Raw genomic sequence first — 111,417 nt, 5'->3', positions numbered from 1 at the left:
AATAATCCGCAGTGTCGGCGCCGATTGGCTGGCTGACATTGTAGTGCAGATTGCCGTCGCCAAGATGGCCGAACGGCACCGGCCGCGCGCCCGGGATCAGCTTCACCACGGCAGCATTGGCTTCCTCGATGAAGGCGGGCACGGCGGCCACCGGCACCGAGATATCGTGCTTGATCGAGCCGCCCTCCGGCTTCTGCGCCGCCGACATTTCCTCGCGCAGCTTCCAGAAATGGTTGCGCTGGGTGAGGTTGGCCGCGATCACCGCGTCGTCGACGATCTCATCCTCCATGGCGCGGGCGAGGATCGTCTCCAGCGGCGTGCGGGCGTCCTCGCCGGCTGCGGACAATTCCATCAGGACGTACCAGGGATGTTTCTCGGCAAGCGGATCGCGCACGTCGATGCCGTGGCGCACCGAGAAGTCCACCGCCATCTCCGACAGCAGTTCAAAGCTCGTCAGCGCATTCGCGGCCTCGCTCTGCGCGATCGTCAGCAGCTTCAGCGCCGCCGCCGGCGACTTCAGCCCGACGAAAGCGGTCTCGACCGCCCGCGGCTTCGGAAACAGCTTGAGCGTCGCCGCGGTGATGATGCCGAGCGTGCCTTCGGCGCCGATGAAGAGGTTGTGCAGATTGTAGCCGGTATTGTCCTTCTTCAGCTTCGACAGCACGTTGAGCACGCGTCCGTCGGCGAGCACCACTTCGAGGCCCAGCGCCATCTCGCGCGCGACGCCATAGGCGAGCGCGGCGGTGCCGCCGGCATTGGTCGAGAGATTGCCGCCGATGGTGCAGCTTCCCTCGGCGCCGAGCGAGAGCGGAAACAAGCGGTCGACGTCGGATGCCTTCTGCTGCGCGACCTGCAACACCACGCCGGCCTCGCAGGTCATGGTGTTGGAGGCGGGGTCGACCTCGCGGATCTTGTCGAGCCGGCGCAGCGACACCACCACCTCGCCGTTGTGCGGGGTCTGTCCGCCGACGAGCCCGGTGTTGCCGCCCTGCGGTACCAGCGCGATCCTGTGCGCGGAGGCGAGCTTGCAGATGTCGGAGACCTCGGCGGTCGAGCCCGGACGCAGCACCAGCGGCGTGCGGCCGTGGAACAAATTGCGCTCCTCGGTGACGTAAGGCTCGATATCGGCCGCATCGGTGATTGCATGGCGCTCGCCGACGATCCTGCGGAATTGGGCGATCAGCTCGGGCGCAAGCGGAGGGGCGGCGGTCTTGTCGATATTCATCTTGTCTTCTTTCATCCGCTTTCTAGCGCGCAACCGCGGCGCGGCGAAGGCGGTCATTGATGGCTTCGCCCAAACCCTGTTCGGGCACCGGCATCACTGCGATCGCCCGCGGGCTCTTCGCATCGAGGCTGCGAAGATAGCCGAACAGATTGGCGGCGGCTTCATCGAGATCGGCCGTGGGGGACAAATTCATGACAGCGGCTGCGGCGTCAATGCCGGGTAGGCGATCAGGCCCGAAGGCCAGCAGCGCTTCATCAGGCGCAACGTCCTGCGCGCGCAGCCGCACGGTCGCGCGCGGCGCGTAATGCGAGGCCAGCATGCCCGGCGCCAGCGGCTGGCTGTCGTCGCTCTCGGCCTCCACAGGCGGCCGCGCCAGCGGGGCGCCCAGCACCGCCTCGATCCGCTCGCGCGACAGCCCGCCGGGCCGCAGTAGCATCGGCGCATCGAAGCAGCCGACGATGGTGGATTCGACGCCGACCGTAACCGGCCCGCCATCGACGATCAGGTCGATCCGCCCGGCAAGGTCGCTCGCAACATGCGCCGCCAGCGTCGGCGAGACGTGTCCGGAGATGTTGGCGGACGGCGCCACCACGGCGCCGCCAAAGGCGCGCAAAATCGCCTCCGCCACCGGGTGGGCGGGAATGCGGATCGCGACGCTGTCGAGCCCCGCGGTGGCAAGCTCCGCCACCGGGCACTTGTCCGTCTTCGGCACCACCAGCGTCAGCGGCCCCGGCCAGAACGCCTCGGCAAGCTTTTTGGCGCGCGCATCGAACCGGCCGATCCGTTCTGCGGCGGCAAGGTCCGCGACGTGCGCGATCAGCGGATTGAATGCCGGCCGGCCCTTGGCGGCGTAGAGATGGGCGACAGCAGTGGCATTGGCGGCATCCGCGCCGAGCCCGTAGACCGTCTCGGTGGGAAACGCGACCAGCCCGCCGGCGGCCAAGGTCCGGGCGGCGGCTTGCGCGCCGGCCTCGCCGGCCGGCAAAATCAGCGTTTCAAGACCCGTTTTCACAGGGGCAAAATTCCTCGGCTCGGCCGCTTGCAGTGCGTCAAACCCGACGCTATAAGCCGCCTTCTTGTCGGAGTGTGGCTCAGCCCGGTAGAGCACTGCGTTCGGGACGCAGGGGTCGCAGGTTCGAATCCTGCCACTCCGACCAACAATTTCAATCACTTAGCGTGAGAGCGCTTGTTGCCCCCGAACAACCCCCCGAAGAACGCAGGGTTCGTGGGTAGGAAGCGCGTCGCCAAATGATCGGTTTCGGCGCCGTTCGTATCACATACTTCGAAAATGTCTGCGCTTGTTTGCATGCAAACGGCGTGCATCGCTATTCCGACAAGCTGGAACCGCCAAATCATTTGCCCGCTGGTTCAAACACCTGTTCGCGCGCTTCTTTGGGGCGAGGTTTAGACCCAGAGGTAAGCGTCGGCCTTGACCGGCTAAGTCCAGCGGCTCGCAGTGTGGCGTTGTTTCGCATCCAGGCATCGTTGACTAGGTCCTGCCACTGGATGACTTCGATCGATCCCCGATATTGGTTCTTGAGAGGACGGATGCGTCCTTGACCGTTCGCAGTTGTCTCCCAGTTCGACAGTTGCTGTTTCAAGTCGCCGACAATGTCGGCCACAACGTAACAATGAAAGATGCAGTCGTGGGCCACTCGAACCCTTGTTCGGTCAAACGACTCGATTTCCCCACCTTGCAGTTGCGCAAGGTACTTCGTTATCTGGTTTTCGAGTTGATCTTCCGCTGCAGGATAAGAGGTGCGGCCTGGCTTCTTAAACTCCACGATCATTAGACGGAATTGCTGACCGCCTCGAATAGAGGTTGCAGCCCTTGGGCCGCGTTCGACGGCTTTGGGAGTTTCCGAACTCGATTTTCGATATTGGGGGTAAGTGTTGGCAACGGAGTGTCCCATGAGTTTAAAAATCAAACAATGCACTTCTTAGGTTGCATTGTAAACTTGGCGCTCGACGGCGCGGTCTGCCCAGTGGCGCAGTGGGGTCCAATTCTGCGATGTCGTCAGTGATACCGAACGCCCGTTCAGGCTGGCTGGGTTGTGGCAGGGTTCGGCCCGTCAGGTGATGGATAATGAAAAGGCCGCCAACTAGGCGGCCTCGTTACGTTGCTGTGGGGAGATCGATGGAAGCTAATCGTCGTCATCATCGCGTAGGTGTCTCTCGACTGTACCTACCCAATGGATGTCCCGACCCATCTCTTCTTCAGAGGCTTCGCGGCGTCCGAATGCTGCATCGAACAACCGACCAAGAACGGTACGCTTTTCTTCTTCCCAATCGCGTTCGCTCATCAGAGGTCTCCTTTGGCTAAGCCTCCACGGCAGGTTCGCTGAGTCGATCGGGGTTCCCTCATCACAAAGAGCGCCAATCCACAAATCCAGTGGCCAATCACCGTCCAACGGGATGGAAGGTCTCTCGACGCGGGCAAACGTTACCCCCCGAATACCCCCCGAAAAATAACGTGAACAAACGAGGAAGATCGCGCACAAACGACGACGAAAAATGCTGGAAATTCAAGGTGCTTCTAAAAACCGTTCGGGACGCAGGGGGCGCAGGTTCGAATCCTGCCACTCCGACCAGAATTCATCGCGTTTTGTTCTGATTTCCATCCTCGGTCAAGCTGACCACCCTTTCAGCCGCCGAACGTGGCCGGGATCGTCCGGCCTTGCCGGTTTCCGGACTCAACCACTTTGGCCGGCAATCCAGGTGCCGATCACCTGAAAATCGCTGGTGAAGGCGACGAGATCGGCGCGATAACCGGGGGCGATCGCTCCCAATTCACCGTCCAGACCCAGGAATGCCGCCGGTGTGCGGGACGCCATGATCAGGGCTTCGGCGAGCGTGACGCCGAGCAACGTTATCGCATTCTGCACGGCCTGCATCATGGTCAGATGGGCGCCGGCGAGCGTGCCGTCGGGACCGGACAGGCGATCGCCCTCGCGTGTGATGCGGCGGCCCTGCAGCAGAAAGCTTTGCTGCCCCGTGCCGGCCAGCGGCATCGCGTCGGTGACCAGCATCAGGCGATCCGGACCCTTGCAGCGGATAGCGACGCGCAGGCTGATCGGGTCGACGTGAATACCGTCGCAAATGATTCCGGCAAACAGGCGGTCATCGCTGAGCGCAGCGCCAACCGTTCCAGGTTCGCGGGCGCCGAGCTGCGACATGGCGTTGAACAGGTGGGTGATGCCGGTCGCGCCGCGGTCGGCTGCTGCAGCGATCTGGGCTGCGGTTGCCTCGGTGTGTCCGGCCGAGATGCGAAAGCCGATGGTCTGGAGCTGATCGAGCAGCGAGGCGGGGACGCATTCGGGCGCGACGGTCACGATCGACCGGCTGTCTTTGCCGATCGTCTGCATCGCCGCGAGATCGCGCACATCAGGCGTGCGGATTTCGCTCTCGAGATGGATGCCCTTGCGCGTCCTGCTGATGGCCGGCCCCTCCAAGTGAAAGCCGAGCACGCCGGGTATTCGCAGGCAGTCCGGGGCCGTAATTGCGAGGCGCTCGATCACGTCGGGACGATCCGTGATCAATGTCGGCAAGCACCCCGTGGTCCCGAATTTGCGGTGAGCCGCGACGATCCGGGTCACGCCGTTCGCGGTCGGCGCATCGTTGAGAAGAACGCCGCCGCCGCCATTGACCTGGACATCGATGAAACCGGGCGCAAGGATCGCGTCGGCGGGAAGGGCAATGGCGCCAGGATGTGGCGCATGTCTGAGGTTGACGCTTTCGATGCGGCCGCCGGAGATGACGACCTGCGCCGGCCCCCGCATGCGAACGCCATCGAATATCTGCGGCGCGGCAATGGTAAATCGCGATGGGGCTCGATCCATAAGACGTCATCCGCGTGGTTGGTGCCGATGTGTCAGCCGCCGGGTGAACCGGAAGCTGCGGATTGCGGTTCCGCTCCGATCGAAGATCCGATGGACCTGGAACCGCTATCTTGCGTTGGAATGTCATGACCGGACAGGGCCCTCTTTATCTCGGAGTGGATGGCGGCGGCACCCGGTGTCGGGCGCGCATCGAGGACGCCGACGGCACCGCGCTCGGCGAGGGAACTTCCGGGCCGGCGACGACGCGCCTTGGCGTCGATCAGGCCTGGCGTTCGATCATGCATGCTTGCACCTCCGCAGCCGAGCAGGCTGGATTGCAGCAGGCGGATTTCGCCGCGATCCGGGCCGGGGTCGGCCTTGCCGGCTTCGGCCGCCGCGGCGTCCACGCGGCGCTGCAACGCATCGTGCATCCCTTCGCCTCCGCCGATTTCATCAGCGACGGGCTCGCCGCCTGCCTTGGCGCGCATGGTGGCGCGGATGGGGCCATCGTCATCGCCGGCACAGGCTCGATCGGCGTCGGGATCGTCGGCGGCCGCGAGCTGCGTGTCGGCGGCTATGGCTTTCCGGTCTCCGATCAAGGCAGTGGCGCGGAGATCGGGCTGCAGGCGATCCGCCTTGCGCTGCTTGCCGCCGACGGACGCAGCGCGACGTCGCCGCTGCTCGAGGAGGTGCTCGGCACGTTCGACCGCGATCCCTATCACGCGGTGGCATGGTCCGAGCAGGCGACGGCCACCGACTACGCCGCCTTCGCGCCGATCGTTTTCCGGCACGCGGGGCGGGGCGATCCGATCGGCCGGCGCATCCTCGAAAGCGCAGCCGACGCGATCGGGGAGCTCCTGGACATATTCCTGCGGCAGGGTGTGGATCGCCTCTCGCTGGTCGGCGGATTGTCGGCCGAGCTGTCGGCATGGCTCACGCCGGATCTGCGCAGCCGCCTCAGTCCGCCCCAAGCTGATGCGGTCGCGGGCGCATTGTTGGTGGCGCGAGGTCATGTCCATGCGGACGGGGCGGTCGTAGCAGCGGCGGCTCCTCTCGGCGCTCGGGCTCCGCAGCCGTAAGGAGCCGGCGCAGGCATGACATTCGAACAGGGAACCCAACATGGCAACTGAAGAAGTCGATCCGCGTTTTGCCGATCTCGACGCCTGGTCCCTGCAATCGGCGATGGAAGCGATGTGGGAGGGGCAACTCGCCGCGGTTGCGGCGGTCGGGCGAGCCCTCCCAGCAATCACGGCCGCGGCAAATGCCGCGACCGAAGTGCTCGGCGATCGCGGCCGTCTGATCTATGTGGGTGCGGGCACGTCGGGCCGAGTTGCCGTGCAGGACGGCGCCGAATTGACGCCGACATTCGCATGGCCGCGGGATCGCGTTCACTTCATCATCGCCGGCGGCCAGAGCGCGTTCGTCGCCAGCATCGAAGGGGCCGAGGACGATGCGGCCGATGCCGTCGCGCAGATCGACGCGGCCCAGCTTTCGGAGCACGATGTGGTGATAGGAGTCGCGGCCAGCGGCACCACGCCGTTCACCGTGGCGGCATTGCAGCGCGCGGACAAATGCGGCGCTGTGACCATCGGCATCGCCAGCAACGATGGCACGCCGTTGCTGACCTCGGCGAAATATCCGGTGCTAGTCGAGACCGGACGTGAATTGATCGCCGGCTCGACCCGGATGAAAGCCGGCACCGCGCAAAAGATCGTGCTGAACCTGATTTCGACCGGCATCATGCTGCGGCTCGGCCGCGTCTACCGGGGCATGATGGTCAACATGCAGGCGACCAACGTGAAGCTGAAGCGGCGCGCGGAGGTGATGGTGGCGCGCATCGCCGGCTGCAGCGAAGCCGAAGCCGCATCCGCGCTGGCGCGGACCAACGGGGACATCAAGCTCGCTGCGCTCGTCGTGCTGGGCTACGACGCGCCGGAAGCTGCCGACATTCTGCTGCGCCACAAGGGCAATCTGCGTCGCGTCTTCGACGATCTCAAGTGAGGAGCGGTGAGCATGGTCCAAATCGCTCCATCGGCGATGGCGCAGGAGATCGGCGAAAGCGCCGACGTGGTTTCGCGCCTGGTCCGCAACCGTCCCGGCATTGCCGAAATTGCAGGACGCCTCGACATCGGGGGGACCCCGCTCGCGGTGCTCTGCGGTCGCGGCAGCTCCGGCCACGCCGGGGTGTTCCTGCGTTATCTGATCGAGACGAAGCTCCACCTTCCGGTCTCCGCGAGTGCACCTTCCGTGATCACGGCGTTTCGCAAGCCGCCGAGGCTGCGCGACGCGCTGTTCGTGGTGATATCGCAATCGGGGCGCAGCCCCGACCTGGTTGCCGCCACGCGGTCTGCGCGCGAGTCGGGTGCGCGCACCGTCGCCATCGTCAACGAGGTGCCGTCTCCCGTAGCCGACGCCGCCGAATTCGTCATTCCGATCGGCGCCGGGCCCGAACGGTCCGTCGCGGCGACCAAGACCATGATCGGCTCGATGGCGGCAGGCGCCGAACTCGTCGCCGGACTGGCTGGCGATGTGGCCTTGCGCTCGGCCCTCGACCGTCTGCCGGAGCGGCTTCACCGTGCGCTCTCGCTCGATTGGAGCAACATGTTCGATGACCTTGCCGCGGCGTCTGCCGTGTTCGTGACCTCGCGCGGGTTTGGCCTCGGTTCGGCCCGCGAGATCGCGCTCAAGGTTGCTGAAGTGCTGCGCCTGCCGGCGCTCGGATTCAGCGCGGCCGAACTGCAGCACGGACCGCGCGCCGCGCTCTCGGCTACCACGCCGGTCATCATGATGCGTCTCGATGATGAGACAGCCGCCAGCGTAGATGCGCTCGCGGTCGAGTTGCGCGCAAGCGGAATTCCCCTCCATTTATGCGGAGGCCGGGACAGCACACTGCGTTGGCTGGAGGATGACCTGCCCGCTAGCGATGCGATCACGATGCTGGTCCCGCTCTATCGGGCGATCGAACAGCTGGCGCGCAGCTGGGGTTTCGACCCGGATCGCCCGCCGCAACTGCGCAAGGTGACCGAGACGTTCTGAGTGCCTTGGCTAAGTCCGGAACTAGCGGCGCGCCACCAGCAGGCCCACCAGAAATGCCACCAGCAGCGACGGCAGCGGGGCCTCGCGCACCATGCCGCGAACGATGTCGGGCCAGTGCGGGTCCGGGACGAGTCTGGGCGACCTGATCTCGGCCATCGGTGTCATGCCCCAGCTTGATGCGAGTTCGGTGACTTCACTTGCAGCCAAACGCGAGCCGTCGCGTACGCGATAGATCGCGGCCTCCGAGCGCTCGCGCGGCGCGAGCGCCATTAGCGTCGCGATCGCGGTGCGCAACGTCATCTCGCCAAAGCCTTGCAGCCTCACCGACTCCTCGGGGTCGGACGTCATGCGAAATCCCTCACAGCGCCAAATTCCTCACAGCGCGAAATGCCGCGCGATGGTGAAGGCCGCCGTCGCGCACAGGACCAGCGTGGACACCGCGCCGGCCACGCCGCGTGCGAGATGGGCTCGCGTCAGGTGCCTGGTCATGATTTTGCTCCATGCTCAGCATGGAAATGGCGGCGCGCGGCGTTGGTTCCTTGCGCGGCGTCGAATCGCCCGGCCGCACCTATTTCCGCAGCAGCTCGCTCAACGCCGCCGTCGCCTCGGCACAGCGGATGTCGTCGATCTCGCGCGACAGGCTGAGGGCGGTCGATCTCAGCTCCTCGATCTTCCAGGTCTCGGGATTCTGGTTTTCGAGCTGGCTGAGACGCTTGTTGAGGTCGTCCAGTCTCGACTGGAGCTGCCCGATGCTGGCCGTTCCGTTCACTTTCCAAATGCGTTGTGCGCGCATCGTAGGTCCCCTGTAATCTCACGGTGTTGTGAGAGTGGTTCGTGGCCGGAATGGGAGTTTGTTTTGTCAGGCTTCAGACTGTGGGGAACCGTTGCAGATCGGCAACGGAAGTTCCCGGATCCTGAGGCAACGGGGCTGTATCGCTCCCGCGTCAACCCGCCCCCGCAAAAATATTTCGCTTCACCGAAATTCGGATTTGTCGTATGTGTTGGGTCATCCCGGCTCATCCTTGAGGGGCGATCATGTGGTCGTCATGTTCGCGAGCCGGGCTTGCGGTGGACGCGGCAGCGTCGGGCGCGAGCGGTCTGGGGCAGGGCGGATTGCTCTCCGTGAGCCCGTAAGGCTTCGCGCGGACGGACGGCGCTGTCAGGCTCGTCGCGCCAACATGTCGATGGCAATGTGCACAACGCCGTCGGCCGCTGTGGCGCCAACGAGCCGCGCGTACGGCAAAACCGTGTGGTCCTGGCCGTCGTTGCTACGGCCAAGCCCTGGCGGATGCGGCATTGGCGTCAACCGGCGTGGTGCCGGCGACTTTCGCCGGGGTGAGGGAGGCCAGAACGAACTCGGCTCCCGGGAGAGCACGGCATAAGCCGTCCGACCATCGCGCAGGGAAGGCCGTGTGTTGGGCTTCACCTGTATGCTGCTGTGCGGTTCTTCCTGCGTGTGCCTTTCGCGCAGCGGACCGCGGGTGCCAGCCGGCACCCGGCCTTCCCTGCGCCCTCTTGGCTTAGAGAGGGTGGAGCGACCAGGCAAAGCTCGGGCGAAGTAAGCCGCGAGGGCGAATACGCATGTCTGCAACACACTCGCTGTCATCGCCCGGCTTGACCGGGCAATCCAGTATTCCGAGGCGGTCGTGATTGAATCGACAGGCCGCAGTGTACTGGATTCCCCGCCTGCCGCCTACGCTAAAGCTTCGGCGCCCCTCGACCTCAAACCCGGCGAAGCCTTGGCGTAGCCGGGTCGCGGGGAATGACAGTGGAGTTGGGAGAACGAAGCCCGCGTCCCTTCCGAGAGTTGCGGGGTCCGCTAAACGGCCAATCCTCTCATCACAACCACGTGTCTTTATTCGGGAACAATCATTCCCTATCGTCCGGCAATGCAAAAGACAGCCCGCAGATCTCGATCCGCTGCCCGTCCGCCCGGGCGTCCCCGGGAGTTCGACATGGATACCGCGCTCGACCGCGCCGTGCGCGTGTTTCGCGAGCAGGGCTATCATGCCACCTCGGTCAGCGATCTCACCGCGGCGATGCGGCTCGCCACCGGCAGCGTCTACAAGGCGTTTCGCGATAAGCATGCGGTGTTTCTCGCCGCCTTCGAGCGCTACACGGCGCTGCGCCAGGAGCAAATCCGCAGCGCGGCGGCGAGCGGCGAGAACGGCCGCGAGCGGTTGCGCCATGTGCTGCTGTCCTACGCCGAGCATTCGCAAGGCATTGAGGGGCGGCGCGGCTGCCTCGTGGTCGGCAGCGCGGTCGAACTGTCGGCGGTCGATCCGGTCGTCGGCGCGCGCGTCAACGCGCAGCTCAAGAGCAACGAGAGCTTCATCGCCGGCCTCATCCGCGAGGGCCACGCCGACGGCTCGATTCCTGCCCATGTCGAGGCCGAGGACACCGCGCGGCTGATGATCTGCATCACGCAAGGCATGCGCGTCGTCGGCAAGGCGCGCCTGCCGCTCGACGGGGTCCGCCTCGTCGGCGTCGCGATGAAGCTGCTCGCCTGAATTCTTGTCAAATTAGGGAATGATTGTTCCCGATTATCGGAGACCTGTGTGAATGACGATGAATGCCACGATCGAGACCGTGCCCGCGCCCGATGCGGTGTCGCAGCGACTGACCTTCGTGCTGGCCGCGGCATGTGGCATGGTCGCCGCCAACATCTATTACGCCCAGCCGCTGATCGCCCCGATCAGCGCCGCGCTCGGCCTGTCGCATGAAGCGGCCGGGCTCATCGTCACGATGACGCAGATCGGCTACGGCGTCGGCCTGCTCTTCATCGTGCCGCTCGGCGATCTCGTCGAGAACCGCACGCTGATCTGCTCCGTCATCGCGCTCGGCGCGGCCGCGCTGCTCGCCGCCGCGTTCGCCACCCACGCGCTGCCGTTCCTGGTCGCGGCGCTGTTCATCGGGCTCGGCTCGGTCGCGGTGCAGGTCATCATTCCCTACGCCGCGCATCTTGCGCCGGAAGCCATTCGCGGCCGCGTCGTCGGCAACGTCTCGACCGGCCTGATGCTCGGCATCATGCTGGCGCGGCCGGTGTCGAGCTTCGTCACGGCAATGCTGTCGTGGCATGCGGTGTTCTTCTGCTCCGCCGCCCTGATGATCGTGCTCGCGGCCGTGCTGTGGATGACGCTGCCGAAGCGCAAGCCGGTCGCACGCATGCATTACGGCACGCTGCTGCTGTCGATGCCGCATTTGGCCCGGACCACGCCGCTGCTGCGCCGCCGCGCGCTCTACCAGGCCAGCCTGTTCGGCGCTTTCACGCTGTTCTGGACGGTGGCGCCGCTCCAACTCGCCAGTGAATTCGGCTTCACCCAGCGCGGCATCGCGCTGTTCGCGCTCGCCGGCGTCGCCGGCGTGTTCGCCGCCCCGATCGCGGGCCGGCTCGCCGATCGCGGCCATAGCCGCGTCGCGACGCGGATCGCCATGCTGCTCGCCGTTGCCGGCTTCCTCGTGACCTATCTTGGTGCGGCTGGTTCGATGCTGAATCTCGCTTGTCTCGTCGTGGCTGCGATCGCCATCGATATCGGCGTGCAGGGTAATGTCGTGCTCGGCTTCCGCGCCATCTTCGTGCTGGGCCACGAGCACCGCAGCCGCCTCAACGGTCTCTACATGGCAACGTTCTTCGCGGCCGGCGCCGCCGGATCGGCGGTCGGCGCCTGGGCCTTCGCGCTAGGCGGCTGGACGCTCGCATCGGCCATTGGCCTTGCTTTGCCGGCCCTGGGGTTGCTCTACACCGCCACCGAGTAGCGGTACCATTGTGCGATGAGGGCGTTTACCAAGCCTCGGCCCGCGCCACAATTTCCATCTCGCGATTTCCGCAGCGCTGTAGTACTTTGGTCGCAAGCGGCCTTGGTTAACGGGCGGCAGGGGGAGGCTGATGAGGCGTGCGGGACTGTTTGGCGCACCGCGAGTACGGCCATGGTCGTGGCGGGCGTTTCTGCTCGGATTTGGCGTCGTCGCTGCGTCGGCCGCGATTCAAGGCGTCTGCGTCGCGCTCGGCGCAAAGCTCTATTTCGCGGCTTTCCTGCCCAGCCTGTTCGTGCTCGGCATCGTCGCAGGCGCACCAGCGGCGGGCTTCGCCGCGCTGCTCACCATTGTCGTGGTGTGGTGGGCGTTCATACCACCTTTCTTCGAATTCACGCCGCTCACCAGCGCGAATGCGGATTCCATCAACCTGTTCTGTTTGATTGCCGTGCTGCTGATCGGGCTTGCCGATCTCTGCCGCGAGACGATGACGATCATCAGCCGCGGCGGGCTAAAGTCCTCGCGCGAAAGCGCGGCAACGAATTCGCAATAACCAGCCCTGCGCAACAAGTCGGCGCTGCGCGACCCTGCGCGTTGCGCGTCCGCAACAGTCCGGCAACCATCCGCGAGCTTGCTGTGCGCCGCTAACTTTTCGAAAAAGATTTGGCCGCAGTTTCTCCCGCGGGAATGACGAGGGAGTTTTCGGACATGAATGGCCAAATCAACGGTCAAGCCATCCTGGAGAACGTGCGCCGCTATCGCGGCATCGCATCGCTCTATCGCCAGACCGCCGCCTTCCGCCCGAGCCAGAGCTGGTCGCTGCTGGAGCAGGCGCGGGAGTGGGAAGCGCGGGCGCTGTCGGAGCTGGAAGCTTCTTTTGCGACACGGATGGACTGCGCCGCCCCGCTCGCGGCCTGATTGTTAACCACCGCCGCGCAGATCCCGTGGCGATTACGGAGTTGTCTCGGTGCGCACCTGTGTTAGCAGTTTTGCCGTGGAGATCTTCTTCACGTCGGCCAGGGGCAAGCGATGACCACCTTCAACCGCATCTTCACGACGGAGCGTCTGCTCCAGATCATCGTGGTCCTGGCGGCGACCATCGCCATGAAGCTCATGAGCTGAGCGCCGGTGAATTATCGGCCGCCGAATTCGGGCAGGTCAGGCAGATAGTTCGAGCCTTCCGAGCCGAGAAAATCGAACATCGCCTGCGCCGGCGGCAGCAGCACCTTGTCGCTGCGGCGGATCACGTACCATTGCCGGACGATCGGCAGACCCGCGACATCGAGCACGATGAGCCGGCCCTCGGCGAGCTCGTGCGCGACGGTGTGGGCCGAGATGAAGGCGATGCCAAGCCCGGCGATCACCGCCTGCTTGATCGTCTCGTTGCTGCTCATCTCCATGCCGATGATCGGCTCGAGATCCGACTTCTGGAACATGCCCTCCATCAGCGTCCGGGTGCCCGAGCCCGGTTCGCGGGTGAGGAAGGTCTCGTGCACGAGGTCGGTCAGGCTGAGGCCGGAATCCTTCTCCAGCCAGTGCCCCTTGCGCGCGACGATGATGTGCGGATTGCGCCCGAGCTGACGGACGTCGACGCTGACGTCGGCCGGTGGCCGACCCATCACCGCAAAATCGAGGTCGTAGCCGTGCATGGCCTCGCGGATGTCCTCGCGGTTGCCGATGGTGAGCTTGATCTCGATCTTCGGATAGCGCTTGGAGAACGCCGCAATCGCATGCGGCACGAAATACTTCGCGGTCGAGACCGCGCCGAGATGCACGGTGCCACCGGTCCGGCCGGCGAGCAGGTCGAGCGCGCCCTGGCAGTCCATGATCGCGGCTTCGACGCGCTCGGCGAGCGCCAGCACCTCCCGGCCGGCCTCGGTCAGCAGCATGCCGTCGCCGGTCCGCTGCACCAGCGGCAACCCTGCGAGGTCCTGAAGCTGCCGCAGCTGCTGGGTCACGGCCGGCTGGGTCAGGCCGAGCTGGCTCGAGGCCGCCGTGACGCTGCCCTTCGCGGAGAGCGCCGCGAGCGAGCGCAGCTGCCGGATTGTCAGATGCCGGAGCTGGGCTGCTGCATGGCCGGAGCCATTATAAGAAAATTCTTTGGCGACCATTATGAATAGAAATTTTCCTTATTAATCCGGCCCTGTCAATCTCATCGTGCTGGGACTGACCGCGACCTGCCTCCACCGGGGAGAGAATTGGATGCGGCGCCAGCAAGGGATGGACGCAGATGACCGGGCAACTCAGGCTGGACGACCACCTTCAACGCTATTCCGAGACGGCGCCGCATGCGCTCGCCGTGGCGGCCGCAGTCGACGCCATCGCGGTCGCGGCGATCGAGATCGCCGACCTGATCGCGACCGGCGATCTCGCCGACGCCTCCGGCCTGACCACCGGCCGCAACAGCGACGGCGATGTTCAGCGCGATCTCGACATCCAGGCGGATGCGATCCTGCGCCGCTGCCTCGGCAGGCTGCCGATCGCAGCGCTCGCCTCCGAGGAGATGCGCGAGCCCCAGATCGGCGATCGCGCAGGCCGCATCTGTGTCGCGATCGATCCGCTCGACGGCTCCTCCAACATCGACGTCAACATGACGGTCGGCACGATCTTCTCGATCCTGCCCGCCCCTGACGATCTCGCGCTCGCGTTCCATCAGCGCGGCTCGGCACAGCTCGCGGCCGGGTTCGTCACCTACGGCCCGCAGACCTCGCTGGTGCTGACGCTCGGCGACGGCGTCGACATCTTCACGCTCGATCGCAAGGCCGGCTGCTTCCGCCTCGCACGCAGCGGCGTGCAGATCTCCGAAGCTTGCGAAGAGTTCGCGATCAACGCGTCCAATCGCCGCCATTGGGATCCGCCGGTGCGCGCCTTCATCGACGAATGCCTCGCCGGTGTCGACGGACCCGCCAATCACGATTTCAACATGCGCTGGATCGGCTCGCTGGTCGCGGAAGCCTATCGCATCCTCACCCGCGGCGGCGTGTTCCTCTATCCGGCCGATGCGCGGCCGAGCTATGGCGACGGCCGCCTGCGCCTGACCTATGAGGCGCATCCGATGGCCATGATCATCGAGCAGGCCGGCGGCTCGGCCTCGACCGGACGCGAGCGTATCCTCGATCTCGCGGCGCAAAGCCTGCACCAGCGCGTACCGCTGGTCATGGGCTCGAGCAACGAGGTGCTGCGCGTCGCCGAACTGCACTGCGATCCGTTGCTGGTCGCCAGCGTCTCCGCGCCGCTGTTCGCGCGGCGCGGCTTCTTCCGGCTGTGAGCGAGGTGACCCATGTCCAGGAAGCATCCGATCATCTCCATCACCGGCTCCTCCGGCGCCGGCACCACTTCGGTCAAGAAGACATTCGAGCAGATATTCTTTCGCGAGAAGGTCAACGCCGTCTACATCGAAGGCGATGCCTTCCATCGCTACGACCGCGCCGAAATGCGCGCGCAGATGGCCACCGAGGCCGAGCGCGGCAATAAGCATTTCAGCCATTTCAGCCCCGAGACCAATCTGTTCGAGGAGCTGGAGCGAGCCTTTCGCGACTATGGCGAGACCGGCACGGCGACCACGCGGCATTACGTGCACGACGCAGAAGAGTCCGCGCTGCACGGCGCCGCGCCCGGCACTTTCACAGAATGGGAGCGGCTGCCGGAGAATTCGGACCTGCTGTTCTATGAAGGCCTGCACGGCGCCGTCGTGACCGACAAGGTGAATGTCGCGCGCTATGCCGACCTCAAGATCGGCGTCGTGCCCGTCATCAATCTCGAATGGATCCAGAAGCTGCATCGCGACCGCAGCGCGCGCGGATATTCGACCGAGGCCGTTACCGACACCATCCTGCGGCGAATGCCGGACTACATCCACTTTATCTGCCCGCAATTCAGCGAGACCGACATCAACTTCCAGCGCGTGCCGACGGTGGACACGTCCAATCCATTCATCGCGCGCTGGATCCCGACGCCGGACGAATCAATGGTTGTGATCCGTTTCAAGAACCCGCGTGGCATCGACTTCCCCTATCTGCTCTCGATGTTGCCGCAAAGCTGGATGTCGCGCGCGAATTCGATCGTGTGTCCGGGCGCGAAGCTCGATCTCGCGATGCAGCTCATCCTGACACCGCTGATCATGCAATTGATCGAGCGCAAGCGCAGCTTGAAGTGAACAAGAGGAGGATCCGATGAACATCTCGGTTCACGCCGAAGCCGACATCGCGGCGGTCACGCACAACGATCTCGCCAATGCCGTCCGCTTCCTCGCGGTCGACGCCATCGAAACCTCGCAGTCCGGCCATCCCGGCCTGCCCATGGGCATGGCCGACGTCGCGACCGTGCTGTTCTCGCGATTCCTGAAGTTCGACTCGGCGCATCCGAGCTGGCCTGACCGCGACCGCTTTGTGCTGTCGGCGGGCCACGGCTCGATGCTGCTCTACGCGCTGCTGCATCTGACCGGCGGCGATGTCAGCCTTGATGACATCAAGGCCTTCCGGCAGTGGGGCTCGAAGACGCCGGGTCATCCGGAATACGGCCACACCCCCGGCGTCGAAACCACGACCGGACCGTTAGGGCAGGGGATCGCGACCGCCGTCGGCATGGCCCTCGCCGAGCGCATGGCCAATGCGCGGCATGGCGACGGCCTCGTCGATCACTTTACCTATGTCATTGCCGGCGACGGCTGTTTGATGGAGGGCATCAGCCAGGAGGCGATCTCGCTCGCGGGTCACCTTCAGCTTGGTCGCCTGATCGTGCTGTTCGACGACAACGGCATCTCCATCGATGGGCCGACCTCGCTTGCGACCTCGGACGATCAGCTTGCACGCTTCGCCGCCTCCGGCTGGTCGGTTCGGCGCGTGGACGGGCACGATGCCGAAGCCGTAGCGCAGGCGATCGCGGAAGAGCGTGAAACCGCAAAGCCGTCCCTGATCGCCTGCCGCACCGTCATCGGCTATGGCGCGCCGGATCGGCAAGGCACCGAGAAGGCGCATGGCGCGCCGCTCGGCACCGAGCAGACAGCGGCGGCGCGGCGGACGCTGGGCTGGGACTATCAGGCCTTCGTGGTGCCGATTCCCGTCGCTAAGGCGTGGCGGATGATCGGACAGCGCGGGCAGGTCGATCGTCTCGCCTGGCTTGATCGCTACGAACGCGCAACGCCCGAGCAGCGCGACCTGTTCATCGAGCGCAAGGCGGTTGCCCTGCCGAACGCCTATGCCCAGGCGGCGGCAAAATTGCGCGAACGCTTTGCCAGCGAGCGTCCGAAGCTTGCGACGCGGCAGGCCTCGCAACAGGTGCTCGAGGCCATCGCCGGAACAATCCCCGGACTGATCGGGGGCTCTGCCGACCTGACGCATTCGAACCTGACGCACGCCAAGGCGCAGGCTCCAGTCAAGCGTGGCGCATTCGCCGGCGACTACATCCATTACGGCGTCCGCGAGCACGGCATGGCCGCCGCAATGAACGGCCTCGCCCTGCATGGTGGTTTTATTCCCTATGGCGGCACGTTCCTCGCATTCTCCGACTACAGCCGGCCGGCGATCCGCCTTGCGGCCTTGATGCGGCTGCGCGTCATCCATGTGATGACCCACGACTCCATCGGGCTCGGCGAGGACGGACCGACGCATCAGCCAGTCGAGCATCTTGCAGCGCTGCGCGTTATTCCGAACTTGCTCGTGTTTCGTCCCGCAGACGCGGTCGAGACACTCGAGGCTTGGGACTGCGCGCTCGCATCCGAGGATCGTCCCTCCGTGCTGTGTCTGTCGCGCCAAGCGCTGCCGACCTTCCGCAGCGATGTCCGTGGCAGGAATCGCGTGGCGCGCGGCGCCTATCTGATCGTGTCACCGGATGGGTCGCGCGACGTGACGCTGATGGCGACCGGCTCGGAAGTCTCGATCGCGCTGGAAGCCGCCCGCCTGCTTGCGACCGAGCACGTCCGCGCCGCTGTTGTCTCCGCGCCATGCTTCTCGTTGTTCGAGGAGCAGCCGGAAGATTATCGCGCCGCTGTACTCGGCACCGCGCCACGGATCGGCATCGAGGCGGCCGTGCCCGGCGATTGGTACCGCTGGATCGGCACCGACGGCGAATTCGTCGGCATGCGCGGCTTCGGCGCCTCGGCGCCGGCATCGGTGCTCTATCGCGAATTCGGCATCACGCCGCAAAGCGTTGCCGAAGCCGCCCGTCGCGCGATCGCTCGCAAGAAGCAATAAGGAGGACTTCTCGTGGCCCGTATCACCCTTCGCCAACTGCTCGATCATGCCGCCAGCCACGGCTACGCGGTGCCGGCGTTCAACATCAACAACATGGAGCAGGGCATCGCAATCATGCAGGCGGCGGCCGAGGTCGACGCGCCCGTCATCATCCAGGCCTCGCGCGGCGCGCGCAGCTATGCCGGCGATCTCATGCTCTCGCACATGATTGACGCGCTGGAGCGGACCTATCCGGACATCCCGCTCTGCATGCATCAGGACCACGGCAATGACGAGGCGACCTGCGCTTCTGCCATCGCCCACGGCTTCACCTCGGTGATGATGGACGGATCGCTCAAGGCGGATGCCAAGACGGCGGCGGACTATGACTACAACGTTGCGATCACCCGCCGCGTCGTCGATCTCGCGCATTGGGTCGGCGCCTCCGTCGAAGGCGAGCTCGGTGTGCTCGGCTCGCTCGAGCATGGCGGCGGCGAGCAGGAGGATGGTCATGGCGTCGAGGGCAAGATCAGTCACGATCAGCTGTTGACCGATCCCGACCAGGCTATCGACTTCGTCCGCGCCACCAAGGTCGATGCGCTCGCGATCGCGATGGGCACCTCTCACGGCGCCTACAAGTTCAGCCGCAAGCCGGATGGCGAGATCCTGGCCATGCGGGTGGTCGAGGAGATCCATCGTCGGCTGCCGAACACGCATCTGGTGATGCACGGCTCCTCCTCGGTGCCGCAGCCGCTTCAGGACATGTTCAACCAGTTCGGCGGCGAGATGCCGCAGACCTGGGGCGTGCCGGTGGACGAAATCGTCCGCGGCATCAAGAGCGGCGTGCGTAAGGTCAACATCGACACCGACTGCCGCCTCGCCATGACCGCGGTGTTTCGGAAAGTGGCGGCGCAGAGCCGCAGTGAGTTCGATCCGCGCAAATTCCTCAAGCCCGCGATGGATGCGATGCGCGAGCTTTGCCGCGACCGCTTCGAGCAGTTCGGCACCGCGGGCCATGCCAGCAAGATCAAGGTCATTCCCTTGAGCGAGATGGCGCGGCGTTATCGCGCCGGCGAGCTCGATCCGCGCATTGGCGCCCGCGAGCCGGTCGCCGCCTAGTCATTCAGAGAGAGAAGAGCAGGAGAGAGCGATGAATGCACCCACTGGAACGTTGCGCGGAAAGGAACGATATCGTTCGGGCGTGCTCCAATACAAGCATATGGGTTATTGGGAGCCCGAATACACGCCGAAGGATACTGATGTCATCGCGCTATTCCGCGTCACGCCGCAGGAAGGCGTTGATCCGATCGAGGCGTCGGCCGCCGTTGCCGGCGAGTCCTCGACCGCGACCTGGACGGTGGTGTGGACCGATCGCCTGACAGCGGCGGAAAAGTATCGCGCGAAATGCTATCGCGTCGATCCGGTGCCGGGCTCGCCGGGCTCGTACTTCGCTTATATCGCCTACGACCTCGACCTGTTCGAGCCGGGCTCGATCGCCAATCTCTCGGCCTCGATCATCGGCAACGTGTTCGGCTTCAAGCCGCTGAAGGCGCTGCGTCTGGAAGACATGCGCTTTCCCGTCGCCTATGTGAAGACGTTCCAGGGGCCGGCGACCGGCATCGTGGTCGAGCGCGAGCGGCTCGACAAGTTCGGCCGGCCGCTGCTGGGCGCGACGGTGAAGCCGAAGCTCGGACTTTCGGGCCGCAACTACGGCCGCGTGGTCTATGAGGCGCTGAAGGGCGGGCTCGATTTCACCAAGGACGACGAAAACATCAACTCGCAGCCGTTCATGCACTGGCGCGACCGCTTTCTCTATTGCATGGAGGCGGTGAACCGTGCGCAGGCGGCCACGGGCGAGGTCAAAGGCACTTATCTCAACGTCACCGCGGCGACCATGGAGGACATGTACGAGCGCGCGGAGTTCGCCAAGGAGCTCGGCTCAGTTATCGTCATGATCGACCTTGTGATCGGCTACACCGCGATCCAGTCCATGGCGAAATGGGCGCGGCGCAACGACATGATCCTGCATCTGCACCGCGCCGGTCACTCGACCTATACGCGGCAGAAGAGCCACGGCGTGTCGTTCCGCGTCATCGCAAAATGGATGCGGCTCGCCGGCGTCGACCACATTCATGCCGGCACGGTGGTCGGCAAGCTCGAAGGCGATCCGAACACCACGCGCGGCTATTACGACGTCTGCCGCGAGGACTTCAATCCGACGAAGCTCGAGCACGGCCTGTTCTTCGACCAGTCCTGGGCGAGCCTCAACAAGATGATGCCGGTCGCATCCGGCGGCATTCATGCCGGCCAGATGCATCAGCTGCTCGACCTGCTTGGCGAGGACGTCGTGCTGCAATTCGGCGGCGGCACCATTGGTCATCCCATGGGCATTGCGGCCGGCGCGATCGCCAACCGCGTGGCGCTGGAAGCGATGATCCTCGCCCGCAACGAGGGCCGCGACTACGTCCACGAGGGGCCGGAAATCCTCGCCAAGGCGGCGCGGACCTGCACGCCGCTGAAATCGGCGCTGGAGGTCTGGAAGGACGTCACCTTCAACTATCAATCCACCGACACGCCGGACTTCGTGCCGACGGCGCTGGAAACTGTTTGAGGAGATCGAATATGAAGTTGACCCAGGGCTGCTTCTCGTTCCTGCCTGATCTCACCGACGATCAGATCTATAAGCAGGTGCAATACTGCCTCGCCAATGGTTGGGCGGTGAACATCGAGTTCACCGACGATCCGCATCCCCGCAGCACCTATTGGGAGATGTGGGGGCTGCCGATGTTCGACCTCCAGGACGCCGCCGGCGTGATGATGGAGCTCGGCGAATGCCGCAGGGTGTATGGTAACAGCTACATCCGCATCAGCGGCTTCGACTCCAGCCATGGCTGGGAGTCGGTGCGGATCTCCTTCATCGTCAACCGCCCGCTGCAGGAGGCCGAGTTCGAGCTGGTGCGGCAGGAGGTCGGCGGCAGGGCAATCCGTTACACCACCGTGCGCCGGCAGGCCGCGCACGCGTCGCCTTAAGTCCATTCTCCCTCCGCGCGGAGCACTCCCTGCTCCGTTTCCTTGGCGGACCACTGCTTCGCCGCCTCCCCGCGGCGAAGCTCTTTTCTTCGAGGGTAGCCATGCTGGATGTCCCCCACGCAACGACCACCGAGCCTACCGAGACCAGCTTCGATCTCCGCAAGGAAGCCGAAGCGGCTGGAATCACCGACACGCTGCAGCAACTCGAGCGGGAGCTGATCGGGCTGAAGCCGGTCAAGAACCGTGTGCGCCAGATCGCCTCGCTGTTGCTGATCGAACGCATCCGCCAGCGCGCCGGGCTAGCCGCCGCGCCGCCGACATTGCACATGTCGTTCACCGGCAACCCCGGCACAGGCAAGACCACGGTCGCGCTGCGCATGGCGAAAATTCTGCACGGCCTCGGCTTCGTGCGGCGCGGGCAGGTGATCTCGGTGACGCGCGACGATCTTGTCGGGCAATATATCGGCCACACTGCGCCGAAGACCAAAGAGATCCTGAAGAAGGCGATGGGGGGCGTGCTGTTCATCGACGAGGCCTATTATCTGCACCGGCCCGACAACGAGCGCGATTACGGCCAGGAGGCGATCGAGATCCTGCTGCAGGTGATGGAGAACCAGCGCGAGGACCTCGTCGTCATCCTCGCCGGCTATGGCGAGCGGATGACGAACTTCTTCGGCTCCAACCCCGGCTTCCGCTCGCGCATCGCCCATCACATCGAATTCCCCGACTATGCGGAAGCTGAGCTGCTCGTCATCGCCGAGCTGATGCTGAAAGAGCGCGGCTATCACTTCTCGGCGGCGGCACGGGAGGCATTCGAGAAATATATCGCGCTGCGGCGGACCCAACCGTTCTTCTCCAATGCGCGCTCGATCCGCAACGCGGTCGACCGCATCCGCCTGCGCCAGGCCGATCGGCTGGTGTCGGATCTCGACCGCATGCTGGATGTCGCCGATCTCGAAACCATCGATCCGGCGGATGTTCTCGCAAGCCGCGTATTCAGCGGCGGAGCCGATGCGCGGGGTGGAAAGCCATGAGCAGAGAGATCATCATCGCCCCGTCGATCCTGGCGGCGGATTTTGCGTGCCTCGGCGAGGAGATCGCGGCAATCGACGCAGCCGGCGCCGACTGGATCCATTGCGACGTCATGGACGGACACTTCGTGCCGAACATCAGTTTCGGCGCCGACGTCATCAAGGCGATCCGGCCGATGACGTCGAAGATCTTCGACGTGCATCTCATGATCGCACCGACAGATCCCTATCTCGAGGCCTTCGCAAAGGCGGGTGCCGATGTCATCACGGTTCATGCCGAAGCGGGCCCGCATCTCGATCGCTCGCTGCAGGCAATCCGCGCGCTCGGCAAGAAGTGTGGCGTCAGCCTGTGTCCGGCGACGCCCGAAAGCGCGATCGAATACGTGCTCGATCGTCTCGACCTCGTGCTGGTGATGACGGTCAATCCCGGCTTCGGCGGACAGTCCTTCCTCGACTCCCAGATCGAGAAGATCAGGCGCATTCGAAGCATGATCGGCGAGCGGTCGATCCGGCTCGAGGTCGATGGCGGCATCACGCGCGACAATGCCGCTGCCGTCGCCGCCGCTGGCGCCGATACGCTGGTCGCGGGATCGGCGGTATTCCGCGGCAAGAGCCGCGCCAATTATGCCGCCAATATCGCGGCCATTCGTACCGCTGCGGAAGCCGGCCGAGTTCCGAAGGTGCAGGATATTTCCGCGCTGCCGATACGGGCCGGAGAGAGCGCATTCATCCGGTAGACTACGGATGAGATGCGTACCGATGCTGCTGTGATTCCGGTTGTGCCAAGGCATGCCACTTTTCTCCGGGGTTCTCCGGAGAATGCTGCACAAGCCGATCGGTTCTTTGAGGCCCGGGTAACCAACGCAACCGAGACGCGAATCCGTTAACGCCCGCGCAATGCTAAGCGTCTCAATCTGCGGTTTAGGACGCTACGAGAGCGCGGGGATGCGGAACGAAGGTATTTGCAGGCATGAGGTCTGCACGCGGCGCGGAGCGATGACATGAGCATGCATCGCTTGTTCACCGAGCAGCTCCGCTGTGCCACCGATGCCACCGGACGGGTCGATCTCGCCAAGCTGGGCGAGCTCGTCAGCGCGGCCTATGACGCCGGCGATCGCGACCGCCAGAGGATGATGGACGTGCGCGGGCACACCCACGGCGAGGTCGAGCAGGATCTGCTGCGGACCCGGGAGTTCCTCGACACCATCGTCGAGAATATCCCGATTGCCGTGTTCGCAAAGTGCGCAAAGGATTCGCGCTATATTCTGCTCAATCGCGCCGGCGAGGACTATTACGGCGTGCCGCGCGAGCAAATGCTGGGCAGGACGCCCGAGGAGATTTTCCCGGCCGACGTCGCCCGCATGGTCAACGAGCAGGACCGCCGGGTCGTCGCCAGCGGCATGCCGATGTTTCTCGAGGAGCATCTCCTCGAAGTCGGCGTCAAGGGTCACGACCGCGTCGTCAATTCGCGCAAAATGCTGATCACGGATGGCGCCTGCGATCCGCAATATCTGGTCGGCGTGATCGAGGACGTCACCGAGCGCGTCAACACGCAGCAACGCATCAGCCATCTCGCCCAACACGATGCACTGACCAATCTGCCCAACCGCAGCGCCTTCAATGCCGCGCTGGCCGAGCGGCTGGAGCGGGCGCAGGAGGCCTCGACCAGCTTTGCGGTGCTCAGCCTCGATCTCGACCGCTTCAAGGAGGTCAACGACGTGTTCGGCCACCCCGTCGGCGACATGCTGATGCGGACCGCGGCCGAGCGTCTTGCCGTAGAAGCCGACGGCGCCTTCGTCGCCCGCATCGGCGGCGACGAGTTCATGATCCTGATGCCGGGCGATGTCTGCCGCGACGAGGTGCTGGCGCTCGGCGAGCGCATGGTTGAGGCGATCGGCACCGAGCTCGAGGTCGACGACTACCTCTCCCATGTCGGCCTCAGCGTCGGCATCGCGCTCTATCCGGATGACGGCGTGGATGCGGCAACGCTGCTCGCCAATGCCGATTCCGCGCTCTATCGTGCCAAGCGCGACGGCCGGGGCAGGGTCCGATTCTTCGAACCCGAGATGGACCAGGAGTTGCGCGACCGCAGGCTGTTGCAGCACGATTTGCGACAGGCACTGGAGCAGAACCAGTTCCTCGTCTATTTCCAACCGCAGGCGCGGATGGATGGCGAGATCGTCGGCTTCGAGGCGCTGCTGCGCTGGAATCACCCGACGCGCGGTTTCGTGCCGCCGGATCAGTTCATTCCGCTCGCCGAGGAGAACGGGCTGATCATCCAGATCGGCGAATGGGTCTTGCGCGAAGCCTGCCGCGAGGCGGCGTCCTGGCCGCGGCCGCTGCCGGTCGCAGTCAATCTGTCGCCGGTCCAGTTCCAGGCCGGCGATCTCGAACGTTCGATCCACCAGATCTTGCTGGAGACGGGGCTCGCGCCGACGCGGCTCGAGCTCGAGATCACCGAAGGCGTGCTGATCGGCGATTTCACCCGCGCGCTGAATCTGCTGCGGCGGCTGAAGGCGCTCGGCAGCCGCATCGCCATGGACGATTTCGGCACCGGCTATTCCTCGCTGTCCTATCTCCAGTCGTTCCCGTTCGACAAGATCAAGATCGATCGCAGCTTCATCTCCGATCTCGAGGCGACGCCACAGTCGGCCGAGATCGTCCGCGCGGTCCTCGGCCTCGCCCACGCCCTGAATATCCCTGTGGTTGCCGAAGGGGTGGAGACGGAAGCGCAGCGTGCCTTCCTGGCGCGGGAAGCCTGCGAGGAGATCCAGGGCTACCTTATCGGCCGGCCTGAACCGATCGAACGGTATCTCGATGTGATCGGCATTACCGTCGAGCGCCGGCGTTACGCCTGAGGCCTTGCCAGTTCCGCGCCCGGAGCTCTGCGCAAGGAACCAATCCTCGCTTGCGCGTTTCTGAAAAGTTAACGATGATCGGGACGGCCATGCGCGCAGCAAATCTGTTGCATAGCCGCCATCGGCCTGACGCAAATCAGGGCAATAAGCCCAGTGAATGCGAGGGAGGGTCTCATGGAGAACGTACGTCGCTACCGGGCACTGGCGTCCCTCTGTCGCCAGCAGGCGGCCTATCGGCCGCTCCAGAACTGGGAACTCCTCGGCCAAGCCGAACATTTCGAGCATCTCGCCGAGACCGAGCTGAAGGCCCATTTCGACGCGTGCAACGCCCAGCGCGAAGAAGACGCGATCGCAGCCGCGGCATGGGAGACACCCGCCGCGGCGTGAGAAGTTGCCGCCTTGATCCCATTAGCTGTGCGCGACCGCGAGCCCTGCGGACCGAGAATGGCGTTTCCCGGCAACGCCTGATCAGACGCTCACTTGCGGTATTGGCGCATTCTGAATCGCCGCCTTGGGCCCGGCTTTTCTTTTCCAACGGGCTTTTCTTTTCCAAGAATTAATCGGACGGACGGGACGTCGTAAGGTGGCGATGACCATGTTGGGTGCAAGGCGACTTACCCAATATGGAGATTTCGACATGAAAGATCCCATCAATTCCAACATCACGACATCCCGCAAGATTTTGAAACCGCGCCGCCTTGCGCTGCTCGGTAGTGTGGCCGCGCTTGGTGTGGCCGTGCTGGTTGCATCACCGGCTTCGACGCCGTTCGGCGTGAGCTCCCTGATTTCACCGGCACGAGCGACCGAGGCCACCGCGACGCCGCCGGGCTTCGCCGACCTCGTCAGCAAGGTCAAACCCGCCGTCATTTCGGTCCGGGTGAAGATCGACCAGGACAGCGACAAGAGCGCAATGCTGCAACAGAACCGCATGAACCAGGACGAGGATACCCCATTCGACCAGTTCTCGCGGCAGTTCGGTTTTCGCTTCCCCAACGGCATGAACGGCATGCCGCGCCAGCGCCATCAGGTGATCACCGGTGAAGGCTCCGGCTTCTTCATCTCCGCCGACGGCTATGCCGTGACCAACAACCACGTCGTCGATCATGCCGAATCCGTGCAGGTGACGACGGACGACGGCACGATCTACACCGCGAAGGTCGTCGGCACCGACCCGAAGACCGATCTCGCGCTGATCAAGGTCGACGGCAAGAAGGACTTCCCGTTCGTCAAGTTCTCCGACCAGAACCCGAGGATCGGCGACTGGGTGGTCGCAGTCGGCAATCCCTTCGGCCTCGGCGGCACCGTCACGGCTGGTATCGTCTCCGCCAGCGGCCGCGACATCGGCAACGGCCCCTATGACGACTTCATCCAGATCGACGCGCCGATCAACAAGGGCAATTCCGGCGGACCGGCCTTCGACATGAACGGCAATGTGATCGGCGTGAACACGGCGATCTTCTCGCCGTCCGGCGGCTCGGTCGGTATCGGCTTCGACATTCCGGCCTCGACCGCAAAGCTCGTTGTCGCGCAGCTGAAAGAGAAGGGCGCCGTCACCCGCGGCTGGCTCGGTGTGCAGGTGCAGCCGGTGACCGCGGAGATCGCCGACAGCCTCGGCCTGAAGGCGGCGCGCGGCGCAATCGTCGACAACCCGCAGGATGGCAGTCCGGCGGCGAAGGCCGGCATCGAGGCCGGTGATGTCATCACCGCCGTCAACGGCACCGCGATCAAGGACTCCCACGATCTCGCCCGCACCATCGCCGCGCTGGCGCCGGGCACGTCCGTGAAACTCGATGTCATCCACAAGGGCCAAACTAAGACGGTAACGCTGGCGCTCGGCGAGCTGCCGAACGAGCGACAGGCCAAGGCCGATGACGGCAAAACGCAGCAGGCACCCGGTACGCCGCGCCTCGGCTTGAGCCTGGCGCCGGCCGCCGACGTTCAGGGCGCCGGCCAGAAGGGTGTGGTGGTCACCGATGTCGATCCGCAGGGGCCGGCGGCGCAGCACGGCATCCAGACCGGCGATGTCATCCTCGATGTCGGCGGCAAGGCCGTCGCCAATGTTGGCGACGTCCGTTCCGAACTGGCGCAGGCCAAATCGTCCGGCAAGAAGAGCGTATTGTTGCAGGTGAAGAGCGCGGAAGCGACCCGCTTCGTCGCGGTGCCGCTCGCGTAAAGCTGAACATCGGCCGACGTAAATCCAGAGAGGCGGTCTTCGGGCCGCCTTTCGTATTTGCCTCCGAGATTTCCGGGGAGGACTGATAACATTGTCGTTAACGGCAGGGAGGATGACCCGCTTCGTCCGAAAAAGCCGTGTTCGCCCATCACAGTTCCCAGTCGCGCATCTGCCTGGCCGACAATGGAGCTGCCGGGACAGTTGCAAGCGTGGAACTTCGAACGCCCGGCCGATTTGTGGAACCGGTCGTTCGCATTGATCGGTGCCGACATGGATCGATTAAAGCTCTCGCTGAGGTGTGCGCTGCTCGTGGCGCCAATCGTGCTGACGACTGGAACCGCCTTGGGGCGCGACGACGGCCGCTACGCCAACTCACCCTTAAAACCCTGGTTCGACAGTTTGCGTAGCCATCTTGGGCCGTGCTGCTCGGATGCAGACGGCTTTGCCGTATCCGATCCCGATTGGGAATCGCACGACGGACACTATCGCGTGCGACTCGACGGGCAGTGGGTCGACGTGCCCGATGAGGCTGTCATTACCGAGCCCAACCGGGCCGGCCGCACCATGGTGTGGCCGGTCAAGACTGCATTCGGGATTTCGATCCGCTGCTTCATGCCGGGCAGCATGATCTGACACGCGTCAGCGGGAGCGCTTGGAGGATTTGCGCTTCGACGATTTCTTCGACGATTTCTTCGACGATTTCTTCGATGATTTCTTGGCCGATTTCTTCGACGTCGACTTCTTCGACGTCTTCCGCTTCGAGGCCTTCTTCGGGACCTTCTTGCCCTTCTTGCGCGCCTTGGACAGTCCGATCGCGATCGCCTGCTTGCGGCTCTTCACGCGTCCGCCGCGACCGCCACGTCCGCTTTTCGCGGTGCCCTTCTTGTAGCGCCGCATCTCGCTTTCGACATCGCTGCCGGAGCTGCGCGAGTAGCGGCGTTTCTTTGCCTTGCGTGCCATGCATTTTCTCCCTTGGCCGGGGGAAAACCATTCCACGCAGGCATGGTTCCGAAACGCGTGCGCAGGCGTTCCGGCTGCGACGCAGCCTAGAACGAATTCGCCAGCTCGATTTCCGCCTCCAGCGCACGGATGCGGCGCGCGGCTTCGGTGAAGGACAGATCCCGATCGTATTGCGCGGGCTGGTAAGCCTCCTCGCTCAACCGCTTCAACCTCAGCCCCTGGGCGCGCGTCATCTGCTCCATCAGAAAAACCTTGGCGTCGTATTTACCCTGAACCTGCATCTCGCTGCTCCGTCCTGAAATCGTGGCTTGACTATATGTTCTTATTTTGTTCTAACAAGCCATGGACAATCGAATTAATAAAATTCGACGTAAAATCAGTGCCTTGAGGCTGGAAATGGCCGGCGTCGAGGCGTCCGTGCGCGACCTCGTCAATCGCGATCGCGACTGCACAGAAAAGGCCCTGGCGCAGATGGATCTGCGTCGCCGGATCAATCTTTTGATCGCCGAATGGAAGGCCGCCGGTGGCGGCGATGTCCTGCCGGATGTCCGCGACCGCGTGCGCCTTCGCTCCCTGAAGCGCGCCGGTGATCCCATGCGCGCCATCGCGCGCCGCTGAGAGTTCCGGGAGGCGCGGGGTGGAGGAAGACCCGCCTACGTACCGGATTCTGAGACTGCGCGCCGAGATTCTCGAACTGGGCTCGGCGATCCGGCAATTGCAGCGTGAGGGCCTCGACGATGCTGCGGCCCAGCTCCTGATTTCACGCAAGCGGGCGCAGCTCGAGCAGCTCGTGAAAGCCAATGCTCGGGGCCCCCTTTAACATCCCTGACATCCGACGCGGCTAGAGCGAGGGCGCTACGCGACACGCTGGAGCTCGCCGATGCCCGACGCCGAAATGACTGCTTTGATACAGGCCGTCCTGGACGATGTTTGTGCCGGGCTTCCTCTCACCGAACTGGGGACGCGTGAGCGTGTCGCCACGCGACTGCGTGAGGCTGCGCAAACAGATTGTCGCTCGATCCAGGATCTGCGACAGGCTGCGCGAGATGCTCTGGTCCGCGCACCCACGATGTGGCGCTAGCGTCGGGCGCGATAATGAGTTGGACCGCCTGACAATGCGACAAGCCGCACATCCCCGTGAGATGCCGCAGGCTGCTCGGAACGGAAGCCGGCACGACCGATTGACCGGGCTCCTCTCACATCGATGGAGCGTTCCATGGATCTCAAGGGCAAGACGATCGCCATTCTCGCCACCAACGGTTTCGAGCAGTCGGAACTGGAAGTGCCGCGCGAACGCCTCAAGCAGGCCGGCGCGACGGTTCACGTCATCTCACTCGCGGCGGGCCAGATCAAAGGCTGGGACAAGAAGGATTGGGGACGTCCAGTGAACGTCGACAAGACGCTCGACCAGGTTTCCAGCAACGATTACGACGCAGTCGTGCTGCCCGGTGGACAGATCAATCCGGACCTCTTGCGCGTCGAGCCGAAGGCGCTGGCCTTCATCAAGGAGATCTTCAACGCCAAGAAAATCGTCGCCGCCGTCTGCCATGCGCCCTGGCTCCTGATCGAGACTGGTATCGCGAAGGGCCGCAAGATGACGTCATACAAGTCGATCAAGACCGACGTCATCAACGCCGGCGCGACATGGGAGGATTCACAGGTCGTCGTCGATCAAGGCGTCATCACCTCGCGCAACCCCGGCGACCTCGACGCCTTCAGCGCCAAGATCATCGAAGAGGTGAAGGAAGGCCGTCATGTCCAGCGCAGCGCTGCGTGACCCTCGCGTTTCGACGAAAAGCCCCGGGTTGCCGCGGGGCTTTGTTTGAGACGCGGCCGAAGCTTATACGAGCCTACTTCGGGTTGCTCATGCCGCCCTTGTTGTTCGTCATCGTACCGCCCTGATCGGAGCCCGGGCCGGAACCGCCCTGGCCGGAGGCGTCGGGGCCTCTGGAGGGCTTGGTGTTGGCGCCGGTGGTCTGCGACGATGACATCGAGGATCGGTGTTTGGCCTTGTGCGACTTGGCTTGCGCGGCGAACGGCGCGGCGGCAAGGCCGGTTGCCAGCATCACGGCGAGAGCGAGCTTGGTCGTCTTCATGCGGGGGATCTCCCTGGGTTAAATTGACGCAGGCAGCCAACCGCCGTTCGGCGCAGGAGTTCCCAACAAAGATCTCCCGCGCCTCACGCAAGCTTCAAGATTGCTTGTCCTCCGCGAGGATGAACACGACGCCAGTGAGCGTCGCGCCGATCGCAAACGTCGTCACCAGCGTGAGGGCGAAGACCATGACGGCCTGACGTCCGCCGTCATTCAAAAGGTTGGCGACGGCTGGATTGGACAGGATGAGGGCGAGACTGAAGGCGAGCCCGAGGGCCGCGCCCATCATTGCATGCGTCATCAGCTTGATAAGGCCGGTGGGAGAGATCAGATCCGACGACTTTTTCGTGCGCATGGAACCGCGTCCCGATCTGGCAGGCAAACGCGGGCGAGGATCGAAGGTTCCATCCGGGTGAATAAATTTCATGGCGCACTTCATCGGACGTTCATGCCGGGCTTGCGAGAATGAGCGCCATCAACACGGGACGTTCGACATGGGCAAAGTAGTCTTTCTTTACCGCTCGCTGGCCTATCGCAACGCGGCTGCGGACATGCTGCGCAAGGCGCGCAAGCTTCCGCGCGGCGCCGAGCGAAGCGCGGCCCGCCGCTATGCCAAGGCGCTGCGCGATCTCGCCCGAACGGAAGCCTGGCTCGAAGGGCGTATCGCGCGCGAGCCGCGAATGGCGCAGCGCAGGACGAGCGCGGCGTCCGGCTAACCGGATGCGCGCTGCAATTCGGCGGTGCCGGCTGCTTCAAATTTGCCTGATACGGTTGTTGCCGCAGGCTTGCGTATCAGCGGCACCTCGAGACGGCACAGCAGGCCCTCGGAGCGCCAGTCGAATTGCGCCTGTCCGCCGAGCTGGGACTCGACGCTCGCGAGCAGGCTCCGCGTGCCGAAGCCGCGCGATTTCGGCGTCCTGACCAGCGGGCCGCCAGATTCCTCCCAGGTCAGCGTGAGCAGGTCGTCTTCGACCTGCCAGCCGATCGCGAGCCGGCCCGACCGGGTCGACAGCGCGCCATACTTTGCCGAGTTGGTGAGGAGCTCGTGCAGCGCCAGTGCCAGCGTCTGTGCGGTCGCCGGCACCAGCTGAACCTCCGGACCTGCCAGCTTGATCTGGCCGCCGAGCGAGTAGGGCGCGAGCTCCTCGTCGATCAGCCTGGAGAGCTCGGCGCCCTGCCAGCTCGACAGCGACAGGATCGTGTGCACGCGCGCCAGCGCATTGATGCGGCCCTCGACGGCGTTGACATAGGCCTTGACCTCGTCGGCACGGGTCAGCCGCACGATCGACTGCGCCAGCGCCAGCGCGTTCTTGGCGCGATGATCGACCTCCCGCGCAAGCAGATTTTGCCGCTCCTCGGCGCGCTTGCGTTCGGTGATGTCGACGGTGACGCCGCTCACGCGCACGACGCGGCCGCTATTGTCGGCCGTGGCGGCGGCCGTGCCGACGCACCAGCGCACGTCGCCATCGGGCCGCACGATGCGGAACTCCGTCTCATAGGCGCGCGTGCCCTTGTTGAATTCGGCGACGGCCTTGCGCAGCTGATCGATGTCGTCGGGATGCAGCAGCGCCTGAACGTTGGCCGGATTGACTTCGAAGCTATCCGGGCTGACGCCAAAGATGCGGTACTGCCCTTCGTCCCACATCCAGTCGCCGGTGATCCAGTCCCAGTCCCACGATCCCATCTTGCCGGCCGCGATCGCCATGCTGCGCCGCTCTTCGCTCTCGCGCAGCTTGGCGGTCGAATTCTCCAGCTCGGCGGTGCGGGCGCGAACGCGGTCCTCGAGATCCTGATTCAGCCGTTCGAGCTCGCGGGTCTTGCGGTAGAGCTCGGCAAACACCTTGACTTTGGCGCGCAGCACCTCCGGCACCACCGGCACCGGCACGTAGTCGACCGCGCCCATCTCGTAGCCGCGCAGGCGGTCGATGTCGCTGACTTGAATCGCCGAGATGAAAATCATCGCGGTCTTCTGGAACCGCGGATGCTCGCGGATCATCGCGGCAAGCTCGAAGCCGTCGAGCTCGGGCATGCAGACGTCGACCAGGATCACCGCGACCTCGGTCTTGAGCAGCACCTCCAGCGCCTCGCGACCGGACGAGGCGATCACGAGGTTCTCGCCGAGATCCTTCAAGATCACCTCATAGGCGAGCAGCTTGGCCGGCTGGTCGTCGACGAGGAGGATATTGACCTTTTCCTGGTCCATTCGCGGATCCAACTCAGCGGTGCAGCCACATGCGGATTGCAAGCAGCAATTGATCGGTGTTGACGGGTTTGGCGAGGTAGTCGGACGCACCGGCTTCCAGGCATTTCTCCCGATCGCCCTTCATTGCCTTGGCGGTCAGCGCGATGATCGGAAGCCGGGCGAAGGCCGGGTTTTCGCGAATGACGCCGATGGTCTGATAGCCATCCATCTGCGGCATCATGATGTCCATCAGCACGATGGCGATTTCCGGGTTGGATTCGACCAGCGTCACCGCCTCGCTGCCGGTGGTGGCCGTCAGCACCTTCATGCCGCGCCGTTCCAGCACGCTCGATAGCGCGAAGATGTTGCGGGCGTCGTCGTCCACGAGCAGGGCCGTCTTGCCGATCAAATCCTCGTCGGAACTGTTGAGCTTCTCCAGCATGCGCTGCTTTTCGACCGGCAGTTCCGTGATCACGCGGTGCAGGAACAAGGCGGTCTCGTCGAGCAGCCGTTCCGGCGATTCCACGCCCTTCACCACGATGCTGCGGGCCATGGTGTGGAGTTCCGCGTCCTCCTCGGCCGAAAGCTCGCGGCCGGTGAAGACCACGACCGGGATGTTCGACAGCGCCTCGTCCTTGCGGATCTGGTCCAGCACCTCGAAGCCGGTCATGTCGGGCAGGCGGAGGTCGAGCACGACGCAATCGCAGGGCGCCTCGCGCAGCGTCGAGAGCGCGCCAGCGCCGGTGCCGGTCGCCACGATCTCGATGTCGTCGTGATGCAGCAGTTCGCGGATCGAGAGCTGCTCGGCCTCGTTGTCCTCGACGATCAGCAGCCGCTTGCGCCGCGGCTGCGCATATTCCTTGATCTGCGTCAGCGCCGCCGCCACGCCTTCGGTCGTGGTCGGCTTGTTGACGAAGGAGAAGGCGCCGCGGGCCAGCGCGTGCTGGCGGTCCTCGTCGAGCGTGATGATCTGCACGGGAATGTGGCGGGTCAGCGGATTGTGCTTGAGCTGGCTCAACACGGTCCAGCCGAGCATGTCGGGCAGGAATACGTCGAGCGAGACCGCCCGCGGCTGATATTGCTTGGCAAGCTCCAGCGCCTCGGCGCCGCGCGCTGCGACCAGGACCTTGAACCCCTTGTCGCGGGCGAGATCGACCAGCACGCGCGCATAATGCGGATCGTCCTCGACGATCAGCAGGATGGTGTCGCCGGGTTCGAGGTTGAGCCGGTCGTCGGGCAATTGCTCGATGACGCGCTGCTGTTCGGGCGCGGACGGCTGCAGCGCGGGCGGCTGGCTGTAGGCTTGCGACGCCGGCGCGCGCGGCGCCAAGGTTGGGCCGGAATATTTCAGCGGCAGATAGAGCGTGAAGGACGAGCCCTTGCCGGGCGCGCTGCGCAGATGGATTTCGCCGCCGAGGAGGCTAGCGAGCTCGCGGCTGATGGCAAGACCAAGGCCGGTGCCGCCATATTTGCGGCTGGTGCCGGCATCGGCCTGCTGGAACGCCTCGAAAATCAGCTTCTGCTTCTCTAGCGGAATACCGATGCCGGTGTCGGAGACTTCGAACGCGATCACCGCCGGCGCGGAGTTCAGCACCGGGTGATCGGTGCCCCAGCCGCCGACCGCGGCGGAGACCTTCAGGCGCACCTCGCCTTCGGCGGTGAACTTGAAGGCGTTGGAGAGCAGGTTCTTCAGGACCTGCTGCAGGCGCTTGGAATCGGTGACGATGCTGCGGGCAAGGTTCGGATCGACGTCGATCTTGAACGACAAATTGCGGTTCTCGGCCTCGTGCCGGAACGGCCGCCCGACGGTCTCGAGCAGGTTCGCGGTCAGGATCTCCTCGGCGTCGACCGTCACCGTGCCGGATTCGATCTTGGAGAGGTCGAGAATGTCGCTGATGAGGTTGAGCAGGTCGGTACCGGCGCCGTGGATGGTGCGGGCGAATTCGACCTGCTTGGCCGAGAGGTTGCCGTCGGGGTTGTCGGTCAGCTGCTGCCCCAGGATCAGGATCGAGTTCAGCGGCGTCCGCAGCTCGTGACTCATGTTGGCGAGGAATTCGGACTTGTACTTCGAGGTCAGCGCCAGTTCGGTCGCCTTTTCCTCCAGCGCGCGGCGGGCCTGTTCGATCTCCTGGTTCTTGCGCTCGACCTCGACGTTGCGCTCGGCGAGCTGCTGCGCCTTCTGCTCGAGCTGGTCGTTGGTCTGCTGCAATTCACGCTGCTGGGTCTGGAGCTCGCCGGCGAGCTGCTGCGATTGCTTGAGCAGGCCTTCGGTCTGCATCGTCGCCTCGATCGAATTGAGCACGATGCCGATGGAGTCGGTGAGCTGCTCCAGGAATGTCATCTGCGAGGTCGTGAACGAGACGAGCGAGGCGAGCTCGATCACAGCCTTGACCTGGCCTTCGAACAGCACCGGCAGCACCACGAGATTCTTCGGGGCGACGCGGAACAATGCCGAGTTGATCGGCACGACATCGGACGGAATGTCGGCGACCACGCGCGGCCGCTTGTCGAGGGCGCACTGGCCGATCAGGCCTTCGCCGAATTGGAGCACGCGCTGAAACGGATAGACGCCGTCGCTGGCGTAGGAGGCAAGCAGCAGGAGCTGCGGGTTGTCCTCGTTCTCGACCTGGTAGATCACGCCGGTATGGGCGTTGACCAGCGGCGACAGCTCGGTCAGCAGCAGCCGGCCGACGGTGGCGAGGTCGCGCTGGCCCTGGAGCATGTTGGTGAACTTGGCGAGGTTGGTCTTCAGCCAATCCTGCTCCGTGTTCACGTCGGTCGTGAGACGGAGGTTCGTGATCATCGTGTTGATGTTGTCCTTCAGCTCGGCCACCTCGCCGCGGGCGTCGACCTGGATCGATCGCGTCAGGTCGCCCTTGGTCACGGCGGTCGCGACTTCCGCGATCGCACGCACCTGCGAGGTGAGGTTGGCCGCGAGCAGATTGACGTTTCCGGTGAGGTCCTTCCACGTGCCGGCAGCGCCCGGCACGTTGGCCTGGCCGCCGAGCCGGCCTTCGACGCCGACCTCGCGCGCCACCGACGTCACCTGGTCGGCGAAGGTCGCGAGCGTCTCGGTCATGTTGTTGATGGTGTCGGCGAGCGCCGCGACCTCGCCCTTCGATTTCACGGTGAGATTCTGCTTGAGATCGCCGTTGGCGACCGCGGTCACGACCTTGACGATGCCGCGGACCTGCTCGGTCAGGTTCGCCGCCATGAAGTTGACGGTGTCGGTGAGGTCCTTCCAGGTGCCGGCGACGCCGGGCACCTGGGCCTGACCACCGAGCTTGCCTTCGGTGCCGACCTCGCGGGCGACGCGCGTGACCTCGCCGGCAAACGCGTTGAGCTGGTCGACCATGGTGTTGATGGTGTTCTTGAGCTCGAGGATTTCTCCCTTCACGTCGACGGTGATCTTGCGGGACAAGTCGCCGCGCGCGACGGCGGTCGTCACTTCGGCGATGTTGCGGACCTGCGTGGTGAGGTTCGCGGCCAGCAGGTTGACGTTGTCGGTGAGGTCCTTCCAGGTGCCGCCGACGCCGGGCACCACGGCCTGACCGCCGAGCCGGCCTTCGGTGCCGACCTCGCGCGCGACGCGCGTTACTTCGGCGGCGAAGGAGCGGAGCTGCTCGACCATGGTGTTCAAGGTGTCCTTGAGCAGCAGGATCTCGCCGCGCACGTCCACGGTGATCTTCTTCGACAGGTCGCCGCCGGCGATCGCGGTTGCGACCTCGGCGATGTTGCGGACCTGCGCAGTCAGGTTCGAGGCCATGAAGTTGACGTTGTCGGTGAGGTCCTTCCAGGTGCCGGCAACGCCGGGCACCTCGGCCTGGCCGCCGAGCTTGCCTTCGGTGCCGACCTCGCGCGCCACGCGCGTCACTTCGCCGGCGAAGCCGTTGAGCTGGTCGACCATCGTGTTGATGGTGTTCTTGAGCTCGAGGATCTCGCCCTTCACGTCCACGGTGATCTTGCGGGACAAGTCGCCCCGCGCCACGGCGGTGGTCACTTCGGCGATGTTGCGGACCTGGGCGGTGAGGTTGCCCGCCATCGAGTTGACGCTGTCGGTGAGGTCCTTCCAGGTGCCGGCGACGCCGGGCACGTTGGCCTGACCGCCGAGCCGGCCTTCGGTGCCGACCTCGCGCGCCACGCGCGTCACCTCGCCCGCGAAGCGGTTGAGCTGGTCGACCATCGTGTTCAGCGTGTCCTTGAGCTGAAGGATCTCGCCGCGGACGTCCACGGTGATCTTGCGCGACAGGTCGCCGCCGGCGATCGCGGTCGCGACCTCGGCGATGTTGCGGACCTGGGCGGTGAGGTTGCCCGCCATCGAGTTCACGTTGTCGGTGAGGTCTTTCCAGGTGCCGGCGACGCCCGTCACCTGGGCCTGACCGCCGAGCTTGCCTTCGGTGCCGACCTCGCGGGCGACGCGCGTGACTTCGCCGGCGAAGGCGTTGAGCTGGTCGACCATGGTGTTGAGCGTCTCCTTCAGCTGAAGGATTTCGCCCGACACGTTGACGGTGATCTTCTTGGACAGGTCGCCCTTGGCGACGGCGGTGGCCACTTCGGCGATGTTGCGGACCTGGCCGGTCAGGTTCGAGGCCATCGAGTTGACGCTGTCCGTCAAGTCCTTCCAGGTGCCGGCGACGCCGCGCACCTGGGCCTGGCCGCCGAGCTTGCCTTCGGTGCCGACCTCGCGGGCGACGCGCGTGACTTCGCCGGCGAAGGCGTTCAGCTGGTCCACCATGGTGTTGATGGTGTCCTTCAGCTCCAGGATTTCGCCGCGCACGTCCACGGTGATCTTCTTCGACAAGTCGCCGCCGGCGACCGCGGTCGTCACCTCAGCGATGTTGCGGACCTGCGCGGTGAGGTTCGACGCCATCGAGTTGACGCTTTCCGTGAGGTCCTTCCAGGTGCCGGCGACGCCGAGCACGTTGGCCTGGCCGCCGAGCCGTCCCTCGGTGCCGACCTCGCGCGCGACGCGCGTGACTTCGCCGGCGAAGGCGTTGAGCTGGTCGACCATGGTGTTGAGCGTCTCCTTCAGCTGAAGGATTTCCCCCGACACGTTCACCGTGATCTTCTTGGACAGGTCGCCGCCGGCGATGGCGGTGGCGACGTCGGCGATGTTGCGGACCTGTGCGGTCAGGTTCGACGCCATGAAGTTGACGTTGTCGGTGAGATCCTTCCAGGTGCCGGCCACACCGGGCACCTGGGCCTGGCCGCCGAGCTTGCCTTCGGTGCCGACCTCGCGCGCGACGCGCGTCACTTCCGAGGCAAAGGAGTTGAGCTGGTCCACCATGGTGTTGATGGTGTCCTTCAGCTCCAGGATTTCGCCGCGTACGTCCACCGTGATCTTGCGCGAGAGATCGCCGCGCGCCACCGCGGTGGTCACGTTGGCGATGTTGCGCACCTGCGCGGTCAGGTTGCCGCACATCGCGTTGACAGAATCGGTGAGGTCCTTCCAGGTGCCGGCGACGCCGGGCACGATGGCCTGGCCGCCGAGCTTGCCGTCGGTGCCGACCTCGCGCGCCACGCGCGTCACTTCGGAGGCGAAGGAGCGCAGCTGGTCCACCATCGTGTTGATGGCTTCCTTGAGCTGAAGGATCTCGCCGCGGACGTCGACCGTGATCTTCTTGGACAAGTCGCCGTTCGCCACAGCGATCGTCACCTCGGCGATGTTGCGAACCTGGTTGGTCAGGTTGTTCGCCATCGAGTTGACGCTCTCGGTCAGGTCCTTCCAGACGCCGGTCACCTCAGGCACCTGAGCCTGGCCGCCGAGCTTGCCTTCGGTGCCGACCTCGCGCGCCACACGCGTCACCTCCGAGGTGAACACGCCGAGCTGCTTGATCATGGTGTTGACGATGGTCGCCGATTGCAGGAATTCGCCGCGGAGCGGGCGGCCGTCGACGTCCAGCTTGACGGTCTGCAGCAGGTCGCCTTGCGCGACGGCTGCGACCGCGCGCGTCACCTCGCGCGTCGGCCAGAGCAAATCGTCGATCAGCGTGTTGACTGAGCCTTCCATGTCGGCCCAGGAGCCCGAGGCGAGGCCGAACTTGACGCGCTGGCGGGTCTTGCCCTCGCGGCCCACGACCTGGCCGACCAGCTCGAGCTGCTGCGCCATGCGCTGGTTAGCGGCGATGATTTCATTAAAAGTGTCGGCGATCTTGCCGTCGATGCCGAGATAGTCGCCGCTCATCCGCACGGAAAAGTCGCCGCTGCGCATGGCTTGTAAGGCGAGAAGCAGTTCCGCCCGGGAATCCGGCTCTGACATACCGTTGGTTTTGGGTTTTGGGACGCGACGACCGGAGCGTGATGCAGTTCCGGGATCGAGGTCGCTCATACTGAATTCCCCCGCAGGCGCCGGCCGAATCCCTGGCAAGACGCGTTTGGTCAAAATAGAGCGTCAGTCAAATTCTAAAATCAAGCGCCAAGGTTGCGGCGCGAGGAAATGGAACCTGCTTTGCTCAGCCCGGTGCAAATAACACCGGTCTGCCGGTTTGGTTCCACCCCGCTTCAGAAAATCAGCCCCGGCGGCTCGCCAATCGGCCCGTCCCCTGCGGCCCCAGGTCATTCGGAACGGAGCGCCGCGCCTGCTGTTAGCCCGAAAGACAGGGAGAGTGCATATGAGAACAGGAAGGGCCGCGGTCATCGCCATATTGTTCGCCACGGGATCGGCCATCGCCCAGGGTGCACCGACCGGCCGGGGGGCCGTCACCGGGGATCCCGCCGCAAGCTCCGCCACCCCGCACGCGGACACGTCAACCACGGGGACGTCCACCAGGTCGAACCCAAGCGGCAGCGGCACCTCGACCTCGGGCGGCAAGGATGACAACGGCGATGCGGGCCGGGACAAGATGCCGGAGAGTGATCGCACCGTTCGGCCCGAGAGCCAGCAACATCATCCGAACGACAAATAGGGCCGCTACTTGTCCGCCATGGTGCGCTCGGCGTCCCTGACCTGCGAGCGCAGCGTCGGGAGCTGCTCGCGCGCGAAGGCAGCCAGCGCCGCATTGTCGGGCGCCTTGAGATAGTGCTCAAGCAGGCCAATGGCGGATTCGTACTCCGGGATCTGCGCGGCATAAAAGCTTCTGACGTAAGTCGGCCCGTCCGAATTTTCGGGCTCGACGAGGCTCGCGCTCATCGGTGTCGTCTTGCCGGCGCGCGGCTCCGCACCGATCGCCTCCTGGATCTGCTTCAGCAGCTTGTCGCGCTTGACCGCCTCTTCGGCGCGCACGGCGGCGAGATGCTTGACCTCGGCATTGCCCTTCAGATCGCTGTTCTCCAGAAGACCCTGCTGAAAGCGGCTGAAGCTGTAGAGGCCGCTGATGACATCGGTCGCGGTGGGCGCACCACCGCCGGCGGTTCGCTCACCCGTGCTGTCGGCCAGCGCCGCAGTGCTGATGAATGCCAGGACTATCGCGACAAGAATCCTCATGCATTGCAATGATCGATGGCGCGCGAAGTTCCCCGTTACGATCGAGTAAGAGCGGTTGCGCCGCCAGAGTTCCATTCCCAGATGTTGTCCATGAAACAGTCTGACATTTTCAGGGATAATGCCGACAACTGTCTTCAGCTCGCAGAGCGAGCGGAGGGACAGCCCGCCCACAAGCGCTACTCGCGCATGGCGGACGCCTGGACGGCGCTCGCCAAGGAGCAGGATTGGCTCGATGGTGAAATCCCGCCTGTTGCGATTGGGGCCCCGCCGAGGCGGAGCGCGTAAGCCACTCTCGGCTTCGTGAATCCGTGTGTGAGACCGCGCACGGAATGCAAGCGACCAATTCAGGATTATTCAGGAACAGTCGATCGCGTTATTGATTTTTCCGATTCCAGAAGGAGGTTTGCGATGGCTCCACGTCTGGCTCTTCTTTCACTCATTCTCGCCTTCGGCGTCTCGGTCGCGTTCGCGACCGTAACGACCGTCCGGCAGGTGCATCTGGAGAAGGCCTCGGTTGCGGTCCACGCCGCGCACAGTTAGCGCCAAGGTTAGCGCGGATCCGGAACATTCGGCGCCGCGGTGCGTAAGCCCTTCGAGACATCAGAGCAGCGAGAAGACATCATGGCGCATTCCGACCACGGCATCGTCAAGGACAAGCGCGCTGAGGAGCAACCGCGCGACAAGCAGCGCGCGCAAACAGCACAAAAAACGAATCCGAAAACTTCGCCGTCGCGCGAAGCGACGCGCGATCCCGAACTGAACGACAACAGCAAGACGCCGGGCTCCGGCATGACGCCGGATGATTCCGGTGCCGCGCCGAGCGGCTAGAACACGATCCGGACCCGAAGGGCCGCCTAGCGCAAGCGCGAGGCGCTTTTCCGAAAGGATCATGTTCCAGACATAGATGGATTGCTCGCGAGGAACGAATCCCCGCGCGGAGAGTCGAAAGGTTGCTTCCGGTTATCATGCCCCCGGTGAGCCGGAAGTAATCTCCAAGGACGGCCCTGGCACCCACCGTGCCGGGGTCGTTTCGCTTTGCGAGCTGGCGTTAATCAGTCTTCCTTGCCGCTTTCAGGGTCACCCTGCGTGTGACCGTCAGGGCCCCGGCCGAATACGCCGAAGCTGCTCGACTTGACGCCAGGTATCGCATCAACGTCCGCGGCAGCCAGCCCGAACTTGAGCAGTTCGCGAACCGCTGCGGCGCGCGTCGGCATGCGATGCTTGAATCGGAAATCGTCGACTGCGGCCAGCTCATCCGGCGAGAGCATGACCTGAAGGCGCTCGGCGCGAAGGTCATTCATGGTCGATCACGCAAGTTGAGTAGTTTGAGTAAGTTGCACAACCTGCCAACTTGCGGTGAGTTCCACAAGAGTCGGACAAATTGCCAAATTAGTAGTTTTGCATAGCAAAGTCAATATGTTATGGATTGAAACCACTCCCGTCGAAGCGCATTTTAATGGAGAGGGAGATGGGATCATGACCGACGAAGTCAGATTACCCCGCAAGCTTTCCGAAGAGCCCGAAGCGCCAAAACCGGTGCGCCCGAGCCACCAGAGGGTCATCGAGCAAGTCGAGCGATGGGCCAACAGCCCTGGCCTGCAACCGCCGAGGACGGATGATGCGAAGACGATCTGAGCCCCACACATTCGAACAGCGCCTCGACGCGCAGAGGCTGCGGCTTGAGCATGAATTGTCGCGCCTGCCGGATGGCATGCAACGCGACTCCGTGCTCGCGCGCCTCGATCAGCTTCAGACCGCTGCCGAGATGTACGGTTTTTTGATGCTGCGGGAAGAGGCCCCGGCGCCTCGCTGATCACATCCAGCGATCGGGCAGCCCGCGGCGGGAGGTGGTGCGAAGCGTCCGCCTCAGCCACCACGCCGATACTGAAATGGTAGCCCACAACAGAATAGCAGCGGCGAATGCGCCGATCACGCTCGCCGAAACCAGGGCGTAGAAAGTAGCAGCGAACGCCGCAAGACCAATGCTTCCGAGGCCGGCACCCGCAGCGTCCAGCGCTGCGGCCTGCTGCCCGCGTCGCCGTCCGCTGAGGCCGGCCTTCTCCTTGCGGCGGCGCTCGTGGCTTTCGATCAGCGTCGCGCTGGCGCAGAAGATGGCGGGGAGCGCGAGGAAGAGCCCGCCGACCGCAACACCGAAGCGCTTGCTTACGATCCCTGCGAAAACAGTCGCGAGGCCCCCGAGCAGGAAGCGGACGCCGTACTCGTACCAGCGCGTCTGCTTCAGCGACGAGGGCGACAGCTTGACCAGCATTAGGCCGCGCCTCCCAAACCCGCGAGCAGGCCGAAGGCGACTGCAAGCCATACGGCGAAAGCAAGGATGGTGGAAGGCAGCGCCGCAAGGCGAAATCTCATCAGGAGATGGCAGACGGCGAGGCTGTAGCAGATGAGAGCGATCGCGCCGTAGATCATGGTCCAGCTTTCCGCCGCGGCATAGTGGGGGCCATGCTGGACAACGGCGATGCTGAGCGTTGCGAGCGCGACCGATGGCGCGGCGCCGAGAAGGCCGCCGAAGCTCTTGGGCTTCAGCATGTCGCCTAGGATTGCAAACACGGACACGATCGCGCCGCCGGCGATGAAGCGCAGAACATACTCCGTCATGTCCGTGCCCGCCGGTCTGCGGACTTGCGGTACGGCCTCGCCAGCGTCCACGGCCGCAGCAGCCGCTCGATGGCGATACCGAGGGTGAAGCCGACAACGACGTCGCTGGCCCAGTGCGCGAGCAGGGCGACGCGTGTCAGTGACAGCGCCGCCGCGATGGAGCGCACGAGCCGGCGCCGGGCCGGGGGCAGCAGGCTGGCAGCCGACGCGAGCGCGCCCATGTGCATGGCGTGGCCGGACGGGAAAGCGTCGCGCGGTTGCCCGGAGAAAGGAATGCCGTGGAGGTGGCCTCGCACCGTCAGCCGGTCCGGTCTGATCTGGTCAAAGGCGGATTTCAGGACATGCGGCAACAGCGCCGTTGCGAGCGAAACTGCCAGAACATGATTGGCCACGCGGCGCTCTTCGGCGGGTCGAAGCTGGGCATAGAGCCAACCCGCAGCGGCGAGCGCGAGCAGCATATGCTCGTCTGCGCCCCAGGTCAGCGCTTTGGCCGTCTGCTCAAACTGTGAGTTGGTGTGATCCGCGACCTCGTTTGCGATCGCGATATCGATTTGGGTTGGCCTGACTGTTGCGAGCGCCATCAGTTGGTAATCGGCGGGTTATTCTCCATGACATTTTTGTAAAGATTTGATGACGAAATGGTTCCCTAGGGCTGCCCTGATCCACCCGCGGAGCCGTAGACCTGGCCGGTCGCATAGCTCGCATCGGCGTCTGCCAGCTGCACATAAATGGAAGCGAGCTCGGCAGGCTGGCCGGGACGGCCGAGCGGCGTCATGCCGCCGAACTTCTCCAGCTTCTCCATCGTGGCGCCGCCGGAAACCTGGAGCGGCGTCCAGATCGGCCCTGGCGCAACGCCATTGACGCGGATGCCCTTCGAGGCGAGCTGCTTCGCCAGCGATTTCACGTAGTTCATGGTCGCCGCCTTGGTCTGCGCATAATCGTAGAGATCGGGAGAGGGATCGTAAGCCTGCTCGGAGGCTGTGCCGATGATGCAGGATCCGGGCTTGAGATGCGGCAGCGCTGCCTTGATGATCCAGAATGGCGCGTAGATGTTGGTCTTCATGGTGGCGTCGAAATCCTCCGTCGAGACGTCAAGGATGGAGGCGCGCGTCTGCTGCCGGGCCGCGTTGTTGACGATGATGTCGAGGCCGCCGAGACCCTGGATGGCCTGCTCGACCAGCTTCCTGCAGAAGGCTTCGTCCTTGAGATCGCCGGGGATCGCAACGCCGTTGCGCCCTTCCTTCTTGATCAGCGCAATCACCTCCTGCGCGTCCGACTCTTCCGCCGGCAGATAGTTGATGGCGACGTCGGCGCCTTCGCGCGCATAAGCGATCGCGGCGGCGCGGCCCATGCCGGAATCACCGCCGGTGATCAGCGCCTTGCGGCCGGCGAGCCGGCCGGAGCCCTTGTAGCTGGTCTCGCCGTGGTCCGGCCGCGGCTCCATCCTGCCGGCAAGGCCCGGCCAGGGCTGCGACTGCTTCTTGAAGGGCGGCTTTGGATAGCGGCTGACGGGATTGAGGTCCTGCTCTGCCATCGGCATATCTCCTTTCGCCGTCGAGGACGCCAGCGAAGCCGCCGCGAGCGTGGCGCTCGCGGCCTGGACGATGTGCCGGCGGGTGAGTGAGGCCTTGTCTTGTTGTGCCATGGTGATCTCCGCGATCTTGCGATCTCAATGCGCGGAGACAGGCAACGTTGCTATCCGGGGAGGACGCCGGCAGGGCCGGCGTCCTCGGAACATGGCTACTTCGACTGTTTCGACTGTCCGACGCTCGGCGCCTTGCCGAGCTCCTTGGCCATGTCGAGATGGTGCTTGAGCGCCGGCAGCGTCTTGCCGGCCCAGTCCTTCAGTGCGGAATTGTCGCCGCCCTTGGCATAGCGCTCGAACAGCGAGACCGCATCCTCATGGGCGCTGACCTGGTAGGAATTGTAGTCGGAGCTGAAGTCCTTGCCCGTCGCGTTCTTCAGCTTGTCGAGCTTGCTCTGGTGCGAGCTGTCGAGCGCCGTCGGCAAGGTCGCCTGCACCTTGCCGTCGCTGACCAGGCCCTTCAGCTCGCCGCTGGTCTTGGTGTGGTCGGTCACCATCTGCTGGGCGAAGCTCTTCTCCTGCGCGTCGCCCTTCTGCTCGGCGAGCTTGCTCGACTCGATCTCGAACAAGTCGCTGATCGCGACCTCCTTGACAAAGTCGGCCGTGGCGGGCGCGACGCCGAGCGCCGAGTTGACGCCGGTCTTTTCGCCGAGCGACTGGGCAATCGCGGGGCCTGCAAACAGCACGCAGGCAACGGCAATCATGGCACGTTTCATGGGCAATCCCTCCAATGTGGGCGCGCAGCCTCTCGCCGCGCGACGTTGCGCCGACCAACCCGCCGCAGAGGCCGAGGTTCCTAACGGCTAATCGGTGGGGTTACGGCCGGTGCGCGGATTGATCGGATCGGTCGGCTTGCGCCGCAGCCGCTCGGGCAGAAACGGCTCGCTCGGCGAGGCCGAAGGCTCTGCACGCACGTCGGCGTGGCGCTGTGCCCGCTCATGCGGCGTCTTGTTGTCGTTGAAGTGCTGTTTCACATCGACGCCGGAGACGGGGTCGTTGACGCCATGCTGGATATCGCGGAAATCGCTCATGGTTCACTCCTTTCCGGGCAGGATGGTTTCGAGCACCTGCCGTGCCGCGCCCTTGATGACGCTGCTCTGGTTCGGGTCGCCCTTCATCAGCGCGAGCGAGAAGTTCTTGGCCTGCTGCAAGGTGATGTGCGGCGGCAGCGGCGGCACTTCGGGATCGGTCTTCACCTCCAAGACGACGGGCCTCTCGCTCGCCAGCGCCTGCTCCCAGGCCGAGCCGACCAGCTGCGGGTTGTCGACGAAGATTCCGGTGAGGCCGATCATTTCGGCGAAGCGCGAATAGGAGACGTTCGGAATGCGCTGCGAAGCCTCGAACTTCGGATCGCCGTTGATGATGCGCTGCTCCCAGGTGACCTGGTTGAGATCCTCGTTGTTGAAGACGCAGACGATGAAGCGTGGGTCGCGCCAGGAGCGCCAGTACTTGGCAGCCGTGATCAGTTCCGCCATGTTGTTCATCTGCATCGCGCCATCGCCCACCAGCGCAATCACCGGACGGTCCGGATGGGCGTATTTCGCGGCGAGCGCATAGGGCACCGCAGCGCCCATCGAGGCGAGGCCGCCGGAGAGCGAGGCAATCATGCCGCGGCGCATTTTCAGGTCGCGCGCGAACCAGTTGGCGCAGGAGCCGGAATCGCTGGTGATGACGGCGCGGTCGGGCAGGCGCGGGGACAATTCCCAGGTGACGAGCTGCGGGTTGACCGGTGCTGCCGGCTGATGGGCGCGGTCATCCAGCGTCTTCCACCATTTTGCGACCTCGTCCTCGATGCCGTTGCGCCAGGCGCCATCGGCTTTGGGTGCAAGCCGCGGCAGCAGCGCGCGCAGGGTCTCGGCGGCATCGCCCACGAGGCCGACTTCCATCGGAAAACGGATCGACATCATGCTGGCGTCGATGTCGATCTGCACGCCGCGCGCGGCGCCTTCCTTGGGCAGGAATTCAGCATAAGGAAAGGCGGAGCCGACCAACAGCAGGGTGTCGCAGCCCATCATCATGTTGTAGCTGGGCTCGGTGCCGAGCAGGCCGATCGAGCCGGTCACCCATGGCAGGTCGTCCGGCAGCGCCGCCTTGCCGAGCAGCGCCTTGGCACAGCCGGCCGACAGCCGATCGGCGACCGCGATCACCTCATCGGTCGCGTGAAGCGCGCCGGCGCCGATGAGCATCGCGACCTTCTTCCCGGCGTTGAGCACCTCGGCGGCGCGGTCGAGCTCGGTCTCTCGCGGCGTGATGCGCGGGGCGCTGTAACCCACACCGGAGTGCAGGGTGCCGTGGGCGCGAGGCGGGCTGTCGTAGGGCTCTTCCTGAAGATCGTTGGGCAGGATGATCGCTGTGGGCGTTCGTCGGGCCAGTGCGGTTCGCACCGCACGATCGATCAGGTGCCGCACCTGTGCCGGCGAGGAGGCCTGCATGACATAGGCGCCCGCGACATCCTTGAACATCGAGACGAGGTCGAGTTCCTGCTGGTAGTTCCCGCCGAGTGCGTTCCGTGCCTGCTGGCCGACGATCGCCAGCACCGGCTGGTGATCGAGCAGCGCATCGTAGAGGCCGGTGATGAGATGTGAGGCGCCGGGCCCCGAGGTGGCGATGCAGACGCCGAGCTCGCCTGAAAACTTCGCGTAAGCGGTCGCCATGAATGCGGCCATCTCCTCGTGCCGCGCCTGCACGAAACCAATTTTGCCGTCCGCCCGGTTCAAGGCGCCGAACACGCCGTTGATGCCGTCGCCGGGATAGCCGAACATGTGCCGCACGCCCCATTGATGCAGACGCTGGACGATGAAGTCGGATACGGTCTGGGACATCGAGGCGGCTCCGGTTTGCGGTGACGTTAGAGAACCGCGCGTTTCGCGCGATGTTCCTGATGTCGCGCGCCGCGCGCGCCGGAACGATGACGCGCCTGTGCGGTTGATTCACACATCGGCTGAGTGGAGAATTGACATGCTGAATCAAGGCGAACTGGACCGCAGCGAGATGGGCCGGTTGATCGGCAGCGACAAGGTCGAGGGAACATCGGTCTTTGGTGCGGATCGCAACCGGATCGGCTCGATCGAGCGCGTGATGATCGACAAGATCAGCGGCAAGGTGTCCTACGCCGTGCTCGGCTTCGGCGGCTTCCTGGGCCTCGGCAATGATCACTATCCGTTACCCTGGCAGTCGCTCAAATACGACACGGAGCTCGGCGGCTACGTCACCGGCATCACTACGAAAGAGCTGGAAGGCGCGCCGAAATACGGTGAACGGAGCGACTGGAACTGGAGCGATGACGCCGCGGTTCGCGGCATTAACTCCTATTACGGCGTTCCCTTCGCGTAGCATTCAGCGAAGGAGTTGAAATGAGCAAGGAACGGCCCAACGACGATCCTCGGCAGCAGAACGACTGGGGCTCACACCGGCAGACGGACACGCCGTGGAAGGGCACCCCGGAGAAGGAGCAGGGGTCGGACAAGGCGAAGCCCGATCTCGAGAAATGGCATGAGACCAAGACGCACTGAGCCAAGTGCGCCGAACCGATGCTTCGGGCGAGCGCGGCACCTCAGAGTGCCGCGCTCGTTTTTTGAGCAATGCAATCACGAATGGCAGTGAGCTTCTTCAAAGCCGGAACCATGCCTTGGCGCTGCGGTTAGGCTCGCAACGCGCGAGCTGCGGGTTTTCTGCTCCTCCGCGTTGGTCCCCGAGAAAGGTGTTCCCTGTGGATGCTCAGACACGGCAGCGTGATCCGTCGGCGGAGCAGCCGCAGAGGGCGAAGGAAGCTCCGAAGACCTCCCCTGATCAGACCCGCGACGCCGACGACCAGAGGCCGAAGACACCATCGCTGCGCGACCGGCTTCGCGAGCACTGGCTGCTCGCGACCGTCGGCGCCATCGTGCTGATCGCGGCTCTGGCCGGCGGGCTGCTGTATTGGCTGGAGGTGCGCCACTATGAATCCACCGACGACGCCTTCATCGCCGCGCGCAGCTTTTCCGTCGCCTCGAAGGTCGGCGGCTATGTGACCGACATCCCGGTCACGGACAACCAGCATGTCAAGGCCGGCGATCTGCTGGCGAAGATCGACGAGCGCGACTACCGGATCGCGGTCGATCAGGCCACTGCGCAGGTTGAAGTCTCCAAGGCGAACATCGCCAATGTCGAGGCGCAGATTGTCTCTCAGCAGGAGCAGATCAAGCAGGCCCAGGCCCAGCTCGATCAGGCGCAGGCCCAGCTCAAGTTCGCACAAGAGGAGTTCAATCGCGCCGAAGATCTCGTCGAGAAGGGCGCCGGCACCGTGCAGCGTCAGCAGCAGACCCGTTCCGACCTTCAGGCACAGCAGGCCAATACCGAGCGCGCCAAGACCGCGGTCGCGACTGCACAGGTCGGCATCAAGACGCTGCAAGCCCAGCTCGAAGGCGCCAAGGCGCAGCTGGAGCAATCGCAGGCGCAACTCGATCAGGCCAAGTTGAACTTGGAGTACACCAATGTCATCGCCGCCCAGTCCGGACGCGTGGTGAAGCTCTCGGGCGCCAAGGGCACCTTCGTCACGGCAGGACAGAGCCTGATGATGTTCGTGCCAGACGAGGTCTGGATCGTTGCCAACTACAAGGAAACCCAGCTCAACGACATGCGGCCGGGCCAGCCGGTCGAGATCCGCATCGATGCCTATCCCGGCCGCAAGCTGACCGGCCATGTCGATTCCGTGCAGCCCGGCTCCGGCACCGCGTTCAGCCTGCTGCCGGCGGAGAACGCCACCGGCAATTACGTCAAGGTGGTGCAGCGCGTGCCGGTGAAGATCGTGGTCGACAACTGGCCGGCCGATCTGCCCGTTGGTCCCGGCATGTCGGTCGTGCCCTGGGCGAAGGTGCGATGACGGACGCCACGCAAGAGGGCGCCGGAGGCTGGTCGCCGGAGCGCTCGGCGGCCGGCGGGCACAATCCCTATCTGATCGCCTTCGTGGTTTCGATCGCGACCTTCATGGAGGTGCTCGACACCACCATCGCCAATGTCGCGCTGCGCCATATCGCCGGCGGGCTTGCGGTCGGCCTCGACGAGAGCACTTACGTCATCACCAGCTACCTCGTTGCCAACGCAATCGTGCTGTCGATCTCCGGCTGGCTCTCCACCGTGCTGGGACGCAAGCGCTTCTATATGCTCTGTGTCGCGATCTTCACCGTCGCCTCGCTGTTCTGCGGGCTCGCTTGGAATCTGCAGGCGCTGGTGCTGTTCCGCATCCTGCAAGGGTTGGGCGGCGGCGGCATGGCGACCAGCGAGCAGGCGATTTTGGCCGACTCCTTCCCGCCGCAGAAGCGTGGCCAAGCCTTTGCAATTTACGGGGTCGCCGTCGTCGTTGCACCCGTGGTCGGTCCAACCCTCGGCGGCTGGATTACCGACACTTATTCATGGCACTGGGTGTTCTTGATCAACGTGCCGATGGGGCTCATTTCGCTGTTTCTCGTCGGCACCCTGGTGAAGGAGCCGTCAGGCGCCGAGGAGGAAAGGCAAGAGCTCCTCAGCAGGGGTCTTCGCGTCGATTATGTCGGGTTCATCCTGGTTGCGGTCGGGCTCGGCTCGCTCGAATTCGTGCTCGATGAAGGCCAGCGCAACGACTGGTTCGGATCCAGCATGATCCTGTCCTTCGCGCTGCTCGCGGCCTTCTGCCTGCTCGCGCTGATCCCGTGGGAATTGTCGCGCGACGATCCCATAGTCGATATCCGCCTGCTCGGCCAGCGCCAGTTCGGCGCCTGCTTCCTGGTGATGCTCGGCACCTTTGCGGTGCTGATCTCGGCGACCCAATTGTTGCCGCAGCTATTGCAGACCGAGATCGGCTACACCGCCATGCTCGCGGGCCTGGCGCTGTCGCCCGGCGGCATCGCGACGATGATGCTGATGCCGGTGGTGGGACGGCTGGTCGGGATCGTGCAGCCGAAATATCTCATCATGTTCGGAGCGACGGTTGCCGGCCTGGCGATGTGGCATCTGACCGGGCTGACCGAAGACATCTCCTATGGTTATGCCGCGCTTTCGCGCATTTATCTGGCGATCGGCCTTCCCTTCCTGTTTCTGCCGGTGACAACGGCGTCCTATGACGGCGTGCCGCCCGAGCAAACCAACCAGGCTTCCGCCCTGATCAATGTCGGGCGCAACATCGGCGGCTCGATGGGGGTGGCGCTGTCGCAGACGATGTTGGCGCAACGCCAGCAATTCCATCAGAGCCGGTTGATCGAGCACGTGGCGCCGTCCGATCTCGGTTACCAGCAGACGATCGACGCGATGACGCGCTTCTTCCAGGCCCAGGGCTCGAACGCGACGGACGCGGCCTCGCAGGCGCTCGCCTGGGTCGGCCAGACGTTGCAGCGGCAGGTCGATCTCCTCGCCTATATCGATGTCTTCTCGTCGCTAGCGATCCTCGCCATGCTGTTAATTCCGATCGCCGCCGTTCTCCGTCTGATCGATTTGCACGCTCCGGCACGGGGGCACTGACGAAGAGTCCGGCGGTCGCCGGCGTTCTGAAATGCAAATTAATTGAGCGACCCTGGTGCCCCAATCTCCGTCGTTGCGAGCGCGGCGACGCAATCCAGACTGCTACCGCGGGAAGACCCTGGATTGCTTCGTCGCAGGGGCTCCTCGCAATGACGAGTTGAGGGAGCCTACTTCGCCTCTACCTCTCTTCGCCCCGGCCCCGCATGCACATGCACCTGCTTGGCATGCAGCACCTCGCCGCATTCCGAGCACACCATCACGGGATCGAACAGCTTGCCGCAGGCCTTGTGCTCGTGCAGCAGCGGGCGGCCGCGCTCGTCGCCCATGTGAGTGTCGCCCCAATGCACCATCGCCATGATGATCGGATAGAGATCGAGCCCCTTCTGCGTCAGGATGTACTCGTAGCGCTTCGGCGCCTCGGAATAGGGGACGCGGCGCAAGATGCCGAAGCGGACCAGCTTCTTCAGCCGCTCCGACAGCAGGTGCCGCGTGATCTGGAGCGAAGACTGGAATCCTTCGAAGCGCCGCACGCGCAAAAAACATTCGCGCAGGATCAGCAGCGTCCAGCGATCGCCCACCACCGCGACGGTGCGGGAGAGTGAGCACGGCTCTTCGTCCAGCGTGTCCCATTTCATGATCCGGTCTCCGATCTGGAGGAGTAAGTCAGAAAAAGGAACTGACTTGAATGATCAGCGCAATCTGTCTCGTAGAGTAACATTCGCAGGCATGATTTGACAGTTCTATTTTAGAACTATAGTCTTCGGACCAACCATATGCCCCACAACCGGAGGAGGCGATCGTGCCCAAGCGAAATGCGACAGCCGCCGTGATCGGCGCCGGCGATTTCATCGGCTCCGAGATCGCCAAGAAATTTGCCGCCGAGGGCTTTTCGATCTACGCCGGCCGCCGCAACGGCGACAAGCTGGCGCCGCTGGTGAAGGACATTGAAGCTGCCGGCGGCGAGATCCACGCCCGTTCGCTCGATGCGCGGAAGGAAGAGGAGGTCATCTCCTTCCTCAATGACGCCGACACGCACGCGCCGCTGGAGGTCTGCATCTTCAATGTCGGCGCCAACGTCAACTTCCCGATCCTCGACACCACCGAGCGCGTCTTCCGCAAGGTCTGGGAGATGGCCTGCTATTCCGGTTTCCTCGCGGGCCGTGAAGCGGCGCGCCTGATGCTGCCGCGCGGCGGCGGCAACATCTTCTTTACCGGAGCGACCGCGAGCTTGCGCGGCGGCAGCGGTTTTGCTGCATTCGCCAGCGCCAAGTTCGGGCTTCGTGCGGTGGCGCAGGCGATGGCGCGCGAACTCGGGCCGAGCAACATTCATGTCGCCCATCTCATCATCGATTCCGGCGTCGACACCGAATGGGTGCGGCAGCGCCGGCTCGAAGCGCTCGGCCCGAATGCGCTCGACAATCCCGACCTGTTGATGCCGCCGTCGGCGGTGGCTGACGCCTATTGGCAGCTCTATCAGCAGCCGAAGAGCGCCTGGACCTTCGAGCTGGAGATCCGCCCGTTCGGAGAGAAATGGTGACCGCGGCGCAACACTCCGGCTAGACTGATCCCAACCAGGCAAAACTCCGGGAGGTATTTGAGTGAAGACTGCGATCACCGAACTGTTCGGCATCGAGCATCCGATCATCCAGGGCGGCATGCATTTCGTCGGCTTTGCCGAGCTGGCTGCTGCCGTCTCCAATGCCGGCGGGCTCGGCATCATCACCGGCCTCACGCAAAAGACGCCGGAATTGCTTACGAAGGAAATCGCGCGCTGCCGCGACATGACCGACAAGCCATTCGGCGTGAATCTGACCTTCCTGCCGACCTTCGCGGCGCCGCCTTATCCGGAATACATTGCCGCCATCGTCGAAGGCGGCATCAAGGCGGTGGAGACCGCAGGCCGCAGCCCGGAAGCCTACATGCCGGCGCTGAAGGCCGCCGGCATCAAGGTCATCCACAAATGCACCTCGGTGCGGCACTCGCTGAAGGCCGAGCGCATCGGTTGCGACGCCGTCAGCGTCGACGGCTTCGAGTGCGGCGGCCATCCCGGCGAGGACGACATTCCCAACATGATCCTGCTGCCGCGTGCGGCCGAGGAGTTGAAGATTCCGTTCGTCGCCTCCGGCGGCATGGCCGACGGGCGCAGTCTGGTCGCGGCGCTCTCGCTGGGCGCGGCCGGCATGAACATGGGCACGCGCTTCATCGCCACCAAGGAAGCACCGGTGCATCAGAACGTGAAGAATGCGCTGGTCGCCGCCACCGAGCTCGACACGCGCCTGATCATGCGCGCGCTGCGCAATACCGAGCGCGTCCTCAAGAATGCCAATGTCGATCGCCTCATCGAGATCGAGCGCGAGAAGGGCGCGAGGCTCACCATCGACGACATCCACGACCAGGTCGCCGGCGTCTATCCAAAAATCATGCTGGACGGCCAGATGGACGCGGGTGCCTGGAGCTGCGGCATGGTCGCAGGGCTGATCCACGACATCCCCACCTGTAAGGAACTGGTCGATCGCATCATGAGCGAGGCGGAGCAGATCATCCGCAGCCGCCTGCTCGGGTTCCTGGATGGGACGAGTGCGGCGCGAAAGGTCGCCTGACACCGCCCAAGTTCTTAACCACGGCGGCAATTGACCGCTGGAATTGCGCGCGACGCCTCCTAAATAGGGGTGAATTACCTCTTAATAATTCAATTTCAGGAGGCGTCCGTGGTCCTGAAAAGTTTTGCGATCGCCATTGCCCTCGTGCTCGCAGGGACTGGGCTCGCTCGTGCTGACGACTACAAGCCCGACGAATATCTTGGTCTCGATCTCTCCAAGGCCGTGCTGTCGCCGAAGCGGCTTGGGCCGGAGACGCAGTTCGCGCCGGTGGCGCTCGAGGCGAAGGGCGGCAATGAGGCGCAGGCCCGCACCGCGCCGATGGATGTGCCGAAGAAGGTCGCCGCCGAGCGCGTGCACGTGCCCGAGCCGAAAGTCGCACACGCCAGGAGCGCCCAGCCGCGCGGCGCAGCGCGCACCAGGCTCGCGCATCGCCGCGGCAATCCGCTCAACGCGCAGGCGATGGACACCCGCATCCAGACCTGGCCGTGCCGCTCCGGCGGCATCTGCAACTGGAAGCGCTAGCTCCTTACGCACCCGTCATCCCTGCGTCGCAAAACCGTAGGCGTGGAGTCAAGAAACCGTAAGCTGTGAGTCAAACGGCGCAGGCACCTTTCGTCGCGATTCGACGAAGGTCTCCTGAATGGCATCGCTCCGCGCCTCGCGCGCATGGACCCGGCGGCAGTTCCTGGTCCGATCCGCCTCCAGCCTCGCCGTCGCCGCGCTCGCGAAGCCTCGCCTGAGCCGCGCCGCCGATCGTCCGCAGATCGCGGGCGGCATCCAGTCCGGCGATGTCTCCGATGGCTCCGCCGTGATCTGGGCACGCGCGGATCGGCCCGCCCGCATGCAGGTGGAGTACTCGACGGTCGAGAGCTTCAAGACCATCATCGCATCCGCCTCGCGCGAGGCGCTACCCGATGCCGACTTCACAGCAAAGCTGCTGCTGAACGATCTGCCGCCGGGACAGGACATCTTCTACCGCGTACGCTTCGACGACATCGCGAGCGGCACCGCCGGCGAAAGCCGCGTCGGGCATTTCCGCACCGCACCGGCTGCACGCCAGTCGGTCTCATTCGTGTGGTCGGGCGACGTGGCGGGGCAGGGCTGGGGCATCGACGTCGCGCGCGGCGGCTATCGCAGCTATCGCACCATGCTCGACAACCGCCCCGATTTCTTCATTCACTCCGGCGACCACATCTACGCCGACTGCACCATCCCGTCCGAGCAGAAGCTGCCGAACGGCGAGATTTGGCGCAATGTGGTGACCGAGGAAAAAGCCGAGGTCGCGCACACGCTGGCGCAGTTCCGCGGCAATTACAAATACAACCACCTCGACCACCATTTTCGCGCCTTCCACGCGGAGGTGCCGATGTTCGCGCAATGGGACGACCACGAGGTCACCAACGACTGGTCGCCCGTCGGCAGCTACGACGACGCCGGCTATGAGGAAGACGGCACACCGCGGCTCGTCGCGCGCGCCCGCCGCGCCTTCTTCGAGTTCATGCCGATCTGCGATATCGGCGCGCGCACGGGGCGGGTCTACCGCAAGATCGCTTACGGTCCGTTGCTCGACGTCTTCATGATCGACATGCGCAGCTATCGCGACGAGACCTGGAACAAGGGCGACGATCATCGCGGCTGGATTCTGGGCGTCGAGCGGCTTGCCTGGCTGAAGCGGGAGCTCGCCGCCTCGCGCGCGACCTGGAAGGTGATCGCGGCCGACCTGCCGATCGGCTTGGTCAGCCTGGACGCCGTCGCGCTGGGCAACGGTGCCCCCGACCGGCGCGAACACGAGATCGCAGACCTTCTGTCGTCCAGCAAGCGCGCCGGCATCCGCAACATCGTCTGGCTCACCGCCGACATGCACTACACCGCCGCGCACTACTACGATCCGAACAAGGCGCAGTTTAGCGAATTCGAGCCGTTCTGGGAGTTCGTCTCAGGACCGTTGAACGCCGGCAGCTGGGGCCCGGGCGAGCTCGACAATACCTTTGGTCCGGTCGCGATGTACCAGAACGGCTGCAGCGAGGCTCAGGGCGAGAATCTTGCGCCGTGCTTCGGCCTCCAGTTCTTCGGCCGCGTCGACATCGACGGCGCCAGTGGCGTGATGACCGTGACCTTGAAGGACGTCGACAACCGCGACCTCTGGTCGGTCGACATCGTGCCGCGGCCGCAGCCGCGCCCGGCCGTGGTGGCGCAGCATTCGTAGGCCTCTAACCCGATCTTGATTGGCCGCACCGCGCCTCGCCCGCTATACTGTCCGCTCCCGCCGCCTCTTTTCCATCACCGAAGAGTCTGTCCCCCGCGGTCCCACCGCGTGTCCGGCGGGATGAAGACCTCAGGAGTTAGCCCATGGATCATCTGAAGACACAGGGCATCAGCATGCCCAAACTCGGCCTCGGCACCTTCCGCATGCAGGGCGATGCCTGCCGCGCCGCGGTCGAGAGCGCGCTCTCGATCGGCTATCGCCACATCGATACCGCCGAGATGTACGCCAACGAAGAGCCGATCGGCGCCGCCCTTGCCGCCGCCCGCCTGCCGCGCGGCGAGCTGCATGTCACGACCAAGGTCTGGCACGAGAACCTCAGCCCCGATGCGATCCGCCGCGCCTTCGACGCCAGCCTCACCAAGCTCAGGCTCGACCATGTCGACCTCTATCTCGTGCACTGGCCGTCGAGCTCGGCGAACTGGGGTGCGGTGTTCGAGACCCTGATGAAGCTGAAGGAGGAGGGGCGCACGCGGGCGATCGGCGTTGCGAATTTCACCACGGCACTGCTCAAGATCGCGGTCGAGGACGTCAGAGCGCCAATCGCCTGCAACCAGATCGAATATCATGCCATGCTCGATCAATCGAAGGTGTTGGCCTATCTCAACGCCAAATCGATCCGGCTGGTCGCCTATTGCCCGCTCGCGCAGGGCCGCGTTGCGTCGGATCCGGTGCTGGCCGAGATCGGTACCAAGCATAATGCGAGCGCAGCCCAGGTCGCGCTGAAATGGCTGCTCGACCAGAACGGCGTCGCTGCGATCCCGAAAGCCTCGCGCCGCGAGAGCCAACAGGCCAATCTCGATGCGCTCAAGATCACGCTCGACGATGCCGACCGCAAGAAGATCGCCGCGCTGCCCAAGGACAGGCGTTGCGTCAACCCCGGCTTCGCGCCGGCCTGGGATTGAGAGACCAAGCGATGCGCAGCGCAAAGAAATGGCCCCGCGAGGGGCCATTTCCATGTCGCGTTGCGCATTAATAGTCCATATGACGATGATGGCGCTTGATCACCACGACGCGGTCCCGATGGTGCCAGCCGCGATGCAAGCCGTAGTCGCGATGCATGCCGTACTCGGCGCGGGCGCCGTACATGCCGTGATGATGACCGCGCTTGATCACCATCGTCTCGGCACTGGCCAGCGTCGGTGCCGCGATCACGAGCGCACCGAGGGCCGCAACCACATAACCAAGCTTCTTCATGATGTCCTCCTCCAATCGAATGCAAATCTAAACCGCGCATGGGCATGAACGTTCCGGAGGAACGGGAAGAGAATTCTGAATGGATATTCAGACTGAGCATGATTAGGAAAGGTCATGCTCGGACACAATGGTTAATCGCAGCGCTGCTGCGGCGGCGTCGGCGCGCCGGTCGCGACGTATTTGCCATCCTTGATGGTGTACACGCCGCGCTCGCTGCGATTGTAGATCGCGCGCAAGGTCCCGTCCTCCGCCAGCAACAGGCCGAACTCGCGCGTCTGCTGCAGCGAGGGGAAGTACACCATCACGTTGAGCAGGCCCTCCGCGTTGACCGTCGCGGACACCACCTCGTTCTCGTCCCTGGCGTCACCGAAATTGCGCCGGTACATCACCCGGCCGTCCTTCCGGATCTCGTAAGTCAGCAGCGCGCCCTTGTCGCGGCCGGGCTTGGCTGCGCAATCGACCGCCCATGATCCGAGCAGCCCCCATTGCTCGACCGTCGCTGCCAATGTGTCGGCGCCGGCCGTGGACGCCAGCGCAATCCACAGCAAGGCTGCCGTGGTCCAGCGGCTAAGACAACGCGTCATATCTCGAAAGATCCCGCCTCGAATCATTCCCAAAGCCTTGCATTCCGCGCGCGCCGTCCACGGCGCCCGTCGCAGGCGACTTGAGGCAGACTTCAGGCCCGCTTCTCCACATTGGCGCTGCGCGAAGGCACGCCGAACTCCTCGCGGCAGACCTCAGCGAGCACGGCGACGCCTTCGCGGATTTGCTGATGCGAGGGGCTCGCAAAGCACAGCCGCAACCGCGAGCTGGAATGGCTCTTGTTGGTCGACCATTCCGGCCCCGGATTGAGCGAGACGCCGGCCGCGAGCGCGGCCTGATACAGCTTTAGCGTATCGACCTGGTCGGGCAGCTTGATCCAGAGGAAGATGCCGCCCTTGGGCTCCTCGAACTCGGCCGCGGTGCCGAACTGCTCGTTGAGCGCTTCCATCAGCGTGTCGAGCTTGGTGCGCAGCGCCTTCGTCAGCGCCGGCACATGGCTTGCGAAGTGCGGCTTGCAATAGGCGGCGAGCACCATCTGCTCCAGCGCGCCGGAGCCGGCATCCGTCTTCAGCGCCAGCATCCGCGACATCACATCCCAGGGCGCGACGATGAAGCCGACGCGCAGCGCCGGCGCGATCGATTTGGAGAACGAGCCGATATGGATGACGCCGCCGTGCGGGCTCATCGCGTAGATCGCGGGCGGCCGCTGACCCGACCAGACCAGGTCGGCATAGCAATCGTCCTCGAAGACAGGCACGCCGTATTCGGTCGACAGCCGCAGCAGCTCGGTGCGGCGGCTCTCCGGCATGATGGTGCCGGTCGGGTTCTGCACGGTCGGGATGGTATAGATGTATTTGGGACGGACACCGCGGCTCTTGAGGTCGGCCAGCGCCGTGGCCAGCATGTCCATGCGCATGCCGTCCTTGTCGAGCGGGATGCCGACGACGTTGACGCCGAGCCGGGCCAGGCGGGTCAACGAACCCTGATAGCTCTCCTGCTCGAAGATCACGGTGTCGCCGCGCGTCAGCAGCGTCGCGTTGACGAGGTCGAGCGCCTGCAGCGAGCCGGACACGATCAGGAGATCGTCGACCGTGCAGCTGATGCCGGCATCGCGCCTGAGCTTGGTGACGAGGAATTCGCGCAAGGGCAGATAGCCCTGCGGGCCGTGCGCCAACCCATAAGTGGCGAGCAAGCGGCCCTCGCGTTGCAGCACCGTAGTGGTCGCTTCGATCAACCCATCGAGCGGCAGCTGCTCGGAATCGTTGTTGCCGCCGACAAAACTGTATTTGGCAAGGCCGGTCCAACGCGCAGACGGGGCCGGCAGCCCTGCCGGAAACAGGGGGGCGAAATCGAAGCTGGATGTCATGGGAGCGGTCCTCGTCTTGTTTTTGTTGAGCCCCCGGCGTTGCGCCGATAGGCCTTACGTCTTGCCGACCGTCCCCGCCGGACGGTCTTATTTCCTGCCAACCGTCCTGGTCGGACGCCCCTGGCTGATGAAAGCGTAATGTGCATTGGCGACGCCGCCAACCATCAAGGCTTCGACCACCGGCTCGGATATCTCGCCGGTCGCGGCCCAGTCGACGAGAAAATTGGCCCCGGTGCCGCCGCGGACATCATCGGTCGGAATGAAGATCGAGATGGTGGCCAGCGGCTTCAAGGCCACCGGCGCCTTCAGATAGGTCTCGACCTGCTTGCCCGCGGTGTCGAAATAGGCGATGCGCTTGACCACCAGTGCTTCCGTTTCGGAGGCGTTGTGCACGCTCAAGGTCACCGAAAAGTCGACGCGCAGCTTGCCCTGGCTCATCGCGACGCTGGAATAGGCCGGCACGTAGAAGCCGCCGGAGACGGTCAGTTCCTGCTTCGGCAGCGCCGTGAGCGAATCGGCAAAGGCTTGCTCGATATTGACCTTGGGCTGAGCGATTGCAGGCGCGAACGGACCGAGCAGGGCCATCAGCCAGAGCACGATCGGCATGTGACGAATTGCTCGCTTGCCGCGCCGCGACCCGTCTCTAGGGTGCGGCCAAACGGACCGATTTGGCATGCACGAGCTCATTCGCGACATCACTCTCTGTATCCTGTTTGCCTGGATGCTGGGCCTTTTGGCCCATTTCTCCCGGCAGCCGCTGATCCTGGCCTATCTTATCGCCGGCTTCTGCATAGGTCCATTCGGCGCCGGCTGGGTCAAGTCGCAGGAATCGATCAGCGTCATCTCCGAGCTCGGCCTGATCTTCATGCTGTTCATGATCGGGCTCGAGATCGACCTGAAGAAGATCGTGCGGGCGGGCAAGGTGATCCTGTTCGCGGCCGGCGGCCAGCTGCTTGGCGGCTGCCTGCTCGGGGTGCTGTTCTTCGCCGCCATCGGCCTGTCGCTCGGCGGCGGCCAGTTCGATGCGCTCTATCTCTGCGTCGCCTGCGCCCTGTCGAGCACGGTCATCATCGTCAAGGTGCTCTATGAGAAGCGCGAGCTCGATACGCTGCCCGGCCGCATCACCCTTGGCGTGCTGGTGCTCCAGGACATCTTCGCCATCCTGTTTCTGGCGGTGCAGCCGAGCCTTGCCAATCTGCAAGTCACCGTCATCCTGCTCTCGATTGGCCGAGTCGCCGTGCTGGTCGCCGCGGCGCTCTTGGTCAGCCGCTACGTGCTGCCGCGCCTGTTCCACCAGATCGCCCGCCGGCCCGAGTTGATCCTCCTCGGCGCGCTGGCCTGGTGCTTCCTCGTCGCCGAGACCGCCGAGCGGCTCTCGCTGTCGCGCGAGATGGGCGCGCTGATCGCCGGCGTCTCGCTCTCGACCTTTCCCTACGCGCTCGACGTCACGGCCAAGGTCACCACGCTGCGGGACTTCTTCATCACGCTGTTCTTCGTCGCGCTCGGCATGACCATTCCCGTGCCGGGCCTCTCCGTGATCGGACTGGCCCTGATGATCGCGGCGTTCACGGTGTTGAGCCGACTGGTCACCACCTTTACCCCGCTCTATCTGATGAAGCAGGGCCTGCGCGCCAGCCTGTTGCCGGCGCTCAATCTCGCGCAGATCTCCGAGTTCTCGCTGGTGGTGATCCAGACCGGCGTCGCCGATCACCACATCGCGGCCGAGACGGCGAACGCGGCCTCCTTCGCCTTCGTGGTGCTGGCCGTGCTCTCGACCTTCGCCATGAGCCGCAGCGACGAGATCACCCGCTGGGCGATCGGGCCGTTGAAGCGTCTCGGCCTCAAGGATCTCGACGACGGCCAGGCGCGCGGCGCGGAGGGCCCCGATGACGGCCATGGCGAGGCCCGCCGCATCGTCATCCTCGGCTTTTTCCGCGCGGCGAGCGCGCTGCTGGCCGAGATCGAGCGGCAGGCCCCGGTCCTGCTGGAGCAGATCACCGTGGTCGATTTCAATCCCAATGTGTACCAGACGCTGCAGTCGCGCGGCCTGCACGTGATCTATGGCGACATCAGCAGCGCCGATACGCTGCTCCATGCCGGCGTCGGCAAGTCCGAGATGATCATCCTCAGCGTGCCGGATTCGCTGCTCAAGGGCGCCACCAACGAGAAGCTGGTCCGCCATGTCCGCGCGCTCAACCCGACCGCCCTGATCGTGGCCACCGCCGATCTGTTGTCGGATGTGGACGAACTCTATGCGGCCGGCGCCAGCTACGTCACGGTGACCCGGCTCAGCGATGCCCATGAGCTGTTTACCGTGATCGAGGCCGCCCAGGCCGGACTTCTGGCCGACAAGCGTGCCGAGCTCGACCTGCGGCTCGGCGAGCGGCGTGAAGTGCTGCCCTGACGGCGGGCCTTCCGCCCGAGGCATCCGCGCCTATATCGCTGGTATCTCCGGTGCAAGCCTGAAAGCCACGGGCAGGCCCGCGAGCCGGAATATGTGGCTGCGTCCAGGACACTAGCGCCCCGGCAAGAGTCCGGCTAAGCCTCCCGCTCATAACCATAGAGATTGGGACATGCCCGATAGCGTTCAGGAAGTGTTGCAGGCCTTTGCCCGGGGCGAACTCGTCGTCGTTACCGACGACGAGGACCGCGAGGGCGAGGGCGATCTGATCGTCGCCGCCTCGCTCTGCACCGCCGAGAAGATGGCGTTTATCATTCGCCACACCTCCGGCATCGTCTGCGCGCCCGTGACCACCGAGGATGCGCGCCGGCTTCGGCTCGATCCCATGGTGGCCCACAACGATTCCGCGCATACCACCGCCTTCACGGTCTCGATCGACTACAAGCCCGACGGCGGCACCGGCATCTCCGCCGAGGAGCGCGCCTCGTGCTGCCGCGCGCTGTCCAATCCCAATGTCGGCGCCAACGACTTCGCCCGTCCGGGCCACATCTTCCCGCTGATCGCCAAGGACGGCGGCGTGCTGCTGCGCTCGGGCCATACCGAGGCCGCCGTCGACCTCTGCAAGCTGTCCGGCCTGCCGCCGGTCGGCGTCATCAGCGAATTGATGAACGACGACGGCAGCGTCATGAAGGGCGAGCAGGTCTCGCAGTTCGCGGCCCGACACAAGCTCAAGCATGTCACCATCGCCGACATGATTGCCTACCGCCAGGCGCGCGAAAAACTGATCGAGCGGGTCTCGACCTTCGTCACCGAAAGCCCGATCGGCCCCCTGCAAGGCTATGCCTATCGCTCGCCGTTCGACTCCATCGCCCACGTTGCTTTCGTCTATAACGGCGTCGGTGACGGCAAGAACGTGCTGACGCGCTTCCACAAACCGAACATCGTCAGGGATACCTTTACCGGTCACAAGCGGATGGCGGCCGTGCTCGAACACTTCAAGAAGTCGGGCCGTGGCGTGCTGGTTTATCTGCGCGATGGTGCGGCGGGCGTCCCCGTGGCGCCGTTGCCGGATGAGACGTCGACGGAGGCCGACCGCAACCGCCAGTGGCGCGAGGTCGGCGTCGGCGCGCAGATCCTGCGCGATCTCGGCGTTTCTTCGATCCGCCATCTCACCTCCTCGGTGCACGACTACAAGGGGCTGTCGGGCTTCGGCATCGAGATCGTCGCCAACGAGCAGCTTGAGATCTGACAAGGCCACGCGGGTTCGCGTGTTGCGCGCCCGGAATGACCGAAACCAGGATGCAATTGCACTTGTTGCCGCGGCGCTTTAATTTGTCGGGCAATTATTTGACGGAACCAGACCGAAAGGACGTTTCATGAGCGTGCGCCCTCAAACCAAGGATAAGCCGGCTGCGGCTTCCTTCCAGTGGGACGATCCGTTCCTGCTCGACGAGCAGCTCACCGAAGACGAGCGCATGGTGCGCGACACCGCCCGCGCCTACGCCCAGGACAAGCTGCTGCCGCGCGTCGCCAAGGCCTATCTCGAAGAGACGACCGACCGCGAAATCTTTAACGAGATGGGCGAGCTCGGCCTGATCGGCATCACGCTGCCGGAGGAATATGGCTGCGCCAATGCGAGCTACGTCGCCTATGGCCTCGTCGCGCGCGAGATCGAGCGGGTCGATTCCGGCTATCGCTCGATGAACTCGGTGCAGTCCTCGCTGGTGATGTATCCGATCTACGCCTATGGCGACGAGAACCAGCGCAAGAAGTACCTGCCGAAGCTCGCCAGCGGCGAGTGGGTCGGTTGCTTCGGCCTGACCGAGCCGGACGCCGGTTCCGATCCGGCCGGGATGAAGACCCGCGCCGAGAAGGTCTCGGACGGCTATCGCCTGACCGGCAGCAAGATGTGGATCTCGAACGCGCCGATCGCCGACGTGTTCGTGGTCTGGGCCAAGTCGGCCGAGCACGACAACCAGATCCGCGGCTTCGTGCTGGAGAAGGGCATGAAGGGCCTCTCCGCACCGAAGATCGGCGGCAAGCTGTCGCTTCGTGCCTCGATCACCGGCGAGGTGGTGATGGACGGCGTCGTGGTTCCCGAGGACGCGCTGCTGCCCAACGTCTCCGGCCTCAAGGGTCCCTTCGGCTGTCTTAACCGCGCCCGTTACGGCATCTCCTGGGGCGCGCTCGGCGCCGCCGAGGACTGCATGCACCGCGCCCGCCAGTACACGCTCGACCGCAAGCAGTTCGGCAAGCCGCTCGCCGCAACGCAGCTGGTGCAGAAGAAGCTCGCCGACATGGAGACCGAGATCGCGCTCGGCCTCCAGGGCTCGCTTCGCATCGGCCGCCTGATGGACGAGGGCAAGTTCGCCCCCGAGATGATCTCGATCATGAAGCGCAACAATTGCGGCAAGGCCCTCGACATCGCCCGCACCGCGCGCGACATGCACGGCGGCAACGGCATCTCGATCGAGTATCACGTGATGCGCCACGTCCATAACCTCGAGACGGTCAACACCTACGAGGGTACCCACGACGTCCACGCCCTGATCCTCGGCCGTGCCATCACCGGCATTCAGGCGTTTTTCTAGACCGCTCGGACGCGGTTGATTTACTCCGCTGTCATCGTCCGCCTTGTGCGCAATCGCGCACTGGGGCGGACGATGCAGTATCCCAGAGACCTCGCCTTCGCCACAGGCGCCACGGCGTACTGGATACACCGCTTTCGCGGGGTATGACGAGGAGTGGGGCGGTACGTGTAGGAAGTCTCATGTCCGGCAGCGACGACGTCCCCTTCAACCGCAACTTTCCGCTTCAACCTGGCGTGGTCGAGGAAGTCCGCCCTGGCGTGCGGCGCGTGCTCTGTAACAATCCAAGCCCGTTCACCTTCACCGGCACGGTCAGCTACATCGTCGGCAGGGGCAATGTCGCGATCGTCGATCCCGGCCCGGACGACGCGGCGCATGCGGCGGCGTTGCTCGAAGCCGTGCGCGGCGAGACAGTGAGCCATATCTTCGTCACCCACACCCACCGCGACCATTCGCCGAACACCGCGCGGATCAAGCAGGCGACCGGCGCGCCTGTTTATGCCGAAGGCCCGCACCGCGCCTCGCGGCCGCGTTTCGAGAGCGAGAAGCACAATCCGGAATCCGGCGCCGATCGCGACTTCGCGCCCGATATCAGGATCGCCCATGGGGATGTCGTCGAGGGCGACGGCTGGCGGCTCGAGGCGGTGGCGACGCCCGGCCACACCGCCAATCATCTGGCGTTCGCCTGGCCGGAGCGGAAGTTCAACTTCGTCGGCGACCATGTGATGGGCTGGTCAACCTCGATCGTGGCGCCGCCCGACGGCTCGATGACCGACTACATGGAATCGCTCGACCGGCTCGCCGCGCGCGATGAGGATTTGTACTTCTCCGGCCACGGCCCGGAGATCCCGGACGGCCAGCGCTTCGTGCGCTTCCTGATCCGTCACCGCAAGGCGCGCGAAGCCTCGATCCTGCACCGCCTCGCCAAGGGCGAAACCGACATCCCGACCATGGTGCGCGCGATCTATATCGGCATTGATCCCAGGCTGACGACCGCCGCCGGCTATTCCGTGCTGGCCCATCTGGAAGATCTGGTCGCACGCGGCGTGGTGGCGACCGATGGCGATCCCGTGATTGGCGGGACGTACCGGATGGCTTAGCGGCGAATGGCGGCGTCCACTCGCTATTCGCTACTCGCCATCCGCTATTTTTTTACCGTCTTCGCCGGTGCCTTCGGCGGCGCAACCGGCGTCTTCTTCACCGGCTTGAGCGCATCGGCATCGGCGGCGGTGTTGAGATCGTCGATGAACTTGGTCACGCGCGCAGCGTTGCTGCCGAGGTCGCTGTCGAAATAGCGCGAAGCGGAGCGGATATCGACGCGGGAATCCTCGCCGTTGGGCACGACCCTGATCGAAACGTCCTCGCGGAAGCCCATGATTGGCGTGCGCGCCACCGCCTCGATGCGCCCGATGCGGCGCGGCGGCTGCGGCTCGCGCTCGTCGATGATCAGCCATTTGCGCTTGATGACCAGCTGGCGCGCGATCGCATAGGCGCGGTCGACCGGGATTTCGAGCTCGATCGGCTCGATATCGGGATAGAACTGGCGCTGCTGCTCGGCCGAATACAGGCCGGCATAAACCGCGGTGTTGGTGCCGTCGCCGGTGCGCACGCGCGACAGCGCGTCGAAGCGCGGCGGGTCGATCGGGTCGGTGGTGATGTCGTGGATCGCCGGCAGCTTGCGGTACTGCAGGCCAAGATAGGCGGGGTAGGCGAGGATCGCCGCGTCGATCAGGAAGGCAAGGAGGATGCGCGCCATGCCGCGGGAGCCGTTCTGCCAGATGGCGGCGAAGCCGGCCAGCCCGAACAGGATCGAGAGCCCGGCGATCGCTAGCCCGCCGAGGAAGGTCGCCAGCGCCGGCTTCATCTCGAGGAAGTCGAAGCGGACGATGATGATCGACACCAGCACCGCCACCACCGCGAACACGGCCAGATTGCGTGCCCAGCTTGCAAGGCTGGACACGGGCTCCGACTGATAGGGAGCGGAAAACCTGCGGGCCATCGGGTGGAGCTCTGCCGGGGTGTTGGGGGCGGTGCCGGCCGATCCGGCATGTCGATGGGCCGTTGAGACCACGGCCCAGGGGCAAATTCAAGGGTTCCGGATCATCGCTGTCCGTCATTCCGGGGCGCCCGAAGGGCGAACCCGGAATCTCGAGATTCTCAGGTGCGCAATTGCGCACCATAGTTCGATGCCGTTGGCATCGCCCCGGAATGACGCGTACCTCCCTACGCCGCCGCGTTGGGGAAGCGGTAATCCCTAAACTGGTCGCGCAGTGCCGTCTTCAGGATCTTGCCGGTGGCGGTGTGCGGGATTCCGTCGACAAAGACGACGTCGTCGGGCATCCACCATTTGGCGATCTTGCCGTCCATGTATTTCAGGATGTCCTCGCGGCTGGCCTGCTGGCCTTGCTTGAGCTGCACGATCAGCAGCGGCCGCTCGTCCCATTTGGGATGGAACACGCCGATCACGGCGGCCTCCGCCACGGCGGGATGGCCGACCGCGAGGTTTTCCAGGTCGATCGAGGAGATCCACTCGCCGCCGGACTTGATCACGTCCTTGGAGCGGTCGGTGATCCGCATGTAGCCGTGCTCGTCGATCGTCGAGACGTCGCCGGTGTCGAAGAAGCCGTCCTCGTCGAGGATGTTGGCGTCGACCCGGTAATAGGCCTTGGCGACGGCGGGGCCGGAGACCTTGAGGCGGCCGAAAGTCTTGCCGTCCCAGGGCAGCTCCTTGCCGGCATCGTCGGTGATCTTCATCTGCACCGCGAAGGGCGCATAGCCCTGCATCTGGAGCACGTCGAGCTTGGCATCGCCGGTCGCGTTCTGGAACGGCGGCTTCAGCGCCGCGACGGTGCCGATCGGACTCATTTCGGTCATGCCCCAGGCGTGGCGTACGTTCGAGCCCATGTCGAGGAAGGCCTTGATCATCGAGCGCGGCATCGCCGAGCCGCCGCAGATCACCATCTTCAGGTCCGGCAGCTTCAGATTGTTGGCGGCCATGTGCTGCAGCAGCATCAGCCACACCGTGGGCACGCCGGCAGTGTGCGTCACCTTCTCGGTCGAGAGCAGCTCGTAGACCGAGGCGCCGTCGAGCTTGGCGCCGGGCATCACTAGCTTGGTGCCCTGCGAGGGCGCGGAGAAGGCGATGCCCCAGCTGTTGGCGTGGAACAGCGGCACCACCGGCAGCATCGTCTCGGAGGCGCTGGTGCCGAGCGCGTCGACATTGTTGGCCATCAGCGCGTGCAGCACGTTGGAGCGATGCGAGTACAGCACGCCCTTCGGATCGCCCGTGGTGCCGGATGTGTAGCACATCGCGGCTGCCGTGTTCTCGTCAAACTCCTTCCATTTGAATTTGCCGTCGGCCTCTCCGATCCAGTCCTCGTAAGCCACCGCATTCTTCAGCGTGGTCTCGGGCATATGCGCCTTGTCGGTGAGCACGACATAGCGCTCCACGCTTGGCAGCTTGTCGGCGATCTTCTCCAGGATTGGAACGAAGGTGATGTCGGTCATCACGATGCGGTCCTGCGCATGGTTGATGATCCAGGCGATCTGCTCGGGGAAAAGGCGGGGATTGACGGTGTGGCAGATGGCGCCGATCCCCATGATGCCGTACCAGACTTCGAGATGGCGCCAGGTGTTCCAGGCGATCGTTGCGACGCGGTCGCCGAGCTTGATGCCGTCGCGCTCCAGCATCTGCGAGACCTTGAGCGCGCGCTTGTGGATCTCGGCATAGTTGGTGCGGTGGATCGGTCCTTCGACCGATCGGGTGACCACCTCCTGCTTGCCATGAATCCTGGCGGCGTGTTCGATGATCCGGTGGCAGAGCAGGGGCCAATCTTGCATCAAACCGAGCATTCAGACGTTCCTCCGAGAATTCGCTGGGCGGGTTGTCGCTCTCAGCTTTGGGCCAAAGAATTGTCATGAGTTTTAGCCTGCCGGACTTTCGCCGCAAATGGTCTTGTCGCGGCTATATGTCCGCCCGCGCGGCAATGGTTACCGCCGCGCTGGGGCTCTCATTCGTGCTGGTCGAGCGGGCAGAGGCGCGAAAATATGCTGCGCCGCTGGATATCTTTGGCCTTGGGACGCCACGGCCGCGCGCGGCGGTTCATTCCGCCAAGACAACGGCCAAAACAACGGCCAAGACAACGGCCAAGACAACGGCCAAGATACCAGCCACGGTACCGCTACCAAAGCCACGCCCCGACGAGGCGCCCAAGGCAATGGAAGAGACCGCGCCGGAGGCAGAGGAGAAGCCATCTGCAGACAAGCCGAGCGCGAACAAGCCCGCCGAAGCCGCGCCGCGACCGGAGAAGCAGCTTTCGGCGTGCCGCCTCGCGCTGACCGAGGACATCGCGATCGCGCCGTCGATCCCCGACATCCACGGCCCCGGCGCCTGCGGCGGCGAGGATCTGGTGCGGCTTGAGGCCATCGTGCTGCCGGACAAGCGCAAGGTCGCGGTCAAGCCGGCGGCGATCCTCCGCTGCACCATGGCCTCCGCCGTCGCCGACTGGGTGCGCAAGGACATGGTGCCGCTGGCCGCGAGCCTCGGCTCGGCCATCAGCGATCTCGACAATTTCGACAGCTTCGAGTGCCGCGGCCGCAACCGTGTTGTCGGGGCGCTGCTGTCCGAGCACGGCAAGGCCAACGCCCTGGACGTCCGGGCCATCAAGCTCGCCAACGGGCAGTCGATCGGCCTCACCGACCGTACCATATCGCGCGAGGTGCGCGAGCGCGTGCTGCATTCGGTCTGTTCACGGTTTTCCACCGTGCTCGGCCCGGGCTCGGACTGGTACCATGAGGACCACATCCATCTCGATCTCGCGCAGCGGCGCAATGACTACCGGATCTGCCAATGGAATGTCTGGGATCCCCTGCCGCAGGTCGCCCCGCTGCTGCCGGCGGAGCGCCCCGAGGAAGCCCCGCCGCGCGAGGTCGCGGCCAGGCCGCAGGCAAAGGAGGGAGACGACGAGGCGGCGGAGAAATCTCCTGCGCCGGCGGAGAAGCCTGCGGATGGCAACAAAGCCCAATCGCACAAACCGGCAACAAAAAAGCGCCGGTGAAACCGGCGCTTTTGGATTTCCGAGGTCAGGAGACGATCAGAAGCTGCCGGCCTGGCCGGTCTGGCCGTTGCCGAGCGCCAGCCGTGAGTTGTATGGCGAGTCGCCGTGCTTCGGCTCGAGCACCACGACGATGGTGCCGACCTTGACGCGGTTGTAGAGGTCGATCGCGTCCTCGTTGGTCAGGCGGATGCAGCCCGACGAGATCGAGGCGCCGATATATTCCGGCTGGTTGGTGCCGTGGATGCGGAACAACGTGTCCTTGCCGCCCGAGTAGAGATACATCGCGCGGGAGCCCATCGGATTGTCCGGGCCGGGCGGGACATAGGTCGGAACGCCCAGACGCGAAATCTCGCCCGGGGTCGGATGCCAGGCCGGCCATTCGGTCATGCTGCCGACCTTGGCGATGCCCGACCACGCCATGGCCTCTTCGCCGACGGTGATGCCGTAGCGGATCGCCTTGCCGCCATCCATCACGTAGTAGAGATAGTGGTTGTCGGAATCGACCACGATCGAGCCGGGCGCTTCTTTGCGGTGGTAATCGACGATGGCGCGGCGGAACGGCTCGGCGACCGGGGTGTTCTCGTACCGGACCTTGGCGAGAAGTTCCTTATCCTTCGGCTTGAAGGCCTTGGTATCGGTCGCCTCGAAGTGCGTGGCCTGCATGCAGCCCGACAGCATCAGGCCCGCGGCCAAAATACCCAGCGTAACTTTCAGCGACGACATGATTTGGTTCCAATCGACAACACAAGCTTTCGTGGAGCTTGAGCAAAGCCCAAAACCACGACTCCGTTGATCTCATTATCGTTGAAATCTGCCACAATTCCAGCGTCTCGGACCTTTTCCCGCGCTGCAAGACCAAACCTGTGGCTTTTTTGCCGCAAGTTTTGCGGCCTTGGGCTGATTTTGGGGCATAAGATACTGAACTGTCGATTCCATGTCACGGCGGAGCCACGCCGCCGCCACAAATGCAAACGCTCCGTTAATGTGCTTGTCATCATGAACTTGTCAGAATCGCGCTAAGGGCTGTCATTCTGTCGCAGGCCCCTTCTGGAGTTGTGCATGTTTTCTGTGTTCGTTCCCTCCGAGGGCACCCTCAAGAAGGCTGTGGTCGAGGATCTCGCGGCTGTGCCGGAACATGCGGTGTGGGTCGATCTCTTCAGTCCGACCGCGGCCGAGGACAAGGCGGTCGAGCGGCTTTTGGGCATCGCCATCCCGACCCGGGAGGACATGCAGGAGATCGAGATCTCCAGCCGCCTCTACATCGAGAACAGCGCGCGCTACATGACCGCGACGCTGATGTGCCACTCCGACACCGACATGCCGCGGACCACGGCGGTGACCTTCATCCTCGGCGACCACCGCCTAGTGACGGTGCGCTACGACCTTCCGAAGCCGTTCGCCCTGGTCGAAGCAAAGCTCGCCCGCTCCTGCACGCCGACGATCACCGGCGAGATGGTGCTGATGGAGTTGCTCGACGCCGTGATCGACCGCTGCGCCGACATTCTGGAGCGCTGCGGTGCCGACATCGACCAGGTCTCGCACGACATCTTCGAGCCCGAGAGCGAGCGCCACGGCCACGCCAAGCAATATTCCCAGATCCTGATCTCGATCGGCCGCAAGGGCGATTTGACCTCGAAGGTGCGCGAGAGCCTGGTGTCGATCGGACGCGTCGTCACCTTTCTCTCCGCGGTGGTGGAGGGCGTGAAATGGTCGAAGGACATGCGCGAGCAGCTCAAAACCATGCAGCGCGACGTGGCGTCACTGACCGACCACGCCTCCTATCTCTCCAGCAAGATCACCTTCGTGCTTGACGCCATGCTCGGCGTCGTCAATCTCGAGCAGAACAACATCATCAAGCTGTTTTCGGTCATGGCCGTCGTCCTGATGCCGCCGACGCTGATCGCCTCGATCTACGGCATGAACTTCAAGGTGATGCCGGAGCTCGAATGGGCGCACGGCTATCCGATGGCCATCGTGATGATGCTGTTCGCGGCCATCGTGCCGTACTGGATCTTCAAGTGGAAGAAGTGGCTCTGATCTCGTCGCGCTTTCGAAAATGGCTACCGAGACCTTACGCCGGTTGCCGAGACACGACGGATGGTGTCGCAGAATAGGCCGAGAATGAGGCCGCGCGATGATGCCTGCGCTCCGCCCAAATTCCTCCGGTAAAATTTGAGCGGTGGGCTGAACGTTTGCGCGAAACTTGTCTGCGATAAGCAGTGGGTAGCCGCGAGGAACAGCCATGGTTGAAAAACACATAACGTCGCCCCGCAACGTCATCGACCTGACGAGCTATCGTCAGATCGTGGCGAGCGGCAAGGCGCCGTCGTTGTCGGTGCGCATGTGCCGGCACTGTGGTGCTCCGCTGCTCGACGGTGAGAACGACGACGACTGCTCGACAGCATTCAGCGCGTCCGCTCCGCGGCCGCGCGAGAGGTCGCGTCGGATTCGACTCGATTGAGGAACGGAAGGAAGGGCGATCCAGGTCTTGCGGCGGCGTTGTCTGGATCGCCTTGCTTCCACTCTTCGGCAGATCGACCGCTGCTTCACGATCTGCGCTGTCGAGACAATGGTCTCGGCAATGGCGCCGTCGCGAAGCAAGTGCTCTCTGAGGTCGCGCAGCATGGCCTCACTGTCTTCGTCCATGCATCCGCATCAAGGTGTTTGCTGCACTCCACCAATTCGCGAGCGGTCGCAAGTCCATCAGTCCTTGAACACGGACTTATGCCAATACATCTGCTCGTCTGCGAACCATGCTTCATTCTGCGGCGTGCGGAGTCGCCGCAAGCACTTCGTGTCGAGGCCATACCGGGTCAACAGTCCAATTAGTTCCCCAAGACTGACGTCTTCGACGGGGTCTTCTAATTCCACCTCCAGGCCCCTTGGGCTTCCGGCAAAGTCCTTCACTGCATCAATGGATTTCAGCCAGTGAAAGAAGCTGTCTTCATCACCGTCCGAGAAGAACGGGACCGGTTCACTAATTACGATCTTCATCATCGATCCTAGAAGTCATTGATATTTTGTCCGGGGCGGACATTCACATAGCCTCCACCGGGCAGCTGAACATCCCGGTCGTAGGATGGGTAGAGCACTTGCGAAACCCATCATGTATTCGCGAGGACGAAGGCGTTGATGGGTTTCGCTGCGCTCTACGCATCCTACGAGTGCTGCGATGAAGGATCCAAGTTGGAGAGCGACGCCGTTGCCTCATGCTCCGTCATTGCGAGCGCAGCGACGCAATCCAGAGTCTTTCTGCAGAGGGATTCTGGATTGCTTCGTCGCAAGGGCTCCTCGCAATGACGTGTGGAGAGATCGAGGCGTCACGCTCCGCTCTCGTCCCCTGATATTGCCGTGCAATGACGCGCGCGGACTACACGTGCTGCCCGCCGTTAATGTGGATCTCCGCGCCATTCACGTAGGAGCTGGTGTCCGTGCACAGCACGTAGATGATCTTGGCGACCTCGTCGGGCGTGCCGAGGCGATGCATCGGGATCTGCTGCTCGACGATCTTTTCGGTGCCCGGCGACAGGATCGAGGTGTCGATCTCGCCCGGGGCGATCGCGTTGACGCGCACCCCGATGCGACCGAAGTCCGACGCCATCTCGCGCGTGAGCGAAGCGAGCGCAGCCTTGGAGGTCGCGTAGGCGGCACCCGCGAAAGGATGCACGCGCGAGCCCGCGATCGAGGTGACGTTCACGACAGAACCCCTGGCCGCCTTCAGTTCCTCGATCAGCCCGCGCGCCATCATGATGGGCGCGAAGAAATTGACGTGAAACACGTGCGTCCAGGTGTCGAGATCGGTCTCGATCGAGCCGAGCCGCGCGCCACCGGGACCCTTGGGCGAGATCGCGGCGTTGTTGACCAGCGCATGCAACGCGCCGCCCTCGAGACGATTGCGGATCTCGGTGATCGCGCGCGCGGTGTCTTGGGGGTTGCCGAGGTCGACCTGGATGTGATCCTCGGGGCCCGCGTCCCAGGGGCAGTCCTCCGGGAAGGCGTGCCGCGAGCAGGTGATGACGCGCCAGCCCGCCGAGGAGAAGCGGATCACGGTGGCATGGCCGATGCCGCGGCTGGCTCCGGTCAGGAGCAGCGTGCGGCGCGGCGCGTTGGACGAATGCGGCATGGACATCTTTCAGGTCGGTCCAAAGATCGAGATGAGGATCGAGACAAGGCTCAAGGGTACATCCGCGTCTTGGACCATGGCTGGCCGGCCGCGTCACGGCGAAATTCGATGCGGTCGTGCAGGCGGAATGGGCGGTCGTGCCAGAACTCGATGCGCGAAGGCGTGATGCGCCAGCCGCTCCAGCCCGGCGGCCGCGGCACCTCGCCGATGACGTATCTGGCCGCAACCTTTGCGATGGCCTGCTCGAAGGCGAAACGGCTCTCCAGCGCTTCGGACTGCTTGCTCGCCCAGGCGCCGATCTGCGCCTGCTTCGGTCGCGTCGCGAAATAAGCGTCGGCTTCAGCGTCGCTCACCGGCGTCACGTTGCCGCGGATGCGGACCTGACGCCGCAGCGACTTCCAGTGAAAAAGTAACGCCGCCTTAGGATTTGCGGCGAGTTCGCGACCCTTCTGGCTGGCGATGTGGCTGTAGAAGACAAAACCATCGGTATCGTAGCCCTTCATCAGCACCATGCGCACGTCGGGCAGCCCGTCGGGATCGACGGTTGCGAGCGCCATCGCATTCGGATCGTTCGGCTCGCTCTTGATCGCCTCGTTCAGCCAGGCCTCGAACAGCGCGAATGGCTCGTCGGCGGCGGTGAAATCACCGGATGTTAAGGGTGTCTGGTGTTTCATCGAGGTCGTATCGGTCATGTCCGGAGTCCGAGTTGCGTCCCGCGGCCCAAAATGCGTTGTCGTCCGCTACCGCCCTATATAGGGCATGGCGACGCGTTGGCCTATCGGCGATCCGGCCGTCCGGCTTTGTCATGACAATGATTCTAATCGGGCTCGGTGCCGGCGGTTGCAGCTTTTCCCGCAACGACAGCAGCGCCTATGCCAAGGCCGACGACGGCGACCTCACCGGCTCGATCGCGCGGCCGGCGAAGGATGCTCCGCCGAGCGAGACCGATCTTGCCTTCGCCCGCAACGCCGCCTCGGATGTCCTCAGCAAGGGCGACAAGGATTCCAGTCAGCACTGGGAGAATCCCGAAACGGGCGCGCGCGGCTCGGTGACGCCGATCGCGCAGTCCTATGCCGCCGAGGACGGCCGCAAATGTCGGGATTTCCTGGCGAGCTATGTCAACGGGAACACGGAAAGCTGGCTCCAGGGCGCCGGCTGCCAAAGCAGTCATGGCCGTTGGGAGATTCATACGCTAAAGCCGTGGCGGAGCTAGGAATCGCTCTGCTCGACTAGTTGCAAAAATGCCACTTGGTCCCCACATCAGGCTCAGGTGGGGCGGGGGCCCTTTGAACAATTCGATTCCTTGAAGGAGACGTGACGGATGCGCGACCCCTATGAGGTCTTGGGGGTGCCGCGGAGCGCCAGCGCTGCCGCCATCAAGAGCGCCTATCGCAAGCTTGCCAAGAAGCACCATCCCGACAGCAACAAGAACGACCCGAAGGCGGCCGAGCGCTTCGCCGAACTCAATTCGGCGAACGAGATTCTCGGCGACGAGGACAAGCGCAAGCAGTTCGACCGCGGCGAGATCGACGCCGAGGGCAAGCCGCGCTTCCAGGGCTTTCCGGGCGGTGGTGGGCCACGCGGCCGCGCGGGTCCCGGCGGGTTCGAGAGCTACACGTTCCGGTCCGGCGGCGGCGCCGGTCCGGGCGGCGGCGCATTCGAGGACATCCTCAACAGCATGTTCGGCGGCGGGATGCGCGGCGCGCGTCCCGGGGCCGGCGGTGGTGCCCAGTTCGAGTTCGACACCGGCGGGATCGGGCTCGATCTCGACGTGAATGTCGCCATGTCCGTCTCCCTCGAAGAGGCGGTCAAGGGCGGCGAGAAGCGGGTCCGGTTGCCGAACGGCAAGGAGCTCAACGTCAAGATTCCGGCCGGCGTCGCCGAAGGCCAGCAGATCCGGCTGCGCGGGCAGGGCGAGAGCGCCCAGGGCCATCCGCCCGGCGATCTCCTGCTCACCATCAACATCGCGCCGCATCCCTACTTCAAGGTCGAGGGCGCGGATCTGCGCATCGATCTGCCGGTCACGCTCTATGAGGCCGTGCTTGGCGGCAAAGTCCGCGTGCCCACCCTTGGCAACGCCGTGGAATTGTCGGTCCCGAAAAACACCTCCAGCGGCCGGACCTTCCGCCTCAAGGGCAAAGGCCTGCCGAAAGCCGGCGGAACCGGCGACCTCTTCGTCACCATCAGGATTATGCTACCGGACGGGAACGACGCCGAGCTTGAGGCATTGATGGAGAAGTGGCGGGACCAACATCCCTACAATCCGCGTAGCGGGCTCGGCTAGGGCATGATCCGGAAAAGTGCTTAGCGGTTTTCCGAAGAGATCATGCTTAAACAGGAATCCAAAGCGCGATAATTCATCGTGCTTTGGGCGCTATCCGAGGCCCGCTTCGACGATCGGAGCATTCTCTTCCCGACAGGATGATGCTCAACATACGCCTGAGGCGCGGGCCGCGCTTCGACGCTGACGTTTGAGACGTATCGGCTGTCCGGCGGGGCACCCGATAAAAAGGTGCGGCCTCGAGAGGGGGACCAGCGCGGTACCAAAAACCCCAATCGAGGCCGCCCGCGTCGATCGGCGGATCGAACGCCACTCATAATCGCGTGATCACCCGGTGCGATAATGAGACGCGCCGATGTCCTGATTCCAGATTTTCAATGTCGGAATCTGGGCACCACGTTCGCGTAGTTGTCTAGGTGCCGTTTTTCTCTGCCTGGTCGTACACGGCTTGCGCCACCTTGGTCAGCCGGTCGCGATCACTGCTGCCGCTGACGACGTAGCCGACGCCGCGCTCGGCCCAGAACAGCGCCCCGTCCTTGTCCGTCTTGGCGTAGCGCATTTGCGTTGCACCATTCTCGGTCTTGGCGGTGTAGATCGTGTACCGCTCGCCCGAGGCGCCCTCATACATCAGGAACGAGGCCGGACCGTTCGGCCCCGGCAGCAGCCGGCCGCCGACCAGCTTCAGTCCGCTCGCCTCCAGGTTCGGCGCGAACACGGTCCAGCCGCAGCGCCGGGTCAGCCAGGCCTGGAGGTGGTCGCGCTCGTTACCGCCGACCTCGACGGGGTGGCGGACCTCGACGACATAGAGCCGGTGGGCGTCGAGCGCATCCGCCGTGAAGCTCTGGAAGGTGGAAGGCGCGTTGGCGGCGCCATGCGCGATCCAGCCGGCGGCGCCGCCGGCGACGAAGGCCACCAGCGCGGCCGCCGCGGCGCCATACAGCCATTGCCGGGGACGGCGCTCGAGCCGCTCGAGCTCCAGCCGCGCCGGCACCGGCTCCAGAGCGACGGCATCGTAGCGGGCGTGCAGCATCTCGGCCATGGCACGCCAGGACTGCACGCGCTCCGCATCATCAGGATGGGCGGCGAGCCAAGTCTCGACATCGGCGCGGCGCTCGGCCGGCAGCTCGCCGTCGACATAGGCGTGCAGTTCGTCCTCGGTCACTGGGATGTTGTGGTCGTTCATATCGGTCGTCTCTGGCTCTGCGGCCCAAAATGTTTTTCGTCACTCAATCTCGCGCGCCTCACCCGCAGACGGCGGGACAAAACGAGATGCATCGGCCCTGCCATCATTTCACCCGCCTGAGCGCCGGGCGCTCGCCCTCCAGCGAAGCTTTGACGTGGGCCCGCGCGCGGGCCAGGCGTGACATCACGGTGCCGATCGGCACGCCCTGGATGTCGGCGACCTCGCGGTAGCTCATGCCCTCCAGCATCACCAGCAGCAGCACCGAGCGCTGCTCCTCGACCAGCGTCGCCAGCGCCTTCTCGATGTCGCGTCCCTCGGCTTCGGTGCCGCTGGCATCCGGGTTGTTCTCCGTCAGCTGCATGAAGTGCGGCCGCCGCGCGAGTGAGCGCCGCCGGTTCTTGTTGAGGTTGGTCAGGATCGTGTAGAGCCAGCTCCTGACATCGCCTCCGAGAAACAATCGCTCCGAACGCAGCGCACGCACCAGCGTATCCTGCACCAGATCGTCGGCCGCATCCGCATCGCGCGTCAGCGCGCGGGCGTAGCGGCGCAACGCCGGGATCATGGCTTCCACGCTCTGGCGAAACGCACTCATGCCGTCTTTGATGTCCTACCGCTCGGCGCAAGCGCCACACTCATCATAACACCCGAACGGAACAGCTATTCCGGCGCTCGAAACAGCGTTAACGCCGCGTATTAGGGCTGTACCGCAGGGGAGGGCTGGTGTACCTCCAGACCTCAACGAGAGCTCCACGGGACGTTCAAAAATGGCGCAGAATTCAGGTCTGATGCAGGGCAAGCGCGGAGTGATCCTCGGCGTCGCCAACAACCGCTCGATCGCCTGGGGCATCGCCAAGGCATGCCACGCCGCCGGCGCCGAGCTCGCCTTCACCTATCAGGGCGATGCGCTGAAGAAGCGCGTCGAGCCGCTCGCCGCGGAAGTTGGCGGCCTCGTGCTCGGCCATTGCGACGTCACGGATGCCGCGACGATCGACGCCGCCTTCGCGGTGCTGAAGGAGAAGTGGGGCAAGATCGACTTCCTGGTGCATGCGATCGCCTATGGCGAGCAGCTCGACGGCCGCTACGTCGACACCACGCAGGAGAATTTTTCGAAATCGATGCTGATCTCCTGCTACTCGTTCACGGCGGTGGCGCAGCGCGCCGAGAAGCTGATGACCGACGGCGGCTCGCTGATCACGCTGTCCTATTACGGCGCCGAGAAGTGGATGCCGCACTACAACGTGATGGGCGTGGCCAAGGCGGCGCTGGAAGCCAGCGTGCGCTATCTCGCCGCCGACCTCGGCGAGAAGAACATCCGCGTCAACGCGATCTCGGCGGGGCCGATCAAGACGCTCGCGGCGTCCGGCATCGGCGACTTCCGCTATATCCTGAAGTGGAACGAGACCAACGCGCCGATGCGGCGCAACGTCTCCACCGAAGACGTCGGCGGCAGCGCGCTGTATTTCCTGTCGGACCTGTCGCGCGGCGTCACCGGCGAGGTGCATCACGTCGATTCCGGCTATCACGTGCTCGGCATGAAGCGCCCGGACGCGCCGGACATTTCACTCGGCGGCAAGGACTAATTACCGCTCGCGATGCCCGTGCCCACGATCTACTTCCTTCGCCACGGCGAGACCGAGTGGAATGCGCTCGGACGGCTCCAGGGCACCAGGGACGTCCCGCTCAATGCGCGCGGCCGCAGTCAGGCCGTGCATGCCGCTGGCGTACTGGCGGAGCTGTTCAAGCGTGACGGCAAGGACAGGGCGGCGCTGCCCTATGTGTCGAGCCCGCTCGGCCGTGCCCGTCAGACCATGGAACTCGTCCGCGGCAAGCTCGAATTGCCGCTCGCTGACTATTCGCTCGACGATCGCCTGCGCGAGATCGGCTACGGCAGCTGGGAAGGGTTGACGCTCGCCGAAAGCGAGGCGACCGATCCTGAGGTCTATGCCAGGCGCCTTGCCGACAAATGGACGGTGGCGCCGAGCGGCGGCGAGACCTATGCGGCGGTGCAGCTGCGCATGCTCGACTGGTACGAGTCGCTGCTGGTCGACACGGTGGCGGTTGCCCATGGCGGCACCTGCCGGGCCCTGATGGTTGCCTTGAGCATGGAGACTCCCGCCAGCGCCGCCGAGCTTTATATCGAGCAGGGCGCCGTCTATGTGTTCCGCGATGGCCGGCTGGAGAAGTACAGTTAGGCCTAGTTTGACCCCCGGCCCCTCGCGCGTTACCACACGCTGGAACCGAGCCTGCGAGCAGCATGTCCTTCAACACCTTCGGCCACATGTTCCGCGTCACCACCTTTGGCGAGAGCCATGGGGTCGCGATCGGCTGCGTGGTCGACGGCTGCCCCCCGATGATTCCGCTGACCGAGGCCGACATTCAGGGCGATCTCGACCGCCGCCGGCCCGGCCAGTCGCGCTTCACGACCCAGCGCCAGGAGCCGGACCAGGTCAAAATCCTCTCCGGCGTGATGGCGCATCCGGAGACCGGCGTGCAGGTGACGACGGGCACCCCGATCGGGCTTCTGATCGAGAACACCGACCAGCGCTCGAAGGACTATTCCGAGATCAAGGACAAGTTTCGCCCGGGCCACGCTGACTTCACCTATGAGGCCAAATATGGCCTGCGCGACTATCGCGGCGGCGGCCGCTCCTCCGCGCGCGAGACCGCAACGCGCGTCGCCGCCGGCGCGATCGCGCGAAAGGTGCTGCCTGACGTCAAGGTGCGCGGCGCGCTGGTGCAGATGGGCCCGCACAAGATCGACCGCGCCAAATGGGACTGGGACGAAGTCGCCAACAATCCGTTCTTCTGTCCGGACAAGGACAAGGCCGCGTTCTTCGAGTCCTATCTCGACGGCATCCGCAAGAGCGGCTCCTCGATCGGCGCGGTGATCGAGATCGTCGCCGAGGGCGTGCCGGCGGGCCTCGGCGCGCCGATTTACGCCAAGCTCGATTCTGATCTTGCGGGCGCGATGATGACCATCAACGCGGTGAAGGGCGTCGAGATCGGCGCCGGCTTTGGGGCGGCGGAGCTCACCGGCGAGGAGAACGCCGACGAGATGCGCACCGGCAATGATGGCACGCGCTTTTTGTCGAACCATGCCGGTGGCGTCCTGGGCGGCATCTCGACGGGACAGCCGGTGGTGGTGCGCTTCGCGGTGAAGCCGACCTCGTCGATCCTGCAGCCGCGCCGAACGGTCGATCGCGCCGGCGCCGACACCGAGATCATGACCAAGGGGCGTCACGACCCTTGCGTCGGCATCCGCGCCGTGCCCGTCGGCGAAGCCATGATGGCTTGCGTGCTGGCGGATCACTTTCTGCGCGACCGCGGCCAGGTCGGGCGCTAGCTCGCGCAGGGGGCGGTCGCGTCGCGGCACCAGCCCACCGCGCAACTTGACGATCCCACAACTTCATCCGCTAATGCGGTCATGCAAAGCTCCGGGCTCCAGCGCATCATCAACTGGCTGATTGACGGCGCGCGGTCGTCGGGGACCCCGGCCGAGATGATCGCCGACGTGGGCGAGCGTCTGGTCGAGGCCGGCCTGCCGCTGTGGCGGTTCGGCATCTTCATCCGCACGCTGCACCCGGAAATCTTCGGCCGCAACTTCATCTGGCGGCAGGGCGAGGAGGTCGAAATCGGCACCGTCGATTTCGACATCCTGGACACGCCTGAATTCGCCCAGAGCCCGCTTCGTATCGTGTTCGAGCAGGGGATCGAGGTCAGGGGACGCGTCGACGATCCCGACGGCGTGCGGTTTCCGATCGTCAACGACATGCGTGCCGACGGGGCGACCGACTATATCGCGATTCCGATGCCGTTTCTTGACGGCTCGGTCCACGCGACCAGCTGGATGACGCGGCATCCCGGCGGCTTCACCGACGACCACATCGCGGCGATCCGCACCATCATGGCGCCGCTCGCGCGTGTCAGCGAGATCATCAGCCAGCGCCGCACCGCCGAGATGCTGCTCGACACTTATGTCGGCAACCGCGCCGGCGCGCGCGTTCTCGGCGGCCAGATCCGCCGCGGCCATCACGACACCATGCAGGCCGCGATCTGGCTCTCAGACATGCGCGGCTTCACCGCGCTGTCGGACCGGCTGCCGGCCGAAACCGTGGTCGAAATCCTCAACCAATATTTCGATTGCCAGGTCACCGCGATCCGCGGCCATGGCGGCGAGGTGCTGAAATTTATGGGCGACGGCCTGCTCGCGGTGTTTCCGATCGACGAATATGTCGGCGATGCTCGGCATGTCTGCGCGCGCGTGCTGCAAGCTGCGCGCGAATCCCGCGCCAGCGTCGCGGCGCTCGCCTTTCCGGTCGGCGACATCGTCGAGCGCTTCCGCTTCGGCGTCGCGCTCCACGTCGGCAACATCCTCTACGGCAATATCGGCGGCGGCAACCGCCTCGACTTCACCTGCATCGGTCCCGCCGTCAATCTCGCCGCGCGGCTGGAGAGGATTGCCGGCCGGCTCGGCCGCACCGTCGTCGCCTCCGAAGGTTTTGCCAATGCCTGCCGCCACGACTGGCGCGAGCTCGGCGAGTTTCCGATCGCGGGATTTTCCAAGGCCCAGCGCGTGTACGGGCTCGGCGAGGAGACGCCGGTGGTGATGGCGTGATGCAAACCGAGCTGAAGGTCAATCATTGTCGCACGATGAAGCCTATTCCTCGGGCTCCGTGGTGAACAGCAGCGGATAGCCCTTGGCGCGGCCGGCGTCGGTGGCGCGCGTCGCCTTGGTCTCGGCGACGTCCTTGGTGAACACGGCAACCACGCAAGCACCCAGCTTGTGGGCGGTGATCATGACCTTGTAGGCCTGATCCTCGGTCATGCGGAATTCGGCCTTCAGCACCATCGTGACGAATTCGCGCGGCGTGTAGTCGTCGTTGATCAGGATGACCTTGTGCAGCTTCGGCCGCTCGACCTTGGTCTTTGTTCGCGTCTTCGGCTTGGTGACAATGTCGTTCATTCCGCCTCCCGGACACGGCGGCTAGGTTTCCTGCCGGAGCGTCAGCTCGCGCCCCGCGCACCATATTGCAGGACCTGGACCTTCTCCAAGGTGATCAGGCCGCTCGACATCATGCCATCCAGGATGGGCAGGAATGCGTTGATGTTGTCCTCGCTGTCGACGATCTCGATCAAGAGCGGCAGGTCCTCCGAGAGCCGCAGGATCTTCGAGGTGTGCAGCCGGCTCGATTTGCCGAACCCCATCGGGCCGCGCAGCACGGTGGCGCCGGCGAGGTGCCGCTCGCGCGCCGCGATCACGATCGCCTCATAGAGCGGCCTGCCGTCGAAATGGTCGCTCTCGCCAATGAAGATGCGGAGTGAAAGGGCCTGATGGGGAATTTGCATGGTCAGCTCCTTTTCAAGCGGTTGGTGCGGCTCGCCATCATATGGCCGAGCCAGACCGACGCCAGCCAGCAGACGACCGAAGCTACGATATAGGCCAACGCCGTATATTTCATGCCGCCGTTGATCAGGCGGAAGGTCTCGAGGCTGAAAGTCGAGAAGGTCGTGTAGCCGCCGCAGAACCCCGTCATGACGAACTGCCGGTGCTCGGGCCGTGCCAGCACGCGGCCATCGGGCCCGGTGAGCGTGGCGTAGAAGCCGATGATCAGCGAGCCGGTGGCGTTGATGAACAGCGTCGCGACCGGGAAGCCGGGACCCGTGTCGAGCGCGAGCCCGACCAGATAGCGCGTCAGCCCGCCAATGATGCTGCCGGCGGCCACCCACGCATAAAGGATCGCGATACGCCAGCGCTCGGCGGAGGAGGGGGACTTCATCTGCCGCTGCCTGTTCTCCCTCTCCCCGCGTGCGGGGAGAGGGTTGGGATGAGGGGGGCTCTCCGCGGGGGCGGTGAGAGCTGAGTTTGCGGAGAGTCCCCCTCACCCGGAATCTGCGTTTCACGCAGATTCCGACCTCTCCCCGCAAGCGGGGCGAGGTGAAGCTGCGGCGCGGACAATGCTTCTGCAAATGCCACCGTGCTAGCCTCCAAGGCTGTCCGCCAGGAGGAAGCCGCAACTGACGGCGGCGAGGCACAGCCCGACTGAGAACACGACGTTGCCGAGCGCGTGCATCGGCTCGCCGTTGCGCGCGAGTGTCAGCGTTTGCAGGCTGAACGAGGACACCGTGGTGTAGCAGCCAAGGAAACCGGTCACCGCGAAGAGCCAGGGATTGGGCGCGGCGAACACCGAGCCGGGATGGGTCGCCAGCGCACCAAAGATGCCGATCAGGAAGGCGCCAGTGACGTTGATGGTCATGGTGCCCCACGGAAACGTCTCGCCCAGCCGCCGGGCGATCGCGCCGGAGACGAAATAGCGCGCGCAGCCGCCGAGCACGCTGCCGATCACGATCGCGATGACTCCGCTCGGCATCACTTGTCCTCCGCAGCCAGCCCGTTGCCCACCGTGAGCAGCCCCGCGAGCGCAACCAACGCGAAGCCGAGCCCGACCAGGAACGTGCCCATCGGACCATAGGCGTCCCACAGCGCGCCGGCGATCACGCTCGCGGCCAGCAAGGCAAGCCCGGTGAACACGTTGAAATAGCCGAACGCGGTGCCGCGCAGGCTCGGCGGCGCGGCATCAGCGACGAGGGCCGAGAGCAAGCCTTGTGTCAATCCCATATGCAGGCCCCACAGCACGACGCCGAGCGCGAGGCCCGCAAGGTTCGGCAGCAGCGCGAGCGTAAGATCGGCGCCGGCGAGGAAGACGAGGCCGAGCGCGAGCAGGCCGGTGCGGTTGATCCGGTCCGACAGCACGCCGGCCGGGTAGGCCGACAGCGCGTAGGCGATGTTCATCAGCACCAGCACCGCCGGCACCCACATCGCATTGAGGCCGATGTTCTGCGCGCGCAGGATCAGGAAGGCCTCGCTGAAGCGGGCGAGCGTGAAGACGATTCCGACCGCCACGATGCGCCAATACACCGATCCGAGCTGCCGCATCGCGGCAAGGTTCAGCGGATTCTTGACAGGCTCCCGGCTCGGATCCGGCTCCGGCTCGCTCACCGCGAACGCGATCAGCCCGAAGGACAGGAAGCCCGGCAGCACCGCCACCCAGAACACCGCGGTAAAATTGTCCGCCGTCCACCACATCAGGCCGATCGCCGCGAGCGGCCCGACGAAAGCGCCGACGGTATCGAGCGACTGCCGCAGGCCGAAGCTCGCGCCGCGCAGGCCGATCGGTGCGATATCGGCGATCAGCGCATCGCGCGGCGCGCCGCGAATGCCCTTGCCGACGCGGTCGATGAAGCGGGCCGCGACCAGCCAGCCGACGCTGGGGGCGAGCGGGAACAACGGTTTTGTCAGCGCGGCGAGCCCATAGCCGAGCGCGGCGAGGAACTTGCGGCGGCCGAGCCAGTCCGACAGCGCGCCGGAAAAGATCTTGGTGATCGAGGCGGTCGCCTCGGCAATGCCTTCGATGAAGCCAACCGTGAGCGTGGAGGCGCCGAGCACGGTGACGAGATAGACCGGCAGCAGCGCGTGGATCATCTCGGAGGAGATGTCCATCAGCAACGAGACGAAGCCGAGCACCCAGATCGCCCTGGGCAACGCGCTGCGCGCAGCATTCGGTGTCGTCGTCACGTCCTGACCTTCATTTCAAGCAACAAAAAACCCGCCATCGGCGGGTTTGTGAGTCCCAGCCTAGCATGGAACTCCCGCGGGACAAGAGGTCGGGGCGCTCCGTCGCGTGCGGCACGACCGTGGCGACACGACGGCCAGTCGCGGGCGCGGCCTAAAACCCTAACTCGAATGTGAAGCGCAAGCGATCTTCGCACTTTGCGGCCAGCCGATTGCATGTCACCATCGCGTCATACGACGGGAGACTGCGATGCGCATGCTGTTCTCGATCGGGGCTGTGCTGGTGGCCGGCATGTTCGCCGGAGGGGACGTCGCGGGAATCGCGGCACCAGGACCCAAATTTGAGCCGAAGAACCAGCAGCTGGCGGCCGACAGGGATGCGCAGACGGTCGATGTCGAGCTGATCCTCGCGGTCGATGTCTCCTATTCCATGGATATGGACGAGCTCGCGGTCCAGCGCGAAGGCTATGCCCAGGCGCTCCAGTCGAAGGAATTCCTCCAGGCGCTGAAGCTTGGACCGAACGGCCGCATCGCGGTGACCTATTTCGAGTGGGCCGCTTCCACCGACCAGAAGGTCATCATTCCCTGGCGGCTGGTCGACGGACCGGAGACCGCGGATGCGGTCGCCGCCGAGATCATGAAGACGCCGATCCGGCGCGCCTCGCGCACCTCGATCTCCGGCGCGATCACTTTCGCGATGCCGCTGTTCGACGAGGATCCCTATCGCGGCCTGCGCCGCGTGATCGACATCTCCGGCGACGGTCCCAACAACAATGGTGGTCCGGTCACGGTGGCGCGCGACGCCGCGCTCGAGAAGGGCATCGTCATCAACGGCCTGCCGATCATGGTCAAGGAGCCGTCCTACTCGACCATGGATATCGACAATCTCGATTATTACTACGAGGACTGCGTTATCGGCGGCCCCGGCTCGTTCGTGATCTCGATCCAGGACCGCGAGAAGTTCAAGGAAGCGATCCGCACCAAGCTGCTGATGGAGGTTGCGGGCCGCACGCCGGAGCGTCCCGTGATGCGCGTTGCCGACAAGGACAAGGAGCCGCGGGTCAGCTGCCTGATCGGCGAGAAGATATGGTCGGACCGCTGGGGGCGCTGAGATCCGCCGCTGCGAATGAGATCGTTTGCCGCTGCGGCGGCCGGTCGGATTTAACCGCTCGTTAACCAGCCCGTGGTCCTATTCCATTGTTTCCAGGTGTTTCAGGATCGTGCCTGATACTGTGCGCGAACGTGCGAACGAACGCGTCCTTGTGAGACTTGTCCGCCGAGCAATCCCATGGCCGTCATCTCGTCGAGCACCAACCAGATTTCGCCCGCCAACGAGCGCATGTATCATCAGAGCGCTCTGGTCGGTGACTGGAAGGGCAATTGGGCAGGTAACAACCAGGCCGTCGGCTTCAAGGTCGTCAACATCCGCGGGGCCCGCGCTCAGATCGAGTACACCCATAACGGGCACACCGAGCGTGGTTTCGGCGAGGTCAATGGTGCAACGATCACCTACGGCAACGTCACCATCGGCACCAAGGACGGCAAGAATCTCGCCCTCGTGTTCTCCGCCGGCGGTGGTCAGGCGACCGCCACTCTCCAGAAGCAGGCCCCGCCAGGTTCCGACAGCAATCTGATGGGAAGCTGGGGCGGCTATTCCGCCGACAACGGCAAGACCGCGAGCTTTCGCGTGCTGGCCATTGACGGCAAAGAGGCGACGGTCAGCGTCACCACCGACGGGATCACCCGCCAGGGCACCGGCTACGTCTACAAGAACGTCATCATGTTCGGCCAGTCGCAGATCGCGACCGACGACGGCAAGAACGGCAAGATCATCTTCCAGGTTGGCACCAAGTCGTTCATGGTGCCTGTGACGAAATATCCGCCGGCGGATTCATCGTCCTCGGTGGACCAGACGGCGTAGCCGTTCACGGCTGCTCGCCGGCGCCCATCCACATCCTCATAGCGAGCTACTGTGAGCTCCGTCATCCCCGCGCGATGGCGAAGCCATTGTCGCTGGAGGTGCGAGTGGCGCGATGCAAAGATTCCGACGGCAATCACGTTTCGGGATGGGCGTCGCTGGAACCGAGTGAAGCGACGCCCGCGCCAGCTCCGCTGGCATTTGCGGCGTTGGTCGCGTATAATTTTGCGCATTATTCTGACGGTTACCTGAATGCCCTGCTTCGCTCGTTCCTGCGCTCTTGCAACTCTCGTCACGCTGCTCTGCCTCAGTGGCGCGCCTGTCCATGCGCAGGTCGCGCCGCTGCAATATTGGATCCCGGGCGGGCCTTTCGGTTTCGGCGGCAGCGCCGTCGAGAGCAGTGATGGCTACGGCAATTTTCCGAGCTTCAATGCAGGCACTGCCAATGGCGGATACGATTTTCGCCCGGGCTTTTTCGTCGGAAGCCAGCGCGGCAGCCTGGGCTTGAGCGGCTTCAGCCAGCCCGCGCCGACCGGCAATTTCAGTGCGCTCTCCTATGACAGCACGCAGTTCGGTTACAACACCAAAACGGCAGGCGGCATGCCTGTCACGTTCTTTGCAGGTTTCGACACGCTCAAATTCGGCAACGGCATCGGCAGCTCGCTCGCCCCGTTGACCTCGGGCGCAGCACCAGGATACAGCGCATTTGCGGGCGTCGAATTCAAGCCGACTTCCAACCTCAGCCTGTCGTTCGGGGCCGGGTTTACCCAACAGGATTCGGGTCGCATGGACAGCGACATCAGATCGAACATGCTGCCCGGCGAGTCGCCGGCGCTGAGTGGGCTTCGTCGTTAGCGCGAGAACTTCGCCACCAGTTCCACATGCGGCGTGTGGCGGAATTGGTCGACCGGCACGACGGTCTCGATCTTGTAGCCGCCGTCGATCAAGAGCCGCGCATCGCGGGCAAACGTCGCGACGTTGCAGGAGACCGCAACCACCACTGGCACCTTGCTCGCAGCAAGCTTCAGCGCCTGCGCCTGCGCGCCCTGGCGCGGCGGGTCGAACACCACAGCATCGAAGTCGCGCAGCTCCGGCGGCACCAGCGGGCGGCGGAACAGGTCACGCGGCTCGGCCTTGATCGGCTTCAGGCCGGGCGTGCGCGCGGCCTTGGCCAGCGCCGCGATGGCGCCGGCGTCGTTGTCGTAGGCTGTGACGCGCGCCTTCTCTGCAAGCCGTAGCGCGAATGGACCGACGCCGCAGAAGAGATCGAGAACCTCCTTGGCCTTGCCGACACGCTCGGCGACGAGGGCGGCCAGCGTCTCGTCGCCCGCGACGGTTGCTTGCAGGAACGAGCCCGGCGGCAGCGTCACTTCAGTGCGGCCCATCTTGACGATCGGCGCGAGGCGTTGCAGCACCAACTCGCCATGCCGCGTCAGTCGCGCCAGCTGATGCTGCTCGGCAACGCGCGACAGCGCGGTGACGATCGCTGTCGGCAGCGGGCCTGAGCCGCGCACGTCGATGTCGAGGCCGTTGGCGGTGGCGGTGACCTGGATGTCGAGCGGCTTTGTCACCGGCATCTTCGAGGTCAGCAGTTCGGCGACCGCCCAAGCGGCATCGAGCGCGCCGTCGAGCGCGGGATCGAGGATCGGGCAGCGATGGATCGGGATCACGTCGTGCGAGCCTGCCGCCGAGAAGCCGACCTTGAGCACGTCATGCGTGCCGAATCTTCCATGAAGCGTGACGCGCCGGCGCCCCGCGCCGTGGGCATCGACCAGCGGCGCCACCTCGCATGCGATGCCGGCTTGCGTGAGGGTCTGGAGCACAATGCCGCGCTTCCAGGCGTGGTAGGGTTCGGCCGCCCAGTGCTGGATCGCGCAGCCGCCGCAGACGCCGAAATGCGGACAGAACGGTTCGATGCGCTCGGGGCTGGCGGCATCCACCGCCAGCAGCTTGCGGCGGTCGGGATGCTGGCCCAAGGCGTGATCGACCTCGACGGTCTCGCCGCCGAGCGCAAACGGCACATAGATCGCATCGCCCGCGTCGCGCGAGACGCCGTCGCCGCGATGGCCGACGTGATCGATCCTCAAGCGCTCAACCACGGCGCGCGCCCAGGAAGAATTCGATATTGCCGTCGCCGCCTGCGATGGAGGAGGGGAACACCTCGATATCGGTACAGCCGAGCGAAGCGGCAAAGGCCGCGATGTCATCGCAGATTTGCCGATGCACGGCGGCGTCGCGAATGATGCCCTTCTTGTTGTGCTTTCTGTCAGCCTCGAATTGCGGCTTGATCAGCGCCAGCAGGCTCATGGGCGCTGCCGCCAGCGACAGCGCCACCGGTAGCACAATCTTCAGCGAGATGAAGCTGACGTCGATGACGACGACATCGGGCCGCGCCGGCAGCCGCTTGCCCTCATAGCTGCGAATGTCCGTCTCCTCCATCGACACGATTTTTGGATGACCGCGCAGCGAGGGATGCAGCTGGCCGGTGCCGACATCGACAGCAAAGACGAGACTCGCGCCGTTCGCCAGCAGCACCTCGGTGAACCCGCCGGTGGAGGCGCCGACGTCAAGGCAGACATGATCCTCGATCTCGATGGGATAGCGTTCCAGCGCACCGGCGAGCTTGACGCCGCCGCGCGACACGTAGGGGTGCGCGGGCTCGGCCTGGATCACCGCGTCCTCGGCGACCGTCTCCGAAGGTTTTGCCACGTGCCTGTCATCGGCCGTCACGAGGCCGGCCTCGATCGCCGCGCGCGCCCGCGCCCGGCTCTCGAACAGGCCGCGCTCGACCAGCAGAACATCCGCGCGCTTGCGGGCAGGGGGCATGATCTCTCCGGAGACGATTGAAACGTCTATGTAGCGATCAATCGCGCGGCCGCCATCCGGACGCAAGTCTCGAACGCGGCCAGATCGTGCCAGACATCGATCGGCATCGTGGCCGGCGTCACCAGCGGGCAACCATGCAGCTCCAGCCCATGGATCATCATGAGGTTGTCGGCGAGGCCAAAATCCTCGACCGTCAGCCCCTGCGCATCGACCAGCCGCCCGTCCTCGGACGTCACATCCATGAAGCGGCCGAGACGGTCGGCGTAGGTGGCGCCGTCGTTGGAATAAGCGAGGCAGAATTTGCGGCGGCCGGCCATGTAGCCGAGCTCGTAGACGGTGCCGGGATCGGCGCCGGCGCCGCGGAACGGGGTGAGATTGGCGATGGTGGCATCGGCCTCGTCCATCATCGCCTCATTGCCGCAAAAAATCTGCCGCGAGGCATCGGGCGCGGCGAGGTCGATCGCGTTGTCGAGCGGATAGAGGCCGCTGAGGCCATGGGCGGCGCAGATCTCGACCTTGCGCCGGCCGACCTCGACCGCATCCGGCAGGAACACGTCGGGGCCTGCCAGATAGATTTTCATGGAGTGAATGCTCTGAAGAAATCAGACGAGCTACAAGCCGCGGCGAAAGCTGCGCTCCCTCCCCCGCTTGCGGGGGAGGGTTGGGGAGAGGGTATCTCGGCAACGAAGACTCCCCCAGAGGAGAGAGCCCTCACCCGCGCCTTCGGCACGACCTCTCCCGCAAGCGGGAGAGGTGAACAATCAAGCCAGCTTGACCGTCTCGGTCTTGTCGTCCTTGCCGAGCGCCTCGAACACCTTGGCGACGATGCCCTTGGCGTCGAGACCGGCGCGGGCGTACATCGCGGCCGGCGTGTCGTGGTCCTGGAACACGTCGGGCAGCACCATGGAGCGGAACTTGACCATGCCGGTGTCGAGCACGCCCTGATCGGTCAGGTACTGCGCGACATGCGAGCCGAAGCCGCCGATCGCGCCTTCCTCGATCGTGATCAGGATCTCGTGGTCGCGCGCGAGCTTGAGCACCAGCTCGGTGTCGAGCGGCTTCATGAAGCGGGCGTCAGCGATCGAGGTGGACAGGCCAAGGGCTGCGAGCTCGTCGGCCGCCTTCTCGCATTCGGCGAGGCGCGTGCCAAAGGAGAGCAGGGCGATCTTGCTGCCCTGGCGGATCATGCGGCCCTTGCCGATCTCGAGCGGAATGCCGACTTCGGGCATCTCGATGCCGCGGCCTTCGCCGCGCGGATAGCGCAGCGAGCTCGGGCGGTCGTTGATCGCGACCTGGGTCGCAACCATGTGCACGAGCTCGGCTTCGTCCGCCGCCGCCATGATCACCATGTTGGGCAGGCAGCCGAGATAAGCATTGTCGAACGAGCCGGCATGGGTCGCGCCGTCGGCGCCGACGAGGCCGGCGCGGTCGATGGCGAAGCGCACGGGCAGGCTCTGGATCGCGACGTCATGCACGATCTGGTCGTAGCCGCGCTGCAGGAAGGTCGAATAGATCGCGCAGAACGGCTTGTAGCCTTCGGTCGCAAGACCGGCGGCGAAGGTCACAGCGTGCTGCTCGGCGATACCGACGTCGAAGGTGCGGTCCGGGAAGGCCTTGTTGAAGATGTCGACGCCGGTGCCCGACGGCATCGCCGCGGTGATGGCGACGATCTTGTCGTCCTTCTGCGCTTCCTTGACCAGGCTCTGGCCGAACACGTTCTGATAGGCTGGCGCGTTCGGCTTGGCCTTGGCTTGCGTACCGGTGGCGACGTCGAACTTGACCACCGCATGATACTTGTCGGCGGAGGCTTCCGCCGGGCCGTAGCCCTTGCCCTTCTGCGTCACGACATGGACCAGGATCGGGCCGGTCTCCATGTCGCGCACGTTCTTCAGCACGGGCAGGAGATGGTCGAGGTTATGGCCGTCGATCGGGCCGACGTAGTAGAAGCCGAGCTCCTCGAACAGCGTGCCGCCGTCCATCATGAAGCCGCGGGAATATTCTTCGACGCGATTGGCGCGGTTGGCGATGATCTTGGGCAGGCGCTTGTTGATCTGCTTGGCCGCATCGCGCAGCGTGCGGTAGGTCTTGCCGGAGTAGAGGCGCGATAGATAGGCGCTCATGGCGCCGACCGGCGGCGCGATCGACATGTCATTGTCGTTGAGGATGACGATCAGGCGCGAGTTCATCGCGCCGGCGTTGTTCATGGCCTCATAGGCCATGCCGGCCGACATCGCGCCGTCACCGATCACTGCGATAACGTTGTTCTTGCCGCCCGAGAGATCGCGCGCGACCGCCATGCCGAGGCCGGCCGAGATCGAGGTCGAGGAATGCGCGGCGCCGAACGGATCGTAATCGCTCTCGCTGCGCTTGGTGAAACCGGACAGGCCGCCGCCGGTGCGCAGCGTGCGGATGCGGTCGCGCCGGCCGGTGAGGATCTTGTGCGGATAGGCCTGATGGCCGACGTCCCAGATCAGCCGGTCGCGCGGCGTATCGAAGACGTAATGGATCGCGGTGGTGAGCTCGACCACGCCGAGGCCGGCGCCGAAGTGACCGCCGGTCACCGAAACGGCATCGATGGTCTCCTGCCGCAGCTCGTCGGCGACCTGGCGAACCTGCTCGACCTTGAGCTTGCGCAGGTCGTCCGGGGTCCGGATAGTGTCGAGAAGCGGCGTTTTACTGTATGCGTTCACGGCGATTTCCAATTTGTCAGCGCCGGAAGGTCATTCCGGCGCGCGATGGGTTTGCACAATATCGGCGCAGCGCGAGTCCTAAAACCGTCGGAGCCACCTGCCTGGGGCAAGGCCCCGTCTTCAAGCTTAGGTGAGCTTAAGTGCGCTCCGGTTCAGTCTCTGTGATCCCTGTCACTTAGATCGGCTTCGTCCGTCCCAGCCAATTTCATCAGCAGATTGAAGCGCTTGTCGTCGGCAATCGATGCCCACGCAAGGCTTGCAAAAAGCCACACTCCGCGCAGCTTTACACCAAACCTTGGGCCAAAGCCAACCCGCCCGGCCGATTGCGGCCATGCAGCTGCAACCGGCGCGCCAGATTGGTTAACTCTAGGCCTTGACGGCCGGTTCCCTTCTGCCGGCTTCGTTGGCCGCGCTTTTCGCTCGAATGAGGGGCCTTTTGCCTCCTCAGCAGGCCTGGTTCCGGCGGGGGGAACATTGTCCCCGCCAGTTCCGGGACCGGAACGCCATGCGGGACTCTGTCGTGAAGACAATGCAAACGGGCCTGCCGCCCGAGGACACTGCACGCGGCCGGGGCTGCAAATGGAACGGCGTGCCGGCCTTTACTGCACGTCGAGCGGCGCGGTGCCGGTGGCCTGCCCGCTGGCATCGGTGGTGATCTTGTCGACGCGGGCCTCGGCCTGGCGCAGCAGGTCCTCGCAGCGGCGCTTCAAGGCCTCGCCGCGCTCGTAGATCGTCACGGATTCCTCGAGCGGCACCTTGCCCTCCTCGAGCCGCTTCACGATCATTTCGAGTTCCTCGATCGCGCGCTCGAAGGTGAGCCTGGAGACGTCGACTTGGGTGTTTTCGGCCATATCCGTTTCCGATTGCCCGATTCGCTTCTCTTGCAAAACAGCAGAGTTTTGCGGGCTTAATGTGGCGGTGCGTCAGGCGCCCATCAGGGCGCCGACATGCGCCGTAACAGATTCTTTCAATCCTTGCAGGTCATAGCCGCCTTCGAGCACCGAGACAACGCGCCCGCCTGCGGACTTGTCGGCAAGGTCCATCAGCTTGCGCGTGACCCAGCTGTAGTCCTCCGCGCGCAAGTTCAGCGAGGCCAGCGGATCGCGGTAATGCGCGTCGAAGCCGGCGGAGATGACGAGCAGCTCGGGGCTGAATTTTTCCAGCCGCGGCAGGATCAGACTCTCGAACGCGGCGCGGAATTCCGGGCCGCCGTCTTCGGAAGCGAGCGGCGCGTTGACGATGGTGTCGTGCTCGCCGCGCTCGCCCTTCGCGCCGGTGCCTGGGAACAGCGGCATCTGGTGCGTCGAGCAGTACATCACCGTCGGGTCCGACCAGAAGATGTCCTGCGTGCCGTTGCCGTGATGCACGTCGAAATCGACGATGGCGGCGCGCTCGATGCCGAATTTGCGCTGCGCATGGCGCGCGGCGATCGCGACATTGTCGAAGAAGCAAAAGCCCATCGGCTTGCCGATCTCGGCGTGGTGGCCGGGTGGGCGCACCGCGACGAAGGCGTTGCGGTGCTCGCCATTCATCACCGCCTCGGTCGCCGCCACCGCTCCGCCGACGCCGCGCATGACCGCTTCCCATGTACCAGGCGACATCGAGGTGTCGCCGTCGATATAGACCTGGCCGCTGGTCGGCGCGATGTGGCGCAGCTCGGTCACGTAATGTTCGTTGTGGCACAACGTGACGAGATCGAGATCGCCTTCCGGCGCGAGGTCGCGCGCCAGGAACTGGAAGCGCTCATGCGACAGCGCTTCCTCCACCGCGCGCAGACGGTCCGGCCGTTCCGGATGTCCCGGCGGGGTGACGTGGTCGAGGCAGGCCTTGTGGGAGAGGAGAAGCGTGCTCATCAGGTCGGCCTCATGGAGTGCGGGCTCTCGCCGTCGTTGGCGCATCCGGCGCAAAAACGCAATGCAAAACCCAATCTATGCGTTCCCCGGGGAATGGCAAAGGGCGGTCCCGCGGCAGTCCGTTTGATCCGGATCAATTCACGCGCAGGATGCGGGTCGGCGGCAATGGCCCAATCGGGCCGTGCGCGCGGAAGAACGCGAACAGCGCGTCCGCGTCATAGCCGCCATATTGTGGCGAGGTACCCTGCTTGGCGACTGTGAAACCGTCGCCGCCGACGGCGAGGTAATCGTTGAGGGTGACGCGGTAGCCGCTGCCGGCTTCGATCGGCCTGCCGTTGAGCGTGATCTTGTCAGCCATCACGCGCTCGCCGAACGGTTTTGCCGCGTCCCAAGTGTAGCTGAATCCGTTCGACACTTGCAGGATCCGCGGCCGCTTCGGATCGAGCCATTGCTGCTCCAGCAGTTCCTTGAGCTGGCTGCCGGTCAGCGTCATCGTAACGAGGCGGTTGCGGAACGGCTGGCTGGCGAACACATCGCCGAATGAGACGGCCCCGTTCTCCTTCGGCACGATATCGATGCGGATGCCGCCGGGATTGGTGAGCGCGATGACGGCGCTGCCGTCCTTGGCGTCTCTCGTCGCGGCGAGCTGCGCGTCCGCGATGACGTCGCCGAGTACGCTTTCGCCGGCCTCGTTCGGCACGCGCGACAACGTTTGCGTCACTGATCCTGCCGGACGGTTGGCGATCGGCGCCGACAGTCTGTCATAGGCCTCGATCAGCGCGGTCTGCTCGGGATCCCTGGCGAGCGAGGAATTGGCAACGATGACATTGTCGGCCTTGGCGCTGATCACGTCGCGGCTCGCCGGATCGAGCTTGAGGTCGATCGCGGTGACCAAGGTGCCGTATTTGTCGCCGCTGGTGACGAGCCGTCCGTCGATCTGGCAAACATAGGCACGATGCGTATGGCCGCTGACGACGATGTCCACGGCGCGATCGAATTTCTTGACGATGTCGACGATCGGGCCCGAAATGCCGGGGCACTCGTTGTAATCGCCGACCGGCTCGCCGCCTTCGTGGATCAGCACCACGATGGCTTCGACCCCGCGCGCCTTCAACTGCGGCACGAGTGCGTTCACCGTTTCCGCCTCATCGCGGAATTCGAGGCCGGCAATGCCTGTGGGCGAGACAATGCCGGCGGTGCCCTTCAAGGTCAGGCCGATGAAGGCGACGGGGATGCCGTCGAATTCCCTGATCTCGTAGGGCGGCAGCACGCTCTTGCCGGTCGCGCTCTCCACGGTGGAGGCCGCGAGATAGTGGAATTTGGCTCCCAGAAAGGGATGCGGGCCCTGGCAGCCGTCGACGGGATGGCAGCCGCCATTCTGCATCCTGAGCAGCTCGGTCTTGCCCTCGTCGAACTCGTGATTGCCGACCGAGGTGATCGCCAGCCCCATCATCGAAAGCGCCTCGACCGAAGGCTCGTCGTGGAACATCGCCGACAGGAACGGGCTCGCGCCGATCAGATCGCCGGCGGCGACGAAGATCGTGTTCCTGTGCCCCTCGCGCAGCTGCTTCACCAGCGTCGCCATGTATTCGGCGCCGCCGGCGGCAACCGTGACCTTCCTGGTCTTGCCTTCGGGATCATTGATGCGGATGCCGCCCGGCGGCGGGCGCAGATTGCCGTGGAAATCGTTGATCGCGAGAATGCGCAGCTCGACCGGCGCTGCGGTTTGCGCGGAAGCGGGCAGGGTGGAGATGAGCGCGAGCGCAGCAAGGAGTAGGTATTTCATGGAACAGGACTAATCAATTCCGCGCGAAGATTTTCACGAAGGTTCGTCTTGAACGAGCGGCACGCTCCCACCCGCCCCTCGAGGGGGCAGGTCGGTTCGCATGGGATGCGAACCGGGGCGGGGTGACAGAGCATCCTCGCCGAGGTGTTGGAGAGGTTTGCGAATTGGCTAGGCGTATCGGCGAGAGTCTTTGCGTGGCTCACCCCACCCCGCTCGCGCGTTGCGCGAGGGACCGTCCCCCTCCAGGGGAGGGTGGCGGCCGAGCGAGCCTCACCGCCTCTTCCTGTTCGCGAACGCGTTGAACGCGGCGATGGCTTCGTCCGACTTCAGCCGCTCGCCGAACAGATGGGCTTCCTGGTCGATGCGGCGAGTGAGCTCTTCCGGCGCTGCGCGCAGCAATCTGCGCGAGGTCGCGACCGCCTCGGCCGGCAGCTTGCAGATCTCGCGCGCCACCTTGCGGGCCTCGACCTCGGTATGTCCCGGCGACACCACCGTATTGACGAAGCCTGCAACGTGGGCCTCTTCGGCGGTAAAGGTCCGTCCCATCACCAGCATGGCGAAGGCGCGCTGGTAACCCATCGTGCGCGGCATCAGCAGGCTGGCCGCGCCGACCGGCACGAGGCCGAGATTGATGTAGGGCGCCGAGAAGGTCGCGGCCGTGGACGCCAGCACGTAGTCGCAATGGAACAGCAGCACGGTGCCCATGCCGATCGAGGCGCCGTCGACGGCCGCGATGATCGGCTTGACGTTGAGCGAGAGCGAATAGAGAAACTTGGCGCCATTCGACAGCGTCTCCGGGCGCGCAGCGTCGGCCTTCAGGAAGTCGTCGATGTCGTCACCGGCGGTGAACACGCCGGAGCCGCCGGTGATGATCATGCAGCGGATGTCGGGGTTGTTCTGCGCGGTGTCGATCGCGCGGCTCATCTCCCGGTACATGTCCTGCGTGATCGCGTTCTTCTTGCCCGCCCGGCGCAGGGTGATCACGCGGGTTCCGCGCTCGTCGGTGACGACGATATTGCCATTCGCCATAACAACTTCCCCTGGACCCGCCGCGACGCTGCTGGCGAGTCTTTCAAGCCTCAGCCTACATCATCTTGCAGGCGTGCCAATGTGGCAGCCCGATCTTTTCGGGAACGCCGCCGTGACAGCGGCGCATGACGCCCGCTACATCATTTCTGGTGCGCCGTTGCGCATTGCAACAATTGGCTACAATGTTTCATTTGAAAAACCGCTGGTTGTGGGGCAGGGTTGCGCATGCCGTTTTCATTTGCCGATTGCTGGATTGATGATTGCCGCGGCGGGTATTGACGAATCCGCGTTGCGCTATCGGGGCTGGCGCGTGGTGCTGGCCTGTTTCCTGATGGCCTTCTTCATGTTCGGCTTCGGCCTCTACGGCCAGGGCGTCTATCTCGCCGAGCTGCAGCGCGCCCATGGCTGGCCGGGCACGCTGGTCTCCGCCGCTAGCACTTTCTCGTTCCTGCTGACCTCCGTCCTCGTCATCTTCACCGACGATCTGCTTGCCCGCATCGGGCTGCGCGCGCTGATCCTGTGCGGCCTGTCGGCGCTCGCCGCCTCGACCGCGTTGCTGGCGCTGATGCAGACCCCCTGGCAGCTCTATCTCGCTTATGCGCTGATGGCGGTCGGATGGACCGGTATGGGCACGGTGGTGATCGCGACCGTGCTGAACGCCTGGTTCGAGCGGCGTCGCGGGCTCGCGCTCAGCCTCGCCTTCAACGGCGCCACCTGCGGCGGCATCGTTCTCGTTCCGGTTCTGCTGGCGCTGAGCGACAGCATCGGTTTCCGCTCCGCCATGCTGGCGGCCACCGCGGCGATGGTGGTGCTGGTGTTGCCGGTGGTTGTCGTCTTCACCAGCTGGCCGGCCGATGCGTCGCTGAATGCAGCGGGACAAGTCTCCGGCGGCGGCAAGGCCGCGCCTCATTCGCGCAAGGAACTGCTCGCCAATGCGTCCTTCTGGACCATGGTGCTGCCGATCGCCATCGCACTGCTGGCGCAGATGGGCTTCATCATCCATCAGGTGGCGTTCCTCGAGCCGCTGATCGGGCGCTACGCCGCAGGCCTTGCAGTCACCGTGATGGCGGCGATAGCGGTGGTCGGGCGCCTGTCGCTCGGCCTGTTCGTCGATCGGCTCGATCCGCGGCTCGCCTGCGCGGCGTCAATGACGAGCCAGGCGGCGGCGCTGTTCGTGCTGTTGCAGAACACCAGCCCGGCCGTGCTGCTGGTGTGCTGCGCCGTCTATGGCTTCTCGATCGGCAACATGATCACGTTCCCGCCGCTGATCATCCAGCGCGAGATCGGCTCCGCCGCCTTCGCCGCCGCGATGGGACTGGGCACCTCGATCAGCGGCATCGTCAGCGCCTTCGGCCCCGGCATCGTCGGCCTCGTGCGCAGTTTTACCGGCGATTACACGAGTGCGTTTGCGATGTGCGTGGCGCTGGATGTTGTTGCGGCGGGCGTGGTGCTGTGGCGGCCGGGGCGACGGGCGAAGCTCGCAGCTTCGTAGTAGCCCATCCGGGCTACGCCGGCCTCATTTACCCCAGCAGCACCACATCCGCCGCCGCGACCGACTCAGCACTCTCGGTCACGGTGCGCTCGAGCGCGCCGGCCTGCACGGTGATGTTCTCGGCGAAGAAGCGCGCGAGCGAGACGTAGCGCGCGGCGTCGGTGTTGCCGTCGGCTTTGGCGGCGAGCGCTTCGGACGCCAGCATGCAGCCGCCCAGTGTTGCACCGAACTGCTGCAGATACGGCGTCGCGCCCGCGAGCGCCTCGTTCGGTGCGGAGGTCACCCGCTCCAGCAGCCATTTGCTGGTGCGCGTCAAGGCCTCCAGCGCCTCGCGCAGCTTCGTGCCGGTGGTGCCGAAGCCGGGATCGTTGGAAGCCTCGACTTGGCTGACGGTCGCGGACAGCTCGTCGAGCAGCGCCCACACCGCAGCGCCGCCATTGGCCGCGAGCTTGCGCGTGACGAGATCGATCGCCTGGATGCCGTTGGTGCCTTCGTAGATCGTGGTGATGCGCGCATCGCGATAGTGCTGCGCCGCGCCGGTCTCCTCGATGAAACCCATGCCGCCATGCACCTGCACGCCGAGATAGGCGACCTCGTTGCCGATATCGGTGGAATAGCCTTTTGCCATCGGCGTCAGCAGTGCCGCGCGTGCGGCGGCATCGGCACGGACCTTGGGGTCCTTGGCGCGGGTCGCGACGTCGATCGCGACGGCCGTCGCATAGCAGATGGTGCGCGCGGCGGCGGTCTGCGCCCGCATCCGCATCAGCATGCGCTTGACGTCGGGATGCACGAAGATCGCATCCGAGCCGTCGCCCTTCTTGCCGACAGCGCGGCCCTGCTTGCGCTCTTGTGCATAGGCCAGCGCCTGCTGATAGGCGCGATCGGCGACACCGACGCCCTCGAGGCCGACGCCGAGCCGAGCCTGATTCATCATCGTGAACATGCAGCGCATGCCCTGGTTCTCTTCGCCAATCAGAAAGCCGATGGCGCCGCCATGGTCGCCCATGGTCATGGTGCAGGTCGGCGAGGCATGCATGCCGAGCTTGTGCTCGACGCCACTGGCAAAGATGTCGTTGCGCTGCCCCAGCGAGCCGTCTTCATTGACCATGAACTTCGGCACCAGGAATAGCGAGATTCCCTTGGTGCCGGCGGGCGCGTCGGGCAGGCGTGCCAGCACGAAATGCACGATGTTGTCGGTCATGTCGTGCTCGCCATAGGTGATGAAGATCTTCGTCCCCTTGATGCGGTAGGTGCCGTCGGCCTGCTTCTCTGCGCGGGTGCGCAGCGCGCCGACGTCGGAGCCGGCCTGCGGCTCGGTGAGCTGCATCGTGCCGGTCCATTCACCCGTGACGAGCTTCTCGAGATAGATTTTCTTCAGCTCGTCGCTGCCATGCGCATCCAGCGCCTCGATCGCGGAGGCCGTCAGCAACGGGCAGAGGCCGAAGGCGACATTGGCGGCGCTCCAGATCTCGGTGCAGGCCGCGTTGATCGCGAGCGGCAGGCCCTGGCCGCCGAAACCTTCCGGGCCGGAGACCGCGTTCCAGCCGCCATCGGTCCACCGCTTGTAGGCATCCGGCCAGCCCGGCGCGGTCGTGACCTTGCCGTCATTGAGCTTGATGCCGTGCTCGTCGCCGACCTTGTTGAGCGGGGCCAGCACGTCCGATGCGAACTTGCCGGCTTCCTCCAGCACGGCCGCGACAATGTCGGTGTCGAAATCGCCGTAATGGCCGGCTTCCACCGCGGCCTTCAGGCCGGCGCCATGATTGAGCGACAGCAGCATGTCAGAGATCGGCGCGCGGTAGGTCATGGCTCACTCCCCGTGGACAGGTCTTCTGGATCAAACTTGGCGCCGTATTCCCATGAAACGGCGGAGGTCTCAATGGGCGGGACGCCCCGCGAAAGCGCCATGGCCGGACCTATAATAGAGTGCGGCACGGCTCCCTGCTCCGCCCGTGGTATTTTGCCCCTCCAGGCGGTTGAAATGCCGCGCCGCTCCCTATAGACCGGCTGCGACCGGAAGGAATCTGCGGTAGCCAAGTCTTCCGCCAGTCCAGGTCGCCTGATGGGGCGTAGCCAAGCGGTAAGGCAGCGGATTTTGATTCCGCCATTCGGAGGTTCGATCCCTCCCGCCCCAGCCAGAGCCAGTGCACTGATTTTGCTAAGAAAATGGCCTCGCTTGAGCCGGAATTTCCAGCGCATTTGGAAATTCAGTTTGCCCCTCATTTGGAAATTCTGTGCTGGTTTCGTTTTGGCCGACGGCCGATGCAAGACGTTGCGCGGCTTGAACGCCACTCAACTTGTCAAAATACGAATTGAGAGCGTGAACACTATCTGCGCGTAGCAAGCTTTCGATCGCTGTCTTTGACGTCGCGTGCGGGATCACCGCAAAAACGCCTTGGCTCTTTTGCAGTGTCCAACGAAGCGCGAGGTTAACTTTGCGATCCGACGCGGGTCTTCGACATTTGCAAGGTCTGCTGCATTTCGTCTCGAGGTGATGCTGCTCCATCAGCATTCTGCCGATCGAGCTCCTTCTGCGCCAAGAGATGTGCATGCCGCTTACGGGTCGCAGCCAATGCTCGCATCATCGTTTCTTTGGCATAGCCGCGATAGGCCTGTGCGGTCTTGTGGCCCGAGAGCGCACGACCCTGGCCGTCCGTCAACTCGGCTTCCTCAAGTTCGGTCATGCCGCCGTGTCGACAGGCATCAAGCGTGAACAGCTTCGACACGCCGTCGATCTTCTTGCGCATCTGCTGCACCACCTTCTCCATGCCGGGGTAGGACCACACTTTCGCGTCGCCCTTGCGTTCACCCTTTTGGATCCGGCGCATGATCATCGGGACGCCGAGCTTGGGCAGATGGCTCAAGACGTCTTCCGCTTCGGCATAAAACTTGATGGTCTCTCCCTCGAGAGTCTCTTCGAGCGGATGCCAGACCAACGCCTTGTTCTTGTGGTGCTCGATGCGCACAGCATGTGGCCAGTTCTTGCTGCGATAGTCCGGCCAAGTCAAAAACCCGGCTACTACGTTCTCCGGCCGTTGCAGCCATTCAAAGCAGATCACTGCGACAGCCGCCGGTTCCGGCCGGCCTTCCTTTATGCAGCCCCACGCAAATTTGTAGACCTCCTCGCGAGTAACCGCGTGCTTCTTGGACTTGGTGCGGCTCTTGAGGGTGAAATCGTCCCAGGGGTTCGGGTGCTTCTTATCGAACAGCTCCGGGTGCAAACGACGCATGATCCGCCATACCTTTCGGCAGAGCCCCACCACCTTTTCTCCCTGCCGCAGTCTGATGCCGTTCGGCCCGTTGATTATTTTGTCGTAGATCTTATCGGCGGCTCGCGGCGTAACTTCCATGATCTGCCGTTCGCCGATCCGCCGTCCACTCTTGCCGACGGTGTCGCAGATCATTTGCATGATTCGTTCGTAATCGGGGCGCGACCGAGCTGAGACCTTCTCAGTATACGCCTTCTCCGTTTTGTATTGTCGGAACAGCCAATCGATCGTGCCATAGCGCGCGATCTTTCCTTGCTCGCCCGGCCGCCCTCTGCGCTGGTTGTTCCATTCATCGAAGAGGGCATTCAGTGTGGCAGCGCATCCGCCTTTTCCCTCTTCACCGCATGCGGCCTCGTAGCTCGTCCCAAGCGGCTTATTCGCCATCTCGCAGCCGAGTTGGCGATAATAGGTGGGAATCCGGAAATAGAATGCGACCGAACCGCGGGCAAGCCGACGCACCTCCACAAAACGTGGAAGCGGCCGCTCCAACGTCACAAATCCTCGGCGAGGTCGCCCGGTGCCATTTCCGGCGCGATAGCTCGGTCCAGATCGTCTCTCAACCACAGCTGACGCCTCCCTTCTTTTACACGTGGTCGAGGATACTCCTTACCGACTCGTTTGAGAAAGGCTTCAACAGTTGTTTCGCCGCAATACCCGGCTGCGATTGCAGCTGGCATACGGCGCGGCCAAGAGCCTGCAGGAATTATGGCAGAACGTGGCATTGTGATCGGTTTAAGCGCGAGCTGGTGGAGGCGGCTTCAGCCGTGTGGTGCGCCGGGGCATCATGCAGACCGCCACGGACGCTTGAAACCGCGACAGCAGCGAGATCGCGCGAGAAGGTAGAAGATCGTACAAAAAGGGTGCGTTGACGGCAGTCCCGCTAGCAGAGAGGCTAATCGCTCAAGACCGAGGGTATTCCGCCCCAGTCCCGCTTGTAAGCTAGCTCTCGATTTTGCGGACTCTTAATCAGCGGGTCCCAGGTTCGAGCCCTGGTGCGCCCACCACCCTCAAGGGATTGGCCCGCCAGGGCTTTTTTGCGGAGATCGACGGGCGCCAGGAAATCTGCCCGCTGCTTCATCGCGGTCGCGACTGGTGCGCCTCGGTGTTGCAGAGCCACGCCTCCCATCCTTCACTGATCTATTTTCGCTCTGTCGGCACCGGAGCGGGCTGGCCCGCCACGCTGGGCGCCCTCATGGATCTCGCACTCATCTTCGAAATGATGGTCGACGATCGCACCCGCGGTCCTGCTGCGTCTGGAAGGATTGCGTCTCGTCGACGAAATCAACGGCCTGCTTGGGCTAAAACCCGGAAACGACGAGACAGCGTCGGCGGACGGCTTGAAGCTGTGCGCGCGGCTCTCGGCCGCCGGCTACGCCTTGCGGTCTCCGCTCGATGCCGCCGAATTCGCGGACAGGCGACGCGAGCACGCGAGGCGCGTCCAGGCCGTGGCGGCGCACCTCGGCACGCCGACGGCTCCGCTGCTCCCATGAGTTTTCGGCGCGGGCACGATTGGCTTTCATCTCCAGCGGACCGATCAATGGTCGACCGCTAGAGATACCTGTACCTCGCAGCCTTGCTGAAACGGCTTTCTCGTCATCGAGCCCTTCATCGGCGTGGTGAGAAGATTGATGAGCCGTGTGCCGAGGCCGCTCTTCACCCTGGTGCCGCAGCCTACGCCGTCGTCTCGCACGGACACCAGGACGCGATCTTCCTTGACGCGGACGTCGACATCGACCGCTCCGCGCCGCGCTTCCGGGAACGCATATTTGAAGCAGTTGGTGACAAGCTCGTTCACGGTGAGGCCTATCGAGGCCGCTTGGGAGCTTCGCACCAGAACTTCCTCGCAACGGACATTGATCGCGATGGTACGCACGCCGCGGTGAAAATCGGCGAGGCTTGCGCACAAGGATTCGATGTACGGCCTGAGCGCGATGCGCGTGCTGTCGGCCGTGTCTCGCAACCGATCGTGGACCTTCGCGACGGCGTCGACCCTTGCAACGGCGGATGCGATCGCCGATCGCGGGGTCGGTCTCCGAACGTGCCTGTAGCCGCAGGATGGACACCATCGTGGCGAGGTCGTTCCGCGTCCTATGCGCGAGTTCCTGCAGCAGCAGGTCGGAGTAACGATTCGCTTCGGTGAGCTTGGTCAGTGTCCTTCGTAGTATCTCCACGACGGCGGCTATGGCCAGGCCGGTGATGACGAAGAGCGCAAGAGGAACGGCCGCGGCAGATGCCGGGCCTGGGACGAAATACGCTTGGGCGAGCGCGGCGGCGGCCACCGTGGCCAGAACCCCGGACCCGCGATCGAACAGGGCCGACGACAGAAGAATCGAAGGAATGAACAGCAGCACCGGGTAGGACTGCAGATGCTCACCAAACATCGCCCTGGCAAAGAAAGCGATCCCAACCAGACCGAGCGTTAGGAGGTAACGTACCCAGATCGGAAAGTCCGATCTGGCCTTCAGCAGGCGGTACAGAAACGCTTCCATGGAAGAGCAATGTGCCGCGGAGCCGCGGTGTTCCGGTTTGTAGGTCAGGCCGCGCAGGACGTTGAGCGGTACGACCGAGAACCTGGGAGGTTAGCAACTTGAGTCCTTGGCACCACGCCAATGCCGAGCCGTCCGCCACATGCGCCGTGGTTTCGCGATCCAACCGGCGTCCGGTTCACCTGTCCGCCGCGAGTAGGAACTGCTCGGGTGCTTACCGCGTTCCCGCCATGCACAACTTCACAAGCGCGCGGGCTTGGCTCGGCGGGAATGGTTCGCGGAAAGTACATGGCGAGATCGACTCCTGAAATCAGTCCCAAACCGCTGATGCACCCAAGCTTCATCTGCGCCGGATCAACCCTGCTGATAGCGGGGTTCGCTACTGATGCCATGTACTGGGACACGTCGAATTGGCAGTGGGCCAACTCCTCGGCTTGGCTGATTGCTGCCGGACTGGTCCTGGCTCTGATCGCAACGATTGCTTTGATCATCGATCTTCTCGCGGGCCGCGCGGGGCGGATCAATTGGATTTCCTTTTTGCTCGTCGCGCTGGCAGCGCTTCTCTCTCTTCTGAATGTTTTCATCCACAGCCGCGACGCCTGGACCTCGGTCGTGCCGCAGGGAATCTCGATCTCCGCGATCGTGACGGTTCTGCTCCTGATAGCCGCCGTCCGCGGCTGGGCGGTGACCACGGTTCGTGCTCCTGCGATCGGAGACAGGCTGTGATTCATGCAAAGCTCCGAGCCCTCTACGCCATCTGCGCCTTGGTCGTGCTGACCGCTTGCGACCAAGGCGGCGATCCCATGCGGCAGTACGGGTCTGATCCCTACCTGCCAGAGCCTCAGAACTATCTGTTGCCGCCGATGAGCGTCCCGAAGGGAATAGGCTGGAAGCCGGGTGAGACGCCAACGGTCACCGAAGGGTTGAAAGTCCAAGCCATGGCGACAGGGCTGACCGGCACGCACTTCCAGTTCGTGCCGTATCGCGGCGCGGCGCCTGTCATGCAGGACCTGATCGCGGGACGCCTCGACGTGATGTTCGATCAGGTGTCGAGCGCGTTGCCGCACGTACGCAACGGCGAACTCAAGGTGTACGCGGTCACAGCGAAGAAGCGCTTGGCGTCCGCTCCCGAAGTCCCGACCGTTGAGGAGGCTGGACTCCCGGGCCTCCAAATATCGGTTTGGCACGCTCTCTTCGCGCCAAAAGCAACCCCACGACCTGTCATCGCCAAGCTGAACGCGGCCGTCGTCGACGCGCTGGCCGACCCCGTCGTCCGTGAGCGGCTGGAGAGTCTCGGCGTCCAAATCCCAACACGCGAACAGCAAACGCCTCAGGCCCTGTCAGACCTGCAAAAAGCCGAAATCCAGAAGTGGTGGCCGATCCTCAAAGCGGCAAACGTCAGGGCCGAATAAGCTCTGGCAGGCCGACCCGTCTCCCGGTTTCTCAACTAGTCACAAGGCACCCACCGAAATGATGCCGAACCAGCGCATATTGATCGCCGGCGCAGGACCAGTCGGCCTCACGGCAGCCGCCTGCCTGGTACGGCGCGGTATTCCGGTGAAGGTGTTCGAAGCGTCCGCGGCGCTCACCACGGAATCGCGGGCGACGACCTTCCATCCACCGACGCTCGATATGCTCGACGACCTCGGCTTGGCCGAATCGCTCGCCCAACGCGGTTTGATTGCGCGCCGGCTGCAATATCGCTCCGGACGCGACGAGGTGATGGCCACCTTTGACTATTCCGCTATCGCCGACTCGACACGGCATCCGTACAGATTGCAGTGCGAGCAATTCAATCTCACGCGCATCATTCACGATCAACTGTCCGGCAATCCGAACTACCAAATCGAGTTTGGAACGCGAGTTAGCGGCGTTTCGCAAGATCGGACCGGCGTCACCGTCGAGCTCTCATCGTTCAGCTCCGCTCCGCGAGAGGAACGCGGCAGCTGGCTCATCGGCGCCGACGGCAGTCACAGCGCGGTGCGCAAGGCGCTTGGCATTCCGTTCGAAGGCTTCACCTGGCCCGAACGCTTTCTGATCGTAGACACGTCTTTCGATTTCCATACCGCGCTCGCGGGTGTGGAATCGCTGACCTATGTGGCGGCACCGATGAACTGGCGCTTCCTGTTGCAACTCCCCTCGAGGTGGCGCGTGATATTACCGCTCGCGCGAGATCTGCCAGATGCTACAGCGACCAGCCGCGCCTTTGCCCGAACCGCGCTGTCAACGCTTGCTTCCGGAGTTGACGACGGCGAGATCGCACACATCGCCCTCTTCAAAGTGCACCAGCGTGTCGCGGCGGCATTCCGCGCCGGGCGCGTCTTTCTCGCCGGCGATGCTGCTCACATCAACAATCCGCTGGGCGGGATGGGATTGAACGGAGGAATCCACGATGCGGTGAATCTGGCGGAGCGACTGGGTGAGTTTTGCACAAGACCGGCTCCAGACACTGATTTGGATCTTTACGATCTGCAGCGCCGCGCGGTGGCAATCGAGCATGTGCAGAAGCACTCCATCCGCACCAAGCGCAATCTGGAAACCAGTGACCCTGACGAGCGAGATGGCTTCCGCGACGAACTGAGACGGACGGCGAATGACCGACAACTGACTCGCGAGTTCCTACGAAGAGTATCGATGATCGCGAGCCTCGATCGAGCCAAAGAGCTGGGGGTGCTCTAACGTCTCCTTCTGGCTCTTAGTCGACGTCTCACCAACCGACGGCGAGTTTAGCCGGCGAATTCGAACGCGCAGGCGCCGGCCCCTCGGAAGTAGGCGCGCCGTCTTCCTGAAGTTGCCGAAAGCCCCTCACATATCGAGGGTCGTCTTGCGATTCTGGCCGAGCTTCGGCTCCCGAAGGACTGCGAAGAGCGATTGAGCCTCATCGGCGGCAATCGGGCGTGAGCGCCGGACCAGCGGCAACCTGCGATCGATGCCAAGCGAAGCGGCTTGGCCTGTCCGCTGGATCACGGGAGGCTCTTCGCCGGTCACTTCGATTCCGCACTAGCCGTGTACTCATAAACCGGCGGCGTGGTTCGCTTCGCTCTGATACCGCCCCTATGCGCGACCGCGGCAATGTCGCGAGGGGCAGAAGCCGACGCGACGTGGGTGTTCATTTTGCTCGCTTCCAAACCACATCGACGCTCTCCCCGCTTGGAGGACGAATAGTTAGCGTGAGCTGATCTCCAGTGATCGCAACGAAGCGTTTCTGATCTGAACCATTCCAATTCGGAAAGGAACTACCTTCAACATGAATTGCGACGCTGCGGTCTTGGTCATTCACCGAGTAAGTCCCGAAGTAGGTCTGGGTCCCATTGGCTGTTGCTTCGTTTTCTTCCGCAGAGCCTCGCCAGAGCGCATTGCTTGCGTACTTGGCCCGGTCTGAGCGCATAACCGTGATGATGTACCGCCCGCGTGCGTCAAAAATGGCCATACCCGTTGGGTTTGCTCCGAACTGCCGCAACGTGGTGCCGTCGCTTTTCATTTGTTCCCACGAGAGAACCGTCCACGTTCCAACGAGTCCTTTCTTCAGCCATGACTGCTGACTAAAGGCAACAGCCCCAAAGCCGTGGCAATGCACATACCGAGAACGCTACGGTGCTTCATTGGTGTCCTCCGTGGCTCCGCCTTGAACCTGTTCCGCACTGTAGAGCTACAGGAGATTATAGGAAACCCCGCTCGTGAACGCCTGATTTCCAGATGTCCCGCTTCTGCCGGAAGCACCGAAGGAGGAGCAGATGAGCAATCGCACATAAGGGCGGAAGCCGCCGACAGCCGTCCCCTTCACGATCACCGTGGTGCCGCTCAGCAGGACCACCTCGTGGCTCCAGTCGAACTGGTAAGCTTCGCCTGGGGCAAAGCTCAGCGGGACATAAGCGGCCGCGGTCGATGCCCGCCAACGCGCTGGATTCGACGAAGACGCCTTACCAAGTGACGACTCCCAGCACTGCGAGTCCCAACCCCCCAAAGACTGGTAGCGCCACTAAAGCGCCCGCAGCGAAGATCATCAGCTCCTTTTTCGTGAGGTCCGTCATCTTGCCCTTCCTTGCACCATTAGGGCTTGGTGAACGGCCGATGCCGGTATGAAGTTCCGCTCCCGCCAATTAGCCGCTGTCCTGCTCGCGACAATGGCCTAGCTTCCCCGCGTCATAAATCCCGCTCTACCTAGGAACGCCTCGAGGGAGAGAGTACTTGATTTTGTAGGCCTTCAGGAGGTCATGTCATGCATCGCGCATTTATTGTGACAGCACTTGCAGCAATGCTTGCTAGCGCTTCGTATACAGCGCTGGCGCAAGGCGGTGGATCCGGAGGAGGCAGCAGTGGGGGCGGTGCATCTTCGGGAGCTTCAAGCTCGTCTGGAATGGCAGCTGGCTCGATGTCGAGCAGCGGGAGTGTAAACGGTACGGGAGGCTCACCCGGCCCGAACACGAGCAACGCGCTTAGCCACGGGACGACAGGCAACAACCTGAATAGGTCAACTGGTGGTCCTCCCCAGGCCGGAAGCACTTCGTCAAGCTCCACCTCCTATAGCAACCCAACGGCAAACAACGCCGTCAATAATTTGGGAAACACTAACAATACCGGCATTCTCGCGCCAGGTAGCAAGTAGCTACTGGATATGATCGCACCGCGACACAGACTACTCTTCGAGTAGGGCGTGGACGCATATCGCGCGTGGCCAGCCATAGCCGGATAGATGCCAGTTAGACGAAGGCAAGGCTCTCTTTGAGTTTACGATCCCGGCTCGTTGATGGAATGCCCGCTTGTGGCCATCGCGTCCGCTGGTCCGATGCAGTGGTCTGTCCGGAGCTAGGGGGAAAGCCGACCTGCCGGCTGAGCACTCAGACTTCTCACTTTGACCCATAGCGGACGTCAAGCCACCGGCTGCAAGCTTCAGGGCTTGCTTGTGTCCCATCGGCGGCCATCTTGTAGTTTTCAACTAAACCGAGCAACTTTGGGTTCTGAGCGTAGGGAGACGTCGTCATGAGGTTCTCGGCGCGTGTACTTGCCCCCGGTTTTTTGATCGCCTTGGTGATATTTGGATCGGGCAGTCCGGCATTGTCGCAAACTGCAACGACCCTTCCCGCCGTCACTGTCGACGCTCCAACAGTTAGGCCAAAGCCGAAACAGCACGCGCTTGCCCGAAGTGCTGTGCACGACCTGACGCCGACGACCGTTGGAACGATATTGGCAACGTCGATCCCGGAACCAGCAAAGCTCGCTAAGCTCGCGAGCATCAGTGGCAGTTGCGTCGGCGGTTGCGCTACAAGCTTCAAGTCAAGAACCGCCCCTTGGCACGGCTGCTCGATATCCGCCTGGCCGGCGCCGTCGTCAACGTGCAGAAACGTCTATAATTTCAAGACCTACGAAGAGTGCCGGGCGACAGGAATGCTGCTGGCGTGGAGACCTAATGATGTCCCGTGGTACTGCAGCAGCCTGGCTCTGAAATAGTCAAACACATGCAGAATTGACGATTGCCGACATAGTTGGTGGCTTCAGTCGCGCTATACGGTTCGGCGTGTCTGCTCTTGGCCCATGGCTGACTTAGAGCCCGGATCGCGCCGGAGTCAGCTTCGGAGAAATGAGCTGACCAAGTTCATGAGGGCAGCAGAGAGCAGCTTTTAATCCGAAGCCGACTTCCGAAAGGCTCCGGCAGGGGTACGCCGCGGACCCTCAGCGAACAGGGGCCAGCCTGAGGCGACGGCCACACGCCATGAGCCTCTCGCTAGCCTCTCGCTGCTCGATTGCGCTGTGTGGCCGTTTAGCCGTAGGCTACCCAGTGACCCAGAGTGGCGGGAAGCCATGGTTGTCGAGACGCGCTATGTGACCAGCGGCGAGGTCTTCGTCGCGTACCAAATATCCGGACAGGACGGTCCGGATTTGCTCATGACGCCGGGCTTTGTATCGCATCTGGAGCTGTCGTGGGAGAATCCCAACGCCGCGCGGTTCCTTAATGACCTCGGCTCGTTCTCGCGACTGATCCGATTCGACAAACGCGGCACGGGTCTCAGTGATCGTGGCGTCGGTGTCCCGCATCTCGATGAAAGGATCGACGATATCCGCGCCGTCCTCGGCGCCGCGGGTTCCAAGAGAGCCTACTTGTTCGGTGTCTCGGAGGGCGGGCCGATGTCGATTCTGTTCGCAGCGACCTACCCTGAACGGGTCGCCGGCCTTATCCTGTTCGGCACGTATGCGCGCACGGTTGGCGCCTCCGTTCCGTTTGACGATTTTGCGGGACTCGAGCGTGATATCCGGTCCAACTGGGGTTCCGGCAAAAGTCTGCCAAGTTTCTCCCCATCGGCAGCCGCAATTCCCGGAGCCATGGAGCGCTTCGCCAAGTTCGAGCGCTCCGCCGCCAGCCCGTCTGATGTGATCAATCTGATGCGTATGAACCGCGAGATCGACGTGACCGCCATCCTGCCGTCGATCCGTGTTCCTACGCTTGTCATGCACCGGTGCGACGACGTACGGATTCGTGCACTCGCCGGGCGCGAGCTTGGAGAGAGAATTTCTCAGGCGCGCTACATCGAACTACCGGGTAGCGATCACCTCGCATGGTCAGGAGATCAGGATCGACTTGTCGAGGAGATCAGACAATTCATGGGTGTTTCCGCCACTGCCTTCGACGTTGATCGCGTCCTCTCGACTGTGCTGTTCACCGATATCGTCGATTCGACAAGGAGGGCCTCGTTGGTGGGTGACCGGCAGTGGCGTTCAACTCTGGAAGCGCATCATGCGACGGTGCGTTCGGAATTGGAGCGGCATCGCGGACGCGAGGTTAAAACTACAGGCGACGGATTTCTGGCGCTGTTCGACGGCCCGGCGCGCGCTGTCCGCTGCGCCCAGAGGATTGTCAGCGCGGTGCGGCCGCTCGATCTCGAAGTGCGGGCCGGCGTCCATACCGGTGAGGTTGAAATGATGGGAGACGATGTGGGCGGCATTGCTGTGCACATCGCAGCACGGGTAGCTCAGCATGCGAAAGCAAGCGAAGTTCTGGCCTCGAGCACGGTAAAAGACTTGGTGGCAGGTGCTGGCCTCAAGTTCGTCGATAAGGGACCTGCTGAGCTTAAGGGCATCGCCGAGACAATGCGCCTATTCGCAGCCGTCATCTGAATAAGTTCCGGAGCGTCGATTCCGCCCCGACCGCCGCTTGTGACCCACAACCGACGTCAGCTGAGACGATCCCCTATTGCGTTGACAGCGGAATAGATTGCGCCTGTAATTGAGGGATAATCTTCGCCGGCCGGAAAGTGTCGAATGGAGAATTGCTCATGATAAATTTCAGCCGACGTGATGCTTTAAAGTTTTCTGCTGGGCTGACGCTTACGGCCGCGACAGGCAGCTTTTCCTGTTGGGAGGTGGCCAAGGCGGGCTCGATCGAGATCCCAACGGTCGACAAGCTCACCGTCAGGGTTCTCGTCGACAGCGCGAGCGACATCTTCTTTAAGCCGCAAGATGTGAGCGGGGTGAGGACCGAGCCCGGCCGATCGACCGATCCGAAGCGGCCATTGCATAGCGAATGGGGGTTGTCGCTGTACCTGGAGCCGCAGCGCGGCAATGAGAGGAAAACTTTCCTTCTCGATTTCGGTTGGACACCCGAAGCGATCAACGGCAACATGGAGCTTCTCAGGCTCGATCCTTCTAAAATCGACGCGCTGATCATGAGCCACGGCCACTTTGACCATTGGGGCGGCCTGCTCGGCTTCCTGGAGCGGCACCGCAAGGATCTACCGGTTGACCTCACAATGTATGCCGGCGGCGAGGACAATTTTTGCCCGCGCTACGTTAAGATGGGTGCCGGAGGCGACCTCGCCGACTTTGGCACTCTCGACCGCCGGGACATTGTCAAACAAAACGTGAAGGTTGTGCTGTGCGAAGCTCCAGTCGTGATCGGAGGTCAGGCCTTCACCACCGGCAAGATTACCCGCAGCAGCATCGAGAAAGTGCTTCCGAACAGCTTGGTGGGATTTCAGATCAAGGACGGTGCCGGCTGCAATGCCAGCCACTATTTGCCGGCAGAGATGGAAGGCAAGGTCGTGCCCGACGAACATATCCATGAGCACGCAACCTGCTTCAATCTGAGAGACAAGGGCCTAATCGTCATCTCTTCCTGCGGCCATGTCGGCATCGTCAATTCGGTGCGCCAGGCGATGGCAGTGTCCGGTATTGACAAGGTTCATGCCATCATGGGCGGCTTCCATCTCGGGCCGGCACCGGCTGACTATCTCACGAAGGTTGTCGCTGAGATCGCCAACCTTAATCCTGACGTGGTGATCCCGATGCACTGTAGCGGGCTGAACTTCACCCAAGAAGCGCAGCGCCAGATGCCGGGCAAAGTGCTCACTACAACGACGGGCGCACGGATAACGTTCGGTATCTGATTAACGGGACGCGCGGTGACCAAGTTGGCGGCGTGCGTGTTTGTTGTGGCAGCGTCGGTTATTGGCGCTGCGATGGCGGTCGCCGAACCGCAAC

At 64.1% G+C, this 111,417-nt stretch carries 114 protein-coding genes, 2 tRNA genes and 1 pseudogene (2 of these 117 running past the window's edge); 62 read left to right on the top strand and 55 right to left on the bottom strand.

The window, feature by feature from the left end; translation table 11 throughout:
• Positions 1–1,225, bottom strand: the 5' portion of a protein-coding gene (locus tag JJB99_RS28725; RefSeq protein WP_200500343.1) for an FAD-binding oxidoreductase. The gene continues 203 nt to the left of window position 1, outside the view; only the first 1,225 of its 1,428 coding nucleotides appear in the window; its start codon is at positions 1,223–1,225; its stop codon lies off the left edge, out of view.
• Positions 1,226–1,247: 22 nt separating this feature from the next.
• Positions 1,248–2,237: an L-threonylcarbamoyladenylate synthase gene (locus tag JJB99_RS28720; RefSeq protein ID WP_200495601.1), complete on the bottom strand. Its 990-nt coding sequence runs from the start codon at positions 2,235–2,237 to the stop codon at positions 1,248–1,250.
• A gap of 68 nt (positions 2,238–2,305) precedes the next feature.
• Here JJB99_RS28720 and JJB99_RS28715 point away from each other — a divergent pair.
• A tRNA-Pro gene (locus JJB99_RS28715) sits at positions 2,306–2,382 on the top strand.
• A 195-nt stretch (positions 2,383–2,577) separates the two neighbouring features.
• Here the strand turns inward: JJB99_RS28715 and JJB99_RS28710 are convergent.
• The 3 genes from JJB99_RS28710 to nagA form a co-directional block, all read right to left on the bottom strand.
• Positions 2,578–3,153, bottom strand: coding sequence for a hypothetical protein (locus JJB99_RS28710; protein WP_200495600.1), 576 nt, complete (start codon positions 3,151–3,153; stop codon positions 2,578–2,580).
• Positions 3,154–3,369: 216 nt separating this feature from the next.
• Complete coding sequence (locus JJB99_RS28705; protein WP_200495599.1) at positions 3,370–3,528, bottom strand: hypothetical protein; 159 nt, start codon at positions 3,526–3,528, stop codon at positions 3,370–3,372.
• A 390-nt stretch (positions 3,529–3,918) separates the two neighbouring features.
• The gene (nagA, locus tag JJB99_RS28700) at positions 3,919–5,064 is read right to left on the bottom strand and encodes an N-acetylglucosamine-6-phosphate deacetylase (protein WP_200495598.1); all 1,146 of its coding nucleotides are present in this window, start codon (positions 5,062–5,064) and stop codon (positions 3,919–3,921) included.
• 125 nt (positions 5,065–5,189) lie between these two features.
• Here nagA and JJB99_RS28695 point away from each other — a divergent pair, with 125 nt between their 5' ends.
• From JJB99_RS28695 to JJB99_RS28685, 3 genes are read left to right on the top strand one after another with little or no spacing between them, the layout of a single operon-like run.
• A complete protein-coding gene (locus tag JJB99_RS28695; RefSeq protein ID WP_200495597.1) occupies positions 5,190–6,122 on the top strand; it encodes a BadF/BadG/BcrA/BcrD ATPase family protein in 933 nt (310 codons plus the stop codon).
• A gap of 40 nt (positions 6,123–6,162) precedes the next feature.
• Positions 6,163–7,044, top strand: a complete 882-nt coding sequence (locus tag JJB99_RS28690; protein ID WP_200495596.1) for an N-acetylmuramic acid 6-phosphate etherase — start codon at positions 6,163–6,165, stop codon at positions 7,042–7,044.
• Between the two features lie 36 nt (positions 7,045–7,080).
• On the top strand, positions 7,081–8,079 hold the full coding sequence (locus tag JJB99_RS28685) for an SIS domain-containing protein (RefSeq protein WP_200495595.1): 999 nt from the start codon (positions 7,081–7,083) through the stop codon (positions 8,077–8,079).
• 21 nt (positions 8,080–8,100) lie between these two features.
• Here the strand turns inward: JJB99_RS28685 and JJB99_RS28680 are convergent, their stop codons facing one another.
• Together JJB99_RS28680 and JJB99_RS28675 are read right to left on the bottom strand one after the other, a co-directional pair.
• Positions 8,101–8,427, bottom strand: a complete 327-nt coding sequence (locus tag JJB99_RS28680) for a hypothetical protein (protein ID WP_200495594.1) — start codon at positions 8,425–8,427, stop codon at positions 8,101–8,103.
• A gap of 220 nt (positions 8,428–8,647) precedes the next feature.
• Positions 8,648–8,872, bottom strand: a complete 225-nt coding sequence (locus JJB99_RS28675; RefSeq protein ID WP_200495593.1) for a hypothetical protein — start codon at positions 8,870–8,872, stop codon at positions 8,648–8,650.
• 1,096 nt (positions 8,873–9,968) lie between these two features.
• On the opposite strand from JJB99_RS28675, the gene JJB99_RS28670 reads away from it, so the two are divergent.
• The 4 genes from JJB99_RS28670 (at position 9,969) to JJB99_RS28655 (ending at position 12,750) form a co-directional block, all read left to right on the top strand.
• On the top strand, positions 9,969–10,589 hold the full coding sequence (locus tag JJB99_RS28670; protein WP_200495592.1) for a TetR/AcrR family transcriptional regulator: 621 nt from the start codon (positions 9,969–9,971) through the stop codon (positions 10,587–10,589).
• A 52-nt stretch (positions 10,590–10,641) separates the two neighbouring features.
• A complete protein-coding gene (locus JJB99_RS28665; RefSeq protein ID WP_200495591.1) occupies positions 10,642–11,835 on the top strand; it encodes an MFS transporter in 1,194 nt (397 codons plus the stop codon).
• 130 nt (positions 11,836–11,965) lie between these two features.
• Positions 11,966–12,385 carry a DUF4118 domain-containing protein gene (locus JJB99_RS28660; protein ID WP_200495590.1) on the top strand — a complete coding sequence of 140 codons (420 nt, stop codon included), beginning with the start codon at positions 11,966–11,968 and terminating at the stop codon, positions 12,383–12,385.
• 155 nt (positions 12,386–12,540) lie between these two features.
• A complete protein-coding gene (locus JJB99_RS28655) occupies positions 12,541–12,750 on the top strand; it encodes a hypothetical protein (RefSeq protein ID WP_200495589.1) in 210 nt (69 codons plus the stop codon).
• 215 nt (positions 12,751–12,965) lie between these two features.
• Here the strand turns inward: JJB99_RS28655 and JJB99_RS28650 are convergent, their stop codons facing one another.
• Positions 12,966–13,943 carry a LysR family transcriptional regulator gene (locus JJB99_RS28650; protein WP_200495588.1) on the bottom strand — a complete coding sequence of 326 codons (978 nt, stop codon included), beginning with the start codon at positions 13,941–13,943 and terminating at the stop codon, positions 12,966–12,968.
• Between the two features lie 119 nt (positions 13,944–14,062).
• Here JJB99_RS28650 and JJB99_RS28645 point away from each other — a divergent pair, with 119 nt between their 5' ends.
• The 12 genes from JJB99_RS28645 to JJB99_RS28590 all read left to right on the top strand — a co-directional run bounded on the left by JJB99_RS28645 (position 14,063) and on the right by JJB99_RS28590 (position 27,727).
• On the top strand, positions 14,063–15,100 hold the full coding sequence (locus JJB99_RS28645; RefSeq protein WP_200495587.1) for a class 1 fructose-bisphosphatase: 1,038 nt from the start codon (positions 14,063–14,065) through the stop codon (positions 15,098–15,100).
• A gap of 12 nt (positions 15,101–15,112) precedes the next feature.
• Positions 15,113–15,988 carry a phosphoribulokinase gene (locus JJB99_RS28640; RefSeq protein WP_200495586.1) on the top strand — a complete coding sequence of 292 codons (876 nt, stop codon included), beginning with the start codon at positions 15,113–15,115 and terminating at the stop codon, positions 15,986–15,988.
• A 16-nt stretch (positions 15,989–16,004) separates the two neighbouring features.
• A complete protein-coding gene (gene tkt / locus JJB99_RS28635; RefSeq protein ID WP_200495585.1) occupies positions 16,005–18,023 on the top strand; it encodes a transketolase in 2,019 nt (672 codons plus the stop codon).
• 12 nt (positions 18,024–18,035) lie between these two features.
• Positions 18,036–19,121 carry a class II fructose-bisphosphate aldolase gene (fba, locus tag JJB99_RS28630; protein ID WP_200495584.1) on the top strand — a complete coding sequence of 362 codons (1,086 nt, stop codon included), beginning with the start codon at positions 18,036–18,038 and terminating at the stop codon, positions 19,119–19,121.
• A 31-nt stretch (positions 19,122–19,152) separates the two neighbouring features.
• Positions 19,153–20,613: a form I ribulose bisphosphate carboxylase large subunit gene (locus tag JJB99_RS28625; protein ID WP_200495583.1), complete on the top strand. Its 1,461-nt coding sequence runs from the start codon at positions 19,153–19,155 to the stop codon at positions 20,611–20,613.
• An 11-nt stretch (positions 20,614–20,624) separates the two neighbouring features.
• Entirely contained in the window at positions 20,625–21,032 is a 408-nt protein-coding gene (locus JJB99_RS28620; protein WP_200495582.1) for a ribulose bisphosphate carboxylase small subunit, read from the top strand.
• A gap of 101 nt (positions 21,033–21,133) precedes the next feature.
• Positions 21,134–22,066, top strand: coding sequence for a CbbX protein (cbbX, locus tag JJB99_RS28615; protein WP_200495581.1), 933 nt, complete (start codon positions 21,134–21,136; stop codon positions 22,064–22,066).
• Entirely contained in the window at positions 22,063–22,800 is a 738-nt protein-coding gene (gene rpe / locus JJB99_RS28610; protein ID WP_200495580.1) for a ribulose-phosphate 3-epimerase, read from the top strand. Before cbbX ends, rpe begins: the two co-directional genes overlap by 4 nt.
• 264 nt (positions 22,801–23,064) lie before the next feature.
• Entirely contained in the window at positions 23,065–24,921 is a 1,857-nt protein-coding gene (locus tag JJB99_RS28605) for a putative bifunctional diguanylate cyclase/phosphodiesterase (protein ID WP_200495579.1), read from the top strand.
• Between the two features lie 174 nt (positions 24,922–25,095).
• Positions 25,096–25,308 (top strand): hypothetical protein, encoded by a 213-nt coding sequence (locus JJB99_RS28600; RefSeq protein ID WP_200495578.1) that lies wholly within the window; start codon positions 25,096–25,098, stop codon positions 25,306–25,308.
• Positions 25,309–25,558: 250 nt separating this feature from the next.
• Positions 25,559–27,094, top strand: coding sequence for a Do family serine endopeptidase (locus tag JJB99_RS28595; protein ID WP_200495577.1), 1,536 nt, complete (start codon positions 25,559–25,561; stop codon positions 27,092–27,094).
• 270 nt (positions 27,095–27,364) lie between these two features.
• Entirely contained in the window at positions 27,365–27,727 is a 363-nt protein-coding gene (locus JJB99_RS28590; protein ID WP_200500342.1) for a hypothetical protein, read from the top strand.
• 6 nt (positions 27,728–27,733) lie between these two features.
• Here JJB99_RS28590 and JJB99_RS28585 read toward each other — a convergent pair whose 3' ends face one another.
• Both JJB99_RS28585 and JJB99_RS28580 read right to left on the bottom strand, forming a co-directional pair.
• Positions 27,734–28,054 carry a DUF6496 domain-containing protein gene (locus tag JJB99_RS28585; protein ID WP_200495576.1) on the bottom strand — a complete coding sequence of 107 codons (321 nt, stop codon included), beginning with the start codon at positions 28,052–28,054 and terminating at the stop codon, positions 27,734–27,736.
• A gap of 86 nt (positions 28,055–28,140) precedes the next feature.
• Positions 28,141–28,335 (bottom strand): DUF3072 domain-containing protein, encoded by a 195-nt coding sequence (locus JJB99_RS28580; RefSeq protein WP_200495575.1) that lies wholly within the window; start codon positions 28,333–28,335, stop codon positions 28,141–28,143.
• A gap of 115 nt (positions 28,336–28,450) precedes the next feature.
• Between JJB99_RS28580 and JJB99_RS28575 the strand changes: the two genes are divergently transcribed.
• From JJB99_RS28575 to JJB99_RS28565, 3 genes are all read left to right on the top strand, one after another.
• Positions 28,451–28,672 (top strand): hypothetical protein, encoded by a 222-nt coding sequence (locus tag JJB99_RS28575; RefSeq protein ID WP_200500341.1) that lies wholly within the window; start codon positions 28,451–28,453, stop codon positions 28,670–28,672.
• 19 nt (positions 28,673–28,691) lie between these two features.
• A complete protein-coding gene (locus tag JJB99_RS28570) occupies positions 28,692–28,874 on the top strand; it encodes a hypothetical protein (RefSeq protein WP_200495574.1) in 183 nt (60 codons plus the stop codon).
• Between the two features lie 396 nt (positions 28,875–29,270).
• Positions 29,271–29,831, top strand: a complete 561-nt coding sequence (locus JJB99_RS28565) for a type 1 glutamine amidotransferase domain-containing protein (RefSeq protein WP_200495573.1) — start codon at positions 29,271–29,273, stop codon at positions 29,829–29,831.
• A 73-nt stretch (positions 29,832–29,904) separates the two neighbouring features.
• On the opposite strand, the gene JJB99_RS28560 is transcribed toward JJB99_RS28565, so the two are convergent.
• Positions 29,905–30,150, bottom strand: coding sequence for a hypothetical protein (locus JJB99_RS28560; RefSeq protein ID WP_200495572.1), 246 nt, complete (start codon positions 30,148–30,150; stop codon positions 29,905–29,907).
• Positions 30,151–30,244: 94 nt separating this feature from the next.
• Positions 30,245–30,502: a hypothetical protein gene (locus JJB99_RS28555; protein WP_200500340.1), complete on the bottom strand. Its 258-nt coding sequence runs from the start codon at positions 30,500–30,502 to the stop codon at positions 30,245–30,247.
• A 70-nt stretch (positions 30,503–30,572) separates the two neighbouring features.
• Here JJB99_RS28555 and JJB99_RS28550 point away from each other — a divergent pair, with 70 nt between their 5' ends.
• Positions 30,573–30,863, top strand: coding sequence for a hypothetical protein (locus JJB99_RS28550; protein ID WP_246775019.1), 291 nt, complete (start codon positions 30,573–30,575; stop codon positions 30,861–30,863).
• Here the strand turns inward: JJB99_RS28550 and JJB99_RS28545 are convergent.
• Together JJB99_RS28545 and JJB99_RS28540 are read right to left on the bottom strand one after the other, a co-directional pair.
• Positions 30,860–32,350, bottom strand: a complete 1,491-nt coding sequence (locus tag JJB99_RS28545; RefSeq protein WP_200495571.1) for an HWE histidine kinase domain-containing protein — start codon at positions 32,348–32,350, stop codon at positions 30,860–30,862. The genes JJB99_RS28550 and JJB99_RS28545 overlap by 4 nt on opposite strands.
• 13 nt (positions 32,351–32,363) lie before the next feature.
• Entirely contained in the window at positions 32,364–38,657 is a 6,294-nt protein-coding gene (locus JJB99_RS28540) for a HAMP domain-containing protein (protein WP_200495570.1), read from the bottom strand.
• Between the two features lie 283 nt (positions 38,658–38,940).
• Between JJB99_RS28540 and JJB99_RS28535 the strand changes: the two genes are divergently transcribed.
• Positions 38,941–39,234: a hypothetical protein gene (locus JJB99_RS28535; protein WP_200495569.1), complete on the top strand. Its 294-nt coding sequence runs from the start codon at positions 38,941–38,943 to the stop codon at positions 39,232–39,234.
• Positions 39,235–39,239: 5 nt separating this feature from the next.
• Here JJB99_RS28535 and JJB99_RS28530 read toward each other — a convergent pair whose 3' ends face one another.
• Positions 39,240–39,752 carry a DUF4142 domain-containing protein gene (locus JJB99_RS28530; RefSeq protein ID WP_200495568.1) on the bottom strand — a complete coding sequence of 171 codons (513 nt, stop codon included), beginning with the start codon at positions 39,750–39,752 and terminating at the stop codon, positions 39,240–39,242.
• A 90-nt stretch (positions 39,753–39,842) separates the two neighbouring features.
• Between JJB99_RS28530 and JJB99_RS36440 the strand changes: the two genes are divergently transcribed.
• The 3 genes from JJB99_RS36440 to JJB99_RS28525 all read left to right on the top strand — a co-directional run bounded on the left by JJB99_RS36440 (position 39,843) and on the right by JJB99_RS28525 (position 40,580).
• Positions 39,843–40,037: a hypothetical protein gene (locus JJB99_RS36440; protein WP_246775018.1), complete on the top strand. Its 195-nt coding sequence runs from the start codon at positions 39,843–39,845 to the stop codon at positions 40,035–40,037.
• Between the two features lie 123 nt (positions 40,038–40,160).
• Complete coding sequence (locus JJB99_RS36715; RefSeq protein ID WP_265440642.1) at positions 40,161–40,292, top strand: hypothetical protein; 132 nt, start codon at positions 40,161–40,163, stop codon at positions 40,290–40,292.
• Between the two features lie 81 nt (positions 40,293–40,373).
• Positions 40,374–40,580, top strand: coding sequence for a hypothetical protein (locus JJB99_RS28525; protein ID WP_200495567.1), 207 nt, complete (start codon positions 40,374–40,376; stop codon positions 40,578–40,580).
• Positions 40,581–40,804: 224 nt separating this feature from the next.
• Here the strand turns inward: JJB99_RS28525 and JJB99_RS28520 are convergent, their stop codons facing one another.
• Positions 40,805–41,053, bottom strand: a complete 249-nt coding sequence (locus JJB99_RS28520; protein ID WP_200495566.1) for a hypothetical protein — start codon at positions 41,051–41,053, stop codon at positions 40,805–40,807.
• A gap of 175 nt (positions 41,054–41,228) precedes the next feature.
• Between JJB99_RS28520 and JJB99_RS28515 the strand changes: the two genes are divergently transcribed.
• Positions 41,229–41,387, top strand: coding sequence for a hypothetical protein (locus JJB99_RS28515; RefSeq protein ID WP_200495565.1), 159 nt, complete (start codon positions 41,229–41,231; stop codon positions 41,385–41,387).
• 178 nt (positions 41,388–41,565) lie between these two features.
• On the opposite strand, the gene JJB99_RS28510 is transcribed toward JJB99_RS28515, so the two are convergent.
• From JJB99_RS28510 to JJB99_RS28480, 7 genes are all read right to left on the bottom strand, one after another.
• Entirely contained in the window at positions 41,566–42,021 is a 456-nt protein-coding gene (locus tag JJB99_RS28510; RefSeq protein WP_200495564.1) for a DUF3147 family protein, read from the bottom strand.
• Positions 42,021–42,368, bottom strand: coding sequence for a DUF3147 family protein (locus tag JJB99_RS28505; protein WP_200495563.1), 348 nt, complete (start codon positions 42,366–42,368; stop codon positions 42,021–42,023). The genes JJB99_RS28510 and JJB99_RS28505 overlap by 1 nt, the downstream gene beginning before the upstream one ends.
• Positions 42,365–42,949 (bottom strand): phosphatase PAP2 family protein, encoded by a 585-nt coding sequence (locus tag JJB99_RS28500; RefSeq protein ID WP_200495562.1) that lies wholly within the window; start codon positions 42,947–42,949, stop codon positions 42,365–42,367. The genes JJB99_RS28505 and JJB99_RS28500 overlap by 4 nt, the downstream gene beginning before the upstream one ends.
• Positions 42,950–43,014: 65 nt before the next feature.
• Entirely contained in the window at positions 43,015–43,902 is an 888-nt protein-coding gene (locus JJB99_RS28495) for an SDR family oxidoreductase (protein WP_200500338.1), read from the bottom strand.
• A 206-nt stretch (positions 43,903–44,108) separates the two neighbouring features.
• Positions 44,109–44,669, bottom strand: a complete 561-nt coding sequence (locus JJB99_RS28490; protein WP_200495561.1) for a DUF4142 domain-containing protein — start codon at positions 44,667–44,669, stop codon at positions 44,109–44,111.
• Between the two features lie 87 nt (positions 44,670–44,756).
• Positions 44,757–44,984, bottom strand: a complete 228-nt coding sequence (locus tag JJB99_RS28485; protein WP_200495560.1) for a hypothetical protein — start codon at positions 44,982–44,984, stop codon at positions 44,757–44,759.
• 3 nt (positions 44,985–44,987) lie between these two features.
• Complete coding sequence (locus JJB99_RS28480) at positions 44,988–46,775, bottom strand: thiamine pyrophosphate-requiring protein (RefSeq protein ID WP_200495559.1); 1,788 nt, start codon at positions 46,773–46,775, stop codon at positions 44,988–44,990.
• Between the two features lie 136 nt (positions 46,776–46,911).
• Between JJB99_RS28480 and JJB99_RS28475 the strand changes: the two genes are divergently transcribed.
• The 4 genes from JJB99_RS28475 (at position 46,912) to JJB99_RS28460 (ending at position 50,424) form a co-directional block, all read left to right on the top strand.
• Complete coding sequence (locus tag JJB99_RS28475; RefSeq protein WP_200495558.1) at positions 46,912–47,286, top strand: PRC-barrel domain-containing protein; 375 nt, start codon at positions 46,912–46,914, stop codon at positions 47,284–47,286.
• A 20-nt stretch (positions 47,287–47,306) separates the two neighbouring features.
• Complete coding sequence (locus JJB99_RS28470) at positions 47,307–47,465, top strand: hypothetical protein (RefSeq protein ID WP_200495557.1); 159 nt, start codon at positions 47,307–47,309, stop codon at positions 47,463–47,465.
• A 197-nt stretch (positions 47,466–47,662) separates the two neighbouring features.
• Positions 47,663–48,814, top strand: coding sequence for an HlyD family secretion protein (locus JJB99_RS28465; RefSeq protein WP_200495556.1), 1,152 nt, complete (start codon positions 47,663–47,665; stop codon positions 48,812–48,814).
• Positions 48,811–50,424 (top strand): DHA2 family efflux MFS transporter permease subunit, encoded by a 1,614-nt coding sequence (locus JJB99_RS28460; RefSeq protein ID WP_200495555.1) that lies wholly within the window; start codon positions 48,811–48,813, stop codon positions 50,422–50,424. The genes JJB99_RS28465 and JJB99_RS28460 overlap by 4 nt, the downstream gene beginning before the upstream one ends.
• A 167-nt stretch (positions 50,425–50,591) precedes the next feature.
• Here JJB99_RS28460 and JJB99_RS28455 read toward each other — a convergent pair whose 3' ends face one another.
• A complete protein-coding gene (locus tag JJB99_RS28455) occupies positions 50,592–51,059 on the bottom strand; it encodes a winged helix-turn-helix transcriptional regulator (RefSeq protein ID WP_200495554.1) in 468 nt (155 codons plus the stop codon).
• A 164-nt stretch (positions 51,060–51,223) separates the two neighbouring features.
• On the opposite strand from JJB99_RS28455, the gene JJB99_RS28450 reads away from it, so the two are divergent.
• The 5 genes from JJB99_RS28450 to JJB99_RS28430 all read left to right on the top strand — a co-directional run bounded on the left by JJB99_RS28450 (position 51,224) and on the right by JJB99_RS28430 (position 56,192).
• Positions 51,224–51,961 carry an SDR family oxidoreductase gene (locus tag JJB99_RS28450; protein WP_200495553.1) on the top strand — a complete coding sequence of 246 codons (738 nt, stop codon included), beginning with the start codon at positions 51,224–51,226 and terminating at the stop codon, positions 51,959–51,961.
• 61 nt (positions 51,962–52,022) lie between these two features.
• A complete protein-coding gene (locus JJB99_RS28445) occupies positions 52,023–53,024 on the top strand; it encodes an NAD(P)H-dependent flavin oxidoreductase (RefSeq protein ID WP_200495552.1) in 1,002 nt (333 codons plus the stop codon).
• 108 nt (positions 53,025–53,132) lie between these two features.
• Positions 53,133–53,546, top strand: a complete 414-nt coding sequence (locus JJB99_RS28440; RefSeq protein ID WP_200495551.1) for a hypothetical protein — start codon at positions 53,133–53,135, stop codon at positions 53,544–53,546.
• A gap of 118 nt (positions 53,547–53,664) precedes the next feature.
• Positions 53,665–55,230 carry an alkaline phosphatase D family protein gene (locus JJB99_RS28435; RefSeq protein ID WP_200495550.1) on the top strand — a complete coding sequence of 522 codons (1,566 nt, stop codon included), beginning with the start codon at positions 53,665–53,667 and terminating at the stop codon, positions 55,228–55,230.
• Between the two features lie 143 nt (positions 55,231–55,373).
• Positions 55,374–56,192 carry an aldo/keto reductase gene (locus JJB99_RS28430; protein ID WP_200495549.1) on the top strand — a complete coding sequence of 273 codons (819 nt, stop codon included), beginning with the start codon at positions 55,374–55,376 and terminating at the stop codon, positions 56,190–56,192.
• Positions 56,193–56,259: 67 nt separating this feature from the next.
• On the opposite strand, the gene JJB99_RS28425 is transcribed toward JJB99_RS28430, so the two are convergent.
• From JJB99_RS28425 to JJB99_RS28410, 4 genes are all read right to left on the bottom strand, one after another.
• Positions 56,260–56,484, bottom strand: coding sequence for a hypothetical protein (locus tag JJB99_RS28425; protein WP_200495548.1), 225 nt, complete (start codon positions 56,482–56,484; stop codon positions 56,260–56,262).
• Positions 56,485–56,615: 131 nt separating this feature from the next.
• On the bottom strand, positions 56,616–57,068 hold the full coding sequence (locus JJB99_RS28420) for a hypothetical protein (protein WP_200495547.1): 453 nt from the start codon (positions 57,066–57,068) through the stop codon (positions 56,616–56,618).
• Between the two features lie 92 nt (positions 57,069–57,160).
• Positions 57,161–58,393, bottom strand: a complete 1,233-nt coding sequence (locus tag JJB99_RS28415) for a PLP-dependent aminotransferase family protein (protein WP_200495546.1) — start codon at positions 58,391–58,393, stop codon at positions 57,161–57,163.
• Positions 58,394–58,480: 87 nt separating this feature from the next.
• Entirely contained in the window at positions 58,481–58,999 is a 519-nt protein-coding gene (locus JJB99_RS28410; RefSeq protein WP_200495545.1) for a DUF3124 domain-containing protein, read from the bottom strand.
• Positions 59,000–59,066: 67 nt separating this feature from the next.
• Here JJB99_RS28410 and JJB99_RS28405 point away from each other — a divergent pair, with 67 nt between their 5' ends.
• The 4 genes from JJB99_RS28405 to JJB99_RS28390 all read left to right on the top strand — a co-directional run bounded on the left by JJB99_RS28405 (position 59,067) and on the right by JJB99_RS28390 (position 64,482).
• Positions 59,067–60,797, top strand: coding sequence for a cation:proton antiporter (locus tag JJB99_RS28405; RefSeq protein ID WP_200495544.1), 1,731 nt, complete (start codon positions 59,067–59,069; stop codon positions 60,795–60,797).
• Between the two features lie 169 nt (positions 60,798–60,966).
• Entirely contained in the window at positions 60,967–62,043 is a 1,077-nt protein-coding gene (gene ribB / locus JJB99_RS28400) for a 3,4-dihydroxy-2-butanone-4-phosphate synthase (protein WP_200495543.1), read from the top strand.
• A 127-nt stretch (positions 62,044–62,170) separates the two neighbouring features.
• A complete protein-coding gene (locus tag JJB99_RS28395; RefSeq protein ID WP_200495542.1) occupies positions 62,171–63,385 on the top strand; it encodes an acyl-CoA dehydrogenase in 1,215 nt (404 codons plus the stop codon).
• A 179-nt stretch (positions 63,386–63,564) separates the two neighbouring features.
• Positions 63,565–64,482 (top strand): MBL fold metallo-hydrolase, encoded by a 918-nt coding sequence (locus JJB99_RS28390; RefSeq protein ID WP_200495541.1) that lies wholly within the window; start codon positions 63,565–63,567, stop codon positions 64,480–64,482.
• A gap of 44 nt (positions 64,483–64,526) precedes the next feature.
• On the opposite strand, the gene JJB99_RS28385 is transcribed toward JJB99_RS28390, so the two are convergent.
• Both JJB99_RS28385 and JJB99_RS28380 read right to left on the bottom strand, forming a co-directional pair.
• Complete coding sequence (locus tag JJB99_RS28385; protein WP_200495540.1) at positions 64,527–65,381, bottom strand: DUF1499 domain-containing protein; 855 nt, start codon at positions 65,379–65,381, stop codon at positions 64,527–64,529.
• A 224-nt stretch (positions 65,382–65,605) separates the two neighbouring features.
• Entirely contained in the window at positions 65,606–67,234 is a 1,629-nt protein-coding gene (locus JJB99_RS28380; protein ID WP_200495539.1) for a fatty-acid--CoA ligase, read from the bottom strand.
• Positions 67,235–67,299: 65 nt separating this feature from the next.
• Here JJB99_RS28380 and JJB99_RS28375 point away from each other — a divergent pair, with 65 nt between their 5' ends.
• Positions 67,300–68,439, top strand: coding sequence for an extensin family protein (locus JJB99_RS28375; RefSeq protein ID WP_200495538.1), 1,140 nt, complete (start codon positions 67,300–67,302; stop codon positions 68,437–68,439).
• A 36-nt stretch (positions 68,440–68,475) separates the two neighbouring features.
• Here the strand turns inward: JJB99_RS28375 and JJB99_RS28370 are convergent, their stop codons facing one another.
• Positions 68,476–69,162 carry a L,D-transpeptidase gene (locus JJB99_RS28370; protein ID WP_200495537.1) on the bottom strand — a complete coding sequence of 229 codons (687 nt, stop codon included), beginning with the start codon at positions 69,160–69,162 and terminating at the stop codon, positions 68,476–68,478.
• A 336-nt stretch (positions 69,163–69,498) separates the two neighbouring features.
• On the opposite strand from JJB99_RS28370, the gene JJB99_RS28365 reads away from it, so the two are divergent.
• On the top strand, positions 69,499–70,476 hold the full coding sequence (locus JJB99_RS28365) for a magnesium transporter CorA family protein (protein ID WP_200495536.1): 978 nt from the start codon (positions 69,499–69,501) through the stop codon (positions 70,474–70,476).
• Positions 70,477–70,737: 261 nt separating this feature from the next.
• Here the strand turns inward: JJB99_RS28365 and JJB99_RS28360 are convergent, their stop codons facing one another.
• The 4 genes from JJB99_RS28360 to pdxH all read right to left on the bottom strand — a co-directional run bounded on the left by JJB99_RS28360 (position 70,738) and on the right by pdxH (position 73,254).
• The gene (locus JJB99_RS28360; protein WP_200495535.1) at positions 70,738–71,085 is read right to left on the bottom strand and encodes a hypothetical protein; all 348 of its coding nucleotides are present in this window, start codon (positions 71,083–71,085) and stop codon (positions 70,738–70,740) included.
• Between the two features lie 57 nt (positions 71,086–71,142).
• Entirely contained in the window at positions 71,143–71,433 is a 291-nt protein-coding gene (locus tag JJB99_RS28355; RefSeq protein ID WP_210347630.1) for a hypothetical protein, read from the bottom strand.
• Positions 71,434–71,809: 376 nt separating this feature from the next.
• Positions 71,810–72,562, bottom strand: coding sequence for an SDR family NAD(P)-dependent oxidoreductase (locus tag JJB99_RS28350; RefSeq protein WP_200495533.1), 753 nt, complete (start codon positions 72,560–72,562; stop codon positions 71,810–71,812).
• Between the two features lie 50 nt (positions 72,563–72,612).
• Positions 72,613–73,254, bottom strand: a complete 642-nt coding sequence (pdxH, locus tag JJB99_RS28345; protein ID WP_200495532.1) for a pyridoxamine 5'-phosphate oxidase — start codon at positions 73,252–73,254, stop codon at positions 72,613–72,615.
• Between the two features lie 113 nt (positions 73,255–73,367).
• Between pdxH and JJB99_RS28340 the strand changes: the two genes are divergently transcribed.
• Positions 73,368–73,775: an RT0821/Lpp0805 family surface protein gene (locus tag JJB99_RS28340; protein ID WP_200495531.1), complete on the top strand. Its 408-nt coding sequence runs from the start codon at positions 73,368–73,370 to the stop codon at positions 73,773–73,775.
• A gap of 108 nt (positions 73,776–73,883) precedes the next feature.
• Positions 73,884–74,846 (top strand): DnaJ C-terminal domain-containing protein, encoded by a 963-nt coding sequence (locus JJB99_RS28335; RefSeq protein ID WP_200495530.1) that lies wholly within the window; start codon positions 73,884–73,886, stop codon positions 74,844–74,846.
• 409 nt (positions 74,847–75,255) lie between these two features.
• Here JJB99_RS28335 and JJB99_RS28330 read toward each other — a convergent pair whose 3' ends face one another.
• Together JJB99_RS28330 and JJB99_RS28325 are read right to left on the bottom strand one after the other, a co-directional pair.
• Positions 75,256–76,026: an anti-sigma factor family protein gene (locus JJB99_RS28330; protein WP_200495529.1), complete on the bottom strand. Its 771-nt coding sequence runs from the start codon at positions 76,024–76,026 to the stop codon at positions 75,256–75,258.
• A 103-nt stretch (positions 76,027–76,129) separates the two neighbouring features.
• Complete coding sequence (locus JJB99_RS28325) at positions 76,130–76,618, bottom strand: sigma-70 family RNA polymerase sigma factor (protein WP_200495528.1); 489 nt, start codon at positions 76,616–76,618, stop codon at positions 76,130–76,132.
• A 172-nt stretch (positions 76,619–76,790) separates the two neighbouring features.
• Between JJB99_RS28325 and fabI the strand changes: the two genes are divergently transcribed.
• The 4 genes from fabI (at position 76,791) to JJB99_RS28305 (ending at position 80,641) form a co-directional block, all read left to right on the top strand.
• Complete coding sequence (fabI, locus tag JJB99_RS28320) at positions 76,791–77,606, top strand: enoyl-ACP reductase FabI (RefSeq protein WP_200495527.1); 816 nt, start codon at positions 76,791–76,793, stop codon at positions 77,604–77,606.
• A 12-nt stretch (positions 77,607–77,618) separates the two neighbouring features.
• Positions 77,619–78,218: a histidine phosphatase family protein gene (locus JJB99_RS28315; RefSeq protein WP_200495526.1), complete on the top strand. Its 600-nt coding sequence runs from the start codon at positions 77,619–77,621 to the stop codon at positions 78,216–78,218.
• A 62-nt stretch (positions 78,219–78,280) separates the two neighbouring features.
• A complete protein-coding gene (aroC, locus tag JJB99_RS28310; protein WP_200495525.1) occupies positions 78,281–79,369 on the top strand; it encodes a chorismate synthase in 1,089 nt (362 codons plus the stop codon).
• Positions 79,370–79,450: 81 nt separating this feature from the next.
• On the top strand, positions 79,451–80,641 hold the full coding sequence (locus JJB99_RS28305; RefSeq protein ID WP_200495524.1) for an adenylate/guanylate cyclase domain-containing protein: 1,191 nt from the start codon (positions 79,451–79,453) through the stop codon (positions 80,639–80,641).
• 42 nt (positions 80,642–80,683) lie between these two features.
• On the opposite strand, the gene clpS is transcribed toward JJB99_RS28305, so the two are convergent.
• From clpS to JJB99_RS28280, 5 genes are all read right to left on the bottom strand, one after another.
• Positions 80,684–80,989, bottom strand: coding sequence for an ATP-dependent Clp protease adapter ClpS (gene clpS, locus JJB99_RS28300; protein ID WP_200495523.1), 306 nt, complete (start codon positions 80,987–80,989; stop codon positions 80,684–80,686).
• Between the two features lie 41 nt (positions 80,990–81,030).
• Positions 81,031–81,372: a DUF190 domain-containing protein gene (locus tag JJB99_RS28295; protein ID WP_200495522.1), complete on the bottom strand. Its 342-nt coding sequence runs from the start codon at positions 81,370–81,372 to the stop codon at positions 81,031–81,033.
• Positions 81,373–81,374: 2 nt separating this feature from the next.
• Positions 81,375–81,803 (bottom strand): fluoride efflux transporter CrcB, encoded by a 429-nt coding sequence (gene crcB, locus JJB99_RS28290; protein ID WP_200495521.1) that lies wholly within the window; start codon positions 81,801–81,803, stop codon positions 81,375–81,377.
• Positions 81,804–82,004: 201 nt separating this feature from the next.
• Positions 82,005–82,394, bottom strand: a complete 390-nt coding sequence (gene crcB / locus JJB99_RS28285; protein ID WP_200495520.1) for a fluoride efflux transporter CrcB — start codon at positions 82,392–82,394, stop codon at positions 82,005–82,007.
• Positions 82,394–83,599 (bottom strand): MFS transporter, encoded by a 1,206-nt coding sequence (locus tag JJB99_RS28280; RefSeq protein WP_246775016.1) that lies wholly within the window; start codon positions 83,597–83,599, stop codon positions 82,394–82,396. The genes crcB (JJB99_RS28285) and JJB99_RS28280 overlap by 1 nt, the downstream gene beginning before the upstream one ends.
• A 247-nt stretch (positions 83,600–83,846) precedes the next feature.
• On the opposite strand from JJB99_RS28280, the gene JJB99_RS28275 reads away from it, so the two are divergent.
• The 3 genes from JJB99_RS28275 to JJB99_RS28265 all read left to right on the top strand — a co-directional run bounded on the left by JJB99_RS28275 (position 83,847) and on the right by JJB99_RS28265 (position 86,369).
• Positions 83,847–84,707, top strand: a complete 861-nt coding sequence (locus JJB99_RS28275; protein ID WP_200495519.1) for a DUF1194 domain-containing protein — start codon at positions 83,847–83,849, stop codon at positions 84,705–84,707.
• 177 nt (positions 84,708–84,884) lie between these two features.
• Entirely contained in the window at positions 84,885–85,517 is a 633-nt protein-coding gene (locus JJB99_RS28270; protein WP_200495518.1) for a hypothetical protein, read from the top strand.
• A gap of 249 nt (positions 85,518–85,766) precedes the next feature.
• A complete protein-coding gene (locus tag JJB99_RS28265) occupies positions 85,767–86,369 on the top strand; it encodes a hypothetical protein (protein WP_200495517.1) in 603 nt (200 codons plus the stop codon).
• Here the strand turns inward: JJB99_RS28265 and JJB99_RS28260 are convergent.
• The 8 genes from JJB99_RS28260 to JJB99_RS28225 form a co-directional block, all read right to left on the bottom strand.
• Complete coding sequence (locus tag JJB99_RS28260; RefSeq protein WP_200495516.1) at positions 86,366–87,613, bottom strand: class I SAM-dependent RNA methyltransferase; 1,248 nt, start codon at positions 87,611–87,613, stop codon at positions 86,366–86,368. The genes JJB99_RS28265 and JJB99_RS28260 overlap by 4 nt on opposite strands.
• Positions 87,606–88,340, bottom strand: a complete 735-nt coding sequence (locus JJB99_RS28255) for a TlyA family RNA methyltransferase (protein WP_200495515.1) — start codon at positions 88,338–88,340, stop codon at positions 87,606–87,608. Before JJB99_RS28255 ends, JJB99_RS28260 begins: the two co-directional genes overlap by 8 nt.
• Positions 88,341–88,366: 26 nt before the next feature.
• The gene (locus tag JJB99_RS28250) at positions 88,367–88,921 is read right to left on the bottom strand and encodes a nucleoside 2-deoxyribosyltransferase (RefSeq protein ID WP_200495514.1); all 555 of its coding nucleotides are present in this window, start codon (positions 88,919–88,921) and stop codon (positions 88,367–88,369) included.
• A gap of 180 nt (positions 88,922–89,101) precedes the next feature.
• Positions 89,102–91,030, bottom strand: coding sequence for a 1-deoxy-D-xylulose-5-phosphate synthase (gene dxs / locus JJB99_RS28245; RefSeq protein ID WP_200495513.1), 1,929 nt, complete (start codon positions 91,028–91,030; stop codon positions 89,102–89,104).
• A 599-nt stretch (positions 91,031–91,629) separates the two neighbouring features.
• On the bottom strand, positions 91,630–91,881 hold the full coding sequence (locus JJB99_RS28240) for an exodeoxyribonuclease VII small subunit (RefSeq protein WP_200495512.1): 252 nt from the start codon (positions 91,879–91,881) through the stop codon (positions 91,630–91,632).
• Between the two features lie 72 nt (positions 91,882–91,953).
• Positions 91,954–92,883, bottom strand: coding sequence for a histone deacetylase family protein (locus tag JJB99_RS28235; protein WP_200495511.1), 930 nt, complete (start codon positions 92,881–92,883; stop codon positions 91,954–91,956).
• A 133-nt stretch (positions 92,884–93,016) separates the two neighbouring features.
• Positions 93,017–94,669 (bottom strand): bifunctional metallophosphatase/5'-nucleotidase, encoded by a 1,653-nt coding sequence (locus tag JJB99_RS28230; protein WP_200495510.1) that lies wholly within the window; start codon positions 94,667–94,669, stop codon positions 93,017–93,019.
• A gap of 270 nt (positions 94,670–94,939) precedes the next feature.
• Positions 94,940–95,698: an enoyl-CoA hydratase-related protein gene (locus JJB99_RS28225; RefSeq protein WP_200495509.1), complete on the bottom strand. Its 759-nt coding sequence runs from the start codon at positions 95,696–95,698 to the stop codon at positions 94,940–94,942.
• A 256-nt stretch (positions 95,699–95,954) separates the two neighbouring features.
• Between JJB99_RS28225 and JJB99_RS28220 the strand changes: the two genes are divergently transcribed.
• Positions 95,955–97,190, top strand: a complete 1,236-nt coding sequence (locus JJB99_RS28220; RefSeq protein ID WP_200500336.1) for an MFS transporter — start codon at positions 95,955–95,957, stop codon at positions 97,188–97,190.
• Between the two features lie 28 nt (positions 97,191–97,218).
• Here the strand turns inward: JJB99_RS28220 and JJB99_RS28215 are convergent, their stop codons facing one another.
• The gene (locus JJB99_RS28215; protein ID WP_200495508.1) at positions 97,219–98,997 is read right to left on the bottom strand and encodes an acyl-CoA dehydrogenase; all 1,779 of its coding nucleotides are present in this window, start codon (positions 98,995–98,997) and stop codon (positions 97,219–97,221) included.
• Between the two features lie 256 nt (positions 98,998–99,253).
• Between JJB99_RS28215 and JJB99_RS28210 the strand changes: the two genes are divergently transcribed.
• Positions 99,254–99,328, top strand: a tRNA-Gln gene (locus JJB99_RS28210).
• A 291-nt stretch (positions 99,329–99,619) separates the two neighbouring features.
• Here the strand turns inward: JJB99_RS28210 and JJB99_RS28205 are convergent.
• On the bottom strand, positions 99,620–100,948 hold the full coding sequence (locus JJB99_RS28205; protein WP_200495507.1) for a hypothetical protein: 1,329 nt from the start codon (positions 100,946–100,948) through the stop codon (positions 99,620–99,622).
• 773 nt (positions 100,949–101,721) lie between these two features.
• Here JJB99_RS28205 and JJB99_RS28200 point away from each other — a divergent pair.
• Positions 101,722–101,949: a hypothetical protein gene (locus JJB99_RS28200; protein ID WP_200495506.1), complete on the top strand. Its 228-nt coding sequence runs from the start codon at positions 101,722–101,724 to the stop codon at positions 101,947–101,949.
• 44 nt (positions 101,950–101,993) lie between these two features.
• Here JJB99_RS28200 and JJB99_RS28195 read toward each other — a convergent pair whose 3' ends face one another.
• On the bottom strand, positions 101,994–102,290 hold the full coding sequence (locus tag JJB99_RS28195; protein ID WP_349628983.1) for an ATP-binding protein: 297 nt from the start codon (positions 102,288–102,290) through the stop codon (positions 101,994–101,996).
• 114 nt (positions 102,291–102,404) lie between these two features.
• Positions 102,405–102,470 (bottom strand): annotated as a pseudogene (locus JJB99_RS36985) (hypothetical protein); the annotation flags it as partial.
• Between the two features lie 763 nt (positions 102,471–103,233).
• Here JJB99_RS36985 and JJB99_RS28190 point away from each other — a divergent pair.
• The 3 genes from JJB99_RS28190 to JJB99_RS28180 are packed head-to-tail and all read left to right on the top strand — an operon-like array spanning position 103,234 to position 105,624.
• A complete protein-coding gene (locus JJB99_RS28190) occupies positions 103,234–103,671 on the top strand; it encodes a DUF2231 domain-containing protein (protein ID WP_200495504.1) in 438 nt (145 codons plus the stop codon).
• A complete protein-coding gene (locus JJB99_RS28185) occupies positions 103,668–104,357 on the top strand; it encodes a tripartite tricarboxylate transporter substrate-binding protein (protein ID WP_349628982.1) in 690 nt (229 codons plus the stop codon). The genes JJB99_RS28190 and JJB99_RS28185 overlap by 4 nt, the downstream gene beginning before the upstream one ends.
• A gap of 58 nt (positions 104,358–104,415) precedes the next feature.
• The gene (locus JJB99_RS28180; protein WP_200495503.1) at positions 104,416–105,624 is read left to right on the top strand and encodes an FAD-dependent oxidoreductase; all 1,209 of its coding nucleotides are present in this window, start codon (positions 104,416–104,418) and stop codon (positions 105,622–105,624) included.
• A 430-nt stretch (positions 105,625–106,054) separates the two neighbouring features.
• Here JJB99_RS28180 and JJB99_RS28175 read toward each other — a convergent pair whose 3' ends face one another.
• A complete protein-coding gene (locus JJB99_RS28175; protein WP_200495502.1) occupies positions 106,055–106,426 on the bottom strand; it encodes a lipocalin-like domain-containing protein in 372 nt (123 codons plus the stop codon).
• A 2,318-nt stretch (positions 106,427–108,744) separates the two neighbouring features.
• Here JJB99_RS28175 and JJB99_RS28170 point away from each other — a divergent pair.
• From JJB99_RS28170 to JJB99_RS28160, 3 genes are all read left to right on the top strand, one after another.
• On the top strand, positions 108,745–110,055 hold the full coding sequence (locus JJB99_RS28170) for an adenylate/guanylate cyclase domain-containing protein (RefSeq protein WP_200495501.1): 1,311 nt from the start codon (positions 108,745–108,747) through the stop codon (positions 110,053–110,055).
• A 158-nt stretch (positions 110,056–110,213) separates the two neighbouring features.
• Positions 110,214–111,323, top strand: coding sequence for an MBL fold metallo-hydrolase (locus JJB99_RS28165; RefSeq protein ID WP_200495500.1), 1,110 nt, complete (start codon positions 110,214–110,216; stop codon positions 111,321–111,323).
• Between the two features lie 15 nt (positions 111,324–111,338).
• Positions 111,339–111,417 carry the 5' portion of an SCO family protein gene (locus JJB99_RS28160; RefSeq protein ID WP_246775015.1) on the top strand. It continues 521 nt past the right edge of the window, so 79 of the gene's 600 nt are visible here — the first part of the coding sequence; it begins with the start codon at positions 111,339–111,341; its stop codon lies off the right edge, out of view.

The organism is Bradyrhizobium diazoefficiens (assembly GCF_016616235.1).
Classification (GTDB): Bacteria; Pseudomonadota; Alphaproteobacteria; order Rhizobiales; family Xanthobacteraceae; genus Bradyrhizobium; species Bradyrhizobium diazoefficiens_H.
The sequence above is the reverse complement of the archived record's forward strand: the minus strand, read 5'-3'. Positions and strand labels throughout refer to the sequence as shown.

Coding starts and splice junctions, on each gene's coding strand:
- JJB99_RS28220 (WP_200500336.1), top strand. CDS start 95,955: ATGATTGCCGCGGCGGGTATTGACGAATCCGCGTTGCGCTATCGGGGC.
- JJB99_RS28540 (WP_200495570.1), bottom strand. CDS start 38,657: ATGAGCGACCTCGATCCCGGAACTGCATCACGCTCCGGTCGTCGCGTC.
- ribB (WP_200495543.1), top strand. CDS start 60,967: ATGCCCGATAGCGTTCAGGAAGTGTTGCAGGCCTTTGCCCGGGGCGAA.
- JJB99_RS28650 (WP_200495588.1), bottom strand. CDS start 13,943: ATGGTCGCCAAAGAATTTTCTTATAATGGCTCCGGCCATGCAGCAGCC.
- JJB99_RS28535 (WP_200495569.1), top strand. CDS start 38,941: ATGAGAACAGGAAGGGCCGCGGTCATCGCCATATTGTTCGCCACGGGA.
- JJB99_RS28685 (WP_200495595.1), top strand. CDS start 7,081: ATGGCGCAGGAGATCGGCGAAAGCGCCGACGTGGTTTCGCGCCTGGTC.
- JJB99_RS28425 (WP_200495548.1), bottom strand. CDS start 56,484: ATGAAGAAGCTTGGTTATGTGGTTGCGGCCCTCGGTGCGCTCGTGATC.
- JJB99_RS28675 (WP_200495593.1), bottom strand. CDS start 8,872: ATGCGCGCACAACGCATTTGGAAAGTGAACGGAACGGCCAGCATCGGG.
- JJB99_RS28420 (WP_200495547.1), bottom strand. CDS start 57,068: ATGACGCGTTGTCTTAGCCGCTGGACCACGGCAGCCTTGCTGTGGATT.
- JJB99_RS28275 (WP_200495519.1), top strand. CDS start 83,847: ATGCGCATGCTGTTCTCGATCGGGGCTGTGCTGGTGGCCGGCATGTTC.
- JJB99_RS28365 (WP_200495536.1), top strand. CDS start 69,499: ATGTTTTCTGTGTTCGTTCCCTCCGAGGGCACCCTCAAGAAGGCTGTG.
- JJB99_RS28475 (WP_200495558.1), top strand. CDS start 46,912: ATGCTGAATCAAGGCGAACTGGACCGCAGCGAGATGGGCCGGTTGATC.
- JJB99_RS28215 (WP_200495508.1), bottom strand. CDS start 98,997: ATGACCTACCGCGCGCCGATCTCTGACATGCTGCTGTCGCTCAATCAT.
- JJB99_RS28305 (WP_200495524.1), top strand. CDS start 79,451: ATGCAAAGCTCCGGGCTCCAGCGCATCATCAACTGGCTGATTGACGGC.
- JJB99_RS28500 (WP_200495562.1), bottom strand. CDS start 42,949: ATGGCGCTCGCAACAGTCAGGCCAACCCAAATCGATATCGCGATCGCA.
- JJB99_RS28565 (WP_200495573.1), top strand. CDS start 29,271: ATGGATCTCAAGGGCAAGACGATCGCCATTCTCGCCACCAACGGTTTC.
- JJB99_RS28355 (WP_210347630.1), bottom strand. CDS start 71,433: ATGAAGATCGTAATTAGTGAACCGGTCCCGTTCTTCTCGGACGGTGAT.
- JJB99_RS28505 (WP_200495563.1), bottom strand. CDS start 42,368: ATGACGGAGTATGTTCTGCGCTTCATCGCCGGCGGCGCGATCGTGTCC.
- JJB99_RS28600 (WP_200495578.1), top strand. CDS start 25,096: ATGGAGAACGTACGTCGCTACCGGGCACTGGCGTCCCTCTGTCGCCAG.
- JJB99_RS28430 (WP_200495549.1), top strand. CDS start 55,374: ATGGATCATCTGAAGACACAGGGCATCAGCATGCCCAAACTCGGCCTC.
- JJB99_RS28480 (WP_200495559.1), bottom strand. CDS start 46,775: ATGTCCCAGACCGTATCCGACTTCATCGTCCAGCGTCTGCATCAATGG.
- JJB99_RS28170 (WP_200495501.1), top strand. CDS start 108,745: ATGGTTGTCGAGACGCGCTATGTGACCAGCGGCGAGGTCTTCGTCGCG.
- JJB99_RS28380 (WP_200495539.1), bottom strand. CDS start 67,234: ATGCTCGGTTTGATGCAAGATTGGCCCCTGCTCTGCCACCGGATCATC.
- JJB99_RS28515 (WP_200495565.1), top strand. CDS start 41,229: ATGACCGACGAAGTCAGATTACCCCGCAAGCTTTCCGAAGAGCCCGAA.
- JJB99_RS28580 (WP_200495575.1), bottom strand. CDS start 28,335: ATGCAGGTTCAGGGTAAATACGACGCCAAGGTTTTTCTGATGGAGCAG.
- JJB99_RS28295 (WP_200495522.1), bottom strand. CDS start 81,372: ATGCAAATTCCCCATCAGGCCCTTTCACTCCGCATCTTCATTGGCGAG.
- JJB99_RS28270 (WP_200495518.1), top strand. CDS start 84,885: ATGGCCGTCATCTCGTCGAGCACCAACCAGATTTCGCCCGCCAACGAG.
- JJB99_RS28470 (WP_200495557.1), top strand. CDS start 47,307: ATGAGCAAGGAACGGCCCAACGACGATCCTCGGCAGCAGAACGACTGG.
- JJB99_RS28415 (WP_200495546.1), bottom strand. CDS start 58,393: ATGACATCCAGCTTCGATTTCGCCCCCCTGTTTCCGGCAGGGCTGCCG.
- JJB99_RS28550 (WP_246775019.1), top strand. CDS start 30,573: ATGGCGCACTTCATCGGACGTTCATGCCGGGCTTGCGAGAATGAGCGC.
- clpS (WP_200495523.1), bottom strand. CDS start 80,989: ATGAACGACATTGTCACCAAGCCGAAGACGCGAACAAAGACCAAGGTC.
- JJB99_RS28555 (WP_200500340.1), bottom strand. CDS start 30,502: ATGCGCACGAAAAAGTCGTCGGATCTGATCTCTCCCACCGGCCTTATC.
- JJB99_RS28410 (WP_200495545.1), bottom strand. CDS start 58,999: ATGCCGATCGTGCTCTGGCTGATGGCCCTGCTCGGTCCGTTCGCGCCT.
- JJB99_RS28595 (WP_200495577.1), top strand. CDS start 25,559: ATGAAAGATCCCATCAATTCCAACATCACGACATCCCGCAAGATTTTG.
- JJB99_RS28340 (WP_200495531.1), top strand. CDS start 73,368: ATGACAATGATTCTAATCGGGCTCGGTGCCGGCGGTTGCAGCTTTTCC.
- JJB99_RS36440 (WP_246775018.1), top strand. CDS start 39,843: ATGAAACAGTCTGACATTTTCAGGGATAATGCCGACAACTGTCTTCAG.
- pdxH (WP_200495532.1), bottom strand. CDS start 73,254: ATGACCGATACGACCTCGATGAAACACCAGACACCCTTAACATCCGGT.
- JJB99_RS28175 (WP_200495502.1), bottom strand. CDS start 106,426: ATGAAAAGCGACGGCACCACGTTGCGGCAGTTCGGAGCAAACCCAACG.
- JJB99_RS28395 (WP_200495542.1), top strand. CDS start 62,171: ATGAGCGTGCGCCCTCAAACCAAGGATAAGCCGGCTGCGGCTTCCTTC.
- JJB99_RS28560 (WP_200495572.1), bottom strand. CDS start 30,150: ATGAAGACGACCAAGCTCGCTCTCGCCGTGATGCTGGCAACCGGCCTT.
- JJB99_RS28485 (WP_200495560.1), bottom strand. CDS start 44,984: ATGAGCGATTTCCGCGATATCCAGCATGGCGTCAACGACCCCGTCTCC.
- JJB99_RS28315 (WP_200495526.1), top strand. CDS start 77,619: ATGCCCGTGCCCACGATCTACTTCCTTCGCCACGGCGAGACCGAGTGG.
- JJB99_RS28330 (WP_200495529.1), bottom strand. CDS start 76,026: ATGAACGACCACAACATCCCAGTGACCGAGGACGAACTGCACGCCTAT.
- JJB99_RS28240 (WP_200495512.1), bottom strand. CDS start 91,881: ATGGCCGAAAACACCCAAGTCGACGTCTCCAGGCTCACCTTCGAGCGC.
- JJB99_RS28645 (WP_200495587.1), top strand. CDS start 14,063: ATGACCGGGCAACTCAGGCTGGACGACCACCTTCAACGCTATTCCGAG.
- JJB99_RS28370 (WP_200495537.1), bottom strand. CDS start 69,162: ATGTCGTCGCTGAAAGTTACGCTGGGTATTTTGGCCGCGGGCCTGATG.
- JJB99_RS28455 (WP_200495554.1), bottom strand. CDS start 51,059: ATGAAATGGGACACGCTGGACGAAGAGCCGTGCTCACTCTCCCGCACC.
- JJB99_RS28640 (WP_200495586.1), top strand. CDS start 15,113: ATGTCCAGGAAGCATCCGATCATCTCCATCACCGGCTCCTCCGGCGCC.
- JJB99_RS28325 (WP_200495528.1), bottom strand. CDS start 76,618: ATGAGTGCGTTTCGCCAGAGCGTGGAAGCCATGATCCCGGCGTTGCGC.
- JJB99_RS28350 (WP_200495533.1), bottom strand. CDS start 72,562: ATGCCGCATTCGTCCAACGCGCCGCGCCGCACGCTGCTCCTGACCGGA.
- JJB99_RS28655 (WP_200495589.1), top strand. CDS start 12,541: ATGAATGGCCAAATCAACGGTCAAGCCATCCTGGAGAACGTGCGCCGC.
- JJB99_RS28235 (WP_200495511.1), bottom strand. CDS start 92,883: ATGAGCACGCTTCTCCTCTCCCACAAGGCCTGCCTCGACCACGTCACC.
- JJB99_RS28680 (WP_200495594.1), bottom strand. CDS start 8,427: ATGACGTCCGACCCCGAGGAGTCGGTGAGGCTGCAAGGCTTTGGCGAG.
- JJB99_RS28225 (WP_200495509.1), bottom strand. CDS start 95,698: ATGGCGAATGGCAATATCGTCGTCACCGACGAGCGCGGAACCCGCGTG.
- JJB99_RS28695 (WP_200495597.1), top strand. CDS start 5,190: ATGACCGGACAGGGCCCTCTTTATCTCGGAGTGGATGGCGGCGGCACC.
- JJB99_RS28575 (WP_200500341.1), top strand. CDS start 28,451: ATGGCCGGCGTCGAGGCGTCCGTGCGCGACCTCGTCAATCGCGATCGC.
- JJB99_RS28520 (WP_200495566.1), bottom strand. CDS start 41,053: ATGAATGACCTTCGCGCCGAGCGCCTTCAGGTCATGCTCTCGCCGGAT.
- JJB99_RS28625 (WP_200495583.1), top strand. CDS start 19,153: ATGAATGCACCCACTGGAACGTTGCGCGGAAAGGAACGATATCGTTCG.
- JJB99_RS28525 (WP_200495567.1), top strand. CDS start 40,374: ATGGCGCATTCCGACCACGGCATCGTCAAGGACAAGCGCGCTGAGGAG.
- JJB99_RS28375 (WP_200495538.1), top strand. CDS start 67,300: ATGAGTTTTAGCCTGCCGGACTTTCGCCGCAAATGGTCTTGTCGCGGC.
- JJB99_RS28405 (WP_200495544.1), top strand. CDS start 59,067: ATGCACGAGCTCATTCGCGACATCACTCTCTGTATCCTGTTTGCCTGG.
- JJB99_RS28545 (WP_200495571.1), bottom strand. CDS start 32,350: ATGGACCAGGAAAAGGTCAATATCCTCCTCGTCGACGACCAGCCGGCC.
- JJB99_RS28190 (WP_200495504.1), top strand. CDS start 103,234: ATGGCGAGATCGACTCCTGAAATCAGTCCCAAACCGCTGATGCACCCA.
- JJB99_RS28180 (WP_200495503.1), top strand. CDS start 104,416: ATGATGCCGAACCAGCGCATATTGATCGCCGGCGCAGGACCAGTCGGC.
- JJB99_RS28665 (WP_200495591.1), top strand. CDS start 10,642: ATGACGATGAATGCCACGATCGAGACCGTGCCCGCGCCCGATGCGGTG.
- JJB99_RS28660 (WP_200495590.1), top strand. CDS start 11,966: ATGAGGCGTGCGGGACTGTTTGGCGCACCGCGAGTACGGCCATGGTCG.
- JJB99_RS28390 (WP_200495541.1), top strand. CDS start 63,565: ATGTCCGGCAGCGACGACGTCCCCTTCAACCGCAACTTTCCGCTTCAA.
- JJB99_RS28605 (WP_200495579.1), top strand. CDS start 23,065: ATGAGCATGCATCGCTTGTTCACCGAGCAGCTCCGCTGTGCCACCGAT.
- crcB (WP_200495520.1), bottom strand. CDS start 82,394: ATGCCGAGCGGAGTCATCGCGATCGTGATCGGCAGCGTGCTCGGCGGC.
- tkt (WP_200495585.1), top strand. CDS start 16,005: ATGAACATCTCGGTTCACGCCGAAGCCGACATCGCGGCGGTCACGCAC.
- JJB99_RS28265 (WP_200495517.1), top strand. CDS start 85,767: ATGCCCTGCTTCGCTCGTTCCTGCGCTCTTGCAACTCTCGTCACGCTG.
- JJB99_RS28705 (WP_200495599.1), bottom strand. CDS start 3,528: ATGAGCGAACGCGATTGGGAAGAAGAAAAGCGTACCGTTCTTGGTCGG.
- JJB99_RS28530 (WP_200495568.1), bottom strand. CDS start 39,752: ATGAGGATTCTTGTCGCGATAGTCCTGGCATTCATCAGCACTGCGGCG.
- JJB99_RS28435 (WP_200495550.1), top strand. CDS start 53,665: ATGGCATCGCTCCGCGCCTCGCGCGCATGGACCCGGCGGCAGTTCCTG.
- cbbX (WP_200495581.1), top strand. CDS start 21,134: ATGCTGGATGTCCCCCACGCAACGACCACCGAGCCTACCGAGACCAGC.
- JJB99_RS28670 (WP_200495592.1), top strand. CDS start 9,969: ATGCAAAAGACAGCCCGCAGATCTCGATCCGCTGCCCGTCCGCCCGGG.
- JJB99_RS28385 (WP_200495540.1), bottom strand. CDS start 65,381: ATGGCCCGCAGGTTTTCCGCTCCCTATCAGTCGGAGCCCGTGTCCAGC.
- rpe (WP_200495580.1), top strand. CDS start 22,063: ATGAGCAGAGAGATCATCATCGCCCCGTCGATCCTGGCGGCGGATTTT.
- JJB99_RS28495 (WP_200500338.1), bottom strand. CDS start 43,902: ATGGCAGAGCAGGACCTCAATCCCGTCAGCCGCTATCCAAAGCCGCCC.
- fabI (WP_200495527.1), top strand. CDS start 76,791: ATGGCGCAGAATTCAGGTCTGATGCAGGGCAAGCGCGGAGTGATCCTC.
- JJB99_RS28165 (WP_200495500.1), top strand. CDS start 110,214: ATGATAAATTTCAGCCGACGTGATGCTTTAAAGTTTTCTGCTGGGCTG.
- JJB99_RS28590 (WP_200500342.1), top strand. CDS start 27,365: ATGGATCGATTAAAGCTCTCGCTGAGGTGTGCGCTGCTCGTGGCGCCA.
- JJB99_RS28585 (WP_200495576.1), bottom strand. CDS start 28,054: ATGGCACGCAAGGCAAAGAAACGCCGCTACTCGCGCAGCTCCGGCAGC.
- aroC (WP_200495525.1), top strand. CDS start 78,281: ATGTCCTTCAACACCTTCGGCCACATGTTCCGCGTCACCACCTTTGGC.
- JJB99_RS28255 (WP_200495515.1), bottom strand. CDS start 88,340: ATGCCCCCTGCCCGCAAGCGCGCGGATGTTCTGCTGGTCGAGCGCGGC.
- JJB99_RS28510 (WP_200495564.1), bottom strand. CDS start 42,021: ATGCTGGTCAAGCTGTCGCCCTCGTCGCTGAAGCAGACGCGCTGGTAC.
- JJB99_RS28335 (WP_200495530.1), top strand. CDS start 73,884: ATGCGCGACCCCTATGAGGTCTTGGGGGTGCCGCGGAGCGCCAGCGCT.
- JJB99_RS28460 (WP_200495555.1), top strand. CDS start 48,811: ATGACGGACGCCACGCAAGAGGGCGCCGGAGGCTGGTCGCCGGAGCGC.
- JJB99_RS28250 (WP_200495514.1), bottom strand. CDS start 88,921: ATGAAAATCTATCTGGCAGGCCCCGACGTGTTCCTGCCGGATGCGGTC.
- JJB99_RS28230 (WP_200495510.1), bottom strand. CDS start 94,669: ATGAAATACCTACTCCTTGCTGCGCTCGCGCTCATCTCCACCCTGCCC.
- JJB99_RS28690 (WP_200495596.1), top strand. CDS start 6,163: ATGGCAACTGAAGAAGTCGATCCGCGTTTTGCCGATCTCGACGCCTGG.
- JJB99_RS28360 (WP_200495535.1), bottom strand. CDS start 71,085: ATGGACGAAGACAGTGAGGCCATGCTGCGCGACCTCAGAGAGCACTTG.
- JJB99_RS28620 (WP_200495582.1), top strand. CDS start 20,625: ATGAAGTTGACCCAGGGCTGCTTCTCGTTCCTGCCTGATCTCACCGAC.
- crcB (WP_200495521.1), bottom strand. CDS start 81,803: ATGAAGTCCCCCTCCTCCGCCGAGCGCTGGCGTATCGCGATCCTTTAT.
- JJB99_RS36715 (WP_265440642.1), top strand. CDS start 40,161: ATGGCTCCACGTCTGGCTCTTCTTTCACTCATTCTCGCCTTCGGCGTC.
- nagA (WP_200495598.1), bottom strand. CDS start 5,064: ATGGATCGAGCCCCATCGCGATTTACCATTGCCGCGCCGCAGATATTC.
- JJB99_RS28490 (WP_200495561.1), bottom strand. CDS start 44,669: ATGAAACGTGCCATGATTGCCGTTGCCTGCGTGCTGTTTGCAGGCCCC.